The organism is Micromonospora xinjiangensis (genome assembly GCF_056150165.1).
The window spans coordinates 1-111,315 of sequence record NZ_JAXCFO010000008.1 but is presented as its reverse complement, the minus strand read 5'-3'; the positions used below and the strand labels follow the sequence as shown (position 1 = coordinate 111,315).

General features: G+C 70.8%; 116 protein-coding genes and 1 pseudogene (1 of these 117 only partly in view). 59 read left to right on the top strand and 58 right to left on the bottom strand.

Annotated elements, in window-relative coordinates; translation table 11 throughout:
• Nucleotides 1-833, top strand: the 3' portion of a protein-coding gene (locus tag SM573_RS25750) for a hypothetical protein (RefSeq protein ID WP_474610841.1). 235 nt of this gene lie to the left of the window's left edge; 833 of the gene's 1,068 nt are visible here — the last part of the coding sequence; the start codon falls outside the window, past its left edge; its stop codon occupies nt 831-833.
• A gap of 25 nt (nt 834-858) precedes the next feature.
• Here SM573_RS25750 and SM573_RS25745 read toward each other — a convergent pair whose 3' ends face one another.
• Entirely contained in the window at nt 859-1,662 is an 804-nt protein-coding gene (locus tag SM573_RS25745; RefSeq protein ID WP_474610842.1) for a MerR family transcriptional regulator, read from the bottom strand.
• Nucleotides 1,655-2,191, bottom strand: a complete 537-nt coding sequence (locus SM573_RS25740) for a VOC family protein (protein WP_474610843.1) — start codon at nt 2,189-2,191, stop codon at nt 1,655-1,657. The genes SM573_RS25745 and SM573_RS25740 overlap by 8 nt, the downstream gene beginning before the upstream one ends.
• Nucleotides 2,192-2,342: 151 nt before the next feature.
• Here SM573_RS25740 and SM573_RS25735 point away from each other — a divergent pair, with 151 nt between their 5' ends.
• Complete coding sequence (locus SM573_RS25735; RefSeq protein WP_474610844.1) at nt 2,343-3,107, top strand: DUF427 domain-containing protein; 765 nt, start codon at nt 2,343-2,345, stop codon at nt 3,105-3,107.
• A gap of 38 nt (nt 3,108-3,145) precedes the next feature.
• Here the strand turns inward: SM573_RS25735 and SM573_RS25730 are convergent, their stop codons facing one another.
• Nucleotides 3,146-4,024: a sulfotransferase domain-containing protein gene (locus SM573_RS25730; protein WP_474610845.1), complete on the bottom strand. Its 879-nt coding sequence runs from the start codon at nt 4,022-4,024 to the stop codon at nt 3,146-3,148.
• A 210-nt stretch (nt 4,025-4,234) separates the two neighbouring features.
• On the opposite strand from SM573_RS25730, the gene SM573_RS25725 reads away from it, so the two are divergent.
• A complete protein-coding gene (locus SM573_RS25725; protein ID WP_474610846.1) occupies nt 4,235-5,104 on the top strand; it encodes an AraC family transcriptional regulator in 870 nt (289 codons plus the stop codon).
• A 140-nt stretch (nt 5,105-5,244) separates the two neighbouring features.
• Here SM573_RS25725 and SM573_RS25720 read toward each other — a convergent pair whose 3' ends face one another.
• From SM573_RS25720 to SM573_RS25700, 5 genes are all read right to left on the bottom strand, one after another.
• Nucleotides 5,245-5,904, bottom strand: coding sequence for an MBL fold metallo-hydrolase (locus SM573_RS25720; protein ID WP_474610847.1), 660 nt, complete (start codon nt 5,902-5,904; stop codon nt 5,245-5,247).
• 393 nt (nt 5,905-6,297) lie between these two features.
• Nucleotides 6,298-8,574, bottom strand: coding sequence for a catalase/peroxidase HPI (katG, locus tag SM573_RS25715; protein ID WP_474610848.1), 2,277 nt, complete (start codon nt 8,572-8,574; stop codon nt 6,298-6,300).
• A 23-nt stretch (nt 8,575-8,597) separates the two neighbouring features.
• Complete coding sequence (locus SM573_RS25710) at nt 8,598-9,026, bottom strand: Fur family transcriptional regulator (RefSeq protein WP_474610849.1); 429 nt, start codon at nt 9,024-9,026, stop codon at nt 8,598-8,600.
• 167 nt (nt 9,027-9,193) lie between these two features.
• Nucleotides 9,194-9,652 carry a GrpB family protein gene (locus SM573_RS25705; protein WP_474610850.1) on the bottom strand — a complete coding sequence of 153 codons (459 nt, stop codon included), beginning with the start codon at nt 9,650-9,652 and terminating at the stop codon, nt 9,194-9,196.
• Nucleotides 9,653-9,794: 142 nt separating this feature from the next.
• Nucleotides 9,795-10,628, bottom strand: coding sequence for an alpha/beta fold hydrolase (locus SM573_RS25700; protein WP_474610851.1), 834 nt, complete (start codon nt 10,626-10,628; stop codon nt 9,795-9,797).
• A gap of 140 nt (nt 10,629-10,768) precedes the next feature.
• Between SM573_RS25700 and SM573_RS25695 the strand changes: the two genes are divergently transcribed.
• The 6 genes and pseudogenes from SM573_RS25695 to SM573_RS25670 all read left to right on the top strand — a co-directional run bounded on the left by SM573_RS25695 (nt 10,769) and on the right by SM573_RS25670 (nt 14,313).
• Nucleotides 10,769-11,335 carry a TetR/AcrR family transcriptional regulator gene (locus SM573_RS25695; RefSeq protein WP_474610852.1) on the top strand — a complete coding sequence of 189 codons (567 nt, stop codon included), beginning with the start codon at nt 10,769-10,771 and terminating at the stop codon, nt 11,333-11,335.
• Nucleotides 11,336-11,427: 92 nt separating this feature from the next.
• A complete protein-coding gene (locus SM573_RS25690) occupies nt 11,428-12,096 on the top strand; it encodes a TOPRIM nucleotidyl transferase/hydrolase domain-containing protein (RefSeq protein ID WP_474610853.1) in 669 nt (222 codons plus the stop codon).
• 135 nt (nt 12,097-12,231) lie between these two features.
• The gene (locus tag SM573_RS25685) at nt 12,232-12,870 is read left to right on the top strand and encodes a DNA alkylation repair protein (protein WP_474610982.1); all 639 of its coding nucleotides are present in this window, start codon (nt 12,232-12,234) and stop codon (nt 12,868-12,870) included.
• Nucleotides 12,871-12,995: 125 nt separating this feature from the next.
• Nucleotides 12,996-13,130: pseudogene (locus tag SM573_RS25680) on the top strand (CDP-diacylglycerol diphosphatase); the annotation flags it as partial.
• 124 nt (nt 13,131-13,254) lie between these two features.
• Nucleotides 13,255-13,476 (top strand): hypothetical protein, encoded by a 222-nt coding sequence (locus tag SM573_RS25675; RefSeq protein WP_474610985.1) that lies wholly within the window; start codon nt 13,255-13,257, stop codon nt 13,474-13,476.
• Nucleotides 13,477-13,599: 123 nt separating this feature from the next.
• The gene (locus tag SM573_RS25670) at nt 13,600-14,313 is read left to right on the top strand and encodes a hypothetical protein (RefSeq protein WP_474610854.1); all 714 of its coding nucleotides are present in this window, start codon (nt 13,600-13,602) and stop codon (nt 14,311-14,313) included.
• 79 nt (nt 14,314-14,392) lie between these two features.
• On the opposite strand, the gene SM573_RS25665 is transcribed toward SM573_RS25670, so the two are convergent.
• The 7 genes from SM573_RS25665 to SM573_RS25635 form a co-directional block, all read right to left on the bottom strand.
• Entirely contained in the window at nt 14,393-15,184 is a 792-nt protein-coding gene (locus tag SM573_RS25665; RefSeq protein ID WP_474610855.1) for an ABC transporter permease, read from the bottom strand.
• A complete protein-coding gene (locus SM573_RS25660; protein WP_474610856.1) occupies nt 15,181-16,164 on the bottom strand; it encodes an ATP-binding cassette domain-containing protein in 984 nt (327 codons plus the stop codon). Before SM573_RS25660 ends, SM573_RS25665 begins: the two co-directional genes overlap by 4 nt.
• Before the next feature lie 149 nt (nt 16,165-16,313).
• Nucleotides 16,314-17,159, bottom strand: a complete 846-nt coding sequence (locus SM573_RS25655) for a DUF4097 family beta strand repeat-containing protein (RefSeq protein WP_474610857.1) — start codon at nt 17,157-17,159, stop codon at nt 16,314-16,316.
• Between the two features lie 32 nt (nt 17,160-17,191).
• Nucleotides 17,192-17,740 carry a toxin-antitoxin system HicB family antitoxin gene (locus SM573_RS25650; protein WP_474610858.1) on the bottom strand — a complete coding sequence of 183 codons (549 nt, stop codon included), beginning with the start codon at nt 17,738-17,740 and terminating at the stop codon, nt 17,192-17,194.
• Nucleotides 17,741-17,819: 79 nt separating this feature from the next.
• Nucleotides 17,820-18,242 (bottom strand): SHOCT-like domain-containing protein, encoded by a 423-nt coding sequence (locus SM573_RS25645; RefSeq protein ID WP_474610859.1) that lies wholly within the window; start codon nt 18,240-18,242, stop codon nt 17,820-17,822.
• A 22-nt stretch (nt 18,243-18,264) separates the two neighbouring features.
• Nucleotides 18,265-18,525 carry a hypothetical protein gene (locus SM573_RS25640; protein WP_474610860.1) on the bottom strand — a complete coding sequence of 87 codons (261 nt, stop codon included), beginning with the start codon at nt 18,523-18,525 and terminating at the stop codon, nt 18,265-18,267.
• The gene (locus SM573_RS25635) at nt 18,522-18,884 is read right to left on the bottom strand and encodes a DUF2089 domain-containing protein (RefSeq protein ID WP_474610861.1); all 363 of its coding nucleotides are present in this window, start codon (nt 18,882-18,884) and stop codon (nt 18,522-18,524) included. Before SM573_RS25635 ends, SM573_RS25640 begins: the two co-directional genes overlap by 4 nt.
• A gap of 203 nt (nt 18,885-19,087) precedes the next feature.
• On the opposite strand from SM573_RS25635, the gene SM573_RS25630 reads away from it, so the two are divergent.
• Complete coding sequence (locus SM573_RS25630) at nt 19,088-20,137, top strand: sodium:calcium antiporter (protein WP_474610862.1); 1,050 nt, start codon at nt 19,088-19,090, stop codon at nt 20,135-20,137.
• Nucleotides 20,138-20,167: 30 nt separating this feature from the next.
• Here the strand turns inward: SM573_RS25630 and SM573_RS25625 are convergent, their stop codons facing one another.
• Together SM573_RS25625 and SM573_RS25620 are read right to left on the bottom strand one after the other, a co-directional pair.
• The gene (locus SM573_RS25625) at nt 20,168-21,199 is read right to left on the bottom strand and encodes an MFS transporter (RefSeq protein ID WP_474610863.1); all 1,032 of its coding nucleotides are present in this window, start codon (nt 21,197-21,199) and stop codon (nt 20,168-20,170) included.
• A 144-nt stretch (nt 21,200-21,343) separates the two neighbouring features.
• Nucleotides 21,344-22,012 (bottom strand): TetR/AcrR family transcriptional regulator, encoded by a 669-nt coding sequence (locus tag SM573_RS25620; RefSeq protein ID WP_474610864.1) that lies wholly within the window; start codon nt 22,010-22,012, stop codon nt 21,344-21,346.
• Nucleotides 22,013-22,115: 103 nt separating this feature from the next.
• Between SM573_RS25620 and SM573_RS25615 the strand changes: the two genes are divergently transcribed.
• From SM573_RS25615 to SM573_RS25605, 3 genes are all read left to right on the top strand, one after another.
• Complete coding sequence (locus tag SM573_RS25615) at nt 22,116-22,268, top strand: hypothetical protein (protein ID WP_474610865.1); 153 nt, start codon at nt 22,116-22,118, stop codon at nt 22,266-22,268.
• Between the two features lie 59 nt (nt 22,269-22,327).
• Complete coding sequence (locus SM573_RS25610; protein ID WP_474617250.1) at nt 22,328-23,269, top strand: sigma-70 family RNA polymerase sigma factor; 942 nt, start codon at nt 22,328-22,330, stop codon at nt 23,267-23,269.
• Nucleotides 23,270-23,331: 62 nt separating this feature from the next.
• Nucleotides 23,332-24,006 carry a CatB-related O-acetyltransferase gene (locus tag SM573_RS25605; RefSeq protein WP_474617289.1) on the top strand — a complete coding sequence of 225 codons (675 nt, stop codon included), beginning with the start codon at nt 23,332-23,334 and terminating at the stop codon, nt 24,004-24,006.
• Between the two features lie 191 nt (nt 24,007-24,197).
• Here SM573_RS25605 and SM573_RS25600 read toward each other — a convergent pair whose 3' ends face one another.
• Nucleotides 24,198-24,464 (bottom strand): helix-turn-helix domain-containing protein, encoded by a 267-nt coding sequence (locus SM573_RS25600; RefSeq protein WP_474610867.1) that lies wholly within the window; start codon nt 24,462-24,464, stop codon nt 24,198-24,200.
• 75 nt (nt 24,465-24,539) lie between these two features.
• Between SM573_RS25600 and map the strand changes: the two genes are divergently transcribed.
• From map to SM573_RS25585, 3 genes are all read left to right on the top strand, one after another.
• Nucleotides 24,540-25,358, top strand: coding sequence for a type I methionyl aminopeptidase (gene map / locus SM573_RS25595; protein ID WP_474610868.1), 819 nt, complete (start codon nt 24,540-24,542; stop codon nt 25,356-25,358).
• Between the two features lie 149 nt (nt 25,359-25,507).
• On the top strand, nt 25,508-25,915 hold the full coding sequence (locus SM573_RS25590) for a YciI family protein (protein ID WP_474610869.1): 408 nt from the start codon (nt 25,508-25,510) through the stop codon (nt 25,913-25,915).
• Nucleotides 25,916-25,918: 3 nt separating this feature from the next.
• Complete coding sequence (locus SM573_RS25585) at nt 25,919-27,064, top strand: RNA polymerase sigma factor (protein WP_474617249.1); 1,146 nt, start codon at nt 25,919-25,921, stop codon at nt 27,062-27,064.
• 50 nt (nt 27,065-27,114) lie between these two features.
• Here the strand turns inward: SM573_RS25585 and SM573_RS25580 are convergent, their stop codons facing one another.
• The 4 genes from SM573_RS25580 to SM573_RS25565 form a co-directional block, all read right to left on the bottom strand.
• On the bottom strand, nt 27,115-28,137 hold the full coding sequence (locus tag SM573_RS25580) for a hypothetical protein (protein WP_474617248.1): 1,023 nt from the start codon (nt 28,135-28,137) through the stop codon (nt 27,115-27,117).
• Nucleotides 28,134-28,631 (bottom strand): SigE family RNA polymerase sigma factor, encoded by a 498-nt coding sequence (locus tag SM573_RS25575; RefSeq protein ID WP_474610872.1) that lies wholly within the window; start codon nt 28,629-28,631, stop codon nt 28,134-28,136. Before SM573_RS25575 ends, SM573_RS25580 begins: the two co-directional genes overlap by 4 nt.
• 111 nt (nt 28,632-28,742) lie before the next feature.
• Nucleotides 28,743-29,417 (bottom strand): DUF6891 domain-containing protein, encoded by a 675-nt coding sequence (locus tag SM573_RS25570; protein ID WP_474610873.1) that lies wholly within the window; start codon nt 29,415-29,417, stop codon nt 28,743-28,745.
• A 236-nt stretch (nt 29,418-29,653) separates the two neighbouring features.
• The gene (locus SM573_RS25565) at nt 29,654-30,367 is read right to left on the bottom strand and encodes an MBL fold metallo-hydrolase (RefSeq protein ID WP_474610874.1); all 714 of its coding nucleotides are present in this window, start codon (nt 30,365-30,367) and stop codon (nt 29,654-29,656) included.
• Nucleotides 30,368-30,425: 58 nt separating this feature from the next.
• Here SM573_RS25565 and SM573_RS25560 point away from each other — a divergent pair, with 58 nt between their 5' ends.
• Entirely contained in the window at nt 30,426-30,989 is a 564-nt protein-coding gene (locus tag SM573_RS25560) for a TetR/AcrR family transcriptional regulator (RefSeq protein WP_474610875.1), read from the top strand.
• 216 nt (nt 30,990-31,205) lie between these two features.
• Nucleotides 31,206-32,660 (top strand): alkaline phosphatase PhoX, encoded by a 1,455-nt coding sequence (locus tag SM573_RS25555; RefSeq protein ID WP_474617247.1) that lies wholly within the window; start codon nt 31,206-31,208, stop codon nt 32,658-32,660.
• A 102-nt stretch (nt 32,661-32,762) separates the two neighbouring features.
• On the opposite strand, the gene SM573_RS25550 is transcribed toward SM573_RS25555, so the two are convergent.
• A complete protein-coding gene (locus tag SM573_RS25550) occupies nt 32,763-33,506 on the bottom strand; it encodes a helix-turn-helix domain-containing protein (protein WP_474617246.1) in 744 nt (247 codons plus the stop codon).
• 235 nt (nt 33,507-33,741) lie between these two features.
• Between SM573_RS25550 and SM573_RS25545 the strand changes: the two genes are divergently transcribed.
• On the top strand, nt 33,742-34,407 hold the full coding sequence (locus SM573_RS25545; protein ID WP_474610878.1) for a DUF4097 family beta strand repeat-containing protein: 666 nt from the start codon (nt 33,742-33,744) through the stop codon (nt 34,405-34,407).
• A 149-nt stretch (nt 34,408-34,556) separates the two neighbouring features.
• Nucleotides 34,557-35,372 carry an alpha/beta fold hydrolase gene (locus SM573_RS25540; protein ID WP_474610879.1) on the top strand — a complete coding sequence of 272 codons (816 nt, stop codon included), beginning with the start codon at nt 34,557-34,559 and terminating at the stop codon, nt 35,370-35,372.
• A gap of 147 nt (nt 35,373-35,519) precedes the next feature.
• On the opposite strand, the gene SM573_RS25535 is transcribed toward SM573_RS25540, so the two are convergent.
• The 4 genes from SM573_RS25535 to SM573_RS25520 all read right to left on the bottom strand — a co-directional run bounded on the left by SM573_RS25535 (nt 35,520) and on the right by SM573_RS25520 (nt 39,280).
• Entirely contained in the window at nt 35,520-36,821 is a 1,302-nt protein-coding gene (locus SM573_RS25535; protein WP_474610880.1) for a glycosyltransferase, read from the bottom strand.
• Between the two features lie 76 nt (nt 36,822-36,897).
• The gene (locus SM573_RS25530; protein ID WP_474610881.1) at nt 36,898-37,836 is read right to left on the bottom strand and encodes an NADP-dependent oxidoreductase; all 939 of its coding nucleotides are present in this window, start codon (nt 37,834-37,836) and stop codon (nt 36,898-36,900) included.
• 34 nt (nt 37,837-37,870) lie between these two features.
• Complete coding sequence (locus SM573_RS25525; RefSeq protein ID WP_474610882.1) at nt 37,871-38,509, bottom strand: HD domain-containing protein; 639 nt, start codon at nt 38,507-38,509, stop codon at nt 37,871-37,873.
• A 192-nt stretch (nt 38,510-38,701) separates the two neighbouring features.
• Nucleotides 38,702-39,280: a TetR/AcrR family transcriptional regulator gene (locus SM573_RS25520; protein WP_474610883.1), complete on the bottom strand. Its 579-nt coding sequence runs from the start codon at nt 39,278-39,280 to the stop codon at nt 38,702-38,704.
• Between the two features lie 86 nt (nt 39,281-39,366).
• On the opposite strand from SM573_RS25520, the gene SM573_RS25515 reads away from it, so the two are divergent.
• Entirely contained in the window at nt 39,367-39,738 is a 372-nt protein-coding gene (locus SM573_RS25515) for a DUF4267 domain-containing protein (protein ID WP_474610884.1), read from the top strand.
• 247 nt (nt 39,739-39,985) lie between these two features.
• Here SM573_RS25515 and SM573_RS25510 read toward each other — a convergent pair whose 3' ends face one another.
• On the bottom strand, nt 39,986-40,525 hold the full coding sequence (locus SM573_RS25510) for a hypothetical protein (RefSeq protein WP_474610885.1): 540 nt from the start codon (nt 40,523-40,525) through the stop codon (nt 39,986-39,988).
• Nucleotides 40,526-40,974: 449 nt separating this feature from the next.
• On the opposite strand from SM573_RS25510, the gene SM573_RS25505 reads away from it, so the two are divergent.
• On the top strand, nt 40,975-41,952 hold the full coding sequence (locus SM573_RS25505; protein WP_474617245.1) for a GlxA family transcriptional regulator: 978 nt from the start codon (nt 40,975-40,977) through the stop codon (nt 41,950-41,952).
• A 28-nt stretch (nt 41,953-41,980) separates the two neighbouring features.
• On the opposite strand, the gene SM573_RS25500 is transcribed toward SM573_RS25505, so the two are convergent.
• Genes SM573_RS25500 through SM573_RS25490 form a run of 3 tightly spaced genes read right to left on the bottom strand, consistent with a single transcriptional unit; the run spans nt 41,981 to nt 44,533 of the window.
• Entirely contained in the window at nt 41,981-42,691 is a 711-nt protein-coding gene (locus SM573_RS25500) for a hypothetical protein (RefSeq protein WP_474610887.1), read from the bottom strand.
• Nucleotides 42,688-43,599, bottom strand: a complete 912-nt coding sequence (locus tag SM573_RS25495) for an ATP-binding cassette domain-containing protein (RefSeq protein ID WP_474610888.1) — start codon at nt 43,597-43,599, stop codon at nt 42,688-42,690. The genes SM573_RS25500 and SM573_RS25495 overlap by 4 nt, the downstream gene beginning before the upstream one ends.
• A 19-nt stretch (nt 43,600-43,618) precedes the next feature.
• Nucleotides 43,619-44,533 (bottom strand): hypothetical protein, encoded by a 915-nt coding sequence (locus SM573_RS25490; RefSeq protein ID WP_474617244.1) that lies wholly within the window; start codon nt 44,531-44,533, stop codon nt 43,619-43,621.
• Between the two features lie 142 nt (nt 44,534-44,675).
• Here SM573_RS25490 and SM573_RS25485 point away from each other — a divergent pair, with 142 nt between their 5' ends.
• From SM573_RS25485 to SM573_RS25470, 4 genes are all read left to right on the top strand, one after another.
• Nucleotides 44,676-45,860 carry a sensor histidine kinase gene (locus SM573_RS25485; RefSeq protein WP_474610890.1) on the top strand — a complete coding sequence of 395 codons (1,185 nt, stop codon included), beginning with the start codon at nt 44,676-44,678 and terminating at the stop codon, nt 45,858-45,860.
• A complete protein-coding gene (locus tag SM573_RS25480) occupies nt 45,844-46,503 on the top strand; it encodes a response regulator (protein WP_474610891.1) in 660 nt (219 codons plus the stop codon). Before SM573_RS25485 ends, SM573_RS25480 begins: the two co-directional genes overlap by 17 nt.
• 218 nt (nt 46,504-46,721) lie before the next feature.
• Nucleotides 46,722-47,027: a putative quinol monooxygenase gene (locus tag SM573_RS25475; protein ID WP_474617243.1), complete on the top strand. Its 306-nt coding sequence runs from the start codon at nt 46,722-46,724 to the stop codon at nt 47,025-47,027.
• A gap of 44 nt (nt 47,028-47,071) precedes the next feature.
• The gene (locus SM573_RS25470) at nt 47,072-48,034 is read left to right on the top strand and encodes an alpha/beta hydrolase (protein WP_474617242.1); all 963 of its coding nucleotides are present in this window, start codon (nt 47,072-47,074) and stop codon (nt 48,032-48,034) included.
• A gap of 70 nt (nt 48,035-48,104) precedes the next feature.
• Here SM573_RS25470 and SM573_RS25465 read toward each other — a convergent pair whose 3' ends face one another.
• Nucleotides 48,105-48,560, bottom strand: coding sequence for a MarR family winged helix-turn-helix transcriptional regulator (locus SM573_RS25465; protein ID WP_474610894.1), 456 nt, complete (start codon nt 48,558-48,560; stop codon nt 48,105-48,107).
• A gap of 71 nt (nt 48,561-48,631) precedes the next feature.
• On the opposite strand from SM573_RS25465, the gene SM573_RS25460 reads away from it, so the two are divergent.
• The 3 genes from SM573_RS25460 (at nt 48,632) to SM573_RS25450 (ending at nt 51,797) form a co-directional block, all read left to right on the top strand.
• On the top strand, nt 48,632-49,576 hold the full coding sequence (locus SM573_RS25460; RefSeq protein ID WP_474617241.1) for an NAD-dependent epimerase/dehydratase family protein: 945 nt from the start codon (nt 48,632-48,634) through the stop codon (nt 49,574-49,576).
• 291 nt (nt 49,577-49,867) lie between these two features.
• The gene (locus tag SM573_RS25455) at nt 49,868-50,875 is read left to right on the top strand and encodes an alcohol dehydrogenase catalytic domain-containing protein (protein ID WP_474610896.1); all 1,008 of its coding nucleotides are present in this window, start codon (nt 49,868-49,870) and stop codon (nt 50,873-50,875) included.
• Between the two features lie 34 nt (nt 50,876-50,909).
• Complete coding sequence (locus SM573_RS25450; RefSeq protein ID WP_474617240.1) at nt 50,910-51,797, top strand: SDR family oxidoreductase; 888 nt, start codon at nt 50,910-50,912, stop codon at nt 51,795-51,797.
• A 95-nt stretch (nt 51,798-51,892) separates the two neighbouring features.
• Here SM573_RS25450 and SM573_RS25445 read toward each other — a convergent pair whose 3' ends face one another.
• Nucleotides 51,893-52,834: a helix-turn-helix domain-containing protein gene (locus SM573_RS25445; protein WP_474617239.1), complete on the bottom strand. Its 942-nt coding sequence runs from the start codon at nt 52,832-52,834 to the stop codon at nt 51,893-51,895.
• 210 nt (nt 52,835-53,044) lie between these two features.
• On the opposite strand from SM573_RS25445, the gene SM573_RS25440 reads away from it, so the two are divergent.
• From SM573_RS25440 to SM573_RS25410, 7 genes are all read left to right on the top strand, one after another.
• The gene (locus tag SM573_RS25440) at nt 53,045-55,966 is read left to right on the top strand and encodes an AfsR/SARP family transcriptional regulator (protein WP_474617238.1); all 2,922 of its coding nucleotides are present in this window, start codon (nt 53,045-53,047) and stop codon (nt 55,964-55,966) included.
• A 66-nt stretch (nt 55,967-56,032) separates the two neighbouring features.
• Nucleotides 56,033-56,272 (top strand): hypothetical protein, encoded by a 240-nt coding sequence (locus SM573_RS25435; protein ID WP_474617237.1) that lies wholly within the window; start codon nt 56,033-56,035, stop codon nt 56,270-56,272.
• A 68-nt stretch (nt 56,273-56,340) separates the two neighbouring features.
• Nucleotides 56,341-56,823 carry a hypothetical protein gene (locus tag SM573_RS25430; protein WP_474617236.1) on the top strand — a complete coding sequence of 161 codons (483 nt, stop codon included), beginning with the start codon at nt 56,341-56,343 and terminating at the stop codon, nt 56,821-56,823.
• Between the two features lie 3 nt (nt 56,824-56,826).
• Complete coding sequence (locus SM573_RS25425) at nt 56,827-58,605, top strand: ABC transporter ATP-binding protein (protein ID WP_474610902.1); 1,779 nt, start codon at nt 56,827-56,829, stop codon at nt 58,603-58,605.
• Nucleotides 58,602-58,913: a S24/S26 family peptidase gene (locus SM573_RS25420; RefSeq protein WP_474610903.1), complete on the top strand. Its 312-nt coding sequence runs from the start codon at nt 58,602-58,604 to the stop codon at nt 58,911-58,913. The genes SM573_RS25425 and SM573_RS25420 overlap by 4 nt, the downstream gene beginning before the upstream one ends.
• 3 nt (nt 58,914-58,916) lie before the next feature.
• Entirely contained in the window at nt 58,917-59,414 is a 498-nt protein-coding gene (locus tag SM573_RS25415; protein WP_474610904.1) for a MauE/DoxX family redox-associated membrane protein, read from the top strand.
• Between the two features lie 80 nt (nt 59,415-59,494).
• A complete protein-coding gene (locus SM573_RS25410; protein WP_474617235.1) occupies nt 59,495-60,343 on the top strand; it encodes a phytanoyl-CoA dioxygenase family protein in 849 nt (282 codons plus the stop codon).
• A 50-nt stretch (nt 60,344-60,393) separates the two neighbouring features.
• On the opposite strand, the gene SM573_RS25405 is transcribed toward SM573_RS25410, so the two are convergent.
• Nucleotides 60,394-60,900 (bottom strand): HIT family protein, encoded by a 507-nt coding sequence (locus tag SM573_RS25405; RefSeq protein ID WP_474610906.1) that lies wholly within the window; start codon nt 60,898-60,900, stop codon nt 60,394-60,396.
• Between the two features lie 210 nt (nt 60,901-61,110).
• On the opposite strand from SM573_RS25405, the gene SM573_RS25400 reads away from it, so the two are divergent.
• The 5 genes from SM573_RS25400 to SM573_RS25380 all read left to right on the top strand — a co-directional run bounded on the left by SM573_RS25400 (nt 61,111) and on the right by SM573_RS25380 (nt 67,910).
• Nucleotides 61,111-62,958, top strand: a complete 1,848-nt coding sequence (locus SM573_RS25400) for a glycoside hydrolase family 15 protein (protein ID WP_474610907.1) — start codon at nt 61,111-61,113, stop codon at nt 62,956-62,958.
• 274 nt (nt 62,959-63,232) lie between these two features.
• On the top strand, nt 63,233-63,634 hold the full coding sequence (locus SM573_RS25395) for a hypothetical protein (protein ID WP_474610908.1): 402 nt from the start codon (nt 63,233-63,235) through the stop codon (nt 63,632-63,634).
• Between the two features lie 611 nt (nt 63,635-64,245).
• Nucleotides 64,246-66,129 carry a hypothetical protein gene (locus SM573_RS25390; RefSeq protein WP_474617234.1) on the top strand — a complete coding sequence of 628 codons (1,884 nt, stop codon included), beginning with the start codon at nt 64,246-64,248 and terminating at the stop codon, nt 66,127-66,129.
• Nucleotides 66,130-66,494: 365 nt separating this feature from the next.
• Entirely contained in the window at nt 66,495-67,049 is a 555-nt protein-coding gene (locus SM573_RS25385; protein WP_474610910.1) for a hypothetical protein, read from the top strand.
• Nucleotides 67,050-67,430: 381 nt separating this feature from the next.
• Nucleotides 67,431-67,910: a hypothetical protein gene (locus SM573_RS25380; RefSeq protein ID WP_474617233.1), complete on the top strand. Its 480-nt coding sequence runs from the start codon at nt 67,431-67,433 to the stop codon at nt 67,908-67,910.
• A gap of 470 nt (nt 67,911-68,380) precedes the next feature.
• On the opposite strand, the gene SM573_RS25375 is transcribed toward SM573_RS25380, so the two are convergent.
• From SM573_RS25375 to SM573_RS25360, 4 genes are all read right to left on the bottom strand, one after another.
• The gene (locus SM573_RS25375) at nt 68,381-69,619 is read right to left on the bottom strand and encodes an MFS transporter (RefSeq protein WP_474617232.1); all 1,239 of its coding nucleotides are present in this window, start codon (nt 69,617-69,619) and stop codon (nt 68,381-68,383) included.
• A gap of 199 nt (nt 69,620-69,818) precedes the next feature.
• Nucleotides 69,819-69,974, bottom strand: coding sequence for a hypothetical protein (locus tag SM573_RS25370; RefSeq protein ID WP_474617231.1), 156 nt, complete (start codon nt 69,972-69,974; stop codon nt 69,819-69,821).
• Nucleotides 69,975-69,990: 16 nt separating this feature from the next.
• Nucleotides 69,991-70,935 carry an NADP-dependent oxidoreductase gene (locus tag SM573_RS25365; protein ID WP_474617230.1) on the bottom strand — a complete coding sequence of 315 codons (945 nt, stop codon included), beginning with the start codon at nt 70,933-70,935 and terminating at the stop codon, nt 69,991-69,993.
• 114 nt (nt 70,936-71,049) lie between these two features.
• Nucleotides 71,050-71,391 (bottom strand): hypothetical protein, encoded by a 342-nt coding sequence (locus tag SM573_RS25360; RefSeq protein WP_474610914.1) that lies wholly within the window; start codon nt 71,389-71,391, stop codon nt 71,050-71,052.
• Nucleotides 71,392-71,840: 449 nt separating this feature from the next.
• On the opposite strand from SM573_RS25360, the gene SM573_RS25355 reads away from it, so the two are divergent.
• From SM573_RS25355 to SM573_RS25345, 3 genes are all read left to right on the top strand, one after another.
• Nucleotides 71,841-72,221, top strand: a complete 381-nt coding sequence (locus SM573_RS25355; protein ID WP_474617229.1) for a nuclear transport factor 2 family protein — start codon at nt 71,841-71,843, stop codon at nt 72,219-72,221.
• Between the two features lie 223 nt (nt 72,222-72,444).
• Nucleotides 72,445-73,740: an MFS transporter gene (locus tag SM573_RS25350; RefSeq protein ID WP_474610916.1), complete on the top strand. Its 1,296-nt coding sequence runs from the start codon at nt 72,445-72,447 to the stop codon at nt 73,738-73,740.
• Between the two features lie 199 nt (nt 73,741-73,939).
• On the top strand, nt 73,940-74,596 hold the full coding sequence (locus SM573_RS25345; protein ID WP_474617228.1) for a TetR/AcrR family transcriptional regulator: 657 nt from the start codon (nt 73,940-73,942) through the stop codon (nt 74,594-74,596).
• 228 nt (nt 74,597-74,824) lie between these two features.
• Here the strand turns inward: SM573_RS25345 and SM573_RS25340 are convergent, their stop codons facing one another.
• A complete protein-coding gene (locus tag SM573_RS25340; RefSeq protein ID WP_474610918.1) occupies nt 74,825-75,469 on the bottom strand; it encodes a DNA-3-methyladenine glycosylase family protein in 645 nt (214 codons plus the stop codon).
• A 136-nt stretch (nt 75,470-75,605) separates the two neighbouring features.
• Between SM573_RS25340 and SM573_RS25335 the strand changes: the two genes are divergently transcribed.
• Nucleotides 75,606-76,352 (top strand): SDR family oxidoreductase, encoded by a 747-nt coding sequence (locus SM573_RS25335; protein WP_474610919.1) that lies wholly within the window; start codon nt 75,606-75,608, stop codon nt 76,350-76,352.
• A gap of 154 nt (nt 76,353-76,506) precedes the next feature.
• Here the strand turns inward: SM573_RS25335 and SM573_RS25330 are convergent, their stop codons facing one another.
• Nucleotides 76,507-77,154, bottom strand: a complete 648-nt coding sequence (locus tag SM573_RS25330) for a TetR/AcrR family transcriptional regulator (RefSeq protein ID WP_474617227.1) — start codon at nt 77,152-77,154, stop codon at nt 76,507-76,509.
• Nucleotides 77,155-77,286: 132 nt separating this feature from the next.
• Between SM573_RS25330 and SM573_RS25325 the strand changes: the two genes are divergently transcribed.
• The 5 genes from SM573_RS25325 to SM573_RS25305 all read left to right on the top strand — a co-directional run bounded on the left by SM573_RS25325 (nt 77,287) and on the right by SM573_RS25305 (nt 80,538).
• Nucleotides 77,287-77,550, top strand: coding sequence for a carboxymuconolactone decarboxylase family protein (locus tag SM573_RS25325; protein ID WP_474617226.1), 264 nt, complete (start codon nt 77,287-77,289; stop codon nt 77,548-77,550).
• Between the two features lie 108 nt (nt 77,551-77,658).
• Complete coding sequence (locus SM573_RS25320) at nt 77,659-78,450, top strand: isocitrate lyase/PEP mutase family protein (protein ID WP_474610922.1); 792 nt, start codon at nt 77,659-77,661, stop codon at nt 78,448-78,450.
• Nucleotides 78,451-78,510: 60 nt separating this feature from the next.
• Nucleotides 78,511-79,158, top strand: coding sequence for a nitroreductase family protein (locus tag SM573_RS25315; protein ID WP_474610923.1), 648 nt, complete (start codon nt 78,511-78,513; stop codon nt 79,156-79,158).
• Nucleotides 79,159-79,201: 43 nt separating this feature from the next.
• Nucleotides 79,202-79,582, top strand: a complete 381-nt coding sequence (locus SM573_RS25310) for an MmcQ/YjbR family DNA-binding protein (RefSeq protein WP_474617225.1) — start codon at nt 79,202-79,204, stop codon at nt 79,580-79,582.
• Nucleotides 79,583-79,626: 44 nt separating this feature from the next.
• Complete coding sequence (locus tag SM573_RS25305) at nt 79,627-80,538, top strand: NADP-dependent oxidoreductase (RefSeq protein WP_474610925.1); 912 nt, start codon at nt 79,627-79,629, stop codon at nt 80,536-80,538.
• A gap of 579 nt (nt 80,539-81,117) precedes the next feature.
• Here the strand turns inward: SM573_RS25305 and SM573_RS25300 are convergent.
• Nucleotides 81,118-81,726 carry a TetR/AcrR family transcriptional regulator gene (locus SM573_RS25300; protein WP_474610926.1) on the bottom strand — a complete coding sequence of 203 codons (609 nt, stop codon included), beginning with the start codon at nt 81,724-81,726 and terminating at the stop codon, nt 81,118-81,120.
• Between the two features lie 65 nt (nt 81,727-81,791).
• Between SM573_RS25300 and SM573_RS25295 the strand changes: the two genes are divergently transcribed.
• Nucleotides 81,792-82,130: a hypothetical protein gene (locus SM573_RS25295; protein WP_474617224.1), complete on the top strand. Its 339-nt coding sequence runs from the start codon at nt 81,792-81,794 to the stop codon at nt 82,128-82,130.
• Nucleotides 82,131-82,729: 599 nt separating this feature from the next.
• A complete protein-coding gene (locus tag SM573_RS25290; RefSeq protein ID WP_474617223.1) occupies nt 82,730-84,292 on the top strand; it encodes a family 43 glycosylhydrolase in 1,563 nt (520 codons plus the stop codon).
• 86 nt (nt 84,293-84,378) lie between these two features.
• Here the strand turns inward: SM573_RS25290 and SM573_RS25285 are convergent, their stop codons facing one another.
• Nucleotides 84,379-87,348: an immunoglobulin-like domain-containing protein gene (locus SM573_RS25285; protein ID WP_474617222.1), complete on the bottom strand. Its 2,970-nt coding sequence runs from the start codon at nt 87,346-87,348 to the stop codon at nt 84,379-84,381.
• A gap of 488 nt (nt 87,349-87,836) precedes the next feature.
• On the opposite strand from SM573_RS25285, the gene SM573_RS25280 reads away from it, so the two are divergent.
• Nucleotides 87,837-90,278, top strand: a complete 2,442-nt coding sequence (locus tag SM573_RS25280; RefSeq protein ID WP_474617221.1) for a CehA/McbA family metallohydrolase — start codon at nt 87,837-87,839, stop codon at nt 90,276-90,278.
• A gap of 207 nt (nt 90,279-90,485) precedes the next feature.
• Here SM573_RS25280 and SM573_RS25275 read toward each other — a convergent pair whose 3' ends face one another.
• From SM573_RS25275 to SM573_RS25265, 3 genes are all read right to left on the bottom strand, one after another.
• Nucleotides 90,486-91,829 carry a hypothetical protein gene (locus SM573_RS25275; protein ID WP_474617220.1) on the bottom strand — a complete coding sequence of 448 codons (1,344 nt, stop codon included), beginning with the start codon at nt 91,827-91,829 and terminating at the stop codon, nt 90,486-90,488.
• 3 nt (nt 91,830-91,832) lie between these two features.
• The gene (locus tag SM573_RS25270; protein ID WP_474610933.1) at nt 91,833-92,918 is read right to left on the bottom strand and encodes an LLM class flavin-dependent oxidoreductase; all 1,086 of its coding nucleotides are present in this window, start codon (nt 92,916-92,918) and stop codon (nt 91,833-91,835) included.
• A gap of 229 nt (nt 92,919-93,147) precedes the next feature.
• Nucleotides 93,148-93,639: a flavin reductase family protein gene (locus SM573_RS25265; RefSeq protein ID WP_474610934.1), complete on the bottom strand. Its 492-nt coding sequence runs from the start codon at nt 93,637-93,639 to the stop codon at nt 93,148-93,150.
• Nucleotides 93,640-93,952: 313 nt separating this feature from the next.
• On the opposite strand from SM573_RS25265, the gene SM573_RS25260 reads away from it, so the two are divergent.
• A complete protein-coding gene (locus SM573_RS25260) occupies nt 93,953-94,546 on the top strand; it encodes a TetR/AcrR family transcriptional regulator (RefSeq protein ID WP_474610935.1) in 594 nt (197 codons plus the stop codon).
• 168 nt (nt 94,547-94,714) lie between these two features.
• Here the strand turns inward: SM573_RS25260 and SM573_RS25255 are convergent, their stop codons facing one another.
• Both SM573_RS25255 and SM573_RS25250 read right to left on the bottom strand, forming a co-directional pair.
• Nucleotides 94,715-95,569, bottom strand: coding sequence for an alpha/beta fold hydrolase (locus SM573_RS25255; protein ID WP_474610936.1), 855 nt, complete (start codon nt 95,567-95,569; stop codon nt 94,715-94,717).
• 38 nt (nt 95,570-95,607) lie between these two features.
• A complete protein-coding gene (locus SM573_RS25250; RefSeq protein WP_474610937.1) occupies nt 95,608-96,630 on the bottom strand; it encodes a zinc-dependent alcohol dehydrogenase family protein in 1,023 nt (340 codons plus the stop codon).
• A gap of 132 nt (nt 96,631-96,762) precedes the next feature.
• Here SM573_RS25250 and SM573_RS25245 point away from each other — a divergent pair, with 132 nt between their 5' ends.
• Together SM573_RS25245 and SM573_RS25240 are read left to right on the top strand one after the other, a co-directional pair.
• Nucleotides 96,763-97,344, top strand: a complete 582-nt coding sequence (locus SM573_RS25245) for a CGNR zinc finger domain-containing protein (protein WP_474617219.1) — start codon at nt 96,763-96,765, stop codon at nt 97,342-97,344.
• A gap of 496 nt (nt 97,345-97,840) precedes the next feature.
• Nucleotides 97,841-98,428: a TetR/AcrR family transcriptional regulator gene (locus SM573_RS25240; protein WP_474610939.1), complete on the top strand. Its 588-nt coding sequence runs from the start codon at nt 97,841-97,843 to the stop codon at nt 98,426-98,428.
• A 51-nt stretch (nt 98,429-98,479) separates the two neighbouring features.
• Here the strand turns inward: SM573_RS25240 and SM573_RS25235 are convergent, their stop codons facing one another.
• From SM573_RS25235 to SM573_RS25215, 5 genes are all read right to left on the bottom strand, one after another.
• A complete protein-coding gene (locus SM573_RS25235; protein WP_196206882.1) occupies nt 98,480-98,842 on the bottom strand; it encodes a DUF1330 domain-containing protein in 363 nt (120 codons plus the stop codon).
• A 151-nt stretch (nt 98,843-98,993) separates the two neighbouring features.
• A complete protein-coding gene (locus SM573_RS25230) occupies nt 98,994-99,326 on the bottom strand; it encodes a PhzF family phenazine biosynthesis protein (RefSeq protein ID WP_474617218.1) in 333 nt (110 codons plus the stop codon).
• A 31-nt stretch (nt 99,327-99,357) separates the two neighbouring features.
• Nucleotides 99,358-99,735, bottom strand: a complete 378-nt coding sequence (locus SM573_RS25225) for a RidA family protein (RefSeq protein WP_474617217.1) — start codon at nt 99,733-99,735, stop codon at nt 99,358-99,360.
• Nucleotides 99,725-101,212: a leucyl aminopeptidase gene (locus tag SM573_RS25220; protein ID WP_474617216.1), complete on the bottom strand. Its 1,488-nt coding sequence runs from the start codon at nt 101,210-101,212 to the stop codon at nt 99,725-99,727. Before SM573_RS25220 ends, SM573_RS25225 begins: the two co-directional genes overlap by 11 nt.
• Entirely contained in the window at nt 101,209-102,114 is a 906-nt protein-coding gene (locus SM573_RS25215; protein ID WP_474617215.1) for a DMT family transporter, read from the bottom strand. The genes SM573_RS25220 and SM573_RS25215 overlap by 4 nt, the downstream gene beginning before the upstream one ends.
• A gap of 111 nt (nt 102,115-102,225) precedes the next feature.
• Here SM573_RS25215 and SM573_RS25210 point away from each other — a divergent pair, with 111 nt between their 5' ends.
• The 3 genes from SM573_RS25210 (at nt 102,226) to SM573_RS25200 (ending at nt 104,761) form a co-directional block, all read left to right on the top strand.
• Nucleotides 102,226-103,104 carry a LysR family transcriptional regulator gene (locus SM573_RS25210; RefSeq protein WP_474617214.1) on the top strand — a complete coding sequence of 293 codons (879 nt, stop codon included), beginning with the start codon at nt 102,226-102,228 and terminating at the stop codon, nt 103,102-103,104.
• A 54-nt stretch (nt 103,105-103,158) separates the two neighbouring features.
• Nucleotides 103,159-103,773, top strand: coding sequence for an arginase family protein (locus tag SM573_RS25205; protein ID WP_474617288.1), 615 nt, complete (start codon nt 103,159-103,161; stop codon nt 103,771-103,773).
• Between the two features lie 190 nt (nt 103,774-103,963).
• The gene (locus SM573_RS25200) at nt 103,964-104,761 is read left to right on the top strand and encodes an alpha/beta fold hydrolase (protein WP_474610946.1); all 798 of its coding nucleotides are present in this window, start codon (nt 103,964-103,966) and stop codon (nt 104,759-104,761) included.
• A 131-nt stretch (nt 104,762-104,892) separates the two neighbouring features.
• Here the strand turns inward: SM573_RS25200 and deoC are convergent, their stop codons facing one another.
• The 6 genes from deoC to SM573_RS25170 form a co-directional block, all read right to left on the bottom strand.
• Nucleotides 104,893-105,597 carry a deoxyribose-phosphate aldolase gene (gene deoC, locus SM573_RS25195; RefSeq protein ID WP_474617213.1) on the bottom strand — a complete coding sequence of 235 codons (705 nt, stop codon included), beginning with the start codon at nt 105,595-105,597 and terminating at the stop codon, nt 104,893-104,895.
• Nucleotides 105,594-106,307, bottom strand: coding sequence for a GntR family transcriptional regulator (locus tag SM573_RS25190; RefSeq protein ID WP_474617212.1), 714 nt, complete (start codon nt 106,305-106,307; stop codon nt 105,594-105,596). Before SM573_RS25190 ends, deoC begins: the two co-directional genes overlap by 4 nt.
• Nucleotides 106,308-106,635: 328 nt before the next feature.
• The gene (locus SM573_RS25185; protein WP_474617211.1) at nt 106,636-107,415 is read right to left on the bottom strand and encodes a GNAT family N-acetyltransferase; all 780 of its coding nucleotides are present in this window, start codon (nt 107,413-107,415) and stop codon (nt 106,636-106,638) included.
• Nucleotides 107,416-107,463: 48 nt separating this feature from the next.
• Nucleotides 107,464-108,756, bottom strand: coding sequence for an MFS transporter (locus SM573_RS25180; RefSeq protein WP_474617210.1), 1,293 nt, complete (start codon nt 108,754-108,756; stop codon nt 107,464-107,466).
• A complete protein-coding gene (locus tag SM573_RS25175; RefSeq protein ID WP_474617209.1) occupies nt 108,753-109,142 on the bottom strand; it encodes an FAD-dependent monooxygenase in 390 nt (129 codons plus the stop codon). The genes SM573_RS25180 and SM573_RS25175 overlap by 4 nt, the downstream gene beginning before the upstream one ends.
• Nucleotides 109,143-109,206: 64 nt before the next feature.
• Nucleotides 109,207-110,841 (bottom strand): TlrC/CarA/OleB/SrmB family ABC-F type ribosomal protection protein, encoded by a 1,635-nt coding sequence (locus tag SM573_RS25170; protein WP_474610952.1) that lies wholly within the window; start codon nt 110,839-110,841, stop codon nt 109,207-109,209.
• Nucleotides 110,842-111,315: the final 474 nt, after the last annotated feature.

Sequence of the window (111,315 nt, the reverse complement as noted above, 5' to 3'; positions counted from 1 at the left end):
CCGCCCGGCAAGGCGACCACCCGGACCAGCGCGCCGCCGTCCCCGCCGGAACCCCCGCTGGGTACGCGGCCGCGGCGATGAGGGCCGCCGATGAGAATCCACGGCTGCTCGTCAACCAGCCCGGCTGGACGGTGACCACGGTCTACGGGTTCGCGAAGCAGCAGGGCACGATCGCGTTCAGCAACGGCAGGCGGGGGCTGGAGATGAACTGGTATCCCGCCGACGCTCACGACGACTTCCTCACCGACCGCCTCTCCCTCGGCAGGCCGGAGCCGGTGACGGTGGACACCTGGCCCGGGAACCTCTTCACCTACCAGGCCGGTGACTTCGCCGTCATGCTCCAGCCCCGCGACGGTGTCTTCGTCGAACTGCGCACCGTGGGCCGCTGGACCCGAGAGGGGTTCGACCGGCTCCTCACCGACGTCGTGCGCGTCGACGCGCGCACCTGGCTGGCCGCGCTTCCGGCGGAAGTCGTCACACCGGACCGGGGCGTCACGGAGGCGACCCGGCTGCTCGCCGACGTGCCGCTCCCGCCCGCGTTCGACGTCGCCGCCCTCGGCGGCGTCGGCACCAACGACCCCTACCAGTTCGGCGCAGCGGTGACCGGTCGCGTCGGCTGTGCGTGGATCCGGGAGTGGCTGCGCGCGGAGCGCAGCGGCGACGACGCCGCGCTCCAGCGCGCGGGCGACGCGTTGCGCAGCAGCCACCGGTGGCAGGTGCTGCGGCGGATGGACGAGAAGGGTGACTGGCCGGAGGTGCTCTGGGAGATCGCCGACGAGGTCGCCGCCGGAAACCCACCGGCCGGCTACGCCGAGGCCCTGGGGTGCGACTAGTCGCACCCCGTCAGGTCCGCGCGCCCTACTGCCAGGTGGCGGTGTCGGGGTCGATGCCGTGGGCGCGCGCGCTGGCGTCGATGCTCTGCCGGAACCAGGTGGCGAGGCCGGGGCGGATGCCGTCGTAGTGGGCGGCGAATCCCGGGTCGGCCTCGAACATGCGGCCGAGGCAGACCTGCATCTGCCGGGTGAGGGGGAAGTACGACGCGAAGACCTCGCGGTGCCGCTCGACGAGGTGATTCGCCTCCGCGCTGCCAGGGGCGACACCGGCGTCCATCGCGTCCGCGAGGGCACTGTCGAACGCGGTGACGGTGTCGGCGACGGCCTGCCACTCCTCCGGGCCGCGCGAGGCCGCGCGTTCGGCGTACTGCTGCCACTGCGTCGTGTCCCCGTAGCGCCGGCGGGCCTGGGCGGGCCAGTCCGCGTTCCACCCGGGGCCGAAGATCGCGGCCTGCTGCTCGGCGGTGAGCAGCAGGCCGCGCTCGTGTGCGGCGATCATCCGATCCAGGCCGGCGCCGAGCTGCTGGAGGCGGTCGATCCGTTGGGCGACCTGGGTGCGCTGCGCGCGCAGCGCGTCGGTCACGTCCGCGGTCGAGTCGTCCAGGACGGTCCGGATCCCGTCCAGGCCCAGACCGATCTCCCGGTAGACGACGATGCGGTGCAGCCGCTCCAGGTCGCCTGCGGTGTAGAGCCGGTATCCGGCAGAGGTGCGCAGCGACGGACGCGCCAGACCGATGTCGTCCCAGTGGTGCAGCGCGCGGACCGTCACGCCCAGACGCGCCGAGACCTGACCGACGGTCAGGCCGTCGGCGTCGCTGGTGTCAGGCATGGTCCCCATTGTCGCCGCCAGCGACGCCGGGCGGGACGATGCCGACGGCTTCGAGGTTCCGCGCCTCCGCACTGGCCGGATCGAAGGGCTTCGCCGCGGTGAGGACGACCCGTGCGTTCTCCGGGGTGATCACCTCCACGTCGCGGGTGTTCCAGGGCGTGTCCCGTGGGCCGTCGACCGAGTTCGGGTCCACCGCACGACAGGCTTCGACAACGGAGTCGACCTGGTTGAGCACGCAGGCGAAACTGACGCTCATCGCCGGCGGCTCCGCCGGGACGCTCGCCGCCGAGACGAGGAGCACGTCCTGGAACGCCCACCGGCGCAGGTGCACGAGCGTGCCGGGGATGCGGAACAGCTCGATGAACCCGAGCCCGCGGACCCAGAAGTCCACCGACGCCGCCAGATCGTTCGTGGGGATCGTCACGAACGCGGGCATCCCGTAGATGCCCCGGAACGGCTCCGGCGCCACGGCGTCGGGGCCGGGGGTGGGCACGGGGCTGATCTCGAAGGCGTTGTAGTAGTCGCTCATGCACCCCACCCTCCGGCCTCACGCACCGTGAGGGTCAAGTCGGTTCCCGGGATCGGTCCCCTCGGTTCCGCCGCCGGCGCCACGCACACCGGGTCCTCGACTCCCGGTCGTTGACCCGACGCACTCGATCCCGCTCTGTTATAGAGGGAAGATGCCGGATTACCCCAGGGCGATCACCCCGGACCGCCGGGTCGAGCCGGTGCCGCGCCGCGTCCGTGCGTACCTCGCGGGCGAGTTGGTGCTGGACACGAAGCGGGCGCAGTACGTGTGGGAGTGGCCGTTCTACCCGCAGTACTACGTCCCGCTCGCCGACGTCAACCGCGACTTCCTGGTCGACGAGCACCGTACGGAGCGGATCCCGTGCGGCACCGGCCGGGTGCACGGGCTACGGGTCGGGGAGACCTCCCGCCCGTCGGCCGCCCGGTGGTACGGAGACGACGCTCTGCCCGGGCTGGCGGACACCGTCCGGTTCGAGTGGGCCGCCCTGGACAGTTGGTTCGAGGAGGACGAGGAGGTCTTCGTTCACCCCCGCAACCCGTACGCGCGGGTCGACGCCCTGCGGTCCACCCGCCACGTACGGGTGGAGCTCGACGGGCTCGTCCTGGCCGAGTCGGCGTCGCCGGTGCTGGTCTTCGAGACCGGTCTGCCCACCCGCTACTACCTCGACCGCACGGGGGTGAACTTCGCGCACCTCGTACCGTCGGAGACCACGACGGCCTGTCCGTACAAGGGCCGCACCAGCCGCTACTGGTCCGTCGACGCCGGTGGCACCCGCCACCCGGACCTGGCCTGGTCCTACGAGTTCCCCACCGGCGCCCTCCTGCCGATCGCCGGGCTGGTCGCCTTCTACAACGAGAAGGTCGACCTGATCGTCGACGGTGAGCGGCTCGCCCGGCCGAAGACGCATTTCTCCTGACGGTGGCGGCGGGCCGCGCGCGAGGGGTTCCCGTCGTCCTAATCCCCGTTGTGGGTCAGGTCCCGCGCGGGGTATCCGAGAAGCTCGACGAGGTCACCCGTGGCCGCGACGAAAGCCTCGTGGACCTCGTCGTCGAAATGGTTCCGCCAGTCGCCGGCCTTGCCTTTCCGATAGTGGTGACCCGATCGGTCCCCCGCGCCGCCGCCGCTCATTTTCGAGAAGCTGTACCGGGAGACGAGGGCGGCCAGTTCGTCGGGTGGGATCACGATTCCGCAGTGCCGCATCAGGTGATCGACCTCGTCGAGCTGCCGCTCTCCGGTCAGGTCCTCGTAGCGGAACAACCGGAAGGTCTCGGCGCTCGGCGCGACGGCCCACGACCGGAGGGAACGGAAGAGCCCCCTCTCGGAGAGGTAGGTGATGACGTGCAGCAGGCCGTCCTTCTTCTGGCTCTCCCGCAGGACGCCCCGGATCCGGGGGATGTCACCCATCGGGGCGTGCGAGCTGCGGAGCGAGAAGTAACTCGAGACCACGATGTCACGCGGGTCGCGCAGCACGAAGAACGCGCGGTGCTTGTCAGGTTTCGGGATGGCCCGGTATCGCTCGTAGGGAAGGAACACGGACAGGGCCATGTGACCGGGCGGGGGCACGGACCGTTGACGCCGTCTGGACAGGCGCGGGACGTAGGGCAACAGCCCGGAGTGGCGATACACGACGGGGTCGCTGAACAGCGACTTGATCCATTGGCTGCCGGTCTTGTGCACGGTGAAGTGGTAGATGTTCTCGTATTCGCAGCGCGTGGTCACCGGAACCGTGAGCCGGAGTCGCGCGTTGTGCGCTTCGAGCATCGAACGCCGGGCCAGGACCCGTACCGAATCAGGGGCGTGCTGCTTGGTCAACCTGACGGTCCAACCGATCACGCTGCGCACCCTACCGGCCGGCGCTGGCCCGGGAAACCCTGTCGCCGCCGATGTCCGAGGTCGGCATTCTCCCGCCCCTCCGGCCGGCGTTCGGGGCGCCGGGCGGACCCACCTGCGCGAGCATCCGGGAGGCGCATGATCGGATCGGACCGGAACGGTCGGGCGCAGCGCGGGGCCCGTCGCCCAGGCTTGACGTCGAAAGGAGGCCTCGTGATCTCGGCACTCAACCGGCTGGTCGATCTCGTGGAGGAACACCTCACCGAGGAGTTGGACATCGACGCGCTGGCCAGGGCGGCTGGCACGACCGAGTACCACCTGCGCCGGATGTTCTCGTCGTTGGCCGGCATGCCGCTGTCGGAGTACGTGCGCCGACGCCGCATGACCGTCGCCGCCGCCGACGTCGTCCGGGGTGAGGACGACCTGCTCAGCATCGCGGTCCGGCACGGATACGCCTCGACCGAGGCGTTCGGACGCGCGTTCCGGGCGGTCCACGGCACCGGCCCCGGTGACGTACGCCGAGACGGAGGCCCCCTTCGCACGCAACCACAGCTCAGGTTCCACCTGACCGTCGAAGGGAGCACCCCCATGCACACCCGCATCGTCGACCGACCCGCGTTCCGGCTCGTCGGACACGCCGCCCGAGTCCCGTTGATCCACCGGGGCGTCAACCCGCACATCCAACAGCACATCGCGGCGCTGCCGCAGGAGGAGCATCTGCGGCTCAAGGCGCTCGGCGACACCGAGCCCGCGGGGCTGCTGCAGGTCTGCGACGACCTCGACCCGGACGCCACGGAGGGGAGCGAGCTGACCTACCTGCACGGCGTGGCCGTCTCCGGCGGGGCGCCGGCCCCCGACGACCTCGACACCATCGAGGTGCCGGCCGGCACGTGGGCGGCCTTCCGCACCAGCGGACCGTACCCGCACGCCCTGCAGCAGACCTGGGCCGCGACCGCGACCGAGTGGTTCCCCTCCAACCCGTGGCGGCTTCGACCGGGCCCGTCGATCGTCGCGGTGCTCGAGCGGGCGGACGACTTCAGCACCGCGACCTGCGAGCTGTGGCTGCCCGTCGAACCGGCCTGACGCACTCCGGCGGGGCGTCGCGACGAGGGAGCCGCCCGCTCCCCCGTCGCGGCGCCCGGCCGTGGGCGCCGCGACGGTGCGGGGACGGGGCGCGTCCGTCGGCCGTCGGGTCCGCCGACCACGCAGAGGGTCCGGCGGTGTCAGAGGGTCGCGGTGTCGCCGGGCCGGGCGAGGTCGTGCCAGGTGATCCCGAGCTGCTCGACGTAGGGGCGGTAGGTGTCGTAGCGCTGGGCGACGAAGAAGTCCTTGGCGTAGCCGTCGTGCAGCGGTACGACGGCCTTGGGCTGGAGCTGGGCGATGAAGCCGGCGACGAGTCGTTCGGTCAGGTACGGGCCCATGACCGGCACCGCGAGCAGGTCGACGCCCCGGTGGGTGAACAGGACCGGGTGCAGGGAGTCGCCGCAGTGCAGGACACGGCCGTCGACGAGGTACGCCACGTTCGCGGGTGTCTCGTCGGCCAGCACGGGCTCGTGGTCCGCGGAGATCACGTCGATGCTCATGGCGCCGACGTGGTGCCGGCCGGGTGCGAGCACGGTGACCGTCAGCCCGTGCTCGCGGAGGTGATCGGCGGTCTGTCGGTTGCCGAGCAGGGGCGCGCCGGTGCGGCGCACGATCGCGGCCAGGGCCTCCGGGTCGGCGTGGTCGGGGTGGTGGTGGGTCACCGCGATCGCGTCCACGTCGCCGAAGTCGTCGGGTGTGACGCGGCCTTCGATGAAGGTGAAGCGGCCGGGGTCCACCAGTAGCCGGCTCCCGGTGGACTCCACGAGCAGACACGAGTGCAGGTACTTGGTGACGCGCATGGTGGTCGCCTACCCGGCCGGTCGCGGCTCATGCGGCCTCGTGCGCCCGGTCAGGCCGGCTGTGGCGCACGCCGCTCGTCCTCGTCCGGCCGCCGAGGATGCGGTGGACCGCCTCGACCGCCAGCGGCGCGCTGATGGCGTAGATGTCCCGCCCGCTGGCGGTGACGCGTCGTCGCGTGCCGCCGGAGCGGACGACGACGTCGACGTGAACGTCCGGGCGGGGCGGCCGCGCTCGTCGACCGCCGCCCGTGCGGGCGTGCCCGGGGCGGCCAGGTCGCTGGCCGCGTCGGTGGTCATGTACCTGCCTCGGGGATGGACAGGTTGCTGGGGACGGTGACGACCGAGCCCCGGCCGATCACGGGGATCGACCGGGGCTCGGCGGTGGGAGTGGGATCAGGCGAGGTCGAACCGGTCGAGCTCCATGACCTTGGTCCAGGCCGCGACGAAGTCGGCGACGAACTTCTCGCGAGCGTCCGCGCTGGCGTACACCTCGGCGAGCGCCCGCAGCTGGGAGTTCGAGCCGAAGATGAGGTCGACCGCGGTGGCGGTCCACTTCACCTCGTCGGTGGCCAGGTCCCGGATCTCGTACACGTGCTCGTCGGACTCCGACGCCTTCCACCGCGTGCCCGGGGAGAGCAGGTTGGTGAAGAAGTCGTTGGTGAGCACGCCCGGCCGGTCGGTGAGGACGCCGTGGCGCGTACCACCGACGTTGGCGCCGAGGGCGCGCAGACCACCGACGAGGACGGTCATCTCCGGCGCGGTCAGGTTGAGCATGTACGCACGGTCGACGAGCAGCACCTCCGGCTGGGTCTTCTCGCCGGCACGCAGGTAGTTGCGGAACCCGTCGGCGCGCGGCTCGAGGACCCGGAACGACTCGACGTCGGTCTGCTCCTGCGAGGCGTCGGTGCGGCCCGGGTGGAACGGCACCGTCACCTCGACGCCGGCGTCCCGCGCCGCCTTCTCGACCGCGGCCGAGCCGGCCAGCACGATCAGGTCGGCGAGCGAGATCTTGGCGCCACCGGCGGAGTTGAACTCCCGCTGGATGCCCTCGAGGACGTTCAGCACCGTGGCGAGCTGCTCGGGCTGGTTGACCTCCCAGCTGCGCTGCGGCTCGAGACGGATCCGGGCGCCGTTGGCGCCACCGCGCTTGTCGGTGGACCGGAAGCTCGCGGCCGAGGCCCAGGCGGTCGAGACCAGCTGGGCGGTGGTGAGGCCCGACTCCAGCACCTTCGCCTTGAGCGCCGTGATGTCGGCGTCGCTCACGAGCTCGTGGTCGACGGCCGGCACCGGGTCCTGCCAGAGCTGAGGCTCGGGCACCCACGGCCCGAGGAAGCGGCTGACCGGGCCCATGTCGCGGTGCAGCAGCTTGTACCAGGCCTTGGCGAACGCCAGCGCGAACTCGTCGGGGTTCTCCAGGAACCGGCGCGAGATCTTCTCGTAGGTCGGGTCGACGCGCAACGCCAGGTCGGTGGTGAGCATCGTCGGCTTGTACTTCTTCGCCGGGTCGTAGGGGTCCGGGATGATCGCCTCGGCGTCCTTGGCGACCCACTGCTTCGCGCCACCGGGGCTCGTGGTGAGCTCCCACTCGTAGCCGAAGAGGATCTCGAAGAAGCGGTTGCTCCACTGCGTCGGCCGGTCGGTCCACGTCACCTCGAGACCACTGGTGATCGTGTCCGGCCCCTTGCCGCTGCGGTAGGTGCTCAGCCAGCCCAGGCCCTGCGCCTCCAGCGGGGCGGCCTCGGGCTCCGGGCCCACGTGGTCGTCGGCGACGCCGGCGCCGTGGGTCTTGCCGAAGGTGTGGCCGCCGGCGATGAGGGCGACGGTCTCCTCGTCGTTCATCGCCATCCGGGCGAAGGTCTCCCGGATGAAGTGCGCCGCCGCGGCCGGGTCCGCGTTGCCGCGGGGGCCCTCCGGGTTGACGTAGATGAGACCCATCTCGGTCGCGCCGACGTCGCCCACCATCTCCTTCTCGGAGACGTAGCGCTCGTCGCCGAGCCAGGTGTCCTCCGGACCCCAGAAGATCTCCTCGGGCTCCCAGACGTCCTCCCGGCCGAAGCCGAAACCGAAGGTCTTGAAGCCCATCGACTCCAGGGCGACGTTGCCGGCGAGCACGAGCAGGTCGGCCCAGGAGATCTTCTGGCCGTACTTCTGCTTGACCGGCCACAGCAGGCGCCGGGCCTTGTCCAGGTTGGCGTTGTCGGGCCAGCTGTTGAGCGGGGCGAACCGCTGCGCGCCGTCGCCGGCGCCACCGCGGCCGTCGTGGATGCGGTACGTGCCGGCGGCGTGCCAGCTCATCCGGATCATGAGGCCGCCGTAGTGGCCGAAGTCGGCGGGCCACCAGTCCTGGGAGGTGGTGAGGACCTTGATGATGTCCTGCTTGAGGGCCTCGACGTCGAGCTTGGCGAACTCCTTCGCGTAGCTGAAGTCCGGGCCCAGCGGGTTGCCCTTCGGCGAGTTCGCGTGCAGCACCGACAGGTCGAGCTGGTTGGGCCACCAGTCCCGGTTCGTGCGCGGCCGACCGCCCGTCTTCGGAGTCGGCGAGTCGATCGCCGGGTTCTCGCTCTCGCTGCCGTGCGCGGTCACGGAGTCGTGCGCGACCGGGCAGCCAGCCGCCGCCTTCTTGTCCACGCCCTGGGCGCTGGCGGGAGCGTTGTCCTGAGTGTCGCTCATCTACTTCCTTCCGAACTGGCGGATCACTGGGACGTGCGTTCGGTCGCGCAGTCGGGGCAGGTGCCCCAGTAGACGACCTCCGCCTCGTCGACCGCGAAGCCGTGGTCGTCGGAGGCGGTGAGACAGGGAGCCTGACCGACGGCGCAGTCGACGTCGGCGATGGAGCCGCAGGAGCGGCAGATGACGTGGTGGTGGTTGTCCCCCACCCGGGATTCGTACCGGGCGGTGGCACCGGCGGGCTGGATGCGCCGCACCAGACCGGCGTCGGTGAGCGCCCGCAGCACGTTATACACCGCCTGGTGGGACACCGTGGGATGCTTCGCCCGGACCAGCGAGATCACCGTGTCGGTGTCGACGTGCGGATGGTCGCGCAGCGCTGCGAGCACCGCCAACCGAGGCTGGGTCACCCGCAACGAGACCGACCGCAGCTGGGTCTCGAAGTCGGACGTCATGACCCGAACATAGCCCACTCTTCTGGAACTGTTCAAGTTTGGTTTCGGTCCCAAGCGGTGCGAATTTCCTGAGAACGGTAGATAGCCGTGATTTCAGGCACGCACCGAGGGGTCCCCCGATGTCTTACCAGCCCGCGCCGCGACCGTCACCGCACGACGCGCCCGAATCAGCTCCGACCGGCGTCGGCGGCCGCGAAGATGCGCCGGTAGATCTCGTCGATGACCGGGGTCTTCGCGAGGCTGTAGTCGGTGGGCCGGTCGGCGGTCTCCCGCGCCAGTCGCCGCTTCGCCGCGGCGTAGCGCTCCCGGTCCTCGGGGTGCGAACGCAGCCGGTCACGGAACAGCCGGTGCCGGACGGGTTCGGGCGCGGCCCGCGGCCAGACGTGCAGATGGATGTCCTCCGCCGGGCCGACGAGCATCCGGTGCTCCTGCCACCACGGCTCACGGAGCACGAGCCGGTACCCGAGCCGTTCCAGCGCCGGCACGTAGCGGCTCTCCTCGGTCGCGTCCTCGACGAGGAGATCGATGTCGATGATCCGCTTCGCGTCCCGGGCGGCTCCCCCACGAGGGCGGCGGCCTGCCGCTCCGCGGTGCCGTGGCAGCGCTGCCTGATCTCCTGGGCGCACTCCACCGACCCGACCTCCCGTCAAGACCGAAGTCGATCAGGATACGACGCCGGGGAGCGCCGCGCTGCCACGGCGCTCCCCGAGGCGGTACGGCCGGAGCCGGGGCCGCCCGCTGCGGCGACCCCGGCTCCGGCGGTGGGGACTACTTGGCGAGGAAGGCCAGCAGGGCCTCGTTCACCTCGTCGGCGTGGGTCCAGAGCAGACCGTGCGGGGCTCCGGGGATCTCGACGTAGTCGGCGGCCGGCAGCCGCTTGTGGAACTCGCGGGCGGTGGCGTCGATCGGCAGGATGTTGTCCGCCGTGCCGTGCAGGATCAGCGCCGGAACGTCGATCTTCTCGATGTCGGCCCGGAAGTCGGTGACCCAGGTCGGCACGGCGGCGCTGGAGGCGTACCAGGAGGCACCGGCGGCGACGTTCCAGCTGTTGCGCAGGGCCTCTTCGGAGAGGCGGCTGCCCAGCGTCTCGTCGGTGTTGTAGAAGTTGCGGTAGAAGTCGGTGAAGTAGGCGTACCGGTCGGCGGTGACGGCGGCGAGGATCCCGTCGAAGACCTCCTGGGGCACGCCGGTCGGGTTGTCGTCGGTCTTGAGCAGGAACGGCTCCAGCGAGGCCAGGAAGGCGGCCTTGGCGATCCGGCCCGAGCCGTACCGGCCGAGGTAACGGCCCACCTCGCCGGTGCCCATGCTGAACCCGACGAGAACGACGTCGGTCAGGTCGAGCGTCTCGAGCAGGGTGTTGAGGTCGGCGGCGAAGGTGTCGTAGTCGTAGCCGACGGTGGGCTGGCTGGACCGCCCGAAGCCGCGCCGGTCGTAGGTGATCACCCGGTAGCCGGCGGCGAGCAGCGCGGCGCTCTGCTTCTCCCAGGAGTGCCCGTCGAGGGGGTAACCGTGGATGAGCACGACCGGCTGCCCCTGACCGTGGTCCTCGTAGTAGAGGTCGATGGTGGTGCTGTTCTCGGTCCCGACGGTGATGTAGGGCATGACGACTCCCCTGTACCTGCGGAGAACGGTCGTTCTCCGATCTGTGGACTAGACTAGAGAACGTGCGTTCTCGGCGCTAGTCCCTCAGCGGGCATCCGGCCGTGAGCGTCGTCACCAGGACCGGACAGCGGGAGGCGAACATGCCGGCACAGACCGACGAGGCGGTCCGCGAGAGGGTGCTGGCCATCGCGGACCGGCTCTACTACAGCCGCGGCATCCAGACGGTCGGCATGGATGCGCTGCGGGCCGAGGCCGGCGTCTCCCTCAAACGCCTCTACCAGCTCTTCCCCTCGAAGGAGTGCCTCGTCGAGGAGGTCCTGCACCGCCGACGCCAGACCTGGAACCGCCTCGTCGAGACAGCCGTCGCCACCGGGGAGACTCCTCGGGCCCGGCTGCTCGCCGTCTACGACATGCTCGCCCGGTGGTTCGACGAGGACGACTTCCGCGGCTGCGTCTTCATCAACACGTTCGGCGAGCTGGGTGGGAGCACACCCCGCATCGCCAACCTCGTCCGCGAGCACAAGGCCCAGTTCCAGGCCCGCATCGCCGAACTCGTCGCCGAGGCCGGCGGCCCCGCGTCGCTCGCCTTCCAACTCGCCATCCTGGCCGAGGGCGCGCAGACCACCGCCGCCATCGCCGGCACGAGCGAGGCGGCGGACCACGCCCGCGCCGCCGCGGCGACGCTCATCGACACCGCCCTGGCCTGAACGGCCGCCCTCGGGTCCGCCCGTGTCGCCGGGAGGACGTCGCCGGGGTAAATCCCTGGTCGCCGGCGGGCGCGTCACCGATGATTGCGGCCATGGCCACGACCCGACACGCTGGCACCTTCCCGGCCGGGGCGGTCGACGGCCAGCTCGGCGGCAACTCCGCCTCGATCCGTGCCACGGCCCGCGCGCTGGAGAAGGTCGAGTCCGCCGCCGCCGTGGTGCTCGTCGAGGGCATCAGCGACCAGATCGCGCTGGAGACCGCCGCGGCGGGCCGCGGCCGGGATCTGGAGGCGGAGCGGGTCGTGATCGTGCCGATCGGCGGAGCGCACGCGATCGGCCACTTCCTGGCACGGTTGACCCCCCTGGGCGACCAGGTACGACTCGCCGGCCTGTGCGACCTGCGGGAAGAGGAGGTGTACCGGCGCGGGCTGGAGTCCGCCCACGTCGGCTCACCGCGCACGCGCGCCGACATGGAAGACCTCGGGTTCTACGTCTGCGTCAAGGATCTCGAGGACGAACTGATCCGCGCCCTGGGCACCACGGGCGTCGAGGAGCTCTTCGACGCACAGGGTGACCTGCGGGTGTTCCACTCGTTCCAGAGCCAACCGGCCTGGCGCGGTCGGGAGCCCGGGGCGCAGATGTGGCGGTTCCTGCGCAGCAGCTCGCGCCGCAACCAGCGCTACGCGCGCCTGCTCGTCGAAGCGGCGGTCGACCGGGACAGCGTGCCCCGGCCCCTCGACGCGCTGCTCCGCGCGGTGTGATCCGCGGTTCGTCCAGGGACGGTACGCGGTCGGTCACCGCCGGACCGGCGTGCGCGACCGAGGGCCGGCTCCCGTCGTACGCTGCCACCTGACGGACGGGAGGCTGACGTGGCCGGGACGACGGTGGCCGAGGTGATGACGGAGCTGGCCGCGCTCGACGACCCGAAGACGCGCGGGGTGAACGAGCGACACGGCGACGACCACGGCGTGAACCTCGGCGCGCTGCGCGCGCTCGCGAAGCGGCTGAAGACTCAGCAGGACCTCGCGCGCCAGCTCTGGGCCACGGATGACACGGCGGCGAAGCTGCTGGCGCTCCTGATCTGTCGCCCGAAGGCGTTCGGGCGGGACGAGTTGGACGCCATGGTGCGCGGGGCACGTACGCCCAAGGTCCACGACTGGCTCGTGAACTACGTGGTGAAGAAGAACCCGCACGCCGAGGAGCTGCGCCTGGCGTGGTCGGCCGACCCGGACCCCGTGGTCGCGAGCGCCGGCTGGGCGCTGACCACCGAACGGGTGGCGAAGAATCCCGACGGCCTCGACCTCGCGGGGCTGCTCGACATCATCGAGGCGGAGATGAGGGACGCCCCGGGTCGCCTCCAGTGGGCGATGAACCACTGCCTGGCTCAGATCGGGATCGAGCACGCCGAGCACCGTGCCCGCGCGATCGACATCGGCGAGCGCCTGGCGGTGCTCAAGGACTACCCGACCTCACCGGGTTGCACGTCCCCCTACGCGCCCGCCTGGATCGCCGAGATGGTGCGCCGGCGGCCCTGACCGGGCCGGCGGGTCGAGGCTGACCCGACACGATCAGGGGTCCCGGCGGCTCCCCGTGCCCCACGCCGTCCAGCCTGTGCGGCTATCCGACCGACACCGGCGGGAGGTACGACCTGTGGGACCGGGTGCAGGTCTGCCAGGGCACGAAGACCGGTCCCCCGTTCCCCCAGTGCCTGCGTACCACCGCCACCTATGTGCTCCTCAACGGCTCGGGGTCGAACCACGACTTCCTCCTCGTCCCCGCCTGCCGGATCAGCGGCATCGAGTGCCCGTTCATCGCCACCGCCAACGCGCCGAACTGCTGGCTCGACGCGTGGATCAACGCGCAGCCGGGACAGCCCGGGCACGTCGTCTACCCGCACGTCGGCACCCCGGTCGTACCGGGTGCTGCACGTCGCGAACCTGAACGAGAACCTCTTCACGCTCCTGCTCGACCGGGTCGTGCGACCGACCGGGTCCACGATGGCGGCACAGATGCTGGCCGTCACACCCCGTCTGGTCGGCAACGGCGGGTTCTACGTCCTGAACAGCGAGCCCGGCCTGAGCGTCCCGCCCGGCCAACCCGGCGGTACGGGCACCGTCGACTTCCTGCTCGCGTACGCGTGAGGCGCACCGACCTCCCGACGCGCCGCGGCCCCCGTGCCGTGCTCGGACCCCGTCGGCGTACGGGGAAGCCCGGACGCATTAGCATGGCCGCGATCCGGGACGGCTCTGCTGAAACGAGGCGACATGCGGTGGCTCCGGCGGTTGCTGGGTGGCGGTGGGGTCCAGCTCGATCCGGTGCGGCAGCAGGCGCTGCTGCGGGACGTCCAGCACCGGTACGGCGCCGGCGCGCAGATCCGCTTTCCCGCGCAGGTCGAGGCGGTCACCCGGCTTCTCGACGGTGACGACGGCCTGGTGGTGGCGGCGCGGATCGTGAGCCAGGTCGCCGAGGAGGCCCACGGGGACCTGCAGGCCCAGGCCCACGAGATCCACCGACGGACGGGGCGCCGGCTGCTGGTGCACCGCCGCAACTACCGCCCACTGTGGAAGGAAGCAGGCCCGGCGCTGCGCTGGCCGCTGTTCACGTTGCCGTGCGGCTTCCACCCGTACGCCCAGGTCGCCGCCGCCGTCGCGGTGCTCGGCGACCGCGCCCCCCGGCTCGACCGGGTGACCGACCCGCACCCGCTCCTCACCCACGTGTTCGAGGTGCTCGACCTCACCACGGCCGGCTGGGAGTACGGCCGGGTGCGCGTGGACACCGACGCCGCCGCCCTGGCCGACCGACTGATCACGTGCGCCGCACAGCTCCTCGCGGCGGTGGACGATCCGCCCCGGCTGCCGCCCGCGGTCCGTGAGCTGATGCGCCGCAACAACACCCTCGACGTGCACGACCCGGCCGCGCCTCGGGTGGTCGGTGGGCTGAACCCGGGCGCGCGGATGCGGGAGTGTCTCCTGGTCTGAGGACCGGACGGCGGAAAGTTGTTGCCTCCTGCGCTGCGGAGGCAACAACTTCCCTGAGGTTGCGGGGAACCTGGCTGCGCTAGCGGGCGGCTCGGTTGTGGAACGCGCGCTTGGCCCACAGGTAGGACAGCAGCGAGATCGCCACGCACCAGGCCAGCGCGATGATCGCGCTGTTGCCGATCCCCGTGCCGAGCAGCAGTCCGCGCAGCGTCTCGGTGACCGGCGTGAACGGTTGGTAGTCGGCGAACCAGCGCACACCGGCCGGCATGGTGTCGGTGGGCACGAAACCGCTGCCCAGGAACGGCAGGAGGACCAGGAACATGGGCAGGTTGCTGGCGGTCTCCACGCTGTCGCTGACCAGGCCGAGCGCGACCGACAGCCAGATGAGTGCGAACGCGATCGCGGCGAGCACACCCACGGCGGCGAGCCACTCGATCGGGGTGGCGTTGGTGCGGAAGCCGATGGCCAGCGAGACGCCCAGCACGACGGCGATGCAGAGCATCGTCTGCACGAGGCTGCCGAGGACGTGCCCGGTCAGCAGCGAGGCGCGCGAGATGGCCATGGTCCGGAAACGGTCGACGATGCCCTCGGTCGTGTCCATCGCGATGGAGATGGCGGTGCCCTGCGCGGCGCCGGAGACGCTGAACAGCAGGATGCCGGGCACCAGATAGTTGACGTACGCGCCGCGGTCGCCGCCTCCGCCGGGAAGCCCGGCGCCGAGCGTCTCACCGAAGACGTAGACGAACAGCAGCAGGAAGACGACGGGCATGCCGATCAGCATCCCGGTCAGCGAGGGGTAGCGCTGGATGTGGCGGATCTGTCGGCGGAACATCGTCGCCGAGTCGGTGAGGGTGTAGGCGAGGCTGGTCATCGGTGTCCCTCGGTGATGTCGTGCCGCGCGGCGGCGGCGGTGGCGGACGTGCCGGTGAAGGCGAAGAAGACGTCGTCCAGGTCGGGGGTGTGGATCGAGAGCTGCTCGACCTCGACGTGCGCGTCGTCGAGCCGGTCGAGCACGGCCCGCAGCGAGCGGACGTCTCCGTCGCTGGGGACCTGCAGGGTGAGGGCGTCGTCGTCGCGTTGGGCGACGCTCAGCGTCCGGGCGGCGGTGTGCAGCGCGGCGGGGTCGGCGAAGCGCAGCAGGATGTGCCCGCCGGGGATGCGGCGCTTCAGCTCGTCGGGGGTGCCCTCGACGACGATCCGGCCGTGGTCGAGCACGGCGATACGGTCGGCGAGCTGGTCGGCCTCGTCGAGGTACTGGGTGGTCAGGAAGATGGTGACCCCCTCGGTGACCAGCCCACGGATGATCTGCCACATCGCCTGCCGGCTGCGGGGATCGAGGCCGGTGGTGGGCTCGTCGAGGAAGATCAGCTTCGGGTCGCCGACCAGCGTCATCGCCAGGTCGAGACGCCGGCGCATGCCGCCGGAGTAGACGGAGGTGGGCTTGCGCGCCATCTCGCCGAGGTCGAAGCGCTCCACCAGCTCGGCGATGCGGCGCCGGCCCTCGGTGCGGCCGAGGTGGTGCAGGTCGGCCATCAGCTTGAGGTTCTCCGCGCCGGTGAGGAGGTTGTCGACGGCGGAGAACTGGCCGGTCACCCCGATGGCGGCCCGTACCCCGTCAGGTTCCCTGCCGAGGTCGTGGCCGGCGACGCGGACCGACCCGGCGTCGGCGGGCACCAGGGTGGACAGGATGCGCACCATGGTGGTCTTGCCCGCGCCGTTGGGTCCGAGCAGCGAGAAGACCGTCCCCTCGGTGACCATGAGGTCGATGCCGTCGAGGACGACCTTGTCCCCGAAGGTCTTGCGTAGGCCGGACACCGAGATGGCCGGTCGTGTCGCGGTCGTTACCGCCATAGCTTCCTCCACTGATCAGGGGGTGGTTACGGGTACCGAGGCGCGCGTCATCGCCGGTCGGGCCACAGGGCGGCGACCGGGGGTACGAGGGCGCGCGGGATCTCCGGTGCGGGCGGGCACCCGCGACCGGTCGGACGGTTGTGTCTCGCCTAGGAGCGGTGGATCACGATGTCGCCGAAGGCGGTGCGAGCCCGCACCTCGGCCTGCTCGTCGCTGTCCGCGGGGCCGGCGGCGGCGTCGAGGTCGTTGCGCACCTTGCCGAAGTGGGTGTGCAGGTCGAGCCGGGCGGCGGTGCCGCGCCGGATGCCGACCTGGATGCGGCCGGCGGCGGTGCGCATCGTGGCGGATCCGCGGACCAGCTCGCCGATGCGGATGTCCCCGTTGGCGGTGTTGGCCGTGACGGAGGCCGCGGCGTGCTCGGCGGTGATGTGGCCGTTGGCGGAGTTGACCCGCAGCTCACCGTGGGCCTCGCCGATCCACGTGTCGCCGTTGCCGTTCTTCAGCACGGCGCGGCCGCCGACGCTGCGGACGCTGAGCTTGCCCGAGGCGGTGGTGATCTCGGCATCTCCGGCCACGTTCTCGGCGATGACGGCGCCGTAACCGGTGTGCAGGTTGAGGGTGTTCGCGTCCTCGACCTGCAGGTCTCCCGCGCCGGACTTGAGGCGGCAGTCCGCCAGGGGGCCGGAGCAGTTGATCGCCCCGACGCCCAGCTTCCCGTCCAGACCGGATCCGGCCGGCAGGTCGATGGTCACCTCGACGGATCCGATCTTGCCGAAGATGCCGAATCCGGGCTGCTTGGGGCCGCGTACCACGAGGTGGCCGGCCGCGTACTCCACGCGGGTCTGAGCGGCGGCGCGCACGTCGCGGTCGTCCGACTCGTCGGCGGGCCGCACGTGTACGACGGTGTCGGTCCGCGGACCGGTGGTGATCCGGAGGTCTCCGGCGACGAGTTCGACGGAGGCCGAGATCGGCTCCGGGGTGTCGAACCTGGGCATGGTTTTCCCCTTTCGGGTGTGGGGCCGGTGCGCTAGCGCACCCAACCGGTGTAGCGCTGGCTACCGGTCGGGGCGCCGGAGCGTCGGGGGATGTCGGACCGTGCCTGCTGGTTGCCGGCGTCGACGGCGGCGGCCGCGGCCCGGATCAGCCACGTGTTGATCGAGATGCCGGCGCTCGCCGCCGCGTGCTCGACGCGCGCCTTGAGGTGCTCCGGCAGGCGCAGGCTGATCCGTACGGTCGCCTCGTCCTCGCCGTCGGCGGGTGGCTGCGGCAGCGGGTGGGGCGGTGCCGGCGGTGCGGGCACCGCCGCTTGGGTGTCGTCGGCCCACTGCTCCGTCGGCGGTGGTGTCACGACGAAGCTGGGCTCACGGTCACGCAGGCGCAGGTCGACGGAGCCGGGCGCGAGGTCGCGGGTGATCTCGGTGGCCGCTTCGGAGAGCGCGTCCAGGAGGGCGAGCCGGATCGCGGACTCCAGCGGTGCGGTGAGCCGCTCGGCCAGTTCCCGGGCGTCGTCACCGCCGGCGGCCGCGGCGACCGCGAGCTGGTGCCGGATCGCGTCGACGTAAGCGCGAAGTTCCATGACGCCATCATGGCATCACAATGATGCCATGCGCAAGCGCCATCGTGATGCCATGTGGCGTCAGGCGCCCCGGCGGGGGTTACTCGCAGAACACCTGCACCTTGGCGTCGGGCTGGTCGACGTCGACGGTGACGTCGTCGAGATGCTCGATCAGCTCCTCGATGTGCTGCGGCTTGAGCTGCGTGAGGTCGATCGGCACGCCCGACCGGTGCAGTTCCGCGTTGGCCTTGGTGAGCGCCTGCGGAGGCACGAGGCTCGTGAGCCGGACGCCGGCGCGCAGCAGTTGCAGCGGGACCCGGACGTTGATCCGACTCGGCCCGTCGAAGTCGTCCGTCGCGTTCACCACGACGCGCAGGAACCTGGGCCGGGCCTTGGTGCGGGACGCCGCACCGGGCGGCGAATCGGGCCGGCCCCCGAGCGCCTCGATCAACCGCTCGGCCTCGTCCACGGTGATCTTGCCCTCGGCCAGCATCTCCAGGACCTGGCGGCGCTGCTCGTTCATCTGTCGCTCCTCCCCCTCCAACTCATCTGACGCTCACCAGCAGGGCGAACCGGCCCTGCTCGAACTCGATCAGGGTGCCGGGCAGCGCCCACAGCAGTCGCCCGACGCCGCGCAGCGCGCCCACCGGGCTCACCCGGGCGACGAGGCACGCGACCAGTCCGGCCAGCACGGCGAGCAGGAGCAGCGGCGACAGCACCAGCACCACCGGCAGGACGGGGACGTGCAGCCGCCGCCAGCGCCCGTCGGGACGGCGACGGCGCACGGTCACCAGCTGCGGAATCATCGGGATTTCTCCAGCTCGGCCAGCGCCTCCTGGACGCCGATCTCGCCCCGCCGCAGACGGTCGACGACGTCGGCGCCGGTGGGCGCCGGGTCGGTGTCGACGAAGTCGAGCTGCTCGGCGATGCGGTTCAGCCGGGACTTGATCGTCGGGTAGCTCACCCCGAAGATCCGCTCCATCTCCTTGATGGAACCGTGCGACCGCACGAACGCGGCGACGAACACCTGGTCCTCGACGCCGAGCTGCGCCAGCTGCGGCGGCTCGAACTGACCCTCGATCGCGACGCCGCTGTCGGGGAGGCGGACCCGCTCGACCACGAACGGCCGCCCGCGCGTCAGGCTCGTCAACTCCTGCCAGTCCACCCTCGACCCCCTCGCTCCCGGCCCGCTTCGCACGATAGTTGTATCTTGATTTTCTTAATCAGTCAACGCTCCGATCTTAATTTTGATGATTTGATCTTGAATATTCGGCCCGGTGGTACGCCGGGCTCCGGCCACACCGCCACACGTGCCCGAACGCACGAACATCGGGGCATTTCCGCCACCGATCGGGGAATGCGCCCCCGGTGCCGGATCTCGCCTCCCCGCCCTGGCCGCTCACCTGGAGCCTCGGGGTGTTCGTCGTCGCCGGAGCCGTCACCGTGGCCGGGAGCATCCGCCTGGCCGGCCTCGGTGACGCGCTGGCCGACCGCACCGGCTGGGGCGAGGCCCTGTTCGGCGTGGTGTTCTTCGGCGTCGTCACCGGCCTGTCCGGCATCGTCATGACCATCGTCGCCGCACACAGCGGCGAACCCGGCCTGGCCTACAGCAACGCCGTGGGTGGCATCGCCGCCCAGACCACGGCCGTCGCGGTGGCCGACGCCTTCCATCGGAGAGCCAATCTCGAACACGCCGCCGCGTCGGTGTCGAACCTGCTCTCCAGCTGCCTGCTCATCGCCCTGCTCGCACTCGCCCTGCTCGCCTCGTACCTGCCCGACGGCACCGTCGCCGGCGTCAGTCCCATGTCCGCCGTCCTGGTCGCCGTGTACGTCGGCGGGCTCGTCCTCATCCGCCGGGCGGGCGCGCAACCGATGTGGCAGGCCATCGCCACCGCCGAGACCCGACCCGACGTCCCGCACAACGAGAACCGGCTCAACCGCCTGCGCCCCGCGTGGTTGTGGAGTCAGTTCGCCGCGGTCGGCCTGCTCGTGGCCGGCGGCGGGTGGCTCGTCGCCATCGCCGCCGAGAGCCTCGTCGAGATCACCGGGCTCACCGCCGGATTCGTCGGCGGCGTGCTCATGGGCATCGTCAACGCCCTCCCGGAAACCGTCACCGCCATCGCCGCGGTCCGCCGCGGCGCGGTCACCCTCGCCGTGGCCGCGGTGCTCGGCGGGAACATCCTCGACGTGCTGACCCTCGTCGCCGGTGACATCGCGTTCCGGCACGGCTCCCTCTACCACACCGCGGGCGGTCCGGAACTGCTCGCGACCACCACCAGCCTGTTCATGACCGCCACCCTGCTCGGCGGGCTGCTCATCCGGCAGACCTGTGGTTGGGGCCGCCTCGGCTTCGAAGGTGTGCTCCTGCTGACCACCTACGCCGCCATGACGCTCATCCTCGCCCTCCAGCACGGCTAGGCCGAGGCCGAGGACCCCGCCTACCCGGAATCACCCGCGCAGGCGGGTCACGATCCCTTCGGCTTGGTCGGCGTCGAGCGGGTAGGGGCTGCCGTGCAGGATCGGGCCGGTGACGACGGCCGGGCCGGCCACCGGCGGCAGGCCGTGCTCGGCGGCGAGTCGGCTCGCCGCCGGGTTGGGCTCGCCCGCTCGGGGACGCCCGGGGCCGTCCTCGGCGTGCCACAGGGTGAGGTCGGTGCCGAGCCGGGTGGATCGGATGTTCTCCGAGCCGAGCAGCCGGGCCACCTCCGGCACGAGATCCATCCCGGACGAGGACGTCGCCACCTGCTGGACACCCTCGACGGCCACCACAAGCAGCACCGAGGACCGCTCCGGGGCCGGCGCCGGGGCCGGGGCCGGGGCCCTCCAGGATCGGCCCGGCGGTGCGCTGGGGGCGGCCGCCGGCTGGCCGGACGCGAGGTGCGGCTGAGGCGGCCGGGACGCGCCCCGGACCAGCACGACGATCCCGCACACCGCGGTGGCCACCAACGCCACCAGCCCGAAGGGCAGGGCCAGCATGAGGGGCCATCGCCAGCCGAGCGCACGCTGCACGAACGCCGCGACCACCGGGCCGAGCACCAGCGCCAGCAGCACCACGCCGGCGACGACGGGTAGCAGCCGCGCACGCCGGGCCCTCGACTCCGCGACCAACACACCGGTGACGCCCCAGGCGAGACCCGCGGCGAACCCGGTCACCCCGCGCCCGGCGAGCAGCATGCCGCCTCCCGAGGCCAGCGCGGTCAGCAACGCCCCGATGATCAGCAGCGCGATCGCGGAGAGCGCCACGGCCGTCGGCCACCGCCGGCCGACCACGGCCCCGACCGGAGCCGCCAGAGCCGCCGGCAGCAGGTAGGCGACGAAGACCCAGAGGATGGCCGAGGCCGGTAGCTGCACCTCCCGTTGGATCGCCGTCCACTCCGGTCCGACGGTGACGGCGAGCAGGAAGGCGCCCATCGACGCGGCGAGCGCCGGCCCGATCAGCAGCCAGACGGGACGGACAGCCCCCGGTGGATCACCGTCCATCGCTGCGGGGTCTGAAGTGTACGGGGGAATCTGCCTGGCGGTGCCGGGAACGGGCGCAGTCACCCCCGCAAATATAGTGCCCTTCCGTGCGGCGTCGCCGGCACCTCGTCGATCGCCGCCCGGCCCGCCCGCCGCCTGCGGGTCTCATCGGGGTGTCCGCCGCCGGCTGGGCCGGTCCGGGCGGACGGCATAACCGCCGAGCGAGGGTTCGAGCGCGTCGAAGGCGACCCGTGCGTAGTGGGTGAGGGCCTTCGCGACGTCCTCGCCGGTGTGTCCCGCGAGGGTGAGACGCATGGTCTCGTCGAACAGCAGCCGGTGGACGCCGGCGAGCTGGGCGGCGGCGACGCGGGGCATGACGTCGTCGTCCGGGCTGCCGGTCTCCTCGGCGAGGGCGGCGGCCAGGGCCTTTTCCCGGTCGTCGTGGAACTCGCGGAGGCGGGCCACGAGCGCCGGGCTGTCGGTGATCATTCGGGCGAACTGGGGACCCGAGAACCCGATGACCGGATCCTGGGCGGCCACGCCCGCCAGGTAGGTGCGGCGCAGGGCCGCCAGCGCCGACTCGCCGGGTAAGCGGTCCCGCACGGCGGTGGCGAGTTGCTGCACGAACACGTCGTGCATGTCCAGGGCCAGGTCCTCCTTGCGGGGGAAGTAGTTGGTGACGGTCATCTTGGCGACCTGGGCGGCGGCCGCCACGTCGGCGATGGTCACGTTGTCGAAGCCACGTTCCAGGAACAGGCGGGTGGCCTGAGCCGAGATGTTCTCCCTGGTCTGGCGCTTTTTCAGGGCCCTGAGGCCGGTGGTCTGCGCGGTCATGTCGGCACTATACCTGGGATGAGCCAACATTTATGCTTGACACGGGTTTGTGTTCGACCTAAGTTTGTGTCGTGCCGAACGACGGCACAGGAGGGAGCGCCACATGTCCGCCCACACCAGCGACCCCGCCATCACCAGCCCCTACGCCGGCCGGGCACGGCGGAGGCACGGCGACCGCGGCATCCCGGTGCGCCGCCCGCACCTCCCCGTGATCGCCCCCCGGCACCGACCGCACCGCATCCCCGGTCGCCGCTGACCACCCGTTGCGCGCCCCGAGCCGTCTCGGCATTCCCCGACCCGGAAGGACGTCGCCTCTTGCCCGTCACCACTCGCCCCGCCGGCCCCACCACCGACGCCGTCGCCGACTACCTCCGGACGATCGGGCGCACCCCCCTGCTGACGGCGGAGCAGGAGGTGCGCCTCGGCGAACGTATCGAGGCCGGAAGCCTGGCACAGCGCCGCCTGGACACCGACGCGGACCGGATCGGCCCGGCCGAACGGGACCGGCTGCACCGGGTCGCCGCCGACGGGCGGCGCGCCCGGCAGCACATGATCGAGGCCAACCTGCGGCTGGTCGTCTCGATCGCCAAACGGTACGCGGTCGCCGGTGGATTGCCCCTGCTCGACCTGATCCAGGAGGGCACCACCGGCATGATGCGAGCGGTGGAGAAGTTCGACCACCGGCGCGGCCTGAAGTTCTCGACGTACGCCACCTGGTGGATCAAGCAGGCGATCGGCCGGGCCCTGGCGGACCAGAGCCGCGCCATCCGCCTGCCGGCGCACATGGTCGACGTGCTCCACCGGATGACCCGGGCCCGCCGCACGCTGGCCCGGGAACTCGACCGGGAACCGACCGCCGCCGAGATCGCCGCCCGACTCGACGTGCCCGTCGAGAAGGTCGAACTGCTGCTGCGGCACGACCGGGAGCCGATCTCGCTGCACACACCGGTCGCCGGGGACACCAGCACGGCCGAGCTGGGTGACCTCATCCCCGACGAGGCGCCCGATCCCGCCGACCGGGTCGCGTCGTCCTGGCGACGGCGCTACCTGGACACCGCGCTGGCCACCCTGTCGGAGCGGGAGGCGACCGTGCTCTGCCAGCGGTTCGGCCTCGACGACGACCGGCCGAGGACACTCGACGAGATCGGCAGGAGCATCGGGCTGACCCGGGAACGCGTTCGCCAGATCGAGAGCCAGGCGTTGCGGAAGCTGCGCCATCCCACCCGGGCGCGCGTGCTGGCGGACCTGCACGCCTGACGGGCCACCCCACCGGATACACCGACCATCCCACTGGGAGGACACCCTTGACCCCGAATCCCATGACCGTCCACCCGCTCCCCGCCTTCGACCGCGTGGTGTTCCTCAAACCACTGGTCTCGTCGCCGAAGATCGTCGTGGGCGACTACACCTACTACGACGATCCCGACGAGGCGACCGACTTCGAACGCCGCAACGTCCTCTACGGCTACGGGCCGGAACGCCTGGTCATCGGCAGGTACTGCGCCATCGCGTCCGGCACCCGGTTCCTGATGGCGGGCGCCCAGCACCCGACCGTCGGCGTCTCCACCTACCCGTTCACCATGTTCGGCGGCGAGTGGGCCGAGCGGACCCTCGACATCGTCACCGCCATGCCGAGCCGGGGCGACACCGTCGTCGGCAACGACGTCTGGTTCGGGTTCCAGGCTCTGGTCATGCCCGGCGTCCGGATCGGCGACGGCGCCATCATCGCGGCCGGCGCGACGGTCACCGCCGACGTGCCGCCCTACACCGTCGTCGGCGGCAACCCGGCAAAGCCGATCCGGCAGCGCTTCGACGACGCCGACATCGCACGGCTGCGCCGTGCCGCGTGGTGGGACTGGCCGGCCGACCTCGTCACCGCGCACGCCCGCACGATCATGGCGGGCACGCCCGCCGAGATCGAACGGATCGCCAGCGAACACGGCCTGCTGCGGGCCGCCGACGCGGGTGCCGATCCGGCCCTCGACCAGCCTTAGGTCTGCTGTCCAGGCAGGTTGGTCGAGGTTGTGTGACGACACGGTCTGATGTCGTAGGGAGGTGAAGGCCTCCGACCGCGCCCGTGCCCGACGGCGACATCGAGCGTTTCCACCGCACCCTCAGCGATGGCCGGGCTCCGGCCGCGTTCGACAACTCGGACAAGCCCGCAGGAGAGCCTTACCGGCCACACCTACGACGCCTGGCCGACGGACGTCTCGGCCAGCCAGACGTCGGCCAGGTCGCCGAGGGGGACGTCGAGGGCCTGGCTCAGGCAGACCACCGTGCCGAACGCCGGCGCGGGAAGGCGACCCGCTTCGATCTTGCGGAGCGTCTCGGGAGAGATGCCGGCCGCCAGGGCCACCTCGACGAGGCTGCGACCGGCGCGCGCGGCCCGGAGGGCGGCTCCGAGGCGCTGGCCCGCGGCGATCTGTTCGGCGGTGAGCGGTTGGCGAACCATGCGAGCAGGATATCCCTCCGAACGGCCCCGACCCGACGTGGTATAAAAATACCGCACAGGAAGAGGGAGGCTGTCGTGATCGAGCTCAAGTCCGCCGAGGAGATCGACCGGATGGCGGTGACCGGCCAGTTCGTCGGCGAGCTGCTCGCCGAGCTGACCGAGGTCGCCGCCGTCGGCGTCAACCTGATGGACCTCGAACACCACGCCCGCCGGCGGATCAAGGAACGCGGTGCCGAATCCTGCTACTGGGACTACGCCCCCTCGTTCGGCCGCGGCCCGTTCCGCAACGTGCTGTGCCTGTCGGTCAACGACGCGGTGCTGCACGGCCTGCCGCACGACTACGTCCTGCGCGACGGTGACCTGCTCAGCATCGACATGGCCGTCGGCATCGACGGCTGGGTCGCCGACTCCGCGGTCTCCGTCGTCGTCGGCACCCCCGACCCGGCCGACCTGAAGCTGATCGAGGCCACCGAGGTCGCGCTGGAGGCCGCCATCGCCGCCGCCCAGCCCGGCGGCCGCCTCGGCGACATCTCCGCCGCGATCGGCGAGGTCGCCCGCTCCTACGGGTACGGCGTCAACGGCGAGTTCGGCGGCCACGGCATCGGGCGCACGATGCACGAGGCCCCGCACGTCTCCAACGACGGCCGCGCCCGCCGGGGCCTGAAGCTCCACCCCGGCCTCACCATCGCCATCGAGCCCTGGTTCTGCCGCTCCACCGACAAGATCAGGTTTGACGACGACGGCTGGACGATCCGCTCCGCGGACGGCTCCCGCACCGCCCACTCGGAACACACCGTCGCCATCACGGCGTCCGGCCCCCGGGTCCTGACCCGCCGCCCCGCTCACGGCGCGGCCTCGGCCGATCCCACCCGGAAGCCCGCCACGGCCTCCTGACCCTCACCCGCCGGGACGGTGTACTCGGTGCGGCCCGCAGAATTTTCGCTGATTCGGCGCCTCGAGGATGTCGAGAACCCGTGACCGGTTCCGTCCCCGGGGTGAACGTGACCAAGATGGGTCGCACCACAGCATCGAGGAGAGCCACGATGGCCAAGTACCTGCTGCTCAAGCACTACCGGGGTGCCCCGGCCGCGGTCAACGACGTGCCCATGGACCAGTGGACGCCGGAGGAGATCTCGGCGCACGTGCAGTACATGAACGACTTCGCGGCCCGCCTGGAGAAGAGCGGCGAGTTCGTCGACGGTCAGGCGCTCGCCCCCGAGGGGACGTTCGTCCGGTACGACGGCGAGGGACGCCCGCCGGTCACCGACGGCCCGTTCGCCGAGACCAAGGACCTGATCGCCGGCTGGATGGTGATCGACGTCGACAGCTACGAGCGCGCCGTCGAGCTGGCCGGGGAGCTGTCGGCCGCTCCCGGTGCGGGCGGGAGGCCGATCCACGAGTGGCTCGAGCTGCGGCCGTTCCTGACCGAGCCGCCCACCATCACGGAGTGACCGATGGATGAGGCCCTGCTCCGGAGCCTCACACCGAGCGTGCTCGGGGTCCTCGGCCGCCGCGGAGCCGACTTCGCGGCGGCCGAGGACGCCGTGCAGGACGCGCTGGTCGAGGCGCTCCGCGTCTGGCCGACCGATCCGCCCCGGGACCCGAAGGGCTGGCTGGTCACCGTGGCCTGGCGCAAGTTCCTCGACGCGACCCGGGCCGACGCCGCCCGCCGCCGGCGTGAGGAACTCGTCGACGAGGAGCCGACGCCCGGGCCGACGCCCGCGGTGGACGACACGCTCCAGCTCTACTTCCTGTGCGCCCACCCGTCGCTGACGCCGTCGTCCGCGGTCGCGCTCACGCTGCGCGCCGTCGGCGGGCTGACCACCCGCCAGATCGCCCAGGCCTACCTCGTGCCCGAGGCGACCATGGCGCAGCGCATCAGCCGGGCCAAGCGCACCCTCTCCGACGTACGGTTCGACCGCCCCGGCGACGTCGCCACCGTGCTCCGCGTGCTCTACCTGGTCTTCAACGAGGGCTACTCCGGCGACGTCGACCTCGCCGCCGAGGCCATCCGGCTCACCCGGCAGCTCGCGGCCGCGATCGACCACCCGGAGGTGGCGGGGCTGCTCGCCCTCATGCTGATCCACCACGCCCGGCGCGCCAGCCGGACCGCAGCCGACGGCAGCCTGGTGCCCCTCGCCGAGCAGGACCGCGGCCGATGGGACACCGCGGCGATCGCCGAGGGCATCGCGATCCTGCAGGCGGCCCTCGCCCGTGACCGGCTCGGCGAGTTCCAGGCCCAGGCCGCCATCGCGGCGCTGCACGCCGACGCGCTCACCGCCGAGGAGACCGACTGGGTGCAGATTCTGGAGTGGTACGACGAGCTGGCACGCCTGACCGACAACCCGGTCGTCCGGCTCAACCGCGCGGTGGCGGTCGGCGAGGCCGACGGTCCCCGCGCCGGGCTGGCGGCACTCGCGGCGCTGGACGACTCACTGCCCCGCCACTCGGCGGTGGCGGCGTACCTCCACGAGCGGGACGGCGACCTGGTGACGGCGGCGCGGCTGTACGCCGAGGCGGCTCGCCGGGCGCCCAACCTCGCCGAACGCGACCACCTGACCCGACAGGCCGCCCGGCTCAACGCCCGCCGGGGCCGCTGACCGGGCGCGCGCGGACCTTCGGGCGGGCGACGAGCGAGCCGGTCGCGGTCTCAGGTCTGCGACTGGCGGAAGACGACCTGCCAATCTCCGGTGACCTGCTCGGGGACGACCTCGACGGCGACGGAATCGCCGGGACGCAGGTCCAGGCCGAAGTCCCGCTTCCAGCGGCCGTCGGAGTCCCCGTACATGCTGTCGGGGTCCATCGAGTAGTCCCACCACCGGCCGGTCGTGATCTCGATGCCGTTGACGCGCAGGCGCAGCACCCCGGGCGTCTGGGCCACCAGGTGGATGGATTCGACGGCCTTCCAGCTCACGGTCTGCCGTACGGGGCGCGACGGGTCGGCGGGATCGGACCGGAGGATGAGGAAGCCCGGGCACGGCACCCCGGTGCAGCCGGCCGGCAGCGTCAGCGGGCCGAGGGCTCCCGCCGGTCGGGACGGCACCGGATACTTCTCGAGAGTGGTCCGCTCGCTGACCGCCAGCCCGAACGTGCCGCCGGTGTGCGGAACCTGCGTCTGGATCTTCCCCGACTGGTCCAACGGGCGGATCCCGGTGATCGTCAGGACGAAGGTGGCGGGCCTGTCGACCGCCACGTCGTACTCGGCCCAGCCGGGCCCCAGGTGGACGGCGCCGCAGTCGCCCCGGGACGTGACGTCGTGGCCGTTGACGCTGAGCTGCTCCTGGAGCAGCGGGTCGTCGCAGCGGGTGGAGACGACGAGGTCGAGGGTCGTCGGCACGATCGTCAGCTCGACGCGACGTTCGGGCAGCGCCGCGGACTTCGCCGCCACGAGCCGGGCGCCGTGGGCGTACTCGGGGAATCCCTCGATGGTGCGTACCGGTGACGGGCTGGTCGCCGGGGTGGGGGTGGTGTCCGGGCGGAGCCCGGGCACCACGGCGGCCGCGGCGACCCCGCCCAGGGCGAGCACCGCGCAGGTCACCCAGGTCGCGATCCGGCGGCGCCGTCGCGCGACCACCTTCGCCCGTACGCCGCGCAGCCGCTCGTCGTGCGGGACGTGCTCCGCCGGTTCGGTGGAACGCTCGTCGAGCACCCGGCCGAGATCGCTCAGGTTCATGGCAGCATCCCTTCCGGCGCCAGGGTCTCGTCGAGCCGGAGCTTGGCGACCGCCCGGCTGGCCTGGCTCTTCACCGTGCCGACCGAACAGCCGAGGACGTCGCCGATCTCGGCGTCCGACATGTCCTCGAAGTACCGCAGCACGAGCACGGCGCGCTGCCGCCGCGGCAGGCGGCCCAGTGCCCGCCAGAGTCGGTCCCGGTCGTCGAGGCCCGCGTACGGGTCCGCCGTCGCGGCCGCCTCGGGAAGCTCGGCCGTGGCCAGCTCGCCCCGCCAGCGACGGCGCCACGACGACGCGTACGAGTTGACGATGATCCGCCGGACGTACGGCTCGGGGTCACCCTCGATCCGCCGCCACGCCTCCCACGCCCGCGCCAGCGCAATCTGCAGCAGATCCTCGGCCGACGCCCATTCCCGCGTGAGCAGGAACGCGGTGCGCAGGAGCCGGGCAGAGCGGGTCGCGACGAACTCGTCGAAGCCCTCCGGTGTGATCACGTCGCCGCCCTTCTCCCCCGCCGGTCACCAGGTAGTACCGGATGTGACCGGAAAAGGTTGCACGACTTCGTGCCGTGGGGCGGCCCGGTGGCGGCCCGCCGGGAAACGTCGTCAGCTCAACGGCGCGTACCACTGGGCGCCGGTGACCCGGATCCGCTTGGACTGCTTGCGGTTCCACTCCACCCGCATGCCGTGCCCGCGCAGGACCGGGAAGACGATGTCGTCCAGCAGCCGTTCGAGGTCGGCCTGGTAACGGGCCTGCTGGTCGGCCTCGGGCAGGGCGGCGTAGGCGTCCTCGTCGAAGTCCACCGGCGGATAGGCGCCGTAGCCCAGGTAGACCTCGCCGTCCCCGCTCGCGATCAGCGACTCCGTGTCCTGCTGGTGGTACCACAGGTATCCGTGCCAGTGCCGGGAGTCGTCGCGCTCGTCGTGGATCTCGGCGGCCGCGCAGGTGCCGCAGCAGCTGAAGTTCTCCCTGGCCAGCACGCCCCGCTCGGTGAGTTCGGCGAAGGCGCGGGTGAGGTTGCCGCGCACCTCGCCCCACCCGCGCTGCTGCTCGCGACGGGCGGCCACGGCGCTGTCGTACGCCGCCCTGAGCTCCTCGTCCGTCGCGCCGTGGCGCTGCTCGTCCACATCGAAGCAGTCCAGGAACTCGTCGGCGTCGTCCTCGCCGCGCACGATCCAGCCCCAGATCTCGTCCTCGATCTCACCGCGGCCCGGCTCCGCGATCCGGTCGGTGAGGAACCTGACGCTCTCGGGGCGGTCGTTGTAGATCCATCGGGTCACGGCGGCGATCTTCACACGCGCCTGTGACGCTTCGCGCGCGCGGCCACGGCCAGCGCGGCGGCCTGGTGCGGGCCGCGCGCCCCGGTCAGGCAGGGGCCGAGGTCCCGGCCCGGCCCGGGCGACCGGTCGGCCCTGCCGGCACCCGCCGGCGGAGGCGTCCACTGGAGACGCCCGCCGGACCGGCGTCGGGCCGGCGGGATCGCGGCGTGACCGTGGGCCGGGTCGAACCGGCCCGGCTACGCCGCCGCGGCGCGGTAGGCGGCGAGCAGCGCCGGCACACCGCCGGTCCACGGCTCGCCGTGACCGGGGATGACCCAGTCGGCCTCGACGTGTTCCAGTCGGGCCAGCGCCTCCGCCGCGGCCGCGGGATCGTCGGTGAACGGCGCGGGCTGCGGGCCGGTCGCCCCGGTGAGCACGTGACGGGTGGTCAGGGCGTCGCCGACGAACAGGGCACGCACGGCGGGCACGTGCACGGCGACGCTGCCCGGGGAGTGCCCGGGCAGCGCGATGATGCGCGGTGAGCCCGGCAGCGGCAGCACGTCGCCGTCGCGGAAGGTCGTCACCTGTTCCGGATGCCGGGTCCGCAGGCCACCCTTGCGCGCGGCGTAGGTGAGGAAGCGCGCGGTCGCCGCCAACCGCATCCCGCCCCACGCGGGGCTGGTCCGCTCCTCGCCGCGCGCCCGGGCGGCGTCCGCCTCGTGGACGTGGATCGGGATCCCGTTCTCCGCGCGCAGGCGCTCGGCGAACCCCAGGTGGTCGGTGTCGCCGTGCGTGAGGACCACGGCGCGGACGTCGTCCAGGTCGCGGCCGGCGGCGCGCAGCTCCGCACGCAGCTCCTTGTAGTGGCCCGACAGGCCGGCGTCGATGAGGGTGACGCCGTCGTCGCCGATGATCAGGTGGACGGCGACGAGGTCGTTGCCGATGCGGTGCAGTCCCGGAGCGAGTTCCATGAAGGCTACGATAGTTAGCCATCATGGCTAATGGCAATAGCCAACGGAGGGAGGGCTCGTGCCCACGCCAGAACGCACGACGACCGAGGCGATCGTCGAGGCCGGCCGCGCGATCATCGAGGACCAGGGACCGGAGGCACTCACGATGCAGGCTGTGGCCGCCCGGGTCGGCGTGCGGGCACCGTCGCTGTACAAGCGCGTCCGCGACCGGGACGAGCTGATCCGCCGCATCGTCGAAGCCACCGCCGACGACCTGGGCACCCGGGTCCGGGGCGCCGCGGCACGGGCCGGCGACGACCCCCGGGCCATCCTGGTCGAGGTGGCACACGAGCTGCGCGCCTTCGCCCACACGCGCCCGCACGCCTACCGGCTCATCTTCGGCCCCCTGCCGGCCGGCGCGCGGCCGGACCCGGGCGTCCTCGCCCGGGCGAGCGCCCCGGTGCTGGAGGCCACCCGACGCCTCGCCGGCGACGAGCACGCGCTGGAGGCGGCGCGCACCGTGACCGCGTGGGCCAACGGGTTCCTGATGATGGAGCTCGCCGAGGCGTTCCGGCTCGGCGGCGACCTCGGGACCGCCTACCGATGGGGCGTGGAGAAGATCGTCGACGCGGTCACCGCCTGAGCCGGCGCGGACCGGCCGGCCGAGCCGCGCCCGAGCTGCCACGACCGGTCGGGCGGCGCCGGTCTCCCGAGGTGGTGCGCCGCCCGGGTGACGCGCGATCAGCCCTGATTCTTAACTCCGATGTCACCGGGCGATCCCGTGAGCGACGCGTCGGTGTCCGTCCGCAGGAGTTGGCTGCGAGGTCGTCGCACTTGTCTTGACCAGGAGCTGATCCCCGTGCCTTCCTCTCGCCGCACCTTCCTCGCCGGCGGTGCCGCCGCCGGTGTGGGCCTCGCCGTCGCCGGCAGCTTCCCGTCCCTGGCCCAGGCCCACCCGGGTCGGCCGCGCCCGCCGGCCGGCGCCGGCCACGTGCCCTTCCCGCCGCTCGTGGACGACCCCGACGGCATCCTGGCCCTGCCGGAGGGCTTCAGCTACACCATCGTGACCCGGACCGGTGTCACCCGCCTCGACCACGGCCAGGGCCTCACCCCCGCCGACCACGACGGCATGGCCGTCTACGACAGCGGCCACGGCCGCTACACCCTGATCCAGAACCACGAGATCGACCCGGGTGCGGAGTTCGGCGTGCCGCACGTCAAGGGCACGGTCTACGACCCGGGCGCCGTCGACGCCGGTGGCTGCACCGTCATCAAGACCGACCGTGCGGGCCGGAACCTCGGCGAGTTCGTGGCCCTCTCCGGCACGGTCGCCAACTGCGCCGGCGGTCCGACCCCCTGGGGCACCTGGCTCACCTGCGAGGAGACCGAGGACCGGGCCGGCGACACGTGGGAGGAGGGCGGCCGGTCCGGTGTCTTCCGGAAGGACCACGGCTACGTCTTCGAGGTCCGGGCCGACGGCGGCGCGGACCCGCGGCCGATCAAGTGCCTGGGTCGCTACTCCCACGAGGCCCTGGCGGTCGACAAGGACCGGACCAGGATCTACCTCTCCGAGGACGCTGACGGCCCGAACGGCCTCTTCTACCGCTGGACCGCGCCGCGTGGCGTCAAGCTCGGGCCCGGCGTGCTCACCGGCCTCGCCCCGAACGCGGGCGTCCTCGCCGCGATGCAGATCATCATGGACGACGGTTCGGTGCTGCCGGACGTCGCCTACCTGACGTCGGCTCAACTGGGCCGCCCGTTCCCGGTGAAGTGGATCGAGGTGCCCGACCGCGACGCGCGGACCACGCCGGTGCGCGAGCAGTTCGCCGACGGCCAGGTCACCCGTGGCCGCAAGTTCGAGGGCGTGTGGGGCACCGACGAGGGCGTGTACGTGGTCAACTCGTACGCGTGGGACGAGGGTGACCTCCCGGCCGACGCGGCCCCGCACGACGGCATGGTCTGGTTCTATGACTACCGCGCCCAGACCATCCAGCTGGTGACGTACTTCCCGCACCAGACCCAGTCCGAGGAGGGTGCGCCGGTCAAGTACAACGACCTCACCTTCGACGGGCCGGACAACGTGACCGTCACGCCGTGGGGAAGCCTGGTGCTCGCCGAGGACGGCTCGGGCGCCTCCCACGTGCTCAGCGCCATCCCGGGCGGCCCGACGTACGCGATCGCCCGCAACCAGCTCAACGACTCGGAGTTCTGCGGGCCGACCTTCACGGCCGACGGCAGGGTGCTCTTCGTCAACATGCAGGACCCGGGCCTCACCCTGGCCATCACCGGCCCGTGGGAGAAGTACCTGGGCTGACGGAACCGGACCGACCGGTGGGGGTCAGGCACCGCCTGGCCCCCACCGCACCCGTGGCGGGCCACCTCTCGACGACCGGTGGCACCGCCGACGAGCGGACGGCTACCCGTGGTCGGCGGCGTCGCCGGCGGGTGGTGCGGGTCGGGTGTGGAGGACGTCGCGGGCCTGCTCGGCGGCGCGCGTGATGCTCTCGCTGATGAAGTCGAGGAAGCGGGCGATGTTCTCCAGGCGGGTGGCGGCGGGGGTGTCGGCGCCCAGGATGGCGACGCCCCGGCGTGCGGTCTCGACGAGTTGGTCGTTGGCCCGCGCGCTGGCAATGGTCGCCTGGTAGAAGAGTTCGTCGTCGACGACGTAGCGGTCACGGCGGCGTTCGTCGCGTACTCGGCGCACGAGGCTCTGGCTCTCCAGGAAGGCGATCGCCTTGGAGATGGACGCCGGGCTGACCCCGAGACGCTGGGCGAGCTGGGACGCGGTGAGGCTGCCCGCGTCGGTGGTGAACAGGCAGGTCAGCACCCGGGCCGGCATCTTGGACAGGCCCGAGGCCATGAGGACCGTCGTGAAGGTCTCCTCGTACTCGGCCAGCGCCTCGGCGTCGCGTCCGTACGGCTGGGTGACGGCGACCGCGGCCCGGGACGCGGTGGGCCTGCGCCGGTGGGCACGCCGTTCGGTGGCGCGGTGGGCCAGGTCGGCGCGGTACGCGGTGGGGCCACCGTTGCGCATCACCTCACGGGTGACCGTCGAGGTCGGACGGTCGAGGCGTCGGGCGATCTCGGCGTAGGGGAGGCTGTCGGCCAGCCCCAGCGCGATCTGCTGGCGTTCCTGCTGGGTGAGTCTGCCTCCCGGCACCGCGATCTCCCTCAATCGTCTCCATGACGGTCCCGACTCCCGACCATAGCGTTCACTCCCGTGCTATTGCAACGCACGGCACCGTCGCGTTGCGTTGCCCTCAGGCCTGTTGCAATGATTTCGATCCTCTGACCTGCATCTTTGCCGCTCTAATGCAACGAGTTAGTTGCTGCTTTTTGGAAAGCAACGTAGCGTTTCCGGCATCAGAAAAAGCGAGCGAGCACGGGAGAGCACGATGGAGAAGTTCGACACCCCCGCCCCGATCACCGCCGTCCTGGACATCCCCGCAGGCCGCGTCCAGGTCATCGCCGCGGACCGCGCCGACACCACCGTCGAGGTCCGGCCCGCCGATCCCGCGAGGAGCCGCGACAGCAGGGCCGCCGCCCACACCAGCGTGGCGTACGCCGACGGCGTCCTGCGGATCACGACCTCGGCGCCCACCAGTCAGCTCCTCGGCCCCTCCGGATCCCTGGAGGTCACCGTCCAGCTGCCCGCTGGTTCCCGGATCGAGGCCAGGACCGCCAGTGCCGAACTCCGGGGCGTGGGACGCCTCGGCGACGTGACCTTCGACGGCGCGTACCGTCGAATCAAGATCGACGAGGCGGCGAGCGTCCGCCTCACGGCGATCGACGGCGACGTCGAGGTCGGCCGGCTCAACGGCCCCGCGGAGATCAGCACCGCGCGGGGCGACATCCGGATCGCCGAGGCCACTCGCGGCACGGTCGTGCTGCGCACCCACTCCGGCGACATCTCCGTCGCCGCCGCCGGCGGCGTCTCGGCCAGCCTGGACGCCGGCACCGGCCACGGCCGCGTCAGCAACGCGCTCAAGAACGACGGCGCCACCCAACTCGACATCCACGCCACCACCTCCCACGGCAACATCACCGCCCGCAGCCTCTGAGCCAGCGGAACCAGCGACACCCGGCCGGGCCACCGCGATCGAGGCCCGGCCGGTCACCGCCGACCACAGCCGTCGGCGCCCCAGGGCCTGCGATCCGCTGCCGGGCCCGGAGAAGTCGTCAGATCCCTCAACGCGAACAGGTGGAAGACATGACCGCGAACAGCACGTCCTCGGGAAGCGCGAAGTGGACCGGCATGGTGCCCGTGGAGGACACGGCCCTGGCCGTCACCGACAGCGGCGGCCCCGGTGTCCCCGTCGTCTACCTCAACGGCCAGTTCGCCACCCAGGGCTACTGGCGACGGGTCATCGCGGAGCTCGGCACCGGTTACCGGCACATCACCTACGACGAGCGGGCCCGGGGCAGGTCGAAGCGTTCCGCCGACTACTCCTTCGAGGCGGCCGTCCGGGACGTCGACGCCGTTCTCGCCGCCCGCGGGGTCGACCGGGCGCTGGTGGTGGGTTGGTCCTACGGAGCGGTCGTCGCGGCGCACTGGGCCAACCGGAATCCGGAGCGGGCCCTGGGCGCGGTCCTGGTCGACGGCGCCTTCCCGTACGACTGGCTCGACGAGGCCATGGAGCAGCGGATCCGGAAGCTGTTCCGGCGGCTGAACCTGTTCCTGCCGCTGCTGCGCCCGACCGGCCTGGCCCCCCGCATGACCGCCGAGCAGCAGGCGAACAGCAACATCGAGCTCGGCCGGCTCTCCCGGGAACGCGAGCTGGGGCCGGTGCTGGACGCCATCACCGTCCCCGTGCGGTACGTGGTCGCCTCGGGCACGTCCCTCGGGAGCCGCGGCGACGAGCAGGAACGGATCCGCACCAGTCTCGACGGGGTGACCGCCCGCAACCCCCACATCCGGGTCGGCGCGAAGGTCCCCAGCAACCACGGCGCACTCCTCAAGAAGGACTTCCGGGCCATCGCCGAGTCCGTACGCGAGGTCGCCACCCTGGACCGCGGGGACCGCTGACGACGCGGCCCGTCCGCCCGTCAACCGTCGTCCAGCGCGACCGCGTCCGTGCCGCACAGGGCCACAGCCCGCGCACAGCCGCGCCGGCTCGGCCTCGGTCTGACGGTGGCTCTCGGCAGCCACCGTCACACCGCGCTCCCCGCCCGTTCAGCGGCGGACGGCTCCCTCGACGATCTCGGCTATCGCGTCGAACGGGTCGTACTGCCCGATCTCCTTCGCCATGGTCGCGGCCCGGAAGCGGAAGCCCGGGTCGTCCAGCACCGTCCGCACCGCGGCGCGCAGGTCCGAGACCTCGGGCGTCGCGGTGCGCAGGTTGACGCCGGTGCCGCTCCACTCGACCCGGGCGGCCACCTCCGGCTTGTCCTCGCTGGCACCGGCGACCACCAGCGGGACCCCGTGGTAGAGGGCGGTCTGCACCCCGCCGTACCCGCCGTTGGTGACGAGCACGTCGGCGTGCGGCAGCAGCCGGTCGAACGGCACGAAGCCGGCCAGCCGCACGTTGTCCGGCACCTCGGCCAGGGCACGGCGCACCACGTCGGGCCCGTCCTCGCGTACGGTGGCGGCCACCACCAGGACGTCGAGGTTGGCGAGGGCGCGCACCGTGGGCACGACCAGGTCGGTCAGGTCGGCGTTGGCGACGGTGCCCTGGGTGACGACCACCACCGGCCGGTCTTCCGACAGCTCGGGCCACCAGGCCGGCTCCGCGTAGTCGCCGGTGGAGGCCGGCGGCAGCGTACCGACGAACCGGACGTGCGCCGGCAGGTCGCTGCGGGGGTACTCGAAGCTGGGCACCGTGAGCTGCAGGTAGTGGTCGGTGCGGTGGAACGGCGCGTCGAAGAGGTAGCCGGGCATCGTCAGGCCCAGCGACTCGAGCGTCGCCTCGCCGAATCGCTGCAGGTCGGCGAAGAGCCGGCGCACCTCGGCGTTCATCGCGCGATTGCGGGCGCGCGCCTCCCCGCCCGGCATCGGCAGGAGCCCGGCACCGAACGCGGGAGTGTCCTCGCTCTGGATCAGCAACGGGACGGAGCCGAGCGTCACGAGCGTCGGGCGTTCCTTCGGCGCGGCGGAGAGGCTGAGCGCCGGTATCGACCAGAACCCGAGCTCGCCGAGGACCACATCCGCGGGGAACTCCGCCAGGAGCGCCCGTAGACCCCGCAGCTGCGCGGGCAGGTGGCCGAGGAAGAAGTGGGTGAAGTCGAACGACAGCCGGGCCGGGCCGGGCGGCAGCGCGGCCCGTTCCGGGAAGAGCGTGTCCAGCTTCCGGTCGTCGAGGTCGGCCTCCGGCGGCAGCGCCCGGAACCGTGCCCCGATCGCCAGTACGCGCTCCGCGAACCGGGATCCGGTGTAGACGACCACCTCGTGCCCCCGCCCGACCAGGTCCGCCGCGACCGTGAGGACCGGGCCGACGTGCCCGTGGAAGGGGGTGGCCCCCACGATCACCCGGGCCATTCGAGTCTCCTCGCGTCGAGGTTGTCGCCAGACCCGGCGGTTATCCGCAAACGCCGCCCGGCACGTCCCGCACCGGTCACGGGTGCCGCGCTTCCTGCTCGTCCGCGACCAGGATGATGGTCTTACCGGGCGTGCGGCGGTCGCGGGCGAAGGCGGCGACCGCCTCGGAGAGCGGTCGCACCGCGCCGACGACGGGCCTGAGCCGTCCGGCCCGGACGCGCTCGGCGAGGTCGGCCAGCCGGGCACGGTCGGGTTCGACGACGAAGAAGACGGCCCGCCCGTCCTTCGGCCGCACGGCGGGCGGCGCGGCGATGGTGACGACGGTGCCGCCCGGGCGTACCAGTTCGGTCGACCGGGTGAGGACGTCGCCGCCGATGACGTCGAACACCACGTCCACCGGGCCGACGTCGTGCAGGTCGTCGGCGGCCAGGTCGAGGAAGTCGTGCGCGCCGAGGCCGAGCGCGGTGTCCCGGTCGTCGGCCCGGCCGGTGCCGATCACGTGGGCGCCCACCTCGCGCGCGAGTTGGACGGCGAGGGAGCCGACGCCACCCGCGGCGCCGTGCACGAGGACGGTCTGGCCCGTCGTGAGGTGGGCGTGGTCGAACAGTCCCTGCCACGCGGTCAGTCCGGAGATCGGCAGGGCGGCGGCCACGGTGTGGTCGATGTCGGCCGCGAGGGGGGCGAGGTTGCGGGCCTCCACCGCGGTGTACTCGGCCAGGGACCCGTCACGGGCCCAGTCGGTCAGGCCGAACACCCGCTGCCCCACGGTGAGGCCGGTGGTCCCGTAGCCGAGCGCGACGACGGTGCCGGACAGCTCGTGTCCCGGGACGCTGGGGGTCCGGTCGCGGCCGGCGCGATCGGTCCAGGTGGCCGGCCAGTCGAGTTCGCCGGGCGTGAAGCCCGCGGCGTGGACGCGCACGATGACGTCGTTCTCGGCGGCGTGGGGGTAGGGCACGTCGGTCAGGGTGAGGCCCCCGACACCCGCGTGCCGGTCCCGCACGGTGATCGCTCGCATGGGTATGACCTTTCGAGGAACGGGTGGACTCCGGTCAGCTGGGCCAGGGCGCGTTGAGGATGCCCTCGACTGTCGTCGTACGCCGGAAGCCGGGCATGAAGTGCTCGAGGATGTCGGCGTTCACGGTGCCGTTCGTGGTCTCGGGGCGATTCTTGAACCCCTCGAACTGCTCCCGCAGAAACCCGTTCTTGAAGTCACCACGCGGGTGGACGGCCAGGATCTCGGCCAGCTGGTCCTGCTCCAGGCCGTCCAGGCCCAAGCCCAGCACGTCGGTCAGCACGCCGAGCTGGGTGATCGCGATCTCCGGGCCCATCCGGTCGGGGATGCCCGGTGTGGTGTGCAGCGCGACGGCCGTCCAGACGGTCTCGGCGGCGGCCGCCGGGAAACCCCGGTCCAGCAGGAACGTGCGCGCGTGGTCGGCGCCGTCGACTTCGAAGCGTTGCTCGACGTCGGAGAAGGGTTTCAGGAGGCCGGCGTCGTGGAACAGGGCCGCCACGTAGAGCAGCTCCGGGTCGGGCGTCGCACCGAGCTTGTGGGCGTGGATCAGGCCGAAGAGGAAGACCCGCCGGGAGTGGTGGTAGATGAGCGGGCTGGTCATGTCCCGGACGAGCCGGGTCGCCTCGGCGACCGCCGCCGTCTGGGGAATCTCCAGTCCCGCGATGACCTCTGTCATGACCTCTGGCTTTCGGGGAGTGTGTGGGCCGTGGACCGGTTGTCCGGCCCCATGCTGCCCAACGACCAGCCCGGGGTGCCGCCTTCGTCCGGCCGGGAAGCACTCGTATCCGGACACGCGAGGGAGCGGCAGCACCTCGTGCCGGTCCCGCGGCCACCCGTTCCGGGCGGGCGTCCGCACTCCGCCGGTCGCTCACCCCAGCCGGCTGAACCGGTCGACCAGGATGGCCAACCGCCGCTCGTGCTCCTCCCGCCGCAGCCGGCCGCTGCGCATCAGCGTGACCAGGCCGTGCAGGCCACTCCAGAAGGTTTCGGTGAACGTCTCCAGGTCGTCGTCACCGGCGAACGGACGCAGGGTCTCGGCCAGCTCGGCGAAGGCCCGGGCCAGGTCGACCGGGACGTCCCGGCTGCCGAAGGGCAGGTCGACGGCCAGGTTGAACATCGCGTCGTAGAGCGCCGGCCGCCGCTCGGCGAAGGCGGCGTACGCCGCGGCGATGCCGGCGACCGCCTGCCGCGGGTCGGTCGCGGCGGCCCGGGCGGCGGCGAGGTCGTCGGCCATCTCCCCGCAGCCCTCCACGGCGACCGCCGCCATGATGGCGTCCTTGCCCTTGAAGTGGCTGTAGAGGACGGGCTGGCTGTACTCGATCTCGGCGGCGAGCCGGCGGGTGGTCACCGCTTCCCAGCCCTCCGACTCGGCCAGCTCCCGGGCCGCGGCGATGATCGCCCGCTCCCGTTCCGCCCGCTCCCGCTCCCGCCGCGCCTGAATCGACATGACCGAACTCTAGCACCGCTAGCCAATCTGCCAGCGCTCTGCTAGCGTCGCTCTCACATCTAGCAGCGCTAGCATCGGAGTCGACCATGCTCACCCCCATCGCCTACGGGCTCGCCGTCGTCCTCAGCCTTTTCTGTGTCCTCATCGGCGCCCGGTTCCTCCTGGCGCCTCGGGCCTCAGCCGCCGGCTACGGTGTGCCGGCCGCGCCGGACGGGGACCCGGCGTACCTCACGATCAAGGGCCTGCGTGACCTCAGCTACGGACTGCTCGGGCTCGCCCTGATCGCCTTCACCACCGCCGACGCCGTCGCCTGGTACATGCTGATCGTCGCGCTCAACCCGCTGGGCGACACCGTCGTCGTGCTGCGGCACGGTGGCACGAAGGCAGTCGCCTTCGGCATCCACCTCGCGACCGCCGTGGTCATCCTGCTCGACGCGGCACTGCTCTTCGCCCTCTGACCCACCCCCACGACCGGTGTCAGCAGATTTCCCTGATCACGCCCCGACGCCAACCGGTCGTCGTTCCGGGCAGGCGAACGGTTCGAGCACTTCCGCCGCCTGGAGCCGATGGCCTAGGCAGGGCGCCGCGAGCGACCGCGACGAGGCGGCGGTGCCGAGGTGCCGCAGCGGCACAACCCCGATGCGGGCCTTCACTCGGTGAAGGCCCGCTGCCGCGTCACGCTCGGGCTCGGGGAATGCTTCCGGCCTACAGCAGATTCGTGATCACCCAGTTGGACGGCCCGCCGTTCTGAGTCATGCCCTCCGGCGTGAAACAGGCCGTCTGGTCTCCGGTGGTCTCGGTGATGACCTGTCTCACCTGCGCACCGGCGTACAGGCCTGCGGTGATGGGCCCGTCGGCGATGGCGAGCAGTTGACCGTTGACGGTGTTGGAGAACCGGAGCGTCCAGTTCCAGTTGCTGGTCTCGCCGGTGTTCCACTGGAACGTCTGGGTTCCGGTTCCACCGGCGAGCAGGGCGGTGCAGGAGGTGGTGAAGGTCCCCGAGAACGGTGCGACGAACGACAGTGGGGTGAGTGGTCGAGCGAGGTCGACGCACGCCACGGCGGTGTCCTGTCCGCTGATCGTCACCGTCTGAGGCGTGTTGGTGAGCCCCGGACTGTAGTTGATGACATTCGTGCCGGTACAGGTGACCGAGATGAGGGTGGAGGCCGACGCGGGCTGGGCGACCGTGAGCGAGCCCAGCAGAAGCGCGGCAACGGTAGTGATCCGGAGGGCCATCTTTCTCATCGCGAACTCCTCTTGCGATGGTCGGGCGGGGTCGCCAGCTGACGGCACGGCGCGCGCGGCCTTTCGTCATCGTTGGTGACGGCAGAACCCGAGTGGTGTCGTGGAACGTCGGGGCGCGCACACCTGTGTGGATATCGCGCGCACCGCTCCCGTTATCGGCTGAACTGGATCGGATGGCCACCGACACATAGCGTAATCAGCCCTGGTCCGGCCGCACATCACCCGTTGGGACGACTCCGCGAGACCGCTGCCATCCCCTCCGTGCTGCTCCGATGCTGCCCCGCTCCGCCACCGCGGGTCTCCCACCGGACAGGATCCCCGCTCGTCCCCCGTGACCGTGTGTTAGCAATGATCGTGTCCATGCCTCCTGCGTCACCGACCGGACGGCGATCGGTGCCGCCCGGGTCCCACCCGTCACCGCGCCGAGCCGGCTCCGGAGGGACCAGGTGGTGAGCGCCGCCCCCCACCGCGTGGGGATCCTCGTCTACGACGGTGTGACGTTGCTGGACGTCGCCGGTCCGGCCGAGGTGTTCAAGGAGGCGAACCGGTTCGGTGCCGGCTACCGGCTCGTGTTGCTCTCCCCGACCGGTGCGGACGTCACGTCGAACCTCGGGATCCGGATCACGGTCGCCGAGCCCGTCTCCCCCGAGCCGGCCTTCGACACGTTGCTGGTGGCCGGCTCCGACCGCTATCCCCGCGCACCTGTCCCCGGCGACCTCGCGGACGCCGCACGGATACCGGCGGCCGCGGCCGGCCGGGTCGCGTCGGTCTGTACCGGCGCGTTCGTCCTCGCCGCCGCCGGCCTCCTCGACGGCAAGCGCGCGACCACACACTGGCAGGTCACGCACGAGCTCGCGACCCGATGCCCGACGTGCCGCGTCGAGCCCGACGCGATCTACGTCCGCGACGGCACCACGTACACCTCGGCCGGGGTGACCGCCGGCATCGACCTGGCGCTCGCTCTCGTCGAGGAGGACCACGGGCCCGCCCTGGCGCGCGACGTCGCCCGCGCCCTGGTCGTGTACATGCAGCGTGCGGGGGGCCAGTCCCAGTTCTCGGCGCCGCTGCAGGGACCGCCGCCCCGCTCGCCGGCGCTGCGCAGGATCACCGACCTGGTGACCGCGAATCCCCGTGGCAGGCACTCGCTCGGTGATCTCGCGAAACACCTCAACGTGAGCACCCGGCACCTCACGCGGCTCTTCCACGACGAGCTGTCCACGACACCGGCCCGCTACGTGGAGAGCATCCGGTTCGACCTGGCCAGGGCACTGCTCGACCAGGGGCACACCGCGACGCAGGCCGCGACGCTCGCCGGGTTTCCCAGTTACGAGAGCATGCGACGGGTCTTCGCCAGGAAGCTGTCGATCAGCCCCGCCGCCTACCAGCGCCGGTTCAGCACGACGCGCCGCGCGGACACCGACTCCTGAGACGACCCCGTGCGCCGACGCCCGACGCTCAGGTGAGGTCGCGGCGGCACCCGACGACCATGGCGGCGCCGGCCACACCCGCGGCGTACAGGCACAGGAGGCCGAACGCCACCGGCGGCGCCACCGTGCCGCCCAGGTGCGCGATCGTCGTCACGAGGCCGATCGGCAGGTAGTCGCCGATGCCGAGCGCCGTCCCGAGCAGCATCTCGACGAGCTGCCACCCGATGACCACGCCGACGGCGACGGCCGGATGAGGCAGCAGCACACCGATGGCCGCGCCGAGCGCGCTGAGGACGGCGATCGCGGCCGTCACGGCCAGGACGCGCAGGACGACGTCGCCCGCCCCGTCCAGCGCGACGTGCCGCCCCATCGCGATCGGCGTGACCACCGCCGTCGCCAGCACGGCGGAGAGCAGCCCGAGGACGGCGCCGACGCCGGCGAACGCCGACACCTTCGCGGCGAGCACGGGGACGCGCCGCGGCACCGCCAGGTAGTCGAGGCCCACCGTCCGGCGGGCGAACTCGCCGCTGACGAGAGCCGCGGCGAAGGCGGCCACCACCACGCTCACCACGGCGAGGGCGACGTCCATGAAGTCGACGACAGTCGTGTTGTGCTCCACCGGGTCCAGCGCGGCATCCAACAGGCTGACGACGGCCACGACCGGAAGGACCAGGAGCACCGTCCAGGTCGACCGGAGGGTACGGAGCTTCATCAGCTCGGCGCGGGTCAGTGCGCTCATCGAATCGATTCCTTTCCGGCGGTGAGGCGGAAGTAGGCCTCTTCCAGCGAGGGCTCCTCGACGAGGAGGCGGTCCACCCCGATGCCGTGGTCGAAGGCGATCCGGCCGACGGCGCGGGCGTCGTCCCCGGCGACGGTGACCGTGTCCCCGGCTCGTCCGAGGACCCGGTGGCCGTGTGCGTCCAGGAGGGCGGCGAGGCGGTCGGGCTCGGGGACGCCGATCCGCACCGTCGAGCCGCCGGCGAGCTTTCTCAGCTCGGCCAACGGCTGCTGGGCGATGAGCTGCCCGTGCCCGACGACGACAGCCTTGTCGACCGTGAGCGCAAGCTCGGCCAGCCCGTGGCTGGACACCAGCACGGACCGTCCCTCGGTGGCGAGGCCGCGCAGGAACCCCCGCAGCCAGCGGATGCCCTCGGGGTCCAGGCCGTTGGCGGGCTCGTCGAGCATCAGGATGGCGGGATCGCCGAGCAGCGCCGCGGCCAGCGCGAGCCGCTGGCGCATGCCGAGCGAGTAGCCGCGCACCCGGCGGTCGGCCGCGTGACCGAGACCGACATCGTCGATGACCTCCTCGACGCGCCGCCGGGAGATGCCGCCCTGGCGGGCCAGGATCCGCAGGTGGTTACGGCCGCTGCGGCCCGGGTGCACGGCTCCGGCCTCCAGGACGGCGCCGACGGTGCCCAACGGGTCCGCCAACTCCCGGTAGGGCCGACCGGCGACGTGCGCGCGGCCACTGTCCGGCCGGATGTGCCCGACGAGCGAGCGCATGGTGGTGGTCTTGCCGGCGCCGTTGGGTCCGATGAAGCCGACCACGCTGCCGTACTCGGCGGTGAAGCTCAGCCCGTCGACGGCCTTGAGCCTGCCGAATCTCTTCGTCAGCGCCTCGACCTCGATCGCGTGCGCACTGGTCATGGGTTCTCCTTCGGGGGGCTCAGACGTCGAGGGTGGTGCGGGGGCCGTGGGCGCCGGACGGTATGGCCGGATGGCGTCGGTACGGCTCGGGCTCACCGGGCCGGCGGGGCCCGCCCGTGGGGCGCCCCCAGCGGGTACGGCCGCCGGGCTTGAAGACGGAGAGGATCACCGCGGTCCACAGCAGGGCGGTGAACAACCCCATGGCGCCGGTCAGCAGCAACCCGGTGGTGCCGGTCTCGATCACGCCGTCCGCGCTGCGGGCCTCCAGCTCCTCGATCCAGGGCCCCTCGAAGGACGCGAGGAACGGCAACGCGAGCGCGATGATCAGCTTGGCCAGCACCCACCTGTGCTTGAGCAGACCCCACGGCGTGCCGAGGGAGACCACGACACCGGTGACGATCGTCAGGAAGGCGCTCGGAATGGCCAGGAGCACGTCGAACCGGTGCAGCAGCAGGTACGCCCCGTGCTGCGCCTCGTGGCTGTCGGCCGACGCGCCGATGATCGCCAGGACCAGCATGCCCGTGGCGACGCCCAGCCAGCCGACCCCGATGCCGACGTGCAGCGTCAGCCACACCTTGCGAGGCGTACGCCCCAACCGGGGAAAGCGCGGCTTCAACGCCACCACGATCGCGGACGAGAGCGCCATACCTCCCCACGGGAGTTCGTGGGCGAGCAGGAACAGGAACTGCGCCGGCACGAAGATCAGGTGGAAGACGATCAGGACCTTCCGGGCGAGGGCGGCGGCCGCAGGGTGTCCCAGCGCGAACCAGCTGCCGACCGACAGCGCGGCCGCGAGCGCGTACCCGTAGGTCCCCGCGGCGGTGAAGAGCGGGTGCGGCGGGTCGGTGCGCAACGCGATGGCGCATCCCGCGGCGAGGGCGAAGACACCGAAGACGAGCTGAAGTCCTCGCGGGTCGAGAAGTTTTCTACCCATACGCCGAGCGTCGTCACCGGCGGCCGCCGGGACATCGGCGGATCCGGGAGAGCCGGTCATCAGGTCGGTGATCATCCGCGCGCGCGGCGTACAACTTTATGCCGACGCCGCGTCCGTCCCGCGGCCCTACGCTGGGCACACGATGAGGTCGCGTCGTCTGCACCAGGTGGTGCGTCGGTTCCGCCGCCGTCCGGTGATCGACGCGGTGGCGGCGTGCGCCGTGGCGCTGTGCACGGCGACCGGTCAGTTCGGGGCGGACTTCTTCGGGCCCACACTCGCCGGATTCGACCCCGGCCTCCCCCCGGGCTGGCTCGGCGTGCCCCTCGGTCTCGCGGTCGGCGTGCTGGCCTGGCGGCGGCGCCGGGCACCGGTGGTCCTGCTGGCCGGCGCGCTGGCGGCGAACGCCCTGGTGCCGGCCCAGGTGACCGTCATGCTCGCGCTCTACACCCTGGCCGGCCGTACGGCGACGTGGCCGAAGGTCGCGGCCAGCATTCTGGTCTCGGTGGCCCTGGTCGGCGTACCGATCTGGTGGTACGCCGGTGCCGACGGGGCGATCCCGGTCACCGTCGCGGTGTGCGTTGCGCCGGCGCTTCTCGGCCTGTACGTCGGCACCCGGCGCAAGCTGGTCGAACGGATCCGGGAACGGGCCGAGCGGCTCGAGCGCGAACAACACGAGCGGGTGGCTCAGGCGCGCAGCGACGAACGGGCGCAGATCGCTCGTGACATGCACGACGTCGTCACCCACCGGGTGTCGCTGATGGTGCTGCACGCCACCGCCCTGGAGGCCTCCGGTGGTGTGGACGCCGTGAGCATGGGGAGGCAGATCGGCGCGATCGGGCGGGAGGCCCTCGCCGAACTGCGCTCCCTGGTGGAGGTCCTCCGCGGCGACGACGACACGCCACTCGCTCCGCAGGCCGGCCTCGCCGACGTGGCGGCGCTGGCCGAGGAGTCCCGGGAACTCGGCCTACCGGTCACCCTGGAGATCGAGGACACGTCCGGGACGCGTCCGCCGCTCCTCGTCGAACACACGGTGTACCGCGTCGTGCAGGAGGCCCTCACCAACGTGCACAAACACGCCCCGGGCGCGCGGACCCGGATCCGCATCCACCTGACCAGGCAGTCGCTCCGCGTTACGATCACCAACAGCCGCGGACGGCCGACCACCGGTGCGGCCCTGCCGGTCGGCGGCCACGGGCTGCTCGGCCTCGGCGAGCGCGTCCGGCTGATCGGCGGGAAGCTGACCTCGGGTTTCACCACCGACGGGGCGTTCGAGCTGGTTGCGCAGATGCCGATCTCACCCGAGAAGCACGATGACCTCACCGACTAGGACGCTGATCGTCGACGACGAATGGATGGTGCGCGCGATGCTGCGTACCATCCTGGAGGCCGCCCCCGACATCACGGTGGTGGGCGAAGCCTCCGACGGCGCCGAGGCCGTCGAGCTGGCGCGGACACTCCGCCCGGACGTGGTCCTCATGGACATCCGCATGCCGCGGACCGACGGGCTCACCGCGACCGAGCGGATGGCGCGGCTCGTCCGACCGCCGTACGTCGTCGTGCTCACCACGTTCGACCTCGACGAATACGTGCACGCCGCGCTCCGCAACGGCGCCGTCGGTTTCCTGCTGAAGGACGCGTCGGCCCACGACATGCTCACCGCGGTCCGCAGCGCGGCGCGCGGTGACGCGATGATCTCGCCACGGGTCACCCGCAGGTTGCTCCGGAAGTTCGCCGAGCCGACACCCGATCGGCGGGGCGAGGCCGAACAGCGGCTCGCGGTGCTCACCGACAAGGAGCGAGAGGTCCTGGTCACCATCGGACGGGGCCTGTCCAACAGCGAGATCGCGGCCACGCTCTACATGAGCGAGGCCACGGCGAAGACCCATGTCAGCCGGATCCTGGCGAAGCTGGACCTCGCCAACCGGGTCCAGGCCGCGATCCTCGCCCACCACGCGGGACTGCTCGACTGAGTGCCGGCGGTCACGGCCACCGTGCCCGACGGCGGACCAGGCTGGCCGGCGAGACGCGGTGCCGCGCCTGGCCGCCGCGGCGCGCTCACGCCACCGTCCTCGCATGATCGGTAGGATCGGGCAAGAGCTGGGGAGGATCTCTCTAACACCTTCCCTGGTAGGGCCGCAGGATTGAGTGCGTCAAGGAAACGCTCCTGCGACCACGATGGGAAAATCTGATGATCGTCAATCACGGTTTCCACGCCACCGTCACCGCCCGCCCGGGCAAGGGCGACGAACTGGTCGCACTCCTGCTCGACGCGCCGTCGTTGCGGCACGAGGACTGCGTCGTCTTCCTGGTCGGCCGCTCCGCCGGCGACCCGGACGTGGTCCACGTGACGGAGGGCTGGACCAGCCGGGACGCCCACGCCGCGTTCTTCGCCACCGAGGAGGCGCGGCGGCTGGTCGCCCGACTGCAGCCGCTGCTGGTCGGCGAGTCGCAGTACACCGACGAGGTGCCCGTCGGCGGCAAGGCCGCCTTCTGAGGGCGCACTCCCCCTCGTGTCCACTCCGGAAAGGACCCCGCACCGTGTTGACGCGACCCGACCTCGACCCCGAACTGCGCACCCTGCTCGCCGAGCTGCCGGCCGGGCCTCCGCTCACCGCCGGGACGCTGGCACAGATCCGGCCCTTCGCGGCGCAACCCGCCGAGGTGATGCTCGACGGCCGTACCGTCGACCGGCGCGAGCTCACCATCCCCGCATCGGACGGCACGCCGATCCCGCTGTCGATCCTGCGCCCGAATGCGGCCCCCACCGCCGCGCCGCCGTGCGTCTACTGGATCCACGGCGGCGGGATGGTGATGGGTAACCGCTACTCCCAGATCGACATCCCGCTGGAGTGGCTCGACCGGTTCGGCGCCGTCGTGATCTCGATCGACTACCGGCTGGCGCCCGAGGTCAGCGGCTCGACCCTGGTCGACGACTGCTACCAGGGCCTCACCTGGATCACCGAACACGCGGACGAGCTGGGCATCGACCCGGACCGCGTCATCGTGGCGGGCGCGAGCGCCGGTGGCGGTCTCGCCGCCGGGGTGACCCTGATGGCGCGCGATCGGGGCGTCCCGGGGATCGCCGCCCAGGTGCTGATCGGCCCCATGCTGGACCACCGCAACGGCACCACGTCCAGCCGGCAGTACGCGGGCGGACCGGGCGTGTGGACCCGCGAGATGAACGAGTTCGGCTGGCGCTGCGTGCTCGCGGGCATCGACGGCGAGGTGCCGGCGTACGTGTCGCCCGCGCTGGCCGGCGACCTCTCCGGCCTGCCGCCCACCTACATCGACGCCGGGTCGGCCGAGGTGTTCCGGGACGAGGACGTCGACTACGCCACCCGCATCTGGGCTGCCGGCGGACACGCCGACCTGCACGTCTGGGCTGGCGGCTGCCACGGCTTCGACGCCCTGTACCCGCGGGCGGAGATCTCGTCCGCCGCGCGCCGCACCCGTACCGAATGGCTGGCCCGCATCCTCGACGCGACCCTGGTGCCGTCCTGACGCCGCCCTGTCCGCCCGGGACGCCGGGCGGACAGGCGGAGGCCTTCCTTTACTCAGGAAGAGTAAGGACTCAGCCCTCGGCCGGGTCACCCGCGGTGACGATGCGCTGCAACGCGTCGCGCAGGCGCTTCCGATCCTGGGGGTCGAGTGCCGCGAGCAGTGCGCCCTCGGCCTCGTCACTGGCCCGGACCGCACGCCGCAGGGTCTCCCGACCGTGGTCGGTCAGGTCGATCACGTTACGACGCCGGTCCTCCTCGTGCGGGCGGCGGAACACCAGACCTTTGCCCTCGAGCACGTCGAGCACGGCGACCATCGTGGTGCGATCCACGCCCAACCGCCGCGCCGCCTGCTGCTGCGAGGCTGGTTCGTGGCTGTCGATGACGATGAGCACCCCGAGTTCGCGCCCGTCGATACCGAAGGGCGCCAACGCCCGGGCGTGGAGTTCCTGCAGCCGTATGGCGGCGTGCTTGAACAGGTAGCCCAGCCGCCTGCTCAGCTCCGGGCCTGGCCCGCTCTCGCTCGACATGGCACCGATCTTACCGCTAGGCTGATCGTCAGCCTCACTGACAATCAGCGGAGCGGACGAATGGAGGCGCCATGATCTTGGTAACCGGAGGCCTCGGCTTCATCGGATCGCACGTCGTGCAGGCACTCCTGGACGCGGGCGAGGAGTGCGTGCTCGTGCAGCGTCGGCAGGCGGAGGTGCCGGCCGGCCGCTTCACCGCACCGGTCCACCTGGAACAGGCCGACGTGACCGACCTCACCAGCCTGCGCGACATCGGCGCACGGCACCGGATCACCGGGATCGTGCACCTCGCGGGTTCGATGCCCTGGCCACCCAACTCGGAGCCCTCGGTCAACGCGGCCCGCCGCGCGCTCGGCGGGCTGCTCAACATCGTCCAGGTCGCCCAGGACTGGAGCGTGAACCGCGTGGGCGTCGCGAGCACGATCGGCGTCTACTCGGGCGTCACCGCCGAAGGGGCCCTCACCGAGGACCTGCCCCTACCCATGAGTTCACCCCACCTGATCCCGGCCTTCAAGAAGATCGGCGAGCTGCTCAACGATCACCTGGCCGACCAGACCGGTATCGACATCGTCAACTACCGGATCTCCGGGACCTGGGGACCGCTGGGCCACCCCGACCCGTTCTTCCCGGCTCCCGAACTGGTCCACGCGGCCGCCCGCGGGCGCACTCCGGACCTGTCCGGGCTCCGGGCTCCCGCGTACGCCGAGGACGGCCTCGACCTCTGCTACGTGAAGGACACCGGTCGGGCCATCGCGCTCCTGCAGACCGCCGACAAGCTCGCCCACCGCACCTACAACGTCGGCGCCGGTCGCGCCACGACCAACGCCGAGGTCATCGCCGCGATCAAGACCGTCGTCCCCGACGCGCGGATCGAGCTGCCGGCGGGCGGAACGACCGCCCACGGTTACCTCGACATCACCCGCATCCGGGAGGACACCGGCTACCAACCCGTCTACGACACCGAGCGGGCCGCCGCCGACTACATCTCCTGGCTCCGAGCGGGCCACGAACGCTGAGGCGCGGCCCGGTGGCCCGCCCGGTAACGGCCGGGCCGTCCGGTTTCCGCCCTGGCCCTGCGAGCGGACCGACCGGTAGGGCAATTTCCAGTGATCATTGCGCAATTCCGGGATAGCCCGGACCGGCCCTGAGCGGCAATTCTGGCTCTGGCCGGCGCCCATGCCGCCGCACGCCGTGACCAGGACGGCGGGACCCGATCCAGGGCCGTCCGCGCAACGCCAGCCCGGCCGCCGGTCGATACGCGTGGCACCCCACGTGCTCGACCGGGGCCGGTGGGGAATGGAGTATCGATGCATGCCGCTGTCGCGAGCGCAGTGAACGCGCCGCTGTCCGTCGTCGAGCGGGAGGTGCCCACACCCGGGCCCGGGGAGGTTCTGGTCCAGATCACCGCCTGCGGGGTGTGTTTCACCGACCTCAATCTCATTCGTGGGCACTTCCCGTTCGCCCGTTTTCCCGTCGTACCCGGCCACGAGGTCACCGGCGTCGTGGCGGCCGTCGGTGACGGGGTCACCTTCCCCACCGTGGGCACGGCCGTCGGGGCCCAGTTCCTCTACGACTCGTGCGGGCACTGCGACTACTGCGTCCGCGGCGACCAGATCCTCTGCCCGAGCAAGCGGATCACGGGCATCGTCGTCGACGGCGGCTACGCGGAGTACGGCGTGTTCAAGGCGGGCTTCGTCACCCCGCTGCCAGACGGGTTGGACCCGGTCGCGGCGGCCCCGCTGATGTGTGCGGGCATCACGGCGTTCAACGGGCTCCGGCAGGGCGGGATCCGTCCCGAGTCCCGGGTGGCGGTCATCGGCACGGGCGGGATCGGCGCGCTGGCCATCCGGTACGCCGTGGCGATGGGAGCACGCGTCGCCGTCCTCGGGCATTCGCGGCGCTCGGAGGAGCAGGCGTTGTCGCTCGGCGCGGAACGGTTCGTCGCCACCAGCGATCAGGACCCGGCGGTCGCGCTCAAGGCGTGGGACGGGGGCGCGAATTTGATCCTCAACGCGGCGCCCAGCACCGCGGCCGCCGTCGCGGCGTTCGGTGGCCTCGCCCCGGACGGCACGCTCGTGCTCTGCGGGTACGACAGCGAGCCGCTGGCGCTGCCCACCCAGCCGATGGTCCTCAACCGGCTGCACGTGCTGGCCAATCCGTCGGGCTCGCCGCACGACCTGCGCGACACACTCGCCTTCTCCGCCGCGCACGGCATCCTCCCCCAGGTCAACCGCATCTCGCTCGACGAGGCCCCGAAGGTCCTGGAGGCGATGGCCTCCGGCGGCGGCGGGGGCCGCAGCGTCATCGCGTTCTAGACCCGGCGTCGTCTTCCCCTGAGGAGTTCCTGTCATGTCCGTCGTTCTCATCACCGGCGCGTCCAGCGGGTTCGGCGCGCTCACCGCCCGGGCACTGGCCGAGGCCGGCCACACCGTCTACGCCAGCATGCGCGCCACCACCGGACGCAACGCGCAAGCCGTGGCCGACGCCGCGGCGTTCGCCGCGACCCGCGGCGTCGACCTGCGCACCATCGAGCTGGACGTGCAGTCGCAGGAGTCCGCCGACGCCGCCGCCGCGGCGATCGTCGCCGAGCACGGCGTCCTGGACGTCCTCGTGCACAACGCCGGCCACATGGTCACCGGGCCGGCCGAGGCGTTCACCGCCGAGGAGATCGCCCAGGTCTACGACGTCAACGTGCTGGGCACCCAGCGGGTCAACCGCGCGGTCCTGCCGCACCTGCGCGAGCGTGGGCAGGGGCTGGTGGTGTGGATCGGCTCCAGCAGCACGCGGGGCGGCACCCCGCCGTACCTCGCGCCGTACTTCGCGGCGAAGGCCGGCATGGACGCCCTGGCGGTCAGCTACGCCGCCGAACTGGCCCGGTTCAACATCGAGACCAGCATCGTCGTCCCGGGTTCGTTCACCCGGGGCACCAACCACTTCCTGCACAGCGGCCGACCGGCGGACGCCGCGACGGTCGAGGCGTACGAGAAGCACTACAGCGGCCTGATGGAGCAGGTGTCGCAGCGGCTGGCGGCCCTCGCGCCCGCCGACGCGGACGTCGCCGAGGTGGCGGCGGCCGTGGTGCGGGTGGTGGACACCCCGCACGGCAGGCGCCCGTTCCGGGTGCACATCGACCCGGCCGACGACGGCGCCGAGGTGGTCAGCGTGGTCGCCGACCGGATCCGCAGCGAGTTCCTCACCCGCATCGGTCTGGAGGACCTGCTGCACCCGCACGCCTGACCCGCCCGGCGAGCCGGCGGGCACCCGGTCGCTCGCGACCGCGTGCCCGCCGGCCCTCCCGGACGGCGTCGAGGCGGTCGGCGCGCGCCCGTGGATCAGGAGTCGGCGGGCGCTGCCCGCCCGGCCGTGGAGCGCCGGAAGATCGAGGGCGGGGCGCCGTACGCGCGACGGAACGACGCCGCGAAGTGCCCGGGGCTGCGGTAGCCGCAGGCCACGGAGATCTGGAGCACGCTCTGGTCGGTGCCGCGCAGCAGGTCGGCCGCGTGCCGCATGCGCGCCCGGGTGAGGTAGCGGTGCGGCGTGAGGCCCGTCGAACGGCTGAACATGCGCAGGAAGTGGTACTTGCTGACGTTCACCTGCGCGGCGAGGTCGTCGAGATTCACCTCGTCCTGCAGGTGCTCCTGCATGTACGCGGTCACGCGTCGAAGCTCGGCCCGGCTGAACGTGCCCGACCGGTCGGCCTCGGCCGACGACGAGCCCGGCACCGTGCGGTAGAGCAGATGGGTGGCCAGCATCTGCGCCAGGGAATCCGCGTACAACGCCGGCGCTCCGTCGCGCAGCGCACGTCCCAGCGTCTGCCCCGCCGCCGCGACGAGGGGGTCCTCCAGCAGCAGTGCGTCCGGAAACTGGCCGATCACCCGGTGAGCGTCCCGGCTGACCTCCTGGGCGGTTTCCGCCAGCAACTCCTCGCTCAGGCGCACGTGCAGTGACTCCATCGGCTGCGCCGAGGTCGAGCGCCACCGCAGCACGCTGACGTTGCCGGGGGCGGTCACTCCGAGGGAGCCGGGGTGGTAGGTCTCCCGGTGCCAGCGGCGCCCCTTGCGGCTCTCGATGGCGTACGTCCCGCTGGTCACGAGCACGACGAGCAGCTCCGGCGACTGGCCGGTGGTGAAGGGCTCCGCCCGGGCCGGGTCCCGGTAGGTGCTGGCCCGGACGGTACGCCAGCCGAGCCCGTCGCTGCCGAGCAGCCGCCGCGACGGCAGCGCCCCCTCGGCCGCCCGACCGCCGGTTTCCTCATGCGTGATCGTTGCAGACATCAGGGCTCCGATGATGGCACCGGAACACCGCGGGTGGCGACCGCGCCAAGATCCACCCGTGCCGCCGGGGCCGCGCGGGCCGCCGGCGAGGCGATCCGGCGCACCCTCCCCGGGCGGCCGTGCCGCCGCGCCCCGCGCACGTCCGCCGGCGCCGGCCGAAAGATCGAAGTCGGCCCGATCCGCTCGGGTGCCGCGCGCTAGCTTTGCGCGGTGCGTGGGTATCGGATCGGCGTCCTCGGACGGATCGAACTGAGCGTCGACGGAACGGAGGTGACGCTCGCCCCGCTGGAACGGGCCCTCGTCGGGAGCCTCGCCGCCCACCGTGGACGCGTCGTCTCCGTGGACCGCCTGATCGACGGTCTCTGGCCCGGGCACCCGCCCGCCGGGGCGCGTAACCGGGTGCAGGCGGTCGTCGCCTCGGTCCGGCGCAACGCCACACCGGAGCTGATCCTCACCAGGTCCCCCGGCTACCAACTGACCACCGCCGCCGTGGTGGACGCCGCGGAGTTCGCCGCCGACGTGCGGGCCGCCGCGGCCGCCACCGACGCCCGGTGTGCGGTGCGGCTGCTCGACCAGGCGCTGGCCCGCTGGCGCGACGACGCGTACCTCGACGTCGAGGCGACGCTTGTCGGCGTCGACCGCGACCGCCTCCACGAGCTGCGCGAACACGCCACCGAGCTGCGCGTCGAGGCGTTGCTCTCGCTCGGCCTGCACCAGGAGCTCGTGCCGGAGCTGACCATCCTGGTACGCGACCGCCCCCTGCGGGAGCGGCTGCGCGGCCAGCTCATGACGGCCCTGCACCGCAGCGGCCGGCAGGCCGAGGCGCTCGCCGTGTACCGGGACGGGGCCCGGGTGCTCGCGGAGGAGCACGGCATCGATCCGGGGCCGCAGCTGCGGCGGCTGCACCGGGAGATCCTCGCCAGCGAACAGGAGACGTCGCCCCGGGTGTGGGTGCGGCCCAACCAGCTCCCCGGTGTCGCCGGTGACTTCGTCGGACGGGACAAGGAACTGGGTCTGCTGCTGTCGCTGCTGGGGCGTACCCCGCCGGCCACCGGGGCCGCCCAGGTCGTCGTCGTGACCGGGCTCGCGGGCACCGGCAAGACCACCCTGGCGCTGCGTGCGGCGCACGAGAGCCGCCATCGCTTCCCGGCGGGTTGCCTCCACGCGGACCTGCGCGGTAACACCCCCGACCCGGCCCGGCCCGGGGCGGTGCTCGGCGCGTTCCTGCGCGCCCTCGGCATCGCCGGGGAGGCCATCCCGGCCGCGGTCGAGGAGCGCGCCGCGCTCTACCGGTCGGTGCTCACCGACCAGCCCATGTTGGTGATGTTGGACAGCGCGGCGGACGCGGCGCAGGTGCGCCCGCTGCTGCCGCCCGCCCGCAGCAGCGCGCTCATCACGAGCACCGCGGCACTGCCCGAGCTGCCGGGCGCGGTGGTCGTCCCGCTCGACGTGCTACCGGTCGGCGACGGTCTGGACCTGCTGGCCGGTCTCGCCGGCGCTGAGCGGATCAACCGGGAAGCCACCGCCGCCACCGAGGTCGTCGAGTTGTGTGGTCGGCTGCCGCTGGCGTTGCGTGTCGCCGGTGTGCGGCTCGCCGAACGGGAGGCGATGACCGTCGCGCGCCTGCGTGACCGGTTGCGCGACGAGCGGCGCCGCCTCGACGAGCTGTCGCTCGGCGACCTCGACGTGCGCAGCAGCTTCACCGTCGGGTTCGAGCGGATGCCCCCGCCCGCCGCGCGGCTGCTCGCCGTGCTGAGCCGTACATCGCTGCGCAGCTTCGGGATGTGGGACGAGAGCACCGAGCCGCTGCTGGAGCAGCTGTGCCGGGCCCACCTGCTGACCGCCGACCCCGGCGGCCGGGTCCAGATGCACGACCTGATCCGGCTGCACACCCGGGAACGCACGGACGTCACCCCGGACGAGGTGATCGACTGGTACGCGCGGCTGCACGCGCACGCCGCGCGCGCGGCCGCGTCACTGCCCTGCAAGGTCCTGCCGACCGAGGGCGCGGGATCCACGATGGACGCCTGGGCGGCCGTCGACTGGTTCGAGGCGGAGCGGGAGAACCTGGTCGCGGCGGTGCACGACCTGCTGGAGCTGGACGCGGTCGACCTGGCCGGGCGGCTCGCCTGCACGATGGGCAACTTCGCGATCATGCGGAGCCAGCACCTGCCCGAGGTCGCCGACTGCCTGCGGGGCGTGCTCGACCGGGAGGTCGACCTGCCCGCGCCGACCCGGATCTCGCTGCGGCTGTGCCTGGGCACGGCCTACCGGATGGTCAACCGGCACGCCGAGGCGGTGCCACTGCTGCGCGCGGCCCACCGGGACAGCCCCGCGCCGATGGTGGCGCACCGGCTCGCCGCGCTGCACGGCTACTCGCTGAGCTGCCGTACGCTCGGCCGGTTGCGCGCGGCGGACGCCGCGCTGCTGCTGATGGTGCGGCTGTGCGCCGCGCACTGGCCGGTCGGGCCGGTCGGCGGGCACGTGCTGCTGACCCTCGGCGAGCAGCACGGCCAGTACCAGCTCACCTCCCCGTTCGCCCACGCCGCCTTCAGCGCGGCCCTGCGGCACTTCCAGGAGAGCGGCGACCTGTGGGGCGAGGCGCTCGCGCAGGAGGGGCTCGGACTGCTGCACCGGCACGGCGCGCAGTGGTCGCGGGCGCTGGAGCACCTGGGGCGGGCGGTGACGGCCGCGCGTCGGCTCGGTGACCGGCTCAGCGTGACCACCGGCGAGCAGGCGCTCGCCGCGACACACCTCGCCGCCGGTGACATCGCCTCGGCCCGCCGGCTGCTGGCCCGGACTGTGCCCGCCTTCCGGGAGATGCGCTACGAGTGGGGTGAGGCGATCTCCCGCCGGCTGCTCGGCAAGGCGCACCTCACCGAGGGCGACGCGGATCTGGCCGTGGTCGAGCTGGAGGGCTCGGTGGCGACGCTGCGCGGCCTCGGACAGCCGTTCCCCCTGGCGAACTCGCTGAGCCTGCTGGCCCGAGCGCAGGCCGCGCGGCAACGGCACGACCGGGCGGTCGCCCTCGGCGAGGAGGCACTGCGCATCTTCGAGCACTTCGACGCCGCGTACGTCGATGAGCTGCGCGAACTGCTCGCGCGCTGGCGTGGCGCAGCCCGCGCGCAGTAGAAGCGCAGCGCGCGCGCAGCGGCGACCCGCAGAGTGGTCGGCAACCACCCACAAAGGAGGTCTGCCATGACCAGGATCATCACCCACGTCGGCGACGCCGTCCTCGGCAAGGTGCTCGGCCGCGAGGAGGCCGGCGCCTGCGTGCCGGAGAACGGCCAGGCCTGTTCGTGCGTCGCGTCCAACGGCTACTGCTCGGGGGGCACCTACTTCCGCTACTACCGGCAGGGCTACTACAACTGCTACGGCTCGTGCGTGACCACGACGTCGCGGCCGGTCTGCTACGTCAAGAAGGCCGGCGTCTGCTGACCTGGCTTCCCGTCGGGGGCCGCGCCGGGCGGCGCGGCCCCACCCCTCCGACTCGCCGAGGAGTTCCCATGCCGGGCTTCGTCTACGCCGCCCTCGCCGTCGTCGGCGCGGTGGCCGTGCTCAACCTCGTCCTGACCCTGGCTCTCGCACGGCGGCTGCGCGAGGTGCGGGCCGGCCACTCCCACGACGGGGAACCCGTCCCCGAGGTGCTGCCCGCCCCGGGCCTCGACGTCAGCGGCTTTCCCTACGCCGACCTGGTCGCCGGCCGGCGCACGGTGGTCATGCTGACCCCGACCTGCCCGCCGTGCCAGACCCTCCTGGACGCCCTCACCGCCGACGCCGAGCGTTACCGTCACGACACCCTCGTCGTCATGATCGGCACGCCCCAGGAGACGGCCCCGATGGTCCCGCGCCTGACCGGCTTCGACACCATGACGCTCTCCGAGGAGCTCGCCGAGAGGGAGCTGCGGGTCAAGGGGTTCCCCGCCGTGCTGTCGGTAGTCGACGGCGTCGTGGTGGACGCCAGCCACCAGCTCCCGGTCCTGGCCTGACCCGTGGCCACGCTGCGAGCGGCCCTCCGGCTGGGCTGCGCCGACCCGAAGGCGCTCACCGCCATGGTCGCACTCGTCCTCGTCGGCGCGGCGCCGCCGATCGGCGTCGCCTGGTTCACGAAGCTGTTGTTCGACGAGGTCAGCGCGGGTGGTTCGGCCAGCCCGTCGACCGCGACGTGGTACGCGGTGGCGATCGCCGCCCTGGTCGCCCTGGCGGCGATCGCCAACCGCCTCTCCGGCTACTTCACCACCGCGTTGCAGCACGCCATCACGATCGCCGCCGACGTACGCCTGTACCGCAAGCTGAACGGCTTCCTCGGCCTGGCCCCCTTCGAGCGACCCGCGCTGCGCGACCGGTTGGCGCTGGCCCAGCAGGCCGCCGACCAGGCGCCGTACGCGGTCGTCATGTTCACGGTCAGCGTGGCCCAGAACGTCGTCACCATCGGCGGCTTCGCCCTGATCCTCGCGTCACTCTGGCCGCCGGCCGGCCTGCTCCTGCTCGCCGTGGCGGTGCCCGAGTTCCTCATCCAGCTGCGACTGTCCCGGCGCACCGCCCGGGCCGTGGAAGACAGCGCCGGCCTGTTCCGGGCCCGGTTCCTGTTCCAGACCGTGCTGACCGACCTGCGCGCCGCCCGCGAGGTCCGCCTCTATCACCTCGGCCGGTTCTTCCACGACCGGCTCACGGGCGCCCTGCGGGCGGCCAACCGGCTCGAACTGACCGCGGCGCGGCACGTCACGACCGTGCAGGCCGGCTGGGCGCTGGTCGGTGCCGCCGTGGCACTCGCCGCCACGGTGATCGCGGTGAACGCCACGATCCGTGGCCGGTTCACCATCGGCGACCTCACCCTGCTGCTGGCCGCGTTCGCCGCCGCGCAGAGCGGCCTGGCGGGCATCGCCGGTCAACTCGGCGAGGTCGGCGCGGCCATGCGGCTGTTCCGCCACTACGTGGCCGTTCTCGACAGCCCCGTCGACCTGGCCGACGGGTCCCGGCCGGCACCGCCGCTGCGCAGCGGCATCAGGTTCGAGGACGTCTGGTTCCGCTACGACGAGGACGGGCCCTGGATCCTGCGGGGCGTCGACCTCACCATCAGCGCCGGCGAGGCCGTCGGGCTCGTCGGCCTCAACGGCGCCGGCAAGAGCACCATCGTGAAGCTGCTCTGCCGGTTCTACGACCCGGTCCGCGGCCGGATCACCTGGGACGGCGTCGACCTGCGCGAGCTGCGGGTCGAGACGCTACGACAACGGATGGGCGCGGTGTTCCAGGACTTCATGTGCTACGACCTCACGGCCGCGGAGAACGTCGGCGTCGGCCGGCTGCCGCACACGCCGGAGCGGGTCGAGGAGGCCGCCGTCCGCGCCGAGATCCACGACCGCCTCCGGGACCTCCCCCACGGCTACGCCACGCTGCTCAGCCGTACCTTCGCCGACCAGGACGGCGAGCCGGGCGTGACGCTCTCCGGCGGGCAGTGGCAGCGGGTCGCGCTCGCCCGTTCCCTCATGCGCGCCGACGCCGACCTGCTCGTCCTCGACGAGCCCAGCTCCGGGCTCGACGCCGACGCCGAGACCCGGGTGCACGCGTCGCTGGCCCGCATCCGCCGGGGCCGCGCCGGGCTGCTGATCTCCCACCGGCTCAGCACCCTGCGCGACGCGCGGCGCATCGTGGTGCTGGACGCCGGGCGCGTCACCGAGTCGGGCACGCACGACGAGCTGATGGCGGCCGACGGCGAGTACGCCCGGCTGTTCCGGCTCCAGGCCGGCGGCTACCAGCTGGCGGCGACGTGACCGGCTGGCTGCGCCGCCGCTGGCGCCTGGTCGTCGTACGCGGGCAGAGCATGGCGCCGACGCTGCACGACGGCGACCTGATCGTCGTGCGCGTCGGGCGCGCGCCGGCCGCCGGTGACCTCGTCGTCTTCCGTGCGCGCGACGTCGTGCCGGACACGGACGTGACGTGGATGGTGAAACGCGTGCACCGGGTCGAACCCGACGGGGCCGTGACGGTACGCGGGGACAACGCGCACAGCCAGGACTCTCGACATTTCGGCGCGGTGCCGCACGAGGCGATCCTCGGCGTGGCCAGAGGGAGGCGATGACACATGTACGTCGAGATCGGGTGCCGCGTGCTGCTCGGCGTGGTCCTGCTGGTCGCGGCCGTCGGCAAGGTCTCCGGCCGGGCCGCGTACCGCGAGTTCACGCGGTCGGTGGGCGACCTGGGCCTCCGGCCGGCCGGCGCGCTGGCCGCGGCGGTGGTCGCCGCGGAGTTCACCGCCGTCGTCCTGCTGGCGGTGCTCCCCCTGGCGGGCTTCCTCTGGTCGGCGGCGCTGCTGCTCGCCTTCACCGTCGCCATCGCCGCGAACCTGCGCGGCGGCGCCACCTGCCGGTGTTTCGGCCGGACGGCCGCGCCGCTGGGCCGGCACCACGTGTGGCGCAACGTCTTCCTGATCGGCTGCGCCGTCGTGGGCGCGCTCGCGCCGGCCGGGCCGGTGCGTCCCGCGGGAGCGGTCCTGGCCGTCGTGGCGGCGCTGGTCCCCGCCACGTTGGTCGTCATGCTGGACGAGCTGCGCTACCTGTTCGGCGCCTCCCGCCGGGCCTGACCGTTCCCGGCAGGCATCCCTTGCGAATGCTCTACAACGTTGTAATACTCTCCCCCACCACCGCCACCCGGGGAGGTCCCATGACTGTCGACAGCCGTCACCAGCAGCAGCTCGAGAGCGGCGAGGTCCCGGTCGAGGCGCTCGGCGACCTCTACCGCGACGGGATCACGGCGTGCCGCGGCGCCTTCCCCGTGGACTGGGTGGAGCGGATGGCCGAGGACATCGACGTGGCGTTCCGCGAGGCGCGCGCCCGGCCGGACGGGGCCGTCGGTCGCGGTCCCGAGCGCTGGTACGTCGAGATCCACCCCGAGCAGCTGCGCGGCTTCGTCGACCTCGTCACCCACCCGTGGGTGGTGTCGGTCTGCCGGGCGGTGCTCGGGCCCCGGTACGAGATCGTCGAGCTGGGCTTCGACATCCCGTTCCCCGGTGCCGCCATGCAGCCGTGGCACCGGGACTTCCCGATGCCGGCCGACACCCGCGAGCAGCGGCGGCTGACCTCCCTGGCGTTCAACCTGACCGCCGTGGACACCGTGGAGGAGATGGGGCCGTTCGAGATCGCCCCGGGGACCCAGTGGGACGAGGGCGACGACTTCGACCACGAGATGTTCCCGCCCAAGGACCGCTACCCCCGGTACGAGGAGCGCGCGGTCCGGAAGTACCCCCGCCGGGGCGACATCTCCGCCCGTTCGGCGCTCACCATCCACCGGGGCACCCCGAACGTCTCGACGGTGGCCCGCCCGGTACTGGTGCTCGGCGTCGACGCGCCCGGCGCGGGCAACGCCGCGCACCACGACATGGCCGTTACCCGGGAGTACTGGGAGAGCCTGCCCTCGTCGGTCCGCGCGCACCTGCGCTGCCCCGTGGTGGAGACGCTGACGCCGATCCGGCAGAAGCACACCATCGAGGGCCTGGTGATGGGCGCGGAGTGATTCGCCGAGGGCCCGCCACCCCGGCCGGCGACGTCGCCGCCGTGCGCCCCTCAGGCTGACTGGTCGAGCGCCGCGCGGATGCGTGCGCCGAGCTCCGCGAGCTGCTCCGGTGCCTGGTGAACGACGCCGTGCTCGGCCATGAGCGCGTGGTACTGCTGCTGGTCGTACGGCACACCCACCGGCAACGGCGCGACGTGCCAGTGCACGTGCGCGTTGCCCTGCATGCTGCCCAACGAGAGCAGGTACGTGCGCTCGGGCCGGATCACGTCGCCGACGGCGCGGGCGATCCGGTGCACCACGGCCTGCAAGCTCAGGTACTCCTCAGACGTGAGGTCACGGACCACGTCCTCGACGTGGCGGCGCGGAGCGACGAGAGCCGCGCCGCGCAGCGTCGGGTACCGGTTCAGGAAGGCCACGTGCACGCCGTCGTCGTAGAGCGGCTCGTGCGCGAAGCCGGGCTCCCCGGCGAGGAAGGCGCAGACGAAGCACGGCCCAGAGCGCACCCGGCGCCCGTAGGCGGCGAGGTCCATCGGCCGCCGCAGAACCGTCTCATCCACCCACCCACGGTAACGTCCGGCCCGCCCTCGGGGGCTTGCCGGCTCGCGCCGGCGGCCGCGCCGCCCGGCCGGGGGCGGGGCGGAGCGTGGGAGCCCACCGCAGCCCAGACAGCGGACCCGCGAGCGGGTGGCTGAGCACGAATCCGAGCCGATCTCGGCAATTTGTCCCTTAGGTTACTGCGCAGGAGGCTGTCGAGACCGGGGGGCGTCGTGGAGAGCTATCCGGCGATCGAGGATCACGGGCTCATCGGCGACCTGCAGACCGCCGCGCTGGTGACGTGCGACGGGACGATCGACTGGTTCTGCGCCCCGCGCTTCGACTCGCCGAGCATCTTCGCCGCGCTGCTGGACCGCGAGCGCGGTGGCTACTTCCGCATCGCCCCGCACGACGTCCGGTACGTCACCAAGCAGCTCTACCTGCCCGGCACGCCGATCCTGATAACCCGGTTCATCAGCGCGGACGGCGTCGCCGAGGTGACGGACTTCATGCCGGTCACCGGCGAGCGCGCCACCGACTCGCACCGCCTGGTCCGCCTGGTCAACATGGTCCGGGGCAGCATGCGCTTCCGGGTGGAGTGCCGGCCCCGGTTCGACTACGCGCGGGAGAGCCACGAGCTGGAGCGCCACCGCAACGGCTACCTGTTCCGCAGCCCGTCGGCGACGCTCACCTTCAATCCGGTCGACCCGGTGCGGCAGCTGTGGGCCCAGGTCGGGGACGTCCGGCTGGAGGGCAACGACCTGATCGCCTACGGCACGCTCAACGAGGGCGACACCGGCGGGGTGGTCCTGGAGACGGGCGGCACCGAACCGCGGTTCATCCCGCCGGAAGAGGTCCAGGGCATGTTCGAGTGGACCCGGGACTACTGGCGGCGCTGGGTCGACCGCTCCCGCTACACCGGGCGGTGGCGGGAGATGGTCGAGCGCTCGGCCATCACGCTGAAGCTCATGACGTACGCGCCGACCGGCGCGATGATCGCCGCCCCGACCGCCGCGCTGCCCGAGCTGGTCGGCGGCACCCGCAACTGGGACTACCGCTACACGTGGGTGCGCGACACGTCGTTCTCGGTGCACGCCCTGCTCGGCCTCGGCTTCACCGAGGAGGTCAGCCGGTACATGAACTGGCTCGACGAGCGGATCCGCGAGGCCGGCGACCACCAGGACCCACTGAAGATCATGTATCGGGTGGATGGCTCCTCGGACCTGCACGAGGAGGTGCTCGACCATCTGGAGGGGTACCGCGGCTCCCGACCGGTGCGGATCGGCAACGGCGCCGCCGACCAGCTCCAGCTCGACATCCACGGCGAGGCGCTGTACGCCATGCACCTCGCCGACGAGCAGGGCATCCGCGTCTCGCACCAGGTGTGGAAGAGCACCGTCCGCCTCGTCGACTGGCTCTGCCACCACTGGGACCAGGCCGACGCCGGCATCTGGGAGAGCCGCCACCACCCCCGCAACTACACCTTCGGCCGGGTGATGTCCTGGGTCGCGCTGGACCGCGCCATCCGCCTCGCCACCCGCACCGGCCGCCCCGGCGACGTCACCAGTTGGACCGAGCAACGCAACCGGATCTACAACCAGGTCATGGCGCGCGGGTACCACCGGGAACGCGGCAGCTTCGTGCAGGCGTACGACGAGAACATGCTGGACGCGGCGCTGCTCGCCATGCCGGCGGTCGGCTTCGTGACGCCCAGCGACCCCCTCTGGCAGTCCACCTTGAAGGCGATCGAGCGCGAGTTGGTCTCCGACAGCCTGGTCCACCGGTACGACCCGATCCACTCCCCCGACGGGCTTCCCGGGCACGAGGGCACCTTCAACATGTGCACGTTCTGGTACGTCGAGGCGTTGGCCCGCTCCGGCCGCCTGGACGACGCCCGGCTCACCTTCGAGAAGATGTTCACCTTCAGCAACCACCTCGGCCTCTACGCCGAGGAGATCGCCGCGACCGGGGAGCAGATCGGCAACTACCCGCAGGCATTCAGCCACCTGTCCCTGATAAACACCGCGCTGGCGCTGGACGAACTGCTCGACGTGGAGGCCGCTGCCCGACGCCGCCAGTGAAGCGCCTCCGCCCGGCCGCCCCGACCATGGCGCGGCCGCGGGTGCGGGCCGTCTCCGACCGATGACGCCCATACGGCGGGCGGCTGGATCCTCGCCCGAACAACCGGGGACGCGGCTCGTAACGCATAGGCGGTGGTCAGTAGCTCTATTTACGCATCCCTATCAGATGAATCCCTGGTCAAACCACGTTTATCGATCTGTTACCAAGCGGGGACGTCCCAGGCACTGCGCTACCTATACGGTCGAAAGAACACCTGGGGATATGGAGGAATTCATGAGGAAAGCAACGGCGAAGCGACTCGCAGCGGCGGGTGGAGCATTCACACTCGCATTTTCCGGCATTCTCCCTCTCGCGGCACCGGCGTCCGCTGCGGTCGGAAGCACTCCGAGCGCGACGGCGATCGAGATGGCCACCGAGTCGACGGACGTGGGAACCATGGCCTCATGCTCGGACTGGACGCCGCACATGAGGCGAGTCATCGTCGGCAGCGCCAAGGTGCACACCAGCTATTCCGGGTCGTCCCCCGTGATAGCCACCTGGAAGTCCAAGACGCTTTTCCGGGTCGACAAGCGCTGCGTGAACGATGCCGGAAATCTGTGGTGGCACTCGGATTGCTGCACTGGCGTCAAGGGCTGGATCTGGAACGACTACACAGAGTTCGCCCACTACAACTGACAGATCCACCCAGCACCGCGTGGTCGAGTTCTGATTTTTCCTCAATGCGACGCGCCCGGTGCTCAGGTTTTCCGGTAGTCGGCAGCGGTGCGACGCCGACGACCCGCAACCCGGGCACCGCGCACCTCGCGGCGGGCGAAGCGACCGCCGGGTGATCACGTGACAGCGTGACCAGTCAGACAGCGTCCGACCTCGCGCCCCGACGGTGCCGTGGCCGGGGCGCGAGGTTGGCGTCCTGCCGGGCATCCCATCTCGTCGCCCCGGCCCTGGCGCAAGCCCTCATTGTCGTCCGCCGCAACGAAGGCGTCCCGGGGCCCAGGGTCGGGAACGGATCGCGAATGTCCTGTTTGTCCTGCTGTTGTCCGGGGCCCGCGCCCGACCACAAGCGAGGGTGTCCATGCTGACCGCCTGGGCCACGGCGTCGCGACGGCACCGACGCGACAAGCCGATCGGCGTCATCCACCTCGACCCGGCCACCGTCCACATGCTCGCCGGCCTGGGGAGGCACCACGTACGCCTCGCCGCACGGGAGCCATCGCCGCCAGGAGCGGTCCGGGATGGAATCCGGCATTCCGGTGAAACCGGGGCAATGAGTGCGTAACGTGCCGGCCATGGTCTCTCGCACCTGGCGCAACCTGTTGCTCACCGCGCTCGGGATGGGCGTGCTCGCCGGCGCCGGCCAGCTCGGCATAGGGTTCGGCTTCGGCATCGTCCAGCTCACCGCGGTCTCCACCGGCGCCACCGTCAACCAGTGGCCCGCCCAGCTCGTCTGGGTGGGCTGGTTCGCGGCGCACGCCGCCATAGCCGGCACCGTCGTCACCGCCCGCCTCGCCCGCCGCTACGGAGTGCCGGGGAGCTCGGGAAGACTGGTGGCCCTCGCCGTCGCCGCCGCGCTGGGCGCGACCGTCGTGGCGCCGCTCTGCGTCCGGCCGGCCCAGGCCGCCGAGCACTTCTCGGTGGACCCGATCTGGGCCGTCAGCATCTGCGCGACCCTCGGCGCGCTGGTCGGCGCGGGCGCCGCGGTCGCCGCACTGCTGAAGCCGCCACTGGGATGGAACCTGGCGGCGGTCGGCGGCGTCGTCTGGCTGCTCGTGTTCGTCTCGGTCGTCCCGTCGCTCGCCAGCGCCGGACCCCTGCCCGCCGTACGGCTCGGTGTGCCGCAGCCGGCCGGGCTCGACGCCGACACGGCGCAGCGGCAGGCGATCCTGATCCTGCCGGCGGCGGCCCTGCTCATCGGCGCGGTGACCGGCGGGCTGGCCCGCTGGCGCGGGCATCCGCCGCTGGTCAACGGCGCGACCGGCGCGGCCGGCACGGCGCTGGTCGCGTTCGCCTACCTGACCGCCGGTCCCGGCAACGCCGTCGACCGGTACCAGATCACGCCGTACTACGGGGCGCTGCTCGCCGTCGCCGCCGGCGTGCTCGGTTCGGCCGCCGTCGCCTCCTTCCGCTGGCCGCTGCGGTCACGCGCAGCTGACGTGCCGGTGGCCGAGCCGACCGACGTCCTCCGTCCGCTCTCCGCCGCCCCCGCCGTACCGCGGGCCGCAGACGGTACGGCCGACGAGCCGGAGCCCGTCGACCTGGCCGGCACGTTGGCGATCACCGGCGCGAAGCTCCCGACCGCGACCGCACCGCCGGACTTCGGCACGCCGGGGGGCGACCGGGACGCCAGCGCCGCACCGGCCCACCCCGCGGCGGGGACCGCCGCGGCGACCGTCCCCGCCGCGTTGGCGGCCCCCGCCGCACCCGAAGACCTCGCCGCGCCCGCCGATGCCGACGACACTCCGGAGACGTCGGAACCGGCCCCGGCGACAGCAGCCCACCTCCCCCCGCGGCCCGACGGGGACAGCTCCGGGACGGCGCAGGCGGGGGCCGACAACGCCGGACCCGACGAGGTGCCGCCCGACGCGGCACTCGTGGCCCCCGGGACCCGCCGGATGTACCAGCCGCCGAAGACCGACCGGACACGGGTTCAGACGACGTGGCCGGTCGTGCCGGCGCGGAGGATGCGACCCTCGACCGAGCCCGCTCGGGGCGCCGAGGCGACCCACCCGGCCGGCACGCGGGAGAGGCTCGAACCGGCGCTCCCACCTCGGCACCGGCCGCCCCTGCCCAACCCGAACCGGGCCGCGAACTGGGACGCCCTCGCGACCGCCCCGCGCGTCGGGCCCCCGCCGGCGACCGACGCCGCGCCGGCCCGCCCGACCGGGGCCGATCCGGTCGCGAAGGTCCCCGCGCCGGCCGCCGCGGCACGCGCCGTCGAGGCGGGACGGGCCAGCGGGCGCGGCGGCGGCCGGTTGGGCCTGTTCCGGCGCAACAAGCCCCGGGCCGACGGGGGCGGAGCGGGCACCCCGGCGGACGGCGAGGCGCTACCGAGCCAGGACGCCGAGTTCGTCGACTGGGTGACCCGGCTGGGCAAGCCGGTGGCGGACAGCGATCCGGATCAGGGGAACCGCCCCCGGTCACTCCACTCCACCGGCCGCGACCACAGCGACTGACCTCCACCGTCCGGCCCGCCGCCGCGCGCACGACCCGAGCACGCTCGCGGGCTGCGCAACTGGGTCGTGGTCGGTGATGCTGGGATCGGCGGCCGGCGGGTGCGCTACCGCGGCGGCGCTCCACGGCCGCGCCGCTCCCGACGCTCGTCACCGACCACGGGCTCCAGCGCACCCTCTCCGCCGTGAACGCAGAGGGTGCGCGCTGCCGTGGATCTCAGCGCGCTGCCACCACCCTCCATCCCCACGGGGCATGCCGCACCACTCCCTCCCACGGGGGAAGCGGGTGGCTCGGTGGAGGGATTCACTCCTATCGACGTGCGGTGATGCTGAACAGGTCAGCCGACGGGATAGTCAGAAGGAGCGACATGTTCAGGTCAGCTTTGCGTGTGGTGGCGTTGGCGGCGGTGGCGGCAGCGGGGGTGGCGGGGTCGCCCTCCGTCGCGCAGGCCCAGCAGTCCGAGGCGATGAGCGTCGCGACCGGGTGGTCGGTCGTCGCCGGGTTGGGACATTTCGTGTACGACGAGCCGGGCGTGGTTGGGCACCGCATCTGGTTCGGTGTCCAGGCAGTGACGGCCCCCGAGGGGTCGACGCGCGGCCACTTCCTATACCGGCATGAGCTGCCGGACGGCACGTTGGTGGGGCAGGGACGAGCCGACGTGACGTGTCTGAAGGTCACCGGAAACGTCGCGGTGTTCACCGCGATCGTCCCTGAGGGCCAAGGCAATGTGAAGAACCACGGCTACTACGTGAAGATCATCGACGGCGGAAGTGAGCCCGACGAGATTGTCGACGCTCAGGCGCAGAACGGGCCGGAGCGGCCGCCCACCCACTGCCTCGACCCCGAGACCGACCTCCCCCCGGGATCCCCCCAGCGACCCCGGTACCCGGTTCTCACGGGCGGATACGCCGTCCATGGCTGAGTGATCCGGCACGCTGGGGCCCGGCATCTGCCCGGCCCCAGCGTGGGCCGATCGCCGGCGTCGCCATCCCGGTTCGTGTCGTTCCGGCTCGGTCGGTACCAGGCGGCAATGTGGGTGAAGTCGTCAAGACGCCGGGCAGATATCTACGAGTTCGGTGCTCGCCGGTCAGCCCACATGCCTCCGAGCAATCCGGGTCGCCGGACCGGTTGATGGGATGCCTCCAGTCACGTGGAGGTCGACGTGCCGCTCGGCGGCGCGGAGCACTCGTCACCACTTCGCAGCGGATCGCGATCGTCTCGTCTCATCAAGAGACCGGAGGTGCCATCTTGTTGGACTATATAGTCCATATAACTATGAAAGGAAGAGCTAGGGAGATTAGACATGGACTCTGTAGACCACTGCGGCGAGGGTTCATCGGTGGAACGTGGCAGACGCTCGGGCTCGTGGGGTGTCTCTGAACCGCCCGGCGATGCCCTGGCCTTGGGATGGTCACTGCTGTGCGGCCTGGATTCACTCGAAGACCTGGCGCGCTGGCGCGATGAGATCATCGACCTGCACCGGGAACTGATCCTCGGCACGTCCAACGTGCCCGATCTTGCCAGCCGCGTGCGGGACGGCGACAGATCGAGAGTGGCACATGCCATCGCGATCGCCACACGGGAGGCGTTGGCGGCCGGCATCAAGCGGATGCGGGACAACGGTGAACTGGCGGTCGACGCAGATCCGGCCAGGCTGGCGACGGGCTTGACGGCCGCTTTGCAGGGCGGATCGCTGCTGGCGAGAACAAGCCGGGATATCGCCCCGTTGGGGGCTGCGCTCGACTTGGCCCTGAGCTATGTCCGCTCGCATTCGGCCAGGTGAGCGCCGCACTTGTCAGGCCGGGAGTAACGGCGTCGGTCGCGAGTGTCCCGACATCCCGCACGGGACGCAGGCCGGCTTCGACCAAGGTTTTCCCACTCGACGAAGGCCTCTGCCAGGGCCATACGAGCGACCTCGTCTTGGTCGGAGACCTCTGCGGCGATCGAGCCGACGAGACAGCCGTACGCGCCCCTTTGCAGTACGTCGCGCTGGACGAGTACGTTCCGCTTCCATGATCTCTTCGGCGCGGAGCCGAACCGCGGCGCGGACCAGCTGTTCCCTGTCGGCGAAGTGGTGGTGAAGATGATGCGCCGCCTCGTCGCGGCGCCGCGAGGTGTCAGCCTCGGCTCCCCTGCTTGGTGTTCACACCACGAGTGACACCACACGTTCAGGCGGACACGGACTGACGACAGGTAACGTCGCGTCCCCCGGAAGGAATAGGACATGACCGAGCCACACGTCCACCACCTTGATTACTCGGCGTGTCGGCTGTGCCCAGTCGCCTCGGTACGCGGGTTCTGCGCCCCGATGGCGGTGAACAGGGTGGCGACGAGAGCGAGCGCGCCGTATCCGATGGCAATCTGCGGAAGCGAGAAGGTGTTGGAGAGCTGGCCGGCGACAAGGGCGGGGATCGTCGCGCCGCTGTAGCTGAGGAGGTAGATGACACTGAAGGTCGGTGCCCGGTCGGCCAGGGTGATGCCGTGCAGTAGCCCGCGGGTGGCAGCGCTGATGGCGATGCCTTGAGAGGTGCCTGCGACGATCGTCGCGGCGATGAACAACTCGAGCGTACCGGTGGCGATCGCCGCGACGATGCCGATCATTCCCGTCAGGAAGCCGATCATGCCGATGCGTTGGGCGGTTGCGGGTGCGAACAGGCCGCCGAGGGGAGCACCGAGGACGCTGGGACCCATGTAAGCGGCGAACACCAGTCCGACGACGAGTGGGCTGCTGGTGTGCAGTTGATCTTCGACCAGTGCGGGCACGAACGCTTGGTAGAAGGCGCCGGCCGCCCACGTGGCCAGGAATACCGCCGCCGCGACCGGGAGCAGACTCCTGACCCGTGCCGGCACGTAGACCCGAGGTCGCAGGGATCGGCGAGCACCCGGCATCCCAGTCACGGTCTCCGGGCTGACGGCAATGAGAGCAACAGACAGGAGCAGAAGGCCGATGACAACCAGGAAGGTGAGCTCACGCGGCCAGGGACCGAACTGGACCAGGGCGCCGGAGACGACAGCGCCGACGGCGAGACCGAGCATGACTGTCTGGCTGGAAGCCACCGACGTCAACCAGGCCGGTCTGGCCGGTGCCGCGTCGACGATGTAGGCGGTGAGGCTGCTACTGGCCAGCCCAGCGCCAAGGCCCATCAGGAACCGAGCCGCGGTCAGGATGCCGACGTCGTGCACATTCAACAGCAGCACACAGCCCAGCAGAAGCAGGACCAGGCTGGCGATCGAGGTGGGGCGCCGGCCCAGATGACTGGACAGGCGCCCCAGCACCAGCAGCGTGGCGAGAGTGGCGACGGAGTAGGCGACGACGGTCATCGAGATACCGGCGTTGGTGAACCCATCCTCCGCCCGGTAGATGTTGAACAGCGGGATCGTTGAGCCCACCGCCACGAACACGGCCGCCAGGGAGACCACCGCGGATATGAAGGCCAGCCGGAACGTTCTGTCCCCGCCGGCCGCGTCGGTCACCGGTGCCGTGTTGAGCATCGAGCTGCGCCTTTCTGTTGTCCTGAACCACCCTTTGGCTACCGCATGGTGCTCACCCGAGCACCAGATGCCTCGCGACCAGGAACGTCGCCCGATCGGTGTCAGGCGCCCGGAGCGATCGCACAGGCTGGTACACAGTCCCCGGTGCCCTCACGCTTCTGGTACACGTGGGCCGTGTGCGAACCAGGGAATGCCAGGTTCAAAACGTCGGCATATTCCGGATGGAAATGGACGAGAGCTGCGGCGGACGGGCACGTCGCGGTGGCGGTCCGTCGTTGCCCGCGCAGCTCGTCGAGCCGGCCACGTCCTGCTCCGCACTGGTCAGCGTGATCACGTCCTTGGGATCACCCGCCATGGTGTCTCCTGAGTTCTTACGGACGAACGCGGACGACCGTCTTCCCGTTGACCCGCTGGGTCGAGCTGAAGGCAGCGACCGCATCGTCGAGGTCCACGATCTGGCCGATGTTCGTCCGTAGGCGTCCGTCCCGCACGCGCTGAGCGATCTCACCCAGTTGGGCGCGATCGGAGACCACAACGAAGTCGACCGCAACACCCTCGGCGGGTCGCATCTCGGCCGGGCCGGTGACGGTCACCAGTGTTCCTCCAGTGCGGACCAGACCCACGGACCGCTTCTGGATGTCGCCACCAAGGACATCGAAGACCAGATCAACCCCGGCGACATCTTCAAAGGCGTCGTTCTCGAGGTCGAGGAAGTCGTGCGCGCCGAAATCGAGCGCCGCCTGACGGGCGGAAGCGCGTCCAGTGCCGATGACGTAGGCGCCGGCCTCGCGGGCGAGCTGGGTCGCCATCGAGCCGACCGCACCGGCCGCGCCGTGCACAAGGACGCTCTGGCCCGCCCGGAGGTGGCCGTGATCGAACAACCCCTGCCACGCGGTCAGGCCCGTCATCGCGATGCTCGCGCCCACCGTGAAGTCGACATCGCCCGGCAGCGGCGCGAGGTTGCGCGCCTCGACGACTGTGTACTCCGCGAGGGTGCCGTCACGAGTCCAGTCTGTGAGGCCGAAGACCCGCTGTCCCACCGACAGCCCCGTCGTTCCATAGCTGAGGGCGGTGACCACGCCGGCCACCTCGTGGCCCGGGATCGACGGCGTCCGGTCACGGCCGAAGCGATCGACCCAGGTCGACGGCCACTCCAGCTCATCCCGAGTGAATCCCGACGCATGAACCTGAACGACGACATCGCCGTAGCTCGCGCCCTCAAGGCTGGCGAGCCTCGCCGCGTCCGGTCCGGGCCGGTCCACCAGCCTCATGCCGGCCGTCCCCGCGGCCTCGTCCGTCACCACGATCGCTCTCACCCGCCACCTCCCTGTATCTCTAGTCCCGGCTCGCGGGCACCTTCGGTCCGCAGCCGTGAGCGGCGTCGGAGCGCGCGTCTGGTCGCGCAGATCGATCTGGCACCGTGGCCGTGGCTACGACGCCGCGCTCTGGTACCGGCCGTCGTAGCGGCCTCCGCTGCGGGTGTCGGTGAAGCTGACGCCCACAGGCACTCCGTTCTCGACGATCCAGCGGACGGTGTACGTCGCCCGGTACGTCGGTGGCCACCACGACGCGAAGGTCCCGTCACCCGCAACAGACCACTCGCCAGCTGACGGCACGCCTCGCTCGACGTAGGTGGTTCGACCATCCGCTGTGAACGATTGGGTCGCACCGTCCGGGAACACGAACTGTGCGGCGGTCAGCGCGGCGATCATGTCCGCCGCATCGACCAGCTGACCATCGACGACGTTCTTACCGGAGGGCGTGCCGTCCATCGAACTCTCCTGACATCGGGCACGACGCTTGCCGCCGCCCTCTCGCAGTTGCACCAACTCGGAACCTGAAACTCTAAGGACTATATAGTCCCGTGTTAGCCAGGCGCGAGGAGGGCCATCGGGCCTGGCTAACTCGCAATATGCTCCAAGCTACCGATGACCAGCAGGACCAAGGATGGACCAGATCGTCCAGCTAGGGTATCGTCTCGGGCGTCATCCACCGGACGCTGCCCCCGCGAGCGGCATCCGTGGGATGACGCCAGCGGCGCACGCTCGCGCTCGTGGCTCGGTGTCCAGCGGTGCCGCGGCAACCACGACGTCTCAGGCAAAGCGGTGCGACGAATCTGACGCCAACTGACCGAACAACCGCGCCCGCCGGCATCGCGTACACGGAACCGAAACAACGTACCCGCGGCGAACGCCGAACCACACGGAGAGGGAGTAAGAAAATGAACGACACGGAGCAGTCCACCGAAGATCTGGCGATCCTCGAACAGCTCAACCTCGACTACATCCGCTCGGACGAGACCAGCGATGCGAAGCGCTTCAGTGAATTCCTCGCTGAGGATTTCATCGTGCAGACGCCGGGTGTCACCCGCAATCGCGAGGAGTACCTCGAATACATCGCCAAGCCCCGACCCATCAAAGACATCACTCTGCGCGACATCAAGATCCGCATCCTCGGCGACGTTGCGCTGATCCACGGCCGCGTCACCTACACCATGATCGCCGATGGAGTGGAGCAGGAAGCGCTGTACACGGACGTGTACCAGAAGCGCGAGGGCAATTGGCTCTGCGTCTCCGCCTGCGCGATCGCCCCGGGCGCCTGACCCACCACCATCTCTGACATCGCAGCCCGGGGCGGACGGCTATCCCCGCCGAACTCCGGACGATCGGCGCCCGCCGGATCAGCGCACCCGGGTACTGGCGCAGTGGCCTCATGCCGCCAAACCGCAGGACGAATTGCTCTGACCGCTCGCGACTCGCACACAAACACGCCAGGCGTTTACAGGGAATAGCCCGCCGGGAGCATACGGTGGGCGAGGAGAACATGTGACCGTACCCAAAGAGGCGACGCCGACACAGCCCGCACCGCAGGTGCACGTGGTCACGGCGTCCTCGTGCACCGCGGCCGTCCCGATCGAACCTGCCACCGCCCGCGAGGCCGCTACTGCCGCAGAGACCGGGAGCAGGCGGGGCTGGTTCTCCGTCGGCGCGGTAGCGCTCGGCGCGTTCATCATCGTCATGACGGAGACGCTTCCGGTGGGGCTGCTGCCGCAGATTGCCGACGGACTGGACGTCTCGCTCGGCCTCGCGGGGCTGATGGTGCTCGTGCCGGGTTTCAGCGCAGCGGTGTCCGCGCCGCTCTTCTTCCTCGGTTCTGGCCGCTTCAACCGGCGCTCGGTCATCCTTGTCCTGGGTCTGACGGTGCTGGTGTCGAACGCGATCGTCGCGGTGGCGCCGAACTTCGTCCTCGTGCTGATCGCTCGTATGCTCTTCGGCGCCACCCTCGGAGCCTTCTGGACCGTGGTCTCACCGGTCGGACCCAAGCTGGTGGGTGCGGCCGGTGGCACTCGTGCCATCACCATCATCGCGGCCGGCATTTCGGGTGGGACGGTGGTGGGACTGCCTGCGGGACAGTTCCTCGGCGACCTCGTCGGCTGGCGCATCACTTTCGGCATTGCGGCGGCGGCGACACTGCTAGTCGTGTTCGTGCAGGCACTCGTGCTGCCAGGTATTCCGCCGGATGGGCGTACGCACCTGCGTGATCTCGTGGGAGTCGTGACACGGCGGGCCGCCCGGCTCGGGATGGCCGCGGGCGCGGTGGTGTTCATCGGACAGTTCACCGCCTGGACGTACATCACTCCGTTCCTGATGGACCACACACATCTGTCCAGCGGCGTGATCTCCCTGCTCTACGTCATCTACGGCTGCGGTGGCATTGTCGGCTCAATCGTCGCCGGATCGCTTTTCAGGCGCGGAGTGATCGGCAGCTTCGCCGGGGCAGCGGCGGTGGTGTCCACATTGCTCGTCGGGCTGGCGTTCGCGGGCACATTACCCTGGCTGGCCGGCCTGTTGCTCGTGCTGTGGAGCCTGTTCTGGGGAGTCGTGAACCCGGGAACTCTGGTCTGGATACTCGACGCGGCCCCGGAAACCCCAGAGGCCGCGTCGGCGGTGAATGTGACGAACCTCCAGATAGCCCTGGCGGCGGGATCTGGCCTCGGCGCGATCCTTGTTTCGTCGACAACCCTGCAGACGGTCTTCTTCACAGCGGGCCTCATCGTCCTCGCCTCAGCCGTGCTTGCCGCGGTGGCGGCACGGTTCGTGACACTTGCCCAGCGGAAATGAGGAGACCGGAACGAGGCGAGGGGACGCGGGCGCGTAGACGTGCCTCTGGCGAGGCAGATTCGCGGTCGTGGCACCGTTCATCAAGCTGGCGGCAACATGCGTTCGCCGTATACCGTCGCGCGAACGCGATATGTTACCGGATGGACTGCAAGGTGCCATTCTCCCTAGATCATCTTCCGTGCTAGATTACACTTCACAGATGAGCGACGAGCAGGTGACTGCGCCCGCGAATCTGCGGAGGATCGGTCAACGGGGCATCGCGACGCGAGAACGGATCCTCGAGGCAGCGAACCGGCTGATGTTCACGCGCGGAGTGAACTCGACGACCCTTGCCGACGTCCGTGAGGCAAGCCAGACGAGCAAGTCCCAGCTCTACCACCACTTCGCCGACAAGCATGAGCTCGTGCGCGCGGTGGTCAAATATCGCGGCGCGCTGGTGATTCAACGTGAGCGAGCACGACTCGAGCGACTGAGCTCATTCTCGGGACTGGTCCGGTGGCGTGACGCGTTGGTCCAGGCCAACTCGCTGAACAACGGCAAGTACGGGTGCGGCCTCGGGTCGATGGCTCTCGAGCTGTCTGATCAGGATGAGCAGGCTCGATCGTCGCTGTCGGAGACGTTCGCGGCATGGGAGAAGCTGATCAGTGATGGCCTGCACCGGATGCGCGACAGCGGCGCACTGCGCCGGGACGCCGACCCGGAGAAGTTGGCCACGGGATTGATGGCAGCGTTGCAGGGCGGCTACCTGCTGGCGAACGCCACGCACGACGTCGCACCCATGGAAGCCGCCCTGGACATGGCGCTGGACCACATCCAATCGTTCCTCGTGGAGCCGCCCGGCGAGCCGACACGTTAATTGATCCCTTTGGTCGTGATCAGTCTGCTCACGGCGGGTGCAAGCAACCGGAGACGCAACAACCCGGCACCGGTCCAGGCCGGCTCGCTTGGGCAACCGCCGCGACTGCCCCGAACGGTCGGTCCCGTCGACCGAGTGCTCTCCCCTTGAGCTACCCGGGCATGGGGATGACGGTCGGCCCGGGTGAGCCACTTTCCGCCGAGAGGGCTCTCGCCCATACCCGCCGCGTCACCGCACATAGCCCCACAGGTACGACGTGGCATACGATCGATACGGTCGCCACGGCTCGCTCCGCTGCTCCGCGCCCTTCGGCGTGATCTTGCTGTTCAGTCGATCGAGTGCCGTGATCGCTTCGCGCACGGCGAGGTCGCCGGCGAGGAAGATGTCCGGTCTGCGCAGGTAATGCAGCATGAACCTCTGCGCCGACGACGGGCCGATACCGGGCACGGCCACGAGGCTGGTCAGAATTTCGGCATCGCTCATCGTCGCGAGATTGTCGATCTCCAGCTCGCCGTCATGGATGCGCTCGCCGAGCGCCCGGATCGTCCAGGCCTTCTGGTGAGACAACCCGACGTCGCGCAGCGTCTGTTCGTCGGCGGAGATGACGCGCTCGGCAGTGATGGCGCCGCCGAGCTGTGCGATCAGTCGACGGTAGATCGCCAAGCTGGATGCTCTGCTGAGCTGCCGCGAGATGACGGCGAACGAGAACCACTCGAGGGGGTTGCCCACCGTGACGGGCAGGTGCGCGTCGTAGGCATCGATCGGCCCGGCCGCCCGCACCCAGCGAGCGAGGGGGTCGTCGAGCGAGCCCAAGTACTCCGCGGCTGCTCGCTGTTCCTTGGTCGCGCTCTTCCCCGTGCGAGTCATGGTCATGTTGCCAACCTTGCAAACTTGGACGATATAGTCCAGTAGGAGTCTTGACTCTGAGCAGGGCAGCCGGACACCACGCCAGCGGCGCGTTGCCATTGGCCCGTTCAGTCCAGGCAACAACGACGATGGAGTGGGTGTGATGTCGGAACGTACGGCCCTGATCACGGGCGGCACCAGTGGGATCGGGAAGGCGACCGCGCGGACTCTGCACGATCGCGGCTACCGCGTTGCCGTCACCGGGCAACGCCAGGAGAGCGTGGCTCGCGCACGGCAAGAATTGCCCAACGATGTCCTGGTTTTGCAAGCTGACGTGCGGTCGCTTTCGGACATCGACAAGGTCGTGTCCGAAGTCGGAGGACAGTTCGGGCGTCTGACCACGCTGTTCCTGAACGCCGGCGTCAACCGTCCGATGACGCTCGAGAATTGGGACGAATCGGGCTACGACGAGGTGTTCGCGGTCAACACGAAAGGGGTGTTCTTCACCCTGGCCAAAGCCTTGCCGCTGCTGTCCGACGGCGCCTCGGTCGTTGTGACGGTGGGTATCGGAGCAACGCGCAGCCTCACCGGCAGCAGCGTCGCGGCCGGGTCACACGGCGCGATGCTGGCCATGATCCCGACACTTGCGCTCGAGCTCGCACCGCGCCGGATTCGGATCAACGCGGTCAGCCCCGGAATGACCGACACTCCGATGACCAGAGCCTCGATCCGGACGGCAACCGATGACGTCGCGGGGACGATGACGGCGATGGCCGAGCACAATCCGTTCGGCCGCCTCGCGACGCCAGAAGACGTCGCGGGGACGGTCGCTTTTCTGGCTTCGGACGATGCCGTTTACATCACCGGGCAGGAGATCGTCGTTTCCGGGGGCGCCGGGTTGGCCATCTGACCGGATTGGTCCAGCCCAGGTGCGAACGTGCCGATCTGGTGGTCGCCATCGGAAGCGGGTTCGGAGCGAGGGCAAGGCGCCGGAGCGCGGATGGACCTTGTCGATCAGGCGGGCGGATTCGGGGTTGCGAATGAACTCACCGCCGACGGACCTACTATCCGTCCGCGCTACGGGAGGATGGTGTCGCGAAGGTCTCGACGTAGTCGAGAGCGGCTTCCAGGGCATCCCTGAGGGGGGAGATGTCCCGGGCGACTTGCGCGAGGAGCATGCCGCCCTGGAACGCGGCGAGGAGCAGGCTGGCGAGCTGCTCGGGGTTGGCCTCACTGCTCAGACGGCCCCGCCGCTGCAGGCGGAGCAGCGCGTCGCGGAAGATCTCTCGCCACTGGGCGAACGCATCCGCGAGCTCATCGTGAACGTCGAGGTCGGTCTTGATGATCTCGCTGGCGAGCGACCCGAGGCTGCAGCCTTCGTGGTAGGCGCGTTCATACCCGATATAGAACGCTGCCCACTTCCGAAACCCCTCGAGGCTCTCGAAGCCGTCGAACTGTTCGCCGCGATGAAGCCCGAGGACGCGTTCAGCCTGCCACTCGATCACCGCCAGGACGAGGCTCTCCTTGGTCTGGAAGTAGTGGTTGATCTGCGACCCGCTGACGCCGGCGGCGCGCCGGAGCTTGTCGTTGTTCGTGGCGTGGACGCCCTCGGCGTAGATGAGCGCGGCGGCGTGCTCCAGTATCCGGGCACGCGTCGCCTGCCCCTTCTCGGTGAGCTTGCGAGGCGCCGGTGCTGCCGTCGTGGACTTCATGAATCGAACCTTACCAAGAGTGGGCTTGACAGCCCAGTCTCGTTGGTGTTGTATCTGGGAAGTGGGCTGCGCAGCCCAAAACTGGCCCCAGGTCGGTTGCCCGACCCCCACTTGGTCCGGAGCGGAGTTCTCATGCCACGCCTGCACGCTCTTGCCGCCGATGAGCCCTCCGCCGACGTACGCAGCACGCTCGACCAGGTCAGCGCGCAGTTCGGCTTCGTACCGAACATGTTCACCATGCCCGCGTCGAACCCGACCGTCCTCGATCTCGTCATGACGGTGCAGACGAAGGCGAGCAGACTGCTGGACGCGAGGACGCGCCACACGATCGCGGTGGCCGTGTCCGAAGCCGATGGCTGCGCCGATGTCGACATCCCGGCCCCCGAGCCGGCATGAGCGCATACCGAACTCGCGAGAACAGCGGCCTGACCGGTCGAACCCCCACCCTGATCAACCTCGCCGGAAAGGGACGACATGTCCGGCTCTGAGCTCTATGAGAAATTCATGGCACTGCACACCCGAGCAGAGGCCCTCGTCATGCCGAACGCCTGGGATGGTGTCTCGGCATTGATCCTGGCGGAAGCCGGCTTCGAGGCCATCGGCACGTCGTCGGCGGCCCTGGCGGCCGCGCTCGGCCGCGTCGACGGACGCCACGGCATCACCCGCGACGAGCATCTCGACCACGCGCAACTGCTTGGCCGGCTCACGGGGTTGCCCGTCAACGGTGACTTCGAGGACGGCTACGGCGACACCGCCGAGGACGTCGCCGTGACCGTGGACAGTGCCGTCGCGCACGCGCTGGCCGGCATCGGGATCGAGGACACCACCGGGAATCCCGATGACCCGATCCGCGACTTCGACGACGCGGTAGGCCGGGTTCGCAGTGCGGTCGTCGCGGCGAAGCGACGCATCGTCGTCACCGCTCGCACCGACAACTTCATCCAGGGGCGCCCCGACCTCGATGACACCATCCGACGGCTGACGGCCTTCGCCGAGGTCGGCGCCGACGTGCTCTACGCGCCGTTCCCGCCCGACCTCGAGTCCCTGGTCGCGATCGTCACCGCCGTTGCGCCCACACCCGTGAATGTTCTCATCTCACCGGCGGACCGGGTGCTGACCGTCTCGGAGCTGCGCAAGGCCGGGGTCAAGCGCATCAGCCTGGGCCCCGCGCTCTACACGCATGCGATGGGCGCTCTCGAACAGGCGGCCGCGGCGCTGAAGGCCGGCGACATCGCCTCGGCCACAACAGGCATCAGCTTCGACCGGGTGGGCGAACTTCTCGCCGGCAAACCCTAGCCGCATCCGATTCTCACCAGCCACAACCGCTCAACTCATCACCACAGAAAGCGCGATGACATGGATCTCGACAAGCTCATGAGCAAGCACCTCAGCCGGTATTTCGACGGCAGCAAGACGATCCCGGACGAGACTCTTCAGCAGCTGCTGAGGTTCCTGCGCTCGGCTCCCACGTCGACGAACATCCAGCCGAATCACTTCTACGTCGTGTCCACCCGGGAGGGCAAGGAGCGGCTGGCTGCCAACCTCGGCGAGCGGTTCCAGGACAACGCCGAGAAGATCCTCAACGCCTCGCACACCATCATCCTCACCACGCGGGGCGATGTGACCGAGAACCACCTCGAAGCGGTGTTCGCCAAGGAGCGGGCGGACGGCCGGTTCGCGGATGAGGCCAAGCAGGAGCGGTGGGAATCGATGACGCGCGACTTCCTGAGCCTGCGCCAGTACAGCTACAAGGACACCTACCACTGGATGGAGAAGCAGACCTACATGGTGATGGGTCTGACGATGATGGCCGCCGCAGAACTCGGCGTCGAGGCCATGCCGCTCGAAGGCTTCGACCCCGTCACCGTTGACAAGGCCTTCAACATCCGCGAGACCGGACACACCACCACCGTGCTGCTCGCGCTCGGCTACCCCGACGAGGCGAAGCAGTACAAGACCCCGGTGTCGCGGTTCGAGCCTGAGCGCCTGTTCACCTTCGTCTGAGGCCTGGCCCAGGCGAACCGATCGCTAGAGGAGTTGATCAACCATGGACGGACAGGAACTCCAGAAGGTCGCGAACGAGTACGCGACAGAGCTGCCGCACGTGACGGTCGAGCACCGTGCTGGCCCGAATTGGGAGCTGTACAAGGTGGGCGGCAAGGTCTTCATGCTCATGACCGACATGCCGGGACACCCCGTCGTGATCCTGAAGGCCGATCCGGACGAGGCCGTTGGGCTGCGCGAGCAGTACGCAGAGATCACGACCGGCTATCACATGGACAAGAAGCACTGGATCACGGCAGCAGGTGGGCGCGGCCTCGACGAGAACCTGGTGAAGGAACTCATCACCGACTCCTACCGGCTCGTGGTGGACAAACTCCCGAAATCCAAGCGGCCTGCGGACCAGGGCACGAGCCCGGCCGCCTGAAACCCGAAGCACGCACGAACAGAATCAACACAGAGGGACAAATCATGATCGGACTCGGTGTTCGAGCCGCCAACGGCGCCCTGGAGATCCTGGACCTTCCGAACCCCCGCCAGCCTGACGCGGGCGAGCTCGTCCTGGAGGTGGTCGCGGCGGGGATCGGCCCGTGGGACGCCCTGCTTCACACGGGCGGATGGGACGTCGGCCTCGTTCCGCCCGCGGCTCTGGGTGTCGAAGCCGTCGGCCGCGTCATCGCGACCGGCCCGGACGAGACCGAATACCGCACGGGAGACCTCGTGCTGGTCCACGAGGCGCCCCTGCCGGGCGGCAGTGGCACCTGGGCAGAGCGCGTCCTGGTCCGTTCCGCGCACGTCGCACGGCTGCCCGATAACCTGGCTCCGGAGATCGCGGCGGCACTCCCGGTCGCCGGGCTCACCGCCCAGCAGGCCCTCGACGAGCTCCACGTCGACGCCACCACCCGCCTGCTCGTCGTCGGCGCCTCCGGCCCCACCGCGTCACTGGCCGTGCAACTCGCCCACCTCCGGGGCGCCGAGATCGTCGCCGGTGCAGGACCGGCCCGCGCCGATCAGCTCCGCGCCCTCGGCGCCAGCGAGGTCATCGACACCCACGCTGACGGTTGGGCGCACAGGAGCGATCGCCGATTCGATGCCGTCCTCATCGCCGCGACGGGCACCGCGGAGGACGCGATCGAACTGCTCACCGACGGAGGCCGCCTCACCTCCATCACCTCGGACGCACCCGACCCGGTTCGCGGAATCACCACCTCGAACCTCTACGTGCGGCCCGACGGACGTGCGCTCGGCGAACTCGCGGCACTCGCCGCCTCCGGCGAACTGAGACTTGACGTCCAGACGGCACCAGTCAAGGACGGCGCCGCGATCGCGGAGCAGGTCGCCGGCGGCCGCTCTGGTGGGGTCAAGTACGTCCTCGAGTTCTGACGTCCGCGGTGGAAGGGCGTCACAGATCGTCCGAAGTGATGGCGTTCGTCAGTCACGTGGGGCCAGCACCTCCGTGGCCCACCGCCCTTCTCCCCCGCCGCTGAGCCATCGACGCGATCGCACACCGGGCGGACACGTGCTGGCCGACTCGGAACGTCTCGAGGGCTTGGAGCCGGTTGACGAAGTCGTTCTTGCGGGGGCGGCGGCTGTGGCGACGCGTACTCCGTGGCGGAGCTTGGCTCGGGAAGAGTCTCGCGCCGCCCCTGTCGGTGGCTCCGATCTGCTCCGCGGCGGTGGGCCTGCGGATGCTGGCGTGGTCGACCGGGCCGACCTGGTATAGGCCGTAGCGTTGTTCAAGGTCGCGGGGGGCGGCGTGCGCCTTCAGGCGCTCGTTCCCGGCCAGGCGGTTTCGCCGACCTGTCGGACGAGCGTGGCCACGATGTGGATGTGGTCGTCGGCATGGCGTACTGCCACCCATCGCACGGCGTCCGGGTCGCCGGCGGGGCGATGCCGACGGCGGCGACAATCTCGCAGCGATGTGGCCCATGGAATCTGCTGCCCGGCCTCGGCCAGCGCCGCTCAAGGGCCGGCCGCCGCCTCCGCCCGGATGCCGTTCAGCAGCAGGCGCAGGCCGTATGCGAACTGCTCGGCCGAGCCCGTCACCGGCAGGTCGGCACCCGGCGGGGCGCCTGGCAGCGCCGAGAACATCTCGCCGAGCTGGCGCCAGCGGGCGTCCGGCTCACCGGCGGCGATGGTCATCGCGAGAGCTGCCGCGACGTACGCGATCAGGGCCTGAGTCGCTCGGACGACGTCGGCGGGTGAGAGCCCGGCCTCGGCGAGTGCGGCCGTCAGGGCGGCGGCGAGGCGCAGGCCGTTGTCCTGTAGGGGCGGACGGGCGGCGACGTGCGAGGCGATGCCCGGGTGCCGGAGGGCAGCCCCGCGCACCGCGGACAGGATGCCGCGTACCCGCTCGTCCCAGGCGCCCTGGGGCACGGTGACGTCGGCGAGGGCGAGGTCGGCGACCGAGTCGAGCAGTGCGGTCCGGTCGGGAAAGTGCCGGTAGAGGGCCATCGGGTCGCAGCGGAGTTCGGCGGCGATACGTCGCATCGTCATCGCCTTGGGACCTTCGGCATCGCCGAGCCGAAGCGCCGCGGCGGTGATCAGCTCAGGGGTCAGGCGACGTTGCACTCGCCCACCCTATCGCTTTCGTCTACAGCGTAGACGGCAGCGGTGGGCACGTCTACGGTGTAGACATGAGTCCTTCGCTCCTTCGCCTGGGCCGGATCGTCGCCGTCGCCGTCAGCGCCGGCACGCTCGCCTTCCTCGTGCCGAACTGGACCACCGACAACCTCTTCCTCGTGCCCGACCTGCTGCTCTCCGCAGCCCTGCTGGCGGCCGCCGCCCTGCCCGCGCGCCACGCGCGCCCGGCGCTGCTCGCCGCGTTCTGTTTCGCGTCCGGCGTGCTCATCACGGCCGTGGCGTCGTACGCGGTCCAGGGCCGGATCGGCATCGGCAGCCTGATCGGGGCGGTCGCGGCCGTCGCCATGGCCGCGGCGCTCCTCCGCCTCCGGTCGCCGGCCGGCGAGCCGTGACCACCGTGCGCCGCCGCGTCGTGGAGGCGTCGGCGGCCCGGAGGTTGACCGGGCATCCATGGTGGTCATTCGGAGTGAGTTGGTGCTATCGCGCAGCCGGAGACGTCCCCGAAGAGTCACGAGGCATTGACGCTTTTGACACGCTCCAGACAGCGACGTTAACATCACCGCAACACTGTTAGCGTTAACAGCCGCTCGGTCGCCGAACCCCTGCTGGACGAGACCGCGCCGGGGGACGTGCGCGCTGGATGGCCAACCGGTCGAGGGACAAGCTCTTCCCTTTTCCTGGCCACCCTCGATGGAGACACCTCACCACCAGCATCAACCACGCCACGCCGGGTGCCCCGGAAATCGCACGCTTCCGCCGTTGTTAGCGCTAACACCATCCAGACGGAGGGTAGGAGCTGATGGTTGTCGAGAGGACCGCCGGCAAACGACGTCGAGGGATAGCGGCTATTGGCCTTGCTCTCTTGGTAGGAGTGGGAGTGGGCCAACTGACACCGATCGTGGCGGCCTCGGCGGAGAAGCCGGCGCCCCCGGGATCGCGGGGTGTCGGGCCGCAAACCCCCGCCGCCAAGGTGCCACTGGCCGGTGTCGACATGACGCAGACCTATGTGAACCCGATCAACCTGCCCGGGATGGCGGTGCGCAACATCGTCGGGACGATGCCGCCCACGGACGCGAATGTCGCCAACACCTCGCAGATCCCGGCCAGCTTGAACCTGGAGACGTGGACGGCAGCGTCCGGGCGGACGCTCGCGAGCCGCTCCACCGTCGGTTTCACCAGGATCTCGGAGAACTCCGCCCGGACCGGGGCCGACTGGTCCGCGCTGAACGTCGACGGGACCATCTATCTCTACGCGTCAGGCGCGATGCAGAACGCACCGAACAACAACCGCACCGTCTGGTCCACCACCGACTACCTGACGTGGACGCCGCATCAGATGAACCTGGGCCTGGTCGCACCGACGGTCGTGCAGATCGGCGACACGTTCTACATGGCCGGCAACAACACGCCGGTCTATCGATCGGACTCGCCCACCGGGCCGTGGACCAGCATGGGGAGTTTCCTGCGCCCGAACGGCCAGACCCTGAGCGTCGGCGACGTGCAGTTCTTCCTGGACACGGACGGCCGGCTGTACCTGACGTACAACATCGGCTCACCGATCATGGGCGCCGAACTCGACCCGAACAATCCTCGTCAGCTCATCAGCGACCCGGTCGTGCTCTGGACCTTCGACCCGCGCCAGGAGTGGCAGCACATCGGTGACAACAAGGCGACCTACACGCACGGGTACGTGGAGGGTTCGCAACTGTTCAAGGTGAGGGACACCTACTACCTCTCGGTAGCGTCCGGTGGCACGGAGTTCACCACGTACGCGACCGGCGTGATGACGTCGGACAAACCGCTCTCCGGCTTCGAGGTCACGCAGCAGAACCCCATCGGCTACGGCAACAACCATCCGAGTGCGGTCTATCCGAACGCCGGACACGGCAGTTTCGTCCTGGACAAGTCCGGCAACCTGGTGTTCTTCTACACCTACGTCATCGGGTACGAGGAGTTCTTCGAGCGGCGCCTGGGAATGGACATCTGCACCGTGGTCCCCGCCGGCCCGAAGCAGGGGGCGATCGACTGCGAGTTGTCCAACACGCCGCAGCTGGCCCCGGGGAAGAAGATCTCGGGCCGGGACGACGTCGGGCTCTACAACGTGGCCACCAACAGCCAGGCGTACTGGGCGAGCAGCTACGCCCCCGGGCGCAACCCGTACTACGGCAGCGACCGGTCCCTGTCCACCTGGTGGGAGCCGGCTGACGGCGACACCGCGCCCACGTACATCAGGGGCTTCGGGACCGTCTTCCACATCTCCGCCGCGCAGATCCAGTGGAAGGAACTCGGGCGCACGTTCACCAAGGACAACGCGGTGCGGTACACACTGGAGTACAAGGACATCCCCACCAACACGTGGCGGCCCCTGGTCGACAGGAGCACGAACACCACCGCGTACACGGCCGACTACGTCACCTTCGACCGGGTGCTGACGAACGCCGTCCGGCTGAAGGTCCTGGGTACGACCGAGAACGTCAAGGTCGGAGTCCACGAGCTCAACGTGTTCGGGGAGAACTACAACCTGGTCGTCGAGAAGGGCATGATCACTCCGTAGCTCCGGTTGCGGGGCCGTGCCGTCAGGAGCGGGCGAGATCACCGGATCTCGCCCGCTCCCTCCTGTGGCCGAGCGCCTCGGGGCGCCTACGCTCGCTTGCGCACCGTCAGCGTCTGGTAGGTGGCGGCGTGGGGCTGGTAGGTCGGGTTGCCGGAGTAGGCGACGTGGACCCGGTAGCGCCCGGGCCGCAGGTCGGCGGTCGGCAGTTCGACGACGGCCTTACCGTCCGCCAGGGGCACGACCTGCACGGCGCCGCCGAAGGTGACGGTGACCTCGCCGGTCGGGGTCGGCGCCTTGTGCTTGCGCCCGCCCGCCGGCCCCACCGTCACGTTCAGTCGGAACGTGTCCCCGCGGACCACCGACACCGGCGCGGCCTTGGCGTGGACCTTGACGGCCGCCGGGCCGGAGGGCACCTCGAACGACGTCGTCGCGTCCGACGCCTTCAGGTAGTCGAACCCGAGGTACTCGGCCTTGACTGTCCGGGTGCCCGCAGGCAGAGCCGCCGGCAGCGTGACCGTGGCCGCGCCGTCGCTCAGGTGGGCGAGCGTCGACCACGAGCCGACGCTGAACCGCACCTGACCGCCGGTCTCGAACCCGTCGGCCGCGGTGACCGTGGCGGTGGCCGTGGTCGTCTGGGCCCCGCTCGCGTACGGCTCGACAGCCACCTCGGTGGTGGTCGTGACGTCGCTGTTCGGGATCCCACGGATGTCGTTCCACTCGCGGAGGGTCAGCGGGATCACGGTGCCGTGACGCGGACGGACGACACCCGCGTTGGTCATCGTGATCGCCTTGGCGTTCCAGGTCGGAGCCTCGATGTTCTCGTGGCACGCGGCCTGGTATCCCCCACCGTTGGTGTACCGGTCGCCCCAGAGGTAGAACTGGCCGGGGCAGGACGTGTCACCGGGGTTGGCCTTGAAGATGACCGGTCCCTCGTACCCCTGGTTGGCGACCCACGTCGTGCGCCCCAGAGCCGGCGCGACCAACGTCCAGTTGTTGATGTTGCTGTCCAGGAAGTTGGTGTGCTTCTCGGAGAAGATGTCCGAGCCCTGGTTGCCGGCCTCGTTCTTGGTCACCCGGTAGTAGTGGTCACCGACCCGGATCGCGGTCGTGTCGATCCGCGACAGCGGGGCCGGGTTCTGCCAGACCTGGGGAGCGGAGAACGTCTGGAAGTCGCGCGTCGTGGCGTACCACATCTGCGCGTTGCCCTGACCGGTGCGGTTCACCGGGTCGTTCCACAACGACTGCGCCCAGAACACGACGTAGGCGCCGATCTCCTCGACCCACAGCGACTCGGGTGCGAAGGCGTTGCCCGCGTTGTCGGGCGCGACCTTGACGTGCCGCTGAGGGGTCCAGTGCACCAGGTCGTGCGACTCGAACACCTCGATGTACTGGGTGTCGTTGATCGCGTAGCCGCCCTGGTCGTACCAGTTCAGGTCGGTGGCGATCATGTAGAAGGTGTCGCCGTCGGGTGAGCGGACGATGTGCGGGTCGCGAAGGCCCTGGTCGCCCAGCTGGGAGATGAGCGACGGCCGGCCTCCGGTCAGACCGGTCCAGTCCAGAGCGGTGTTTCCGTTGGACGTGGCGAACATGATCTGCTCGCCGTCGGCGATTCCCTCGCCCTTGAAGTAGCCCATGAAGTACCGCTCGTACTCCTCGGAACGGGGCAGGGCGGTGATGGTCACCGGGAACGACTTCGTCTGCGAGGCCGATCCCTTGGTGATGCTCGCGGTCAGGGTGGCGGCGACATCGGCGCGGCCGAAGGCCGGGCGGGTCACCTCACCCGTCGGGGTGACGAGGTCGGTGGTCGACCGCCAGGTGATCGTGGACCCGAACTCGCCGCGGGCAGGAAGGTTCAGGTTGCCGCGTACGTCGTCGGTGGCGTACAGGGTCAGGTCGAAGCTGTCACGGCCGACCGCCTGAGCGTCGTCGAACTCGGCCTTCACCACGACGGGGATCTCCCGCGTGGTCACCTCCTGGGCGCCCTTGCGGACGGTCGCCGTCAGCGTGGCCGTCGCGTCGGGTTGCCCCTGCGCGGGTCGGGTGATCCGGCCGGTCACCGCGACCTTGCGTGCGCTGGGAAGGGCCGGCGGGGTGTAGACCGCCACGACCGACGGGTCCGAGCTCGTCCACGTGATGGCCGAGCCCGCCACGGAGCCCACCTTGGGCAGGGTGATGTCACGGACGACCGCACTGGTCAGACCGAGGTCGATGGCGGCGGCGTCGGCGCGAACGCCATCGGAGACGGTCCTCTGCGCCAGGGCGAGTGTCTCGTCGAGGCTCACCGCCCGGTCATAGACCCGGAAGTCCCGGATCGTGCCGCGGAACGAGTAGTGGCCCGACGTCTGCGAGCGACCGAGGAAGTTGCAGTTGGTCCCCGCCGCGTTCACCGACGGCGGTGTGGTCAGGTTCGTCGACGTCGCGTGCAGCACGCCGTCGAGGTAGAGCCGGCCGGTCCAGCTCGTCCCGTTCGCGTTCAACGACTGGGTGTAGGTGACGTGCGTCCACGCCCCCTCGGGCATGCGGACCCGGTTCTGTTGCAGGTTCACCGAACCCACCGCGACCCGGAAGCGCTGGGTGTTCGACGCGAAGATGGAGCCCTGAGCACCGGTGTCGACGTCGCACGAGCCGGACTTGCGACCGAAGCCCCACATCTGGTGCTCGCCGACGTTCGCCGGGTCGATCCAGACGTCGTAGTCGACGGTGAGGTGGGACATGCCGGCGGTGATGTCGTTGGGCAGCTTCACGTACGCGCCGTCGAGGGCGCTCTCGTAGGAGTCGGGGTTGAACCTGACCCCTTCCCCGGTCAAGGTCGCCTTTCCGGGATTCACGAGCGTCGCGTTCGCCGCCGCGCCCGCGCTACCCGAGTTGACCAGCGTCGTCCCACTGGTCTCGTCGAGAGCGAAGTGGTGCACCAGACCCTCGGTGAGCTGCTCCTCGGCAGCGTGCGAGGGCGTCGCGGCGAAGGAGGCGGAGAGAAGCGCACCCAGTGCCAGGACCGCGACACCTCTGCCCTTCCCGCTCAGCCTGGGACGTGGCCTTCGCTGTCGCAGTCTCAATTGATCCTCCTCGACCGGTGGTGGGGCTCCTTCTGAAGTGGACGGTGCTTGTTAACGCTAACAACGGCATGCAGCCAGGTCAACGCACTCCGTGGCGGCCAGCCCGTCGGGCAGTTCTCGATGACAGCGCCCGGGTGCTCGGCGCCGCGAAGGTCATCGCCATCGACGAAGAGCCGTACCGGCTGCGGATGGCCGATCGGGCGGGCTACACCCCGGTCGTGCCAGAACCGCCGCGCCGCCGCACACGACGTTTGTTCGTGCCGATGCTCGCCCGCTCGGGCGGAATCCGTCGGTTGATCAATGCCTGCACCGTACTGCCAGGTAGCTACCGCCGCGGCCATGCCGGATTCACATCCGATTCACCAGGTCGATCGCTTCGGCTGGCTAGCGTCTCCCCGTGCATGACCTTGATCGAACCGGTCGGGTGGTCGCGTAGCGGCAGGTCCGCCGGCGGCGGGTTGACGCGGTTCGCGTGAAATGGGGACCAGATGGAACTAGACCGCAGACAGTTCATCGCCGTGAGCGGCGCGGTCGCCGCCGCCGGACTGCTGCCCGGGGCTGCGGCATGGGCGGACACCGGCGAGGAGCGCAGGCCCGGTGGGCACGACGAGCCGAAGGGCACGTGGCTGCCGGGTGACACCCACGTCCACGACGACCACTCGTCGGACGGGAGCGCCCCGCGCCAACTGTCGAACCAGCGTGATCCGGGGAACCTGCCGGTCAGTGACCAGATCAGCTACGCGGAGTCGGTGGGCCTGGCCTTCATGCCGCTGACCGACCACCGCACCTTCGACCAGCACTGGGATCCGCTCTGGAAGTCCGACCGGCTGATTCTGCTCAACGGTGAGGAGGCGAACGGACCACCACATGCGATCGTGCTGGGCGCGGTGGACACGGTGGTGGACGGTGCCAACCCGCCCGGCTCAGCGCCGTTCCGTCATGTGCAGCAGTCGATCTGGGACGCGCATGCCCAGGACGCGGTCTGGTCGGTCGCCCACCCGGACGACGGCGAGTACACCCCCGCGGGTGGTCCGAACGAGAACGCCAGCGCACAGGGCATCGACACCGTCGAGGTCTGGAACGTCAGCAGCAACCCGGAAGTCGAGATCGAGTACGCCGAGAACCGCTGGAACCACGGGTTCCGCTTCGGCGCGGTAGCGGCGAGCGACAGCCACTTCAAGGAGCTGCGGCCGGCCAACGCCCCCGGTCGACCGACCACCTGGGTCTTTGCCGCGGAACGCTCCGTCCGAGCGATCCTCGACGCGTTGAAGGCGGGCCGGACAACGGTGTCGCTGAGCCCGAGCGGACCCTTCGTCACCATCGAGGCTGACGTCAACGGCGATGGCCGGTTCGAGGCCATCTGCGGCGACGAGGTGATCGTCGCCGACCGCAAGCTGTCGAAGCACGCCGCGCTTCGGGTTCGGGCCAGGTCCGCCGTCGGCATGCGGGTACTCGTCTACGCCGCACCGGGTCGCTCGGCCGGTCCCCTCGCGACCTTCGTACCCACGAAGGATGACCAGACGTACCTGCTGCCGCTCACGCTGACCGGGGATCACAGCTGGTACCGGGTGGAGGTGCGCGGGCCGGGGGAGGTCTCCGGCCGCGACGTCGACCCGAACCTGCCCGACCAGTTGCGCGGTGCCACGTCGCCGGTGTTCGTGTCGGTCAGGCGGGGAGCCGAGCCGGCGCCCGAGATCGCGCTGCCGCAGCCTGCCGACGGTGACGACCGGGCCGAGCTGGTGCTGGGTGAGCCGGGCGAGTTCACCGGCTTCGCCGACGTCGCGGTGGCCGGCCAGGTCACCCACGTGGTCGCCCAGGCCCACCGGGACCACCGTACGACGGTGGTGTACCGCCGGTTAGACGGGCACGGCAACAAGCACGCCGGCAGGGAGATCGTTCTCTCCGGTGATTCCGGCACGGCGCGGGCACCCCGGGTCGCGGCCTCCGGCGAGGACGTCTGGGTGGTGTGGCAGGACTCCCGTGGCCACGAGCAGCCCCACCGGCCGGAGATCTACCTGCGCCACAGCCGCGACGGCGGTAAGAGCTTCGAGTCCGCGGTGCAGCTCAGCAACGGCCAGGGCCGTGCCGAGCAGCCCGCGCTCGCCCTGCTCGACGACCGGCACCCCGTGGTGGCATGGGCGCAGAACGGCGGTGGCGCGTTCGACGTCCACGTTCAGGTGGTCGGGGTCGACCCGACCCCGGTCAACATCTCCGCCGTCGGCAAGGCCATCGTTCCCGGTACGCCGGACGACGCCCGCTCGCCGATCCACCCGGCCTCGCTGTTCCCGTCGGTGGCGGTCACCGAGCACGGGGGCATCGTCGTCACCTGGCAGGACAACCGGTTCGATCCGGACGCGGGCTGGACCGGCCACACCCCGCCCCCCGGCCAGGCCGCCAGCGGTGGAACCAACCCCGACAACTGGGAGATCGTGGCGGCGGTCCGGAGCAGCCGGTCGGAAGGCTGGGGTGCGCCGGTGCGGGTCAGCGCCAACGACAACGCGGCCGACCGTCACCCGAGCGTCGCTGTGGGCCGTGACGGCACCCTGGTTGTCATCTGGGAAACCAAGGCACTCTCCGCCTCCGGGGCCAACCTGTCACTGCGGGCGAGCCGCTCGGCCGACGGCACGACGTGGTCGGCCGCCGAAGCGGTCGGTCTCGACGCGAACGCCATGAGCCAGCGTCCCCGGCTGGGCGTCGACCCGGACGGCTCCGTCCGCGCGGTCTGGTACGACTCCCGCTCCGCCGACTGGCGCTGGAAGGTCTTCACGTCCCGCCTGACGGCAACGGGCTGGACGCCGGCTGTCCAGGTGAGCACGCGGGGAAACGGCACCTGGCCGGCGGTCGACAACCGAACCGTGGTCTTCACCAGTGATCGAGAGGCGCAGCGCAGCCAGCGCGACGGCACGCAGGGGATCTACCTGTTCGCGTGACGCACGGAGAACGTCGACTGGTCGCATCCGCCCCATCCACGCTGTGCGCCACAGCGTGGATGGGGCCGGCCGAATGTCGTGACAGCCCCGCAGCGTCTCCACTTCGATCCGGGCCTGGAGGAATCACATGGCTGGCCCGTCATCACCGCCCCTCGGTCGGGAGGGGCGCGACGCCGGTAACACGCCGGACGGATGCCGGCCGCGGTCCTACCGCTCGTTGATCCCGCGGCCCACCCTGCGCGCCCGCCGCCTCAGAACGACGTCGAGGCCCCGTGAGCGGAATCCCACGGCGACCCGGGCGACGAGGCGAGCCCGGTTCTGACCGGCGTACACGAGAAGCAGCATGACGAGCAGGCCCGATCCGGCGACCCAGGTCGACCAGTCGGTGACCGACTCGAGGCGCGGGAAGGTCACGATCAGGCAGGCCAGCCCGGACACCGGGAAGATCAGTTGCAACCCGAGTTCGTAGAGCAGCGATCGGCCGGCCCTGTGGCGCGCGTAGTGCTCCTCCCACGTGAACATCCGCTCATCACCGGCGCACTCGGTGGCGATCGGTTTGAGAACCTCGAGAATGTAGGTGTTCGCCGCCTCCCGGTCCCTCCGGCGCCGCAGGATGGTCACCCCGGAGACCGCGGACAGGACGGGGAGCGCGAGGAGCAGCCGCGGGTCGGCGCCGTTCGCCAGGACCAGCCCCAGGAGCACCGCGACCACGGTCATGTAAGCGCCGACCAGGGCGTGCGACGCCGCCGCTTTCTGGGCGACGAGGGCGCGAATCGCGTTGTACTCCGCGATCAGGAGATTCGTGCGGGCGTCCGTGCGCGGGACCAGTTCGACATACTCGAAGCCGCGCGGGGCGCCCGGCTGCCTGACCAGTTTCTCCCACGCCATGACTGGATTGTGTCCATCGACCGCAACCACTCCCGGCGACTGCGCCGGACGGACGCGGCCGACGTGACAGGTCGTCACGTGGGCCACGTACGCCAGTGTCGTTTCCGGGTGCACCCGTGCGTCATACACGATCACCAGACTCCGCGGTTCCGCCTCCGGCGCGACCAGCAGCGGCACCGGACCGGAGAACGGCCCGGTCGGGCTCTGTGCCGTGTACGCGAACACCCGCGGGTCGAACACGAGGTTGGTGTCCTGGGTGACCAGCACGAACCCGGTGTCGAAGCGCTGCACGCCGTACGCGGTGCCCACCCCGCTGAGCAGCACCGCCGCGTCCGACTCGGTGGCCGACCAGGTCGTACCGTTCCAGAACTGCCACGCGCCGCCGAGGCTGTTGTACAGCACCTTCATCGAGCCGCCTTCGACCAGACCGTCGGCGACCCGGTAGTACTCGTCCGGATCGGCGGGAATCACCAGTGCCGTCGGTGGCGCGGCCGTTCCGCCGTGCCGCGTGGCCACCAGGATCGTCGCCGCGTCCTGCATCACGATGGTGTTGTTGACCATCGGCGTGTTCGCGGGCCGCGCGGCGTCCGCGTTCACCCTGCCCTGGAGGTGGCATTCGGGGGCGAACAGTTGCCGGCGACCATCGGCGCCAACAGGCGCCATGGATCAGGAGGAGCCTGTGGTAAGCCCGAACCCTTCGGCCACGAGGGCAAAGGAGCGTAGGCGGTCCGCAGGGTCGTAGATCATGGAGGTAAGCATCAGTTCGTCGGCCTGGGTTCGCTGTTGCAGCTCTGTCAGACCTCTGCGCACCGTGTCGGGCGCGCCGTGGATGACGTTGCCCAGCCAACTTTCGACGAACTCCTTCTCCTCGGGGGTGTAGGGGCGATTTACTGCTTCGTCCGGGGTGGGAAGGGCGACCTGCTTTCCCTGCCGCGCCAGCATCATCATCAGCGCACCTGGCCGAGCCAGGCGTTCGGCTTCGGGTCCGGTCGGGGCGCAGGTGACGTTCACGGAGACCATCACGTGTGGTGCGGCCAGGGCGGCGGAGGGGCGGAATGCTCTCCGGTATTCATCGATGGCGCGCATGGATTGCACGGGATTGATGTGGAAGGCAGCCGCGAACGGCAGGCCGAGGCGTGCGGCCACCTCGGCACCCGTGGTTCCCGAGCCAAGTGTCCAGACGGGGAGGTTGGGCGCCGCTGGCACCACGTGCACGTTGTCGCGCCGGTAGGCGTGGTTCTCCGGGAAGTCGTTGCGGAGGAAGTTGAGAAGCTCCTCAACCTGGGGCTGGAAATCGCTGCCACCTGAGCCCTCGCCGTTGCGGCGCAGCGCCCGCATGACCGATGGCAGGCCGCCGGGGCTTCGGCCGACGCCCAGGTCGATGCGGCCGGGGTGGAAGGCGTTAAGGACGCCGAACTGCTCGGCCACGATCAGTGGTGCGTGGTTGGTGAGCATGACCCCTCCCGACCCGAGCCGAATGGAGCGGGTCGCGGCACCAAGGTGGGCGAGGAGGACGGCAGGGGCCGGGCTACTTGAGGCGGGGAAGCTGTGGTGCTCGGCCACCCAGAAGCGCCGGTAACCCCACCGCTCAGCGGCCTGCGCCAGGGTCGTGGTCTGCTGGAGCGCATCGGCCGGTTGACTCTCATTGCCCCTTATGACCAGATCGAGAATCGATAGAGGCACCGGACTCCTCCCGTGCCGTTCGTTCGGGGCCGCAGCTGTCGACACACCGGTGTCACGTACATGTTCCATTGCCACTCCCTGACCTCAAACCGAAACGGACCCTAGGGTCTGCTTACCGTACCCACCGTACCGGACCCCGAGATCCGCTTAGCTGCCGGCGCTCGCCGCGTCCCGCTCCACCGACGACCAGCCCGAGGCCCCGCTTCGAACGAAAGGCGCCGGATATCCTCCAGGCCGCAGCGCGTTGCGGGGTGGAGGCCCGACATGCACCACCCCGTGTGCCTGGTGGCGACCTGGATCACGCGAGTCGGCGATAGCCGCCGCGGTGGTAGACGAGGGGTTCGCGGGAACCCGCCTGGAGTGCAAGCACCGCGGCAACGGCGATGTTGTGGTCGCCCCCGTCGTACTCGTTGATCAGGTTGCAGGTGATCCAGGCGCAGGCGTCCACCAGTAGCGGTATTCCGCGGTCGTCGAATGACCACTCACCGGCAGCGAACTTGTCTCCCCCGGAGCGAGCGAAGGCGTCGCTCACCCGATGCTGGTGCTGGGCAAGGACGTTGACGCAGAACCTCCCCACCTGGCGGATCTTCGGCCAACTGCGTGAGGTGCGGGCCATAGCGACGGAGATCAGAGGCGGGTCCAGGGAGAGCGACACGAAGGACTGACAGGTGAGCCCGACGGGACCGTCGGGACCTACGGCTGTGATGACGACGACACCGGAGGCAAAACGTCCGAGAACGTCGCGCGTGTGGTCGTACGGCCGGCTGCCGGAGGTTGAGGAATTATTCATGGCTCCGCTGGGGATGATTCGCCACCGCACGGCGCGACGACGTTCAGAGTGGCGCGGCAGCGGTCGAGTTCGTCGAGGGCCGTTGGCCAACGCGCGTGTGCGTCTCCGCCTTGGCCCGCGAGAAGCTCGACTTCCCGGACCTGGGTCTCACATGGCGGCAACTATAACCGAACCCTTGAGTCCGCTTACCGCCACCGGCAGCGTGGCGAGCCGCGCCCGGAGCGCCTTCGCTGCCCTGCGGCACACCCGCACAGTTGCCGGGAACGCAAACCTGCATGTCAGGGGGCCGCACTCCAGCCGGCACAATGGGAGAGTGAAAGTCGACGACAGCGCTCCTCCCACGTCCAGGGCGTTGGTAGCCCGCTTGCGCGCCGACGCGCGCCTCAACGACGAGCGAGTCTTCGCAGCCGCGCTGGAGATCTTCGAAGAGTTCGGCTTGCAGGGCACCGTCCCGCAGGTCGCCGAGCGCGCCAACGTCGGCAAGGCCACCGTCTACCGCAACTACCCCACCAAGGAGCACCTGGTGGAGGCTGTGGTGCGCCACCGCTTGGCCGAGTTGGAGCAGAAGACCGCGCAGGCGACGAAGAAAGCCGGCCCGGACCGCGCGTTCGCGGCCTTTGTCCTGTCGCTCTTCGGCCACCTGGCCCACGACCGTCTCCTGGCGGAGTCACTCGCAGCACGCCCCGCAGGCGCCCTCTTCGACCGGGTCGCCGCTCTCATGGAGGCGGCCAAGACCACCGGCGCCGTCCGAGCTGACGCGACCCCGCTCGACCTGCGCGTCATTCTCTGCGGCATGGCCGTGCAGCTGACCAGGATCACCGAACGGGACCCCGCACTGTGGCGGCGGTACGCGGAGATGACGCTGCAGGCGCTGGCGCCGCCGCTCTCGCCGCCTGACCTGCCGTAACTCCTCCACGCCGACTGCGTCCTCGTCGCCTGGAGCTCCGGCCTCTGACGGCTGCCAGGGGGTCTCGTGCCGCACCGCCGCTCGCGAAGGTGCGGCCTCGCGGGCGTGTCCCGTGGGGCGCCGGGACCGAGGTTCCGGCGCCCCACGGCTTCCGTTGCGGTAACCGGATCAGTCTGGGGTCGTCACCGATCCCATCAGCTTGTGGCTGTCCCACCAAGCGGTGACGATGGCGGCGTAATCATCCGGTGCGGACTCCCAGGTGAAGTGCCCGGCCTCGACGATGTCGAGTTTGCTGTTCGGCAGCCGCTCGTGCAGAAACTCGGCGTTGACCAGCGGCACCGCCGTGTCATGCCGTCCGGCGATGATCTGCACGGGCGTCTGGACTCCCGGCAGCAGGTCGCGCAGGACCGGAAGCTGCTTCGGGTAACTGCGTACGTAGGGAAGTGACCTGAAGAACCGGTCGCCTTCGTAGGACGACAGGTAGTCCTCGCGGACGTGGTCGGGAATGGCGTACCCCTCGATGTGGGGTAGCACGGCCTCGATGACGTCTCGTCCCTCGGTGCGGAACACCTCGACGTCGGGGGCCAGTACCCAGTCCCTCAGCACCTCCCCGAGTTGGATAGGCACCGCGGCGCCCCCGCTCCCCACGACGACGCTGCGCAGCCGGCCCGGATGCGCCGCCGCGGCGAAGAGCGAGGCCGAGGTGCCAATGTCGGGTCCGACGACATGGGGGTTGTCGAGCCCGAACGCGTCGGCGACGCGGATGATGAAGTCACCCATCGCCCGTGGCGTCAGCAGTGCATCGTCGCGTTCGGAATGACCAAAGCCGGGAAGGTCGACAGCGACCAGGTGGGCATGTTCGGCGAGCCTGGACCAGATCGGCCCGAAGGCGTACAGGCTCTCCGGCCACGGGCTCAGCAGGAGTGCGTGTTCGTCGCGTTCCTCGCTCTCGGCGAAACGGATCGATACTCCGTCGACGAGACGGGTTCGTGGCTGGATCGGTTGGATCGACGTGGTCGTCATTGCTGCCCCTTATCGTGAGCCGTTGACCAACGACCGGGTCAGGCCTCGACAGTCGCGGTGTCCCGCGACGCCGTGGGTGCGAACAGAATCTTGCCCGAGCGCCGCTCACGGCCCGCGTGGGCCAGGGCCTGGGCGAACTGCTCCAGTGGGTACGTCGCCTCCACCTTCGCCTTCAGCACGCCCTGCTCGACCAGTTCGGCGAGCTCGGTGTAGATCTGGGTCAGCCGCTCGCGAGGGGTGTCGCGAATCCAGGAGAGGATGAAGAAGCTGCGCAGTGAGATCGACCGGTAGATGAAGTCCCCGAGCGGGAGTACGGGTGCCTGTCCGGTGACTGCGCCGAACGTCACGACGCAGCCGCCGTCCTCGACCAGGCGTACCAGTTCGCCGACGCCCTGCGGGCCGCCGGTGCCGTCCAGCAGCAGCCGGAGCCGGTGGCTGCCGAGTGCGGCGGCGGCGCGGTCACCCAGGTCCGCACCGTCGAGCACGACGGCGTCGGCACCGTATTCGCGTACCTGCTCGGCGGCCTCTGCTCGGCGTACCACGGCCAGGACGCGCACCCCGATCCGCTTGGCGAGGGTGATGACGTGCTGGCCGACCGCCGAGTTGGCCAAGGTCAGACCGATCCAGTCGCCGGCCTTGAGTTCGGCGTAGTCGTGCAGCAGGCCGTACGCGGTCGCCGGGTTGACCGGGAGCATGGCGAGTTGCAGCGCGTCCGCGTTCTCGGAGATCGGTACGACGTCGCGGGCGGCAACGACCGTCCGCTTCGCCCAGGTGCCCCGGACGAAGGTCGGCAGGATGAGGACCCGACGCCCCACCAGGGACTGGTCCGCCTGGGGTCCGGCCCGCAGCACACGCCCGACGCCCTCGGCGCCGAGCTGCGCGGGAACCTGCGGCTGGACGCTGAACCAACCGGCGGAGAAGAGCAGGTCGGCGGGGTTGACGGGAGCGGCTTCCACCGCGACGAGCAGGTCTTCGGCCCCGAGGGTCAGGTCGGGATCGCGGTCGAGCTTGACGGTGTCGGTCAGGTCGCCGCCAACCTCGGTGAGGATGAGCTGGCTCATGGCTGAGGCTCCTTGCTGGCACCACGCGGCGCCGTAATGGGCTATCAAGTGTTGGCCATTACGTTATAGCGCAGCCGGCGGAGCGCGTAAAGGTCTTTGTTATTTAGACCATGTCGAGGTAGCGTGTGGCCCATGGCCAGGCACGAGAGTCCGGACACGCCGCGCCCGCGGATTCCCGCGTCCGCCGCGGCGATCGTGGACCTGCTCAACTCCCGGCCGCACGCGACGCCGCCACTGCCGGACACCCTCGACGACACCCGGCAGTCCGCTGCGATCCTCGGCCCGTTCGACCCCACGGGCCAGGGCGCCCCGACCCCGGCCCAGCTCGACCGGGTCCGCGCCCTGCGTGGTGATCTCATGGCGGTGCTGGCTGCCGACAGCCCGGCAGAAACGGCCCAGGCGTGGACAGCGGTGACCCGACGTATCGCCGACCTCACATTCCAACAAGTCTTCACACCGAACGGGCAGCCACAGCTGCGACAGGTGGCCGGCGATCCCCTCGTCGGCCAGATCGTGCTCACCGTCGCCGAACTCACTGCGGCAGACACCTGGTCGCGGATACGCATCTGCGGTAACGAGATGTGCTCCCACGTCTTCTACGACGCGACCCGCAGCCGTACGCAGCGCTGGCACTCCTACGAAATGTGCGGCAACCGGACAAACGTGGCCGCCTACCGGGCACGCGCCCGTGGCGCCCGCGACAGCGACGGTTAACCGTGTCCCCCGTCCCACCGCCTCGATCGGCGATCACGCTCAGGTCGGTTCACCCACCTCGGCCACGGCCGCGTCGCCGCTTCCCCACGACGGGGACGTACCCAGCCAGCCTGGCCCTGGGACCAGGTGCGGCTGGTGAGCGTACGCGAGGCCACGCGAGGACCGACGACAGTGATGTCGGATATCGCCGAGGAGCAGGCCGCCACGCACGTGCCGGGCGCCCGGCGGGAGGCGGAGGCGGCGGGAGGCGGGAGGCGCTCGTGGACCGGCGCACCGAGCGGCGGCCGGGATCAGCGGCATTCGCCGGGATCTGTCACCAGCACCGTGCACCCGGACGCCCGAGCCCGCACGCCTAACCCATGGCGCTCGGCCTGCACCGCCACGTCGCAATAGAAGCCTGGCCACGTTTCCGCGGGTCAAAAGCCTCTCGATCTTGTTCACGGACACCGCGAGGGTCGCCGCCTGGAAGTCGACTCTTAGATTCACTATGTAATCTATGGTCGGTAGGTCGCGGCTAGGTGGAGGTGGGCAGGTGAGTCGGGTATCTCGGGCCGAGGCGCAGGCTAATCGGGCGTCGGCGGTGGTTGCTGCCTCGCGGCTCTTCCGCGAGAGGGGCGTGCCGAACGTCAGTGTCGTTGACATCATGCGGTCGGTTGGCCTGACGCAAGGCGGCTTCTACAAGCAGTTCGAGTCCAAGGCGGCGCTCGTTGACGAGGCTGTGCGCCTGGGCTTCGCCGACATGATGCGATACCTGACGGATCTGCAGGAGGGGTCCGACGACCGCTCGACGGCGTGGCTGACCCTGCTGGACTCATATCTGTCGACGGAGCACCGTGACGACCCGGGCGGTGGATGCCCCGCGGCTGGGTTCGCCGGCGACGTCGCGAAGGAGCCGGCTCACCGTGACGCGTACGCCGCCGGGGTCCGCGAGATGGCCGCCTGGATCGCTCCGGGCGACGCCGGGCTGGCCGCGTTGGCCACCCTCGTCGGCGGCATACTCCTTGCTCGGGCGACGGCGGGATCCGAGGTGTCGGACGAGGTCCTGCGTGCCGTGCGGGACTCCGCCTCTCGGGTCGCCGATTGAACAGCCCAGCGCAGCCGCGGCTTCCCGCCGCGGCTGCGCTGCGCCGGTCAGTCAGTCGCCGGACCCGGCCGCGGCGACAGCGGCGCGGACCTGCTGGGCGAATCCCCGGACGGTGTAGTCCGCCGGAAGGCTGTCGATCAGCACGATGTCGGAGATCGCGTTGTTCACCCGCAGGGGCAGGATCTCTTGGTACTCGGGCGAGTTGTACCACTTCTCGGCGGCGGACCGGTCGGGGAATTCCATGAGGACGACCAAGCCCGGCCACGCTCCCTCCACAACGCTGGCCTCGCCGTTGGCGAGCCACTTGCCGCCGTAGGGCTTCACCGTTGCCTCGACCCGCTCAAGGTAGGTCAGGCCGGCATCGTTTGGGATGCCGCCGGGGATGCGCAAGTGATTGATCAGATAGGTGGCCATCTCGGACCCTTCCGGTTAGGCGACTGCCGGACGCAGCCATTAGATTACGAGCGTAATCTTACTGTGGTCTGATGCCCAGCCATGTGAGCCAGGACGCACGATGAATCTGACGTTGGACGTCGACTACAGGTCACGTATAGCACTCACGCCGCTACCAACGGATGAAGAAGCGGCAGCGCCGGTTGTCCGGCGTGGACGACATGGTGATCTCCCTGGCCGCCGCCGGTCTTCTGTGCCAGCGAACCGGATGGCAGCCGGTATTCGGCTGCCCGCGAAGTGCGCCGCCACAGTGGCGTGCCCGCAACTGGGGACCTCCGTCACCGGGGGTGAAGAACCGCACCCGTACGTCGTGGTCGTCGCCGTCGGCGGCCAGCACGAACGCCGTCTCGGAGTTGTTGAGCTCGCGCGCCACCGCGAGCATCTGCGCGTCCGTCATCCCGTCGGCCGCCAGCACCACGGCCGGGTTGCCGGTGAAGGGCCGCACGGTAAGGCGTCGACCTGGTACAGCAGCCTCATCACCGGCTCCGCCAGGCGACCCCGCCGGCGGCCACCCGGAAGCCGTGGTGCAGCCCGGCCACCTGCACCACCGCCCGCGCGGGGCGGTGGGCGCCGAACACCGCGGCGAAGACGGCGTCCACGGCGTCCCAGTCGGAGATGTCCGTGAGGTAGAGGGTGACCCGGGCGACCGAGGCGGCCCGGCCGCCAGCGGCCGTGACGACGGACAGCACATTGGTCAGTGCCTGACGTGCCTGCTCGGCGACCGTGGAAGCCGCCGAGACGCCGACCGGCAGCTGGGCGGATACCCAGACCGTACCGTCCGGCGTGACGGTGGCCTGTGCGCAGTGCCCGGACGGCTGCGGGGCTCCGGCCGTCGTGACCGTCTCAAGAGACATGGTGGTTCCCTTCGGCGAGGTCTTCGGCGAGCCGTACCAGGGTCCGCACCGCGCACCCGGTGCCGCCGCTCGGGGTGTAGCCGTACGGTGCGCCCTCGTGGAACGCCGGTCCGGCGATGTCCAGATGGGCCCAGGGCAGGCCGGCCGGCACGAATTCCTGGAGGAACAGGCCGGCCACCAGGCCGCCGCCCATCCGTTCGCCGAAGTTGGCGAGGTCCGCCACCCGCGAGTCGAGACTCGGCCGCAGCTCGCGCGGCAGTGGCATCGGCCAGCCTTGCTCGCCCGCCCGGCCGGCGGCTGCCAGCACCCGGTCGCGCAAGGAGTCGTCGTTGGACATCACGCCGAACAGGTGGTTGCCCAGACCGAACCGCATCGCGGCGGTCAGGGTGGCCACGTCCACGACCACGTCGGGTCGTTCCTCGGCGGCGCGAACCAGCGCGTCGGCGAGGACCAGCCGTCCCTCGGCGTCGGTGTTGAGCACCTCGACCGTCCGGCCGCCGTACATCCGCAGTACGTCGCCGGGGCGCAGGGCGGAGCCCGACGGCATGTTCTCGGCCAGCGCGAGCCAGCCGGTGACGGCGATCGGCAGGTCGAGCCGGGCCGCCGTCAGCACGGCGGCGAACACGGCCGCCGCTCCGGACATGTCGCGTTTCATGATCTCGTTGGCGCCGACCGGCTTCAACGAGATGCCGCCCGAGTCGTATGTGATGCCCTTGCCGACGAGAGCGAGACTCGCCCGCACTCCGGGAGGTGTGTGGGCGATGCGTACCAGCCGGGGCGGCCGGGCCGACCCCTGCCCGACGCCGAGGATGCCCCCGAAGCCGCCGGCTCTGAGCGCCGCCTCGTCGAGCACCTCGACCGCCGTCCCGAATTCCCGCCCGGCGGCGCTGACGGCGTCGGCGAAACTCTCCGGGTGGAGGTCGTTGGCCGGCATGTTGACCAGGTCGCGCGCCCGGTTCACCCCGTCGCCGAGCACCCCGGCCCGCCGCACGGCCGCCTCGGCGTCGGCCCGGCCGCCCGGGTCGGTGAGGATCACCAGCTCGCGGACCGGGGCGGCGGTCCCGCTGCGGTAGGTGGTGAAGGCGTAGGCACCGAGTAGCCCGCCCAGCGTGACCGCCTCCACGGCCTCGGGGGTCGGTGCGGGCAGCGCCAGGGCGACCGTTCCCGCGCCGGCCAGTGTCCGGGCGGCTGTTCCGGCGGCGCGGCGCAACACCTCCGGGTCGTACTCGCGGTCATGCTCGCCGACGCCGACCGCGAGGATCAGCCGGGTCGCGAAGCCGGCGGGTGCCGGCAGCTTCACCACCTCGCCCTCGGCGCCGGTGGCGCCGAGCGTGCCGAGGAGCTCCACGAGCCGGCCGTCGAACGTCCCGGTCGATGCCGTCGGCAGCGGTCCCCGGGGACCCCGGGCGACCCCGATCACGATGCAGTCCGCGCGCAGGGACATGGCGGGGGTGGTACTGACGTTCAATGCGGTCAACGTCGGGCCTCCTCTCGTCTCGGAGCGGCCGGTTCCCGGGTGCGGCGGCGGGTCAGGGCGACCCCGACGAGCACGATCGCCATGCCGACGACGACTCGTAGGCCGAGATCCTCGTCGAGGACGGCGGCTCCGAGGGCCACCGACACCACCGGCAGCAGATAGCCGATCGCCGCGGTGTTGGTCGCCCCTTCGGCGGCGATGCTCCGGTAGGTCAGGTGGAACGTGACCCCGGTGGCGACCACGCCCAGGATCACGACCGCGGCGAGCGTCACGGGGCCGACAGTGACCGGGGCCAGTCCCCCGGCCGGCAGGGTCAGCGTGGTCAGGCCGGTCGCCGCGAGAAGCTGCGCTGCGGAGAGCGAGATGGTCGCAGTGCCCTTGCCGACCAGGTGCCGGCCCATGTAGGCGAAGCCGACGGCATAACTCGCCGCCGCGGCGACGATGGCCAGAGCACCCCAGCCGACGGGCCCGGTCGTCCGCCACGGAGCGAAGATCAGCACGACTCCGGCGAACCCGAGCAGCAGCCCGGCCAGCCGTACCGGGCGCACCCCGCGCTCGGTGCCGATGATCACGCCGATCACCAGTGACCAGAGCGGGGTCGTCGCGTTCAGCACGCCGGCCACCCCGGAGGCGATGGTCTGCTGGCCGAAGCTGAACAGGGCGAACGGCAGGGCGTTGCAGAAGAAGGCGGCCACGACGACGTGACCCCAGGTCACCCGGTCACGAGGCAGGCGGCGGCCGGAGCCCAGGCAGGCGAGCAGCAGGGTGACTGATCCGAGCACACACCGGCTGAGCGTGACCTGGACCGGGCTGAGCGCCTCAAGGGCCAGCTCGATCCAAAGGAATGTAGAACCCCACAGCAGCGCCAGCGCGCCGACGCGTACCCATGGCCAGCCCTTCACGGCACCCCCTTGATCGACTTACGTCACGAAGGCTGCCCGAGCCGACGGTGAAGGACAAGCGAAAGATTTTGCACGTCCGTTAAGCTGAGCTACATGCTCGATGTCAGGCGTATGCAGGTACTACGGGCGGTCGCGGCCAGCGGATCGGTGACCGCGGCGGCGGCCCATCTGCGGTGCACCCCGTCGGCGGTCAGCCAACAGGTGGCGGCACTGGAGAAGGAGGCCGGAATCGAGCTGCTCGAACGCGCCGGCCGAGGCGTGCGGCCCACCGCGGCGGGGCAACTGCTCATCGAGCGCGCGACGATCATCAGCCGGCACGTCGCCGAGACCGAGACCGCACTGGCCGACCTGCGTGCCGGCCGCGCCGGCCGGCTGACGATCCACTACTTCGCCTCGATCGGCCCGACCCTGCTGGCCCCCGCCATCGCCCGGATCCGCCGGGAACATCCCGGCGTGGCAGTCGACCCCAGGCTCACCGATCCGCGCGATGCCCTACCCGACGTCGAGCGAGGCGACGGCGACCTGGCCATCGTGGTCGGTCGCCCCGGCGCTACGGGCCGGCCGGGGATCCGCCTGGTACATCTGCTCGACGACGCGTACCGGGCAGTGCTGCCGGCCGGGCACCCGCTCGCCGACCGCGAAGCGGTGGACCTCGCCGACCTGGCGGGCGAGCCGTGGGTCGGCGGCGAGCCGCCCGGCCCCTGCCTGGAGCCGATCGTCGAGGCCTGCGCCGCGGCCGGCTTCAGCCCGGACTTCGTGGCGAAGTCGCAGGACTACGCCACGGCCCAGAGCTTCGTGGCCGCCGGCCTCGGCGTCACCCTGATCCCACAGCTCGGACTGAGTGCCGGCCACCCCCGCGTCGCGGTCCGCCCGGTCCACCGTCCGGAACCGGTGCGGGCAATCTACGCCGCGGTCCGGGAGGGCGCACTCGCGCAACCCGCCCTCGGCACACTCATCGACGCCCTCATAGACGTCGCCGGCGTCAACTGACCTGGGCCGCGGGCTCAGCGAGGTGTTCGTTATCTCGACCGGTGAAAGGAAACGCTGGGCAGCCGTGCGACGGTAGCCGTGGGCGGTGACTGCGGAGTCGAACTGGCGCCTGTCGAAGCGGCGCTCGCCCGCTACGGGACCGGGCTTGCCGTCGTGTGGTTCGACGCTCACGCGGATCTCAACACGCCGGCGTCGTCGCCGTCCGGCGCATTCCACGGCATGGTCCTGCGCACCCTGCTCGGCGAAGGCCCCCGAGACCTGCTGCCGGTCCGGATACTGCAACCGGAACAGGTGGTTCTCGCCGGGGTCCGTGCGCTCGATCCCGAAGAGCGAGACTTCGTCGGTAGTAACGCCGTCGCGCACGTCGAGGCAGCACAGTTGGTAGACCCGTCACCACTCATAGCCGCTGTAGCCGCCACCGGCGCCCGGGCCGTCTATGTGCACATCGACCTCGACGTGCTCGATCCTCAGGTGTTCGCCTCGGTGGGCACCCCGGAGCCGTGCGGCCTGACCCCCGACCAACTCGTAGCGGCCGTGCGGGCCATCGCCGCCAGGTTCGCCGTCGCGGGACTAGGCATCACCGAGTACGAGCCCAACCGGCCCAGCGATGAGGACCTCGTCAGCGGTATCGTTCGCGCGCTCGTACCCCTGGTGCCGGCGGGTGACTGAGCGGGCGTCGCCCCTTCGCAGCCAGCAGCCGCGAGCGCGGCCGACCGTGCGATGCGGCGAGGCTCACAGATCCGACCATCGTGGAGGCCGGGACTCGTTCTGATCGCGGGCCGACAATCAGCCGATGGAAATGTCTCTGCCGGTTGACGGCTTCCGCTTGGCATTCGATCGGGTCGGCCAAGGTCCGGCCGTGGTGCTGCTGCATGGCTGGCCCGGCGACCGTACGGACTACCGGGACCTCGTCCCGCTGCTGGCGCCGGTCTCCGACGTGGTGGTTCCGGATCTGCGCGGCTTCGGCGGGTCGGACAAGCATGCGGCTGACCCGGCCGCCCAGTACAGCGCCGACGCGCAGGCACGCAGCGTCCTGGGGCTGATCGAGGAGCTCGGGCTCGACCGGCCGGTGCTGGCCGGCTATGACATCGGCAGCCGGATCGCCCAGGCCCTCGCACGCCTGCGGCCGGACCTGGTCCGGGCGCTGGTCCTGTCGCCGCCGCTGCCGGGAATCGGCAGCCGGATCCTCAGCGCGCCGGCCCAGCAGGAGTTCTGGTACCAGCCCTTCCACCAGCTCGGTCTGGCCGAGCGGCTCCTGGACAGCCGCCCGCACGCGGTGCGCGAGTATCTGTGGCACTTCTGGACGCACTGGTCCGGACCCGGTTTCCAGGTCACGGAGGAACGGCTGGACCACCTGGTCTCCCGCTACGCCGAGCCGGGGGCGTTCACGGCTTCCATCGGCTGGTACCGGGCCGGTGCTGGCGCGGTCAACCGGTCCGTCGCCGAGCAGCCGCCACCGGCGCGCGACCGGATCACAGCACCGACGACCGTGTTGTGGCCCGAGTTCGATCCGCTCTTCCCGCGGGCCTGGTCCGACCGGCTCGACGAGTTCTTCGCCGACGTCCGGCTGCGACACCTCGACGGCGTGGGTCACTTCACCCCGGTGGAGGCCCCGCACGAGTTCGCCTCCGCCGTCACGGCGACCCTCGTCGCATGATCCGCCTGACCGCTACCGCGCCCACGGGAGCAGAGAATCACTTCGGCGTGCGGCGGGGACGCGCCGTACCCCGTTATGGACGCTCGGTTCAGGTGGCGCGGGTAGCCGGGTCGTCTTCCCGTAGTCGCCGGTCAGTAGCTGCTGTCGGAGACGGTGGTGGGGGTAGCCGGGAGTTCGCCGCGTTCGCGGGCGGCGAAGTCGTCGAGGATGGCTTCAGTGGCGGTTGCGCCGAAGCGGGTGGCGCCGGCTTGGTGCAGCTTGAGCAGGGTGTCGAGGCTGCGGACGCCGCCGGCTGCCTTGACCTCGATGTGTGGGGAGACCGTGGCGCGCATGAGCTGGACGTCGGCCAGGATGGCGCCGCCGGGGGCGAAGCCGGTGCTGGTCTTGACGAAGTGTGCCCCGGCCTGTTCGGCGGTTCGGCAGCCGAGGATTTTCTGCTCGTCGTTGAGGTAGGCGTTCTCCAGGATCACCTTCACGACGCGGCCCTGCGCGGCGGCGACTACGGCGGCGATGTCGTCGTGGACGTAGGCGGTGTCGCCGCTGCGTAGCCGGCCGATGTGCAGGACCATGTCGATCTCGTCGGCGCCGGCCTCGATGAGCTCGCGGGTTTCGGTGGCCTTGATCGTGGTGGGGGTGTCGCCGTGCGGGAAGCCGGCCACGGTTCCGACGAGCACGCTGGTGCCCGCTAGGGCGGCCTTGGCGAGTTTGACATCGGAGGGGCGCACGCAGACCGAGGCGACTTGACGGCGGGCGGCGATCTCGAAGCCTTGCCGGATGTCGTCGGTGCCTAGTTCGGGGCGCAGCAGTGAATGGTCGATCATCTTGGCGATGTTCATCGGGTTTCTCCTGTTCGGGGTGGCTGCACGTCGAAGGTGACGTGCAGGTCGTAGCGGTCGCCGACGTAGCGGCTGACGGTGTACTCGAGCGGCACTGCGTGCTGGTCGACGATCAGCCGGGTCTCCACGAGCAGTGGTTCATCGGCCGGGACGTGCAGCAGCACGCCGTCGCGGCCGGCGCGCTGGGCGGTCAGTCGGGAGGAGCCCAGCGTGGGGCGCAGCCCTCGCTCGCGTAGGGCACGGTGCAGGGATCCGGTCTCCAGGTCGAGGTCGAGCAGGCCGTCCAGGTGCGACGGGAAACAGGCGTACTCGACTGCCAGGGGCACGTCGTCGGCGATGCGTACCCGCACGATGGAGACCACCCTCGGCGCGGCTGCGGTCAGCTGCAACGCTGCTGCCTCAGCGGGTGAGGCGACCCGCACCTCGCCCTGCACCAGTCGCGAGGCCGGGGTACGGCCCCAGCTCCGCACCTGGTCCTGGAAACTCATCAACGTCCCCGCGGCCCGTGGCTCGGGCCGGTGCCGCACAAACGTGCCCCGGCCCTGGACCCGCTCGATGAGACCATCGGACTCCAGGGCGTTGAGCGCCGCCCGCACCGTCATCCGGGCGACGCCGAACTCCTCAGCCAACGCCGACTCGGCCGGCACGACATCGCCCGGCCGCGCCTGACCCAGACGCGCCCGCAACTCCCGCTCGATCCGTACGTACAACGGCGGAGCCTTGGGAATCACTAGTCCTCCAGGTCATCTAGACAAATTTAATGTGACAGCTAACCACTGGCCCGTCAACGATGAACCAGAACTCCTCCACGAGGCCGACCGGGCGCCTGAGCACGCCCTTGCTCCTCGCTGCGCCACCGTGAGAGCTAGCGGCCGTCGGGCCCCGAACACGATGCGTACCGTGGGACAGCGGCGGCGAGGCGCGGAGCTGGAACAGGCGATCCTCCGCGCGGCCGCCGAGGAAATGACGGCCTCCGGCTACGCCGGCATGACGGTGGACAAGGTCGCCCAGCGGCGGCTGGCGCGTCTGCTCATCGCCTCAGACGCTCCGTCGCGAGGGCGACGTCAGGCACTTGCCCATGCTGATGTCGTCGACGTAAGCGCCGTCGATCAGGAACTCGTTGACGCATCGACCCTCGACGGCATAATCGTGCTGTTCGTAGAGCCGTATGGCGCCGGTGTTGGTCGCCAGGACGCGCAGTCCGACCTTCTTCGCGTCTCGTGAGGCGGCAAGGCGTTCGGCGGCCGAAAGCAGGGCTGAGGCGATACTCATGCGGCGGGCTTGCTCGGCTACCACCAGGTTCCACAGGCCGAAGACGTGAGCCCCTTCCGGGAACGGGGTCGCCTGGTGGGTACTCACGGTGCCGATGATCTGGCCGCCGAGGGCGGCGACCAGGTGGGTTGCGGGCTTCCGTCGTTCGTTGAAGTACGCCGTTCGCTCCTCGGCCCGGGTGGAGGGGAGCCCCGACCCGGCGGTCCACGCCGTACGGTCGAGGGCGAGGAGAGCGGCGTCGTCCTCGGTTGTGGCGGGTCGCACCAAGGGCAGCCAGTCGACGGTGAGCGTGTCCTTGGTCGCGAATCGCAGCAGGTGGCGGGTGATGGTGTCCTCCACCGCCGCGATGGCGTCCGCCGTGCCAGCCTTGACGATCATGTCGAAATGGGCGGTCGAGGCCACGAGCAGGCAGCTGCCGAGGCTGAACATGATGGACCCGCGGTCCTCGTCGAGTGCGGTGGGCACCTTGCGCCCCATGTGGGAGACCAGTTGCTTGATGTAGCGGTGAGGGCGGTCGGTGACGACGCGTGCGGTCGAGTAGAGCATCTGATGCCTTTCCGGCAGTCGTGACATCGGAACTGGTGGGTGCACCGATCAGGCAGAGACGACAGCATCGGTCACCCGGGCGGGGTGGCTGTCCTCTACCAAACTCTTACGGTCGGAAGAACCCCGTAGCGCCGCCTCGACCCGGCGGTTGCTGGTCATGGTCGACGTGACGGCGGTCATGGTGAGGAGGAGGCCGGCGGCGGTGTAGAGCGGAGTGCGTACGTCGTAGGTGGTGGCCAGCCAGCCGCCGAGGAAGGCGCCGAACGGGGCGGCGCACATGGCGAGCATGCGGGACGTGGAGGCAACCCGGCCCATCAGGTGGGCGGGAACGATCGCCTGTCGGAGGGAGGGGCCGAGCACCATCGTGGCGCCCATGCCCGCTCCGCAGACGGCGAGCGCGAGGCCCGCGACGTACGGGTTCGGGGCGGCGGCCAGGCCCAGGATGGCGAGGCCCTCGGCTGCGGCCGTGCAGGTGAGCGCGGTGCCGGTGCCGAGTCGTCGGCCGAGGAAGGAGGCGATTCCCGCGCCGAGCAGGCCGCCGGTGGCCTCCGCCGTGAGGAGCAGGCCGAAGCCGAAGGTGCCGATGCCGAGACGATCGTGCGCGAAGAGGGCGAGGACGGTCGCCACGGCGAGGAAGGCGATGTTCCCGACCGCTGGGCGCAGCGCGAGCCCGAGCAGCAACCGGTCCCGGAAGACGTACGAGGCACCGGCCCGCGCTTGCCGCAGCAACGACTCACGGACCTGCGGTACGGGCCGGGGTACGGCAGGAAGCGACCGTACGAGCAGTGCGGAGAGCGCGAACGACACCGCGTCGGCGAGCAGCGGAACCGCCCGCCCGAGGGCGAGCAGGGCACTGCCCGCGGGCGGCCCCGCGAAGCCGGACATGGCGGTCTGGGCGCCGCGCAGGCGGGAGTTGGCGCGCTCCAGGAGCGCGGGGTCGCGGCCGAGGAGATCCGGAAGATAGGCCGTGGCGGCCGTGTCGAAGAAGAGTCCGCCGAGGCCGAGCAAGAAGGCGACGGCCGCGAGCAGTGGAATGCTCAGCACGTCGAGCGCGGCGGCCGCCGCCGGTATCGCGAGCGACGCCGCGCGCGCCGCGTCCATGACCCACATCGTGCGCCGACGGTCCCAGCGGTCCACCAGCGCGCCGCCGAGCACCCCGAAGAGCAGCCACGGCAGCGTGCCAGCGGCGGTGACGACGGCGAGCGCCATCGGATCCCGCGTCAACGTCAACGCAAGCAGCGGCAGCGCGGCATGCGACACTCCGTCACCGAGCGAGGACACCGTCTGCGCAGCCCACAGCCGTCCGAAGCCGGTCGGCAACCTCCGCACGTCTGAGGTCACCTGGCACCTCCCTCGACGCGCTCGCGCGGTGCCGGGTGGCACAGAGCGACCGGGGCCTGTGACCGCGCCCCCAGCTGTCCCCGCACCTTTCGCGTCCGTACCACCCGCATCTGCGGATCCGCCAGGTGCGTGAAGTCCAGGTGCAGGGTGCCGAACGGAAATCCAGGGGCGACCTGGGGTTTGCTGCTGGCCTCCTCGAATCGCTCCAGAACTCCCCGGTGGCGCAGCAGGTCCAGGATCCGCCCGCCGAGACCGCTGGCCTTCGGGATGTCTCGCGGCTGCGGGTGGCGCTCCAGCACCACCGTCCGGGCTCCGGCCAGGCGCAATTCCCCGGCCAACATCAAGCCCGCCGGACCGGCGCCCACCCTGATTACGTCAGTCTCCATTACTTGCCATTCCCCTCTGAGGTTCTCTTCGCCCCTGGCACCGCCGTCGCGGCAGGTGCCGGCGTCAGCCGGTCCTCTCGCTGAGTTGTTCCACGTGGCCGGCACGTAGCTGTAGGTGCGTGGCGGCGAACCAAGCCCGCATCCGGCGGTCGTGGGTGACGACGACCACTGCGCCCTGGTAGTCGACCAGCGCCTGCTCCAACTCCTCGACCAGAGCAGGGCTGAGGTGATTGGTCGGCTCGTCCAGGAGGAGCAAATCGACCGGCTTGCTGACCAGGCGGGCCACTTCGAGCCTGCGGAGTTGTCCGTACGACAGCTCCCTTACCCGCAACCGCAGGTCAGCCGGCCGAAACAGGCCCAGCGACAGCAGTTCGTCCGGGTCACCAGCCGGCCCGCCGGCGAACGCTTCCAACACGGTCAGGTCCGGCGGCCACGGCGTCATCTGCTGCCGCAGGTGACCGATCCGGCCCTGGGTGTTTACCCTTCCCTCGTCCGGGCGCAGTTCTCCTGCCAGGACCCGGATGAGGGTGGACTTGCCGGCCCCGTTAGGCCCAGTGACCAGAAGCCGGTCCGTGCCGCCGATCCGCAGTGACGGCACGTACAGCCGGTCGGTGACGCGAACCTCGGTGAGCTCGGCAACCGTCTCCGGGGCGTCCTTGTCGACACCGGTGATGCTGGCCGAGAACACCAACGGGTCGGGCGGCGGCGCGACCGGGTTAGCCGTGAGGCGCTCGATGCGCTCCTTGGCGTTGCGGATGCGTCCCATCGCACCGTGATCACGGCCGCGGGCACGGAAGGCGCCGTGCCCGAACTTGGCCATCGGCGCCTTACGCGGGATCGCTTCCAGACGGAACGCGTTGGCGGCAGCGAGCTTACGGTTGCGGACCATCTGATGGCGCCAGTCTTCGTACTCCTGTAGCCGACGGCGGCGTTCGGCGGCCGTGGCGGTCAGGTACCCGTCGTAGCCGTCGCCGTGGCGTGTCACCGTGCCCTGACCGACGTCCAGGATCGTGTCGGTGACCCGGCTGAGGAACTCCCGGTCATGGGTGACCGCGAGCAGCGTGCCGCGGTGCTGCCGCAGGCGCGCCTCCAGCCAGCCCACGGCCTGATCATCGAGGTCGTTGGTCGGCTCGTCGAGCAGGAGCAGTTCCGGCTGGGAGGCCAGCGTGGCGGCCAGCGCCAGCCGGGACCGCTCCCCACCGGACAGGGTGCCGAGCGCCCGCGTACGGTCCAGATTCGGCAGGCCGAGCCGGTGCAACGCCTTCTCGACCCGGGTGTCCGCCCCGTACCCGCCCCGTGCTTCGTAACGGGAAACCAGCCCGGCGTAGTGCTCCAGGCCGGCGACGAGTTCAGCCCTCGACAGACCGTTCAGTCCGGCTTCGGTGTGCGTGATCAGCGACTCGAGCTCGCGGAGGTCGGCCAGAGAGAGATCGATCGCGTCCTGGACCAAGGCATGTGGCGGCAGCGCCAGCGATTGGGCCAGGTAGCCGACACCGCCGGGGGCAATCACCGTCAGTTCCCCGTTGTCGGGTCGGTCCACCCCGGCGATCAGGCGTAACAGGGTCGACTTCCCGGCGCCGTTGTCGCCGATGATGCCGACCTTCTCGCCCGGTTTGACGCTGAAGGACACGCCGGCCAGCACGGTGCGCTCGTCGTAGCGGCGGATGATGTGGTGCAGCGAAAGTTGCGACGTGAGCAAGACGGCCCCTGATCTGACAGCTTGACAAAGACATGCCGGTGACGGCCGTTCGGCCGCGACGGTCAGGTGCCGAGCGCAAGGGCTCTCGACCCGTTGCGGCGCCGCCTCGTCGGATTACGTTCACCGAACGGCGACGCAAACGCCCCGCACCGGCCCGGGTCACGCTCGCGTCGCGAAGGCGGAACGCGCCCACAGGTAGCCGACGAGGGCGATCGCCACGCCGCAGGCCGGAGACCGAGATTGCCGGGGTCGTCACGTGGTCACCTCCGGGGTGGCCTCGGCGCCGTCGAGCGCCGCGGCCCCGGATCACCGGGCGGGTCTCGGCTCCCGCCCGGGGCGGCGCACGTCCGGGGGCGGATAGCATCTTTCATGACAAACCTCTCTTCAGCGGGACGCGTCGGCCCGGTGCTGCTGGACCGGGGTCAGGGCCGCGGGTTACGGCAGGGTGAGTTCGTAGCGGAGACGCCGCCCGAG

Bases quoted from the DNA above. Each gene is read 5' to 3' on its own strand.
- SM573_RS25745 (WP_474610842.1), bottom strand. From the start codon at position 1,662: ATGCCTGACACCAGCGACGCCGACGGCCTGACCGTCGGTCAGGTCTCG.
- SM573_RS25740 (WP_474610843.1), bottom strand. From the start codon at position 2,191: ATGAGCGACTACTACAACGCCTTCGAGATCAGCCCCGTGCCCACCCCC.
- SM573_RS25735 (WP_474610844.1), top strand. From the start codon at position 2,343: ATGCCGGATTACCCCAGGGCGATCACCCCGGACCGCCGGGTCGAGCCG.
- SM573_RS25720 (WP_474610847.1), bottom strand. From the start codon at position 5,904: ATGCGCGTCACCAAGTACCTGCACTCGTGTCTGCTCGTGGAGTCCACC.
- katG (WP_474610848.1), bottom strand. From the start codon at position 8,574: ATGAGCGACACTCAGGACAACGCTCCCGCCAGCGCCCAGGGCGTGGAC.
- SM573_RS25710 (WP_474610849.1), bottom strand. From the start codon at position 9,026: ATGACGTCCGACTTCGAGACCCAGCTGCGGTCGGTCTCGTTGCGGGTG.
- SM573_RS25700 (WP_474610851.1), bottom strand. From the start codon at position 10,628: ATGCCCTACATCACCGTCGGGACCGAGAACAGCACCACCATCGACCTC.
- SM573_RS25695 (WP_474610852.1), top strand. From the start codon at position 10,769: ATGCCGGCACAGACCGACGAGGCGGTCCGCGAGAGGGTGCTGGCCATC.
- SM573_RS25690 (WP_474610853.1), top strand. From the start codon at position 11,428: ATGGCCACGACCCGACACGCTGGCACCTTCCCGGCCGGGGCGGTCGAC.
- SM573_RS25685 (WP_474610982.1), top strand. From the start codon at position 12,232: ATGACGGAGCTGGCCGCGCTCGACGACCCGAAGACGCGCGGGGTGAAC.
- SM573_RS25670 (WP_474610854.1), top strand. From the start codon at position 13,600: ATGCGGTGGCTCCGGCGGTTGCTGGGTGGCGGTGGGGTCCAGCTCGAT.
- SM573_RS25665 (WP_474610855.1), bottom strand. From the start codon at position 15,184: ATGACCAGCCTCGCCTACACCCTCACCGACTCGGCGACGATGTTCCGC.
- SM573_RS25660 (WP_474610856.1), bottom strand. From the start codon at position 16,164: ATGGCGGTAACGACCGCGACACGACCGGCCATCTCGGTGTCCGGCCTA.
- SM573_RS25655 (WP_474610857.1), bottom strand. From the start codon at position 17,159: ATGCCCAGGTTCGACACCCCGGAGCCGATCTCGGCCTCCGTCGAACTC.
- SM573_RS25650 (WP_474610858.1), bottom strand. From the start codon at position 17,740: ATGGAACTTCGCGCTTACGTCGACGCGATCCGGCACCAGCTCGCGGTC.
- SM573_RS25645 (WP_474610859.1), bottom strand. From the start codon at position 18,242: ATGAACGAGCAGCGCCGCCAGGTCCTGGAGATGCTGGCCGAGGGCAAG.
- SM573_RS25640 (WP_474610860.1), bottom strand. From the start codon at position 18,525: ATGATTCCGCAGCTGGTGACCGTGCGCCGTCGCCGTCCCGACGGGCGC.
- SM573_RS25625 (WP_474610863.1), bottom strand. From the start codon at position 21,199: ATGGACGGTGATCCACCGGGGGCTGTCCGTCCCGTCTGGCTGCTGATC.
- SM573_RS25620 (WP_474610864.1), bottom strand. From the start codon at position 22,012: ATGACCGCGCAGACCACCGGCCTCAGGGCCCTGAAAAAGCGCCAGACC.
- SM573_RS25615 (WP_474610865.1), top strand. From the start codon at position 22,116: ATGTCCGCCCACACCAGCGACCCCGCCATCACCAGCCCCTACGCCGGC.
- SM573_RS25605 (WP_474617289.1), top strand. From the start codon at position 23,332: ATGACCGTCCACCCGCTCCCCGCCTTCGACCGCGTGGTGTTCCTCAAA.
- SM573_RS25600 (WP_474610867.1), bottom strand. From the start codon at position 24,464: ATGGTTCGCCAACCGCTCACCGCCGAACAGATCGCCGCGGGCCAGCGC.
- SM573_RS25590 (WP_474610869.1), top strand. From the start codon at position 25,508: ATGGCCAAGTACCTGCTGCTCAAGCACTACCGGGGTGCCCCGGCCGCG.
- SM573_RS25585 (WP_474617249.1), top strand. From the start codon at position 25,919: ATGGATGAGGCCCTGCTCCGGAGCCTCACACCGAGCGTGCTCGGGGTC.
- SM573_RS25580 (WP_474617248.1), bottom strand. From the start codon at position 28,137: ATGAACCTGAGCGATCTCGGCCGGGTGCTCGACGAGCGTTCCACCGAA.
- SM573_RS25565 (WP_474610874.1), bottom strand. From the start codon at position 30,367: ATGGAACTCGCTCCGGGACTGCACCGCATCGGCAACGACCTCGTCGCC.
- SM573_RS25545 (WP_474610878.1), top strand. From the start codon at position 33,742: ATGGAGAAGTTCGACACCCCCGCCCCGATCACCGCCGTCCTGGACATC.
- SM573_RS25540 (WP_474610879.1), top strand. From the start codon at position 34,557: ATGACCGCGAACAGCACGTCCTCGGGAAGCGCGAAGTGGACCGGCATG.
- SM573_RS25535 (WP_474610880.1), bottom strand. From the start codon at position 36,821: ATGGCCCGGGTGATCGTGGGGGCCACCCCCTTCCACGGGCACGTCGGC.
- SM573_RS25530 (WP_474610881.1), bottom strand. From the start codon at position 37,836: ATGCGAGCGATCACCGTGCGGGACCGGCACGCGGGTGTCGGGGGCCTC.
- SM573_RS25525 (WP_474610882.1), bottom strand. From the start codon at position 38,509: ATGACAGAGGTCATCGCGGGACTGGAGATTCCCCAGACGGCGGCGGTC.
- SM573_RS25520 (WP_474610883.1), bottom strand. From the start codon at position 39,280: ATGTCGATTCAGGCGCGGCGGGAGCGGGAGCGGGCGGAACGGGAGCGG.
- SM573_RS25515 (WP_474610884.1), top strand. From the start codon at position 39,367: ATGCTCACCCCCATCGCCTACGGGCTCGCCGTCGTCCTCAGCCTTTTC.
- SM573_RS25510 (WP_474610885.1), bottom strand. From the start codon at position 40,525: ATGAGAAAGATGGCCCTCCGGATCACTACCGTTGCCGCGCTTCTGCTG.
- SM573_RS25500 (WP_474610887.1), bottom strand. From the start codon at position 42,691: ATGAGCGCACTGACCCGCGCCGAGCTGATGAAGCTCCGTACCCTCCGG.
- SM573_RS25495 (WP_474610888.1), bottom strand. From the start codon at position 43,599: ATGACCAGTGCGCACGCGATCGAGGTCGAGGCGCTGACGAAGAGATTC.
- SM573_RS25490 (WP_474617244.1), bottom strand. From the start codon at position 44,533: ATGGGTAGAAAACTTCTCGACCCGCGAGGACTTCAGCTCGTCTTCGGT.
- SM573_RS25485 (WP_474610890.1), top strand. From the start codon at position 44,676: ATGAGGTCGCGTCGTCTGCACCAGGTGGTGCGTCGGTTCCGCCGCCGT.
- SM573_RS25480 (WP_474610891.1), top strand. From the start codon at position 45,844: ATGACCTCACCGACTAGGACGCTGATCGTCGACGACGAATGGATGGTG.
- SM573_RS25475 (WP_474617243.1), top strand. From the start codon at position 46,722: ATGATCGTCAATCACGGTTTCCACGCCACCGTCACCGCCCGCCCGGGC.
- SM573_RS25465 (WP_474610894.1), bottom strand. From the start codon at position 48,560: ATGTCGAGCGAGAGCGGGCCAGGCCCGGAGCTGAGCAGGCGGCTGGGC.
- SM573_RS25460 (WP_474617241.1), top strand. From the start codon at position 48,632: ATGATCTTGGTAACCGGAGGCCTCGGCTTCATCGGATCGCACGTCGTG.
- SM573_RS25455 (WP_474610896.1), top strand. From the start codon at position 49,868: ATGCATGCCGCTGTCGCGAGCGCAGTGAACGCGCCGCTGTCCGTCGTC.
- SM573_RS25450 (WP_474617240.1), top strand. From the start codon at position 50,910: ATGTCCGTCGTTCTCATCACCGGCGCGTCCAGCGGGTTCGGCGCGCTC.
- SM573_RS25445 (WP_474617239.1), bottom strand. From the start codon at position 52,834: ATGTCTGCAACGATCACGCATGAGGAAACCGGCGGTCGGGCGGCCGAG.
- SM573_RS25435 (WP_474617237.1), top strand. From the start codon at position 56,033: ATGACCAGGATCATCACCCACGTCGGCGACGCCGTCCTCGGCAAGGTG.
- SM573_RS25430 (WP_474617236.1), top strand. From the start codon at position 56,341: ATGCCGGGCTTCGTCTACGCCGCCCTCGCCGTCGTCGGCGCGGTGGCC.
- SM573_RS25415 (WP_474610904.1), top strand. From the start codon at position 58,917: ATGTACGTCGAGATCGGGTGCCGCGTGCTGCTCGGCGTGGTCCTGCTG.
- SM573_RS25410 (WP_474617235.1), top strand. From the start codon at position 59,495: ATGACTGTCGACAGCCGTCACCAGCAGCAGCTCGAGAGCGGCGAGGTC.
- SM573_RS25395 (WP_474610908.1), top strand. From the start codon at position 63,233: ATGAGGAAAGCAACGGCGAAGCGACTCGCAGCGGCGGGTGGAGCATTC.
- SM573_RS25390 (WP_474617234.1), top strand. From the start codon at position 64,246: ATGGTCTCTCGCACCTGGCGCAACCTGTTGCTCACCGCGCTCGGGATG.
- SM573_RS25385 (WP_474610910.1), top strand. From the start codon at position 66,495: ATGTTCAGGTCAGCTTTGCGTGTGGTGGCGTTGGCGGCGGTGGCGGCA.
- SM573_RS25380 (WP_474617233.1), top strand. From the start codon at position 67,431: ATGGACTCTGTAGACCACTGCGGCGAGGGTTCATCGGTGGAACGTGGC.
- SM573_RS25375 (WP_474617232.1), bottom strand. From the start codon at position 69,619: ATGCTCAACACGGCACCGGTGACCGACGCGGCCGGCGGGGACAGAACG.
- SM573_RS25370 (WP_474617231.1), bottom strand. From the start codon at position 69,974: ATGGCGGGTGATCCCAAGGACGTGATCACGCTGACCAGTGCGGAGCAG.
- SM573_RS25360 (WP_474610914.1), bottom strand. From the start codon at position 71,391: ATGGACGGCACGCCCTCCGGTAAGAACGTCGTCGATGGTCAGCTGGTC.
- SM573_RS25355 (WP_474617229.1), top strand. From the start codon at position 71,841: ATGAACGACACGGAGCAGTCCACCGAAGATCTGGCGATCCTCGAACAG.
- SM573_RS25345 (WP_474617228.1), top strand. From the start codon at position 73,940: ATGAGCGACGAGCAGGTGACTGCGCCCGCGAATCTGCGGAGGATCGGT.
- SM573_RS25340 (WP_474610918.1), bottom strand. From the start codon at position 75,469: ATGACCATGACTCGCACGGGGAAGAGCGCGACCAAGGAACAGCGAGCA.
- SM573_RS25335 (WP_474610919.1), top strand. From the start codon at position 75,606: ATGTCGGAACGTACGGCCCTGATCACGGGCGGCACCAGTGGGATCGGG.
- SM573_RS25330 (WP_474617227.1), bottom strand. From the start codon at position 77,154: ATGAAGTCCACGACGGCAGCACCGGCGCCTCGCAAGCTCACCGAGAAG.
- SM573_RS25325 (WP_474617226.1), top strand. From the start codon at position 77,287: ATGCCACGCCTGCACGCTCTTGCCGCCGATGAGCCCTCCGCCGACGTA.
- SM573_RS25320 (WP_474610922.1), top strand. From the start codon at position 77,659: ATGGCACTGCACACCCGAGCAGAGGCCCTCGTCATGCCGAACGCCTGG.
- SM573_RS25315 (WP_474610923.1), top strand. From the start codon at position 78,511: ATGGATCTCGACAAGCTCATGAGCAAGCACCTCAGCCGGTATTTCGAC.
- SM573_RS25310 (WP_474617225.1), top strand. From the start codon at position 79,202: ATGGACGGACAGGAACTCCAGAAGGTCGCGAACGAGTACGCGACAGAG.
- SM573_RS25305 (WP_474610925.1), top strand. From the start codon at position 79,627: ATGATCGGACTCGGTGTTCGAGCCGCCAACGGCGCCCTGGAGATCCTG.
- SM573_RS25295 (WP_474617224.1), top strand. From the start codon at position 81,792: ATGAGTCCTTCGCTCCTTCGCCTGGGCCGGATCGTCGCCGTCGCCGTC.
- SM573_RS25290 (WP_474617223.1), top strand. From the start codon at position 82,730: ATGACGCAGACCTATGTGAACCCGATCAACCTGCCCGGGATGGCGGTG.
- SM573_RS25280 (WP_474617221.1), top strand. From the start codon at position 87,837: ATGGAACTAGACCGCAGACAGTTCATCGCCGTGAGCGGCGCGGTCGCC.
- SM573_RS25275 (WP_474617220.1), bottom strand. From the start codon at position 91,829: ATGGCGCCTGTTGGCGCCGATGGTCGCCGGCAACTGTTCGCCCCCGAA.
- SM573_RS25270 (WP_474610933.1), bottom strand. From the start codon at position 92,918: ATGGAACATGTACGTGACACCGGTGTGTCGACAGCTGCGGCCCCGAAC.
- SM573_RS25265 (WP_474610934.1), bottom strand. From the start codon at position 93,639: ATGAATAATTCCTCAACCTCCGGCAGCCGGCCGTACGACCACACGCGC.
- SM573_RS25255 (WP_474610936.1), bottom strand. From the start codon at position 95,569: ATGACGACCACGTCGATCCAACCGATCCAGCCACGAACCCGTCTCGTC.
- SM573_RS25250 (WP_474610937.1), bottom strand. From the start codon at position 96,630: ATGAGCCAGCTCATCCTCACCGAGGTTGGCGGCGACCTGACCGACACC.
- SM573_RS25245 (WP_474617219.1), top strand. From the start codon at position 96,763: ATGGCCAGGCACGAGAGTCCGGACACGCCGCGCCCGCGGATTCCCGCG.
- SM573_RS25240 (WP_474610939.1), top strand. From the start codon at position 97,841: ATGGTCGGTAGGTCGCGGCTAGGTGGAGGTGGGCAGGTGAGTCGGGTA.
- SM573_RS25235 (WP_196206882.1), bottom strand. From the start codon at position 98,842: ATGGCCACCTATCTGATCAATCACTTGCGCATCCCCGGCGGCATCCCA.
- SM573_RS25225 (WP_474617217.1), bottom strand. From the start codon at position 99,735: ATGTCTCTTGAGACGGTCACGACGGCCGGAGCCCCGCAGCCGTCCGGG.
- SM573_RS25210 (WP_474617214.1), top strand. From the start codon at position 102,226: ATGCAGGTACTACGGGCGGTCGCGGCCAGCGGATCGGTGACCGCGGCG.
- deoC (WP_474617213.1), bottom strand. From the start codon at position 105,597: ATGAACATCGCCAAGATGATCGACCATTCACTGCTGCGCCCCGAACTA.
- SM573_RS25185 (WP_474617211.1), bottom strand. From the start codon at position 107,415: ATGCTCTACTCGACCGCACGCGTCGTCACCGACCGCCCTCACCGCTAC.
- SM573_RS25175 (WP_474617209.1), bottom strand. From the start codon at position 109,142: ATGGAGACTGACGTAATCAGGGTGGGCGCCGGTCCGGCGGGCTTGATG.